General features: G+C 64.2%; 115 protein-coding genes (2 of these 115 cut by a window edge). 48 read left to right on the forward strand and 67 right to left on the reverse strand.

Annotated features, from left to right (window positions below):
* Positions 1–646 carry the 5' portion of an adenylosuccinate synthase gene (locus tag AC1RRJ_RS02570; RefSeq protein WP_493120146.1) on the reverse strand. 644 nt of this gene lie to the left of the window's left edge, so 646 of the gene's 1,290 nt are visible here — the first part of the coding sequence; it begins with the start codon at positions 644–646; its stop codon lies off the left edge, out of view.
* 161 nt (positions 647–807) lie between these two features.
* Here AC1RRJ_RS02570 and AC1RRJ_RS02575 point away from each other — a divergent pair, with 161 nt between their 5' ends.
* Positions 808–1,185 carry a DOPA 4,5-dioxygenase family protein gene (locus AC1RRJ_RS02575; RefSeq protein WP_493120147.1) on the forward strand — a complete coding sequence of 126 codons (378 nt, stop codon included), beginning with the start codon at positions 808–810 and terminating at the stop codon, positions 1,183–1,185.
* Positions 1,186–1,220: 35 nt separating this feature from the next.
* Here AC1RRJ_RS02575 and AC1RRJ_RS02580 read toward each other — a convergent pair whose 3' ends face one another.
* From AC1RRJ_RS02580 to AC1RRJ_RS02590, 3 genes are all read right to left on the reverse strand, one after another.
* Positions 1,221–2,336 (reverse strand): ATP phosphoribosyltransferase regulatory subunit, encoded by a 1,116-nt coding sequence (locus AC1RRJ_RS02580; protein WP_493120148.1) that lies wholly within the window; start codon positions 2,334–2,336, stop codon positions 1,221–1,223.
* A 141-nt stretch (positions 2,337–2,477) separates the two neighbouring features.
* Positions 2,478–4,064 (reverse strand): phosphoglycerate dehydrogenase, encoded by a 1,587-nt coding sequence (gene serA, locus AC1RRJ_RS02585; protein ID WP_493120149.1) that lies wholly within the window; start codon positions 4,062–4,064, stop codon positions 2,478–2,480.
* 107 nt (positions 4,065–4,171) lie between these two features.
* The gene (locus AC1RRJ_RS02590) at positions 4,172–5,299 is read right to left on the reverse strand and encodes a phosphoserine transaminase (protein WP_493120150.1); all 1,128 of its coding nucleotides are present in this window, start codon (positions 5,297–5,299) and stop codon (positions 4,172–4,174) included.
* Positions 5,300–5,471: 172 nt separating this feature from the next.
* Here AC1RRJ_RS02590 and AC1RRJ_RS02595 point away from each other — a divergent pair, with 172 nt between their 5' ends.
* Together AC1RRJ_RS02595 and AC1RRJ_RS02600 are read left to right on the forward strand one after the other, a co-directional pair.
* Positions 5,472–6,173 carry an extensin family protein gene (locus AC1RRJ_RS02595; RefSeq protein ID WP_493120151.1) on the forward strand — a complete coding sequence of 234 codons (702 nt, stop codon included), beginning with the start codon at positions 5,472–5,474 and terminating at the stop codon, positions 6,171–6,173.
* Positions 6,174–6,210: 37 nt separating this feature from the next.
* Positions 6,211–7,083, forward strand: coding sequence for an LOG family protein (locus AC1RRJ_RS02600; RefSeq protein ID WP_493120152.1), 873 nt, complete (start codon positions 6,211–6,213; stop codon positions 7,081–7,083).
* A gap of 147 nt (positions 7,084–7,230) precedes the next feature.
* Here the strand turns inward: AC1RRJ_RS02600 and AC1RRJ_RS02605 are convergent, their stop codons facing one another.
* Together AC1RRJ_RS02605 and AC1RRJ_RS02610 are read right to left on the reverse strand one after the other, a co-directional pair.
* Positions 7,231–7,662, reverse strand: coding sequence for a c-type cytochrome (locus AC1RRJ_RS02605; protein WP_493120153.1), 432 nt, complete (start codon positions 7,660–7,662; stop codon positions 7,231–7,233).
* Complete coding sequence (locus AC1RRJ_RS02610) at positions 7,662–8,309, reverse strand: c-type cytochrome (protein ID WP_493120154.1); 648 nt, start codon at positions 8,307–8,309, stop codon at positions 7,662–7,664. Before AC1RRJ_RS02610 ends, AC1RRJ_RS02605 begins: the two co-directional genes overlap by 1 nt.
* Before the next feature lie 180 nt (positions 8,310–8,489).
* Here AC1RRJ_RS02610 and AC1RRJ_RS02615 point away from each other — a divergent pair, with 180 nt between their 5' ends.
* Positions 8,490–9,386: a prephenate dehydratase gene (locus tag AC1RRJ_RS02615; protein WP_493120155.1), complete on the forward strand. Its 897-nt coding sequence runs from the start codon at positions 8,490–8,492 to the stop codon at positions 9,384–9,386.
* Positions 9,387–9,389: 3 nt separating this feature from the next.
* Here AC1RRJ_RS02615 and AC1RRJ_RS02620 read toward each other — a convergent pair whose 3' ends face one another.
* The 5 genes from AC1RRJ_RS02620 to AC1RRJ_RS02640 all read right to left on the reverse strand — a co-directional run bounded on the left by AC1RRJ_RS02620 (position 9,390) and on the right by AC1RRJ_RS02640 (position 15,740).
* Positions 9,390–10,067 (reverse strand): CDP-alcohol phosphatidyltransferase family protein, encoded by a 678-nt coding sequence (locus AC1RRJ_RS02620; RefSeq protein ID WP_493120156.1) that lies wholly within the window; start codon positions 10,065–10,067, stop codon positions 9,390–9,392.
* A gap of 108 nt (positions 10,068–10,175) precedes the next feature.
* Positions 10,176–11,441, reverse strand: a complete 1,266-nt coding sequence (locus AC1RRJ_RS02625; protein WP_493120157.1) for a hypothetical protein — start codon at positions 11,439–11,441, stop codon at positions 10,176–10,178.
* Positions 11,442–11,517: 76 nt separating this feature from the next.
* Positions 11,518–12,021, reverse strand: a complete 504-nt coding sequence (locus tag AC1RRJ_RS02630) for a hypothetical protein (protein WP_493120159.1) — start codon at positions 12,019–12,021, stop codon at positions 11,518–11,520.
* Entirely contained in the window at positions 12,018–14,831 is a 2,814-nt protein-coding gene (gene polA, locus AC1RRJ_RS02635) for a DNA polymerase I (RefSeq protein WP_493120160.1), read from the reverse strand. The genes AC1RRJ_RS02630 and polA overlap by 4 nt, the downstream gene beginning before the upstream one ends.
* A gap of 99 nt (positions 14,832–14,930) precedes the next feature.
* On the reverse strand, positions 14,931–15,740 hold the full coding sequence (locus tag AC1RRJ_RS02640; protein WP_493120161.1) for a MipA/OmpV family protein: 810 nt from the start codon (positions 15,738–15,740) through the stop codon (positions 14,931–14,933).
* A gap of 124 nt (positions 15,741–15,864) precedes the next feature.
* Here AC1RRJ_RS02640 and AC1RRJ_RS02645 point away from each other — a divergent pair, with 124 nt between their 5' ends.
* Both AC1RRJ_RS02645 and AC1RRJ_RS02650 read left to right on the forward strand, forming a co-directional pair.
* The gene (locus tag AC1RRJ_RS02645) at positions 15,865–16,650 is read left to right on the forward strand and encodes a response regulator (protein WP_493120162.1); all 786 of its coding nucleotides are present in this window, start codon (positions 15,865–15,867) and stop codon (positions 16,648–16,650) included.
* A complete protein-coding gene (locus tag AC1RRJ_RS02650) occupies positions 16,643–18,088 on the forward strand; it encodes a sensor histidine kinase (protein WP_493120163.1) in 1,446 nt (481 codons plus the stop codon). Before AC1RRJ_RS02645 ends, AC1RRJ_RS02650 begins: the two co-directional genes overlap by 8 nt.
* Here AC1RRJ_RS02650 and purT read toward each other — a convergent pair.
* A complete protein-coding gene (gene purT / locus AC1RRJ_RS02655; RefSeq protein ID WP_493120164.1) occupies positions 18,085–19,266 on the reverse strand; it encodes a formate-dependent phosphoribosylglycinamide formyltransferase in 1,182 nt (393 codons plus the stop codon). The two genes, AC1RRJ_RS02650 and purT, sit on opposite strands and share 4 nt — an antisense overlap.
* Before the next feature lie 121 nt (positions 19,267–19,387).
* On the opposite strand from purT, the gene AC1RRJ_RS02660 reads away from it, so the two are divergent.
* The gene (locus AC1RRJ_RS02660) at positions 19,388–19,819 is read left to right on the forward strand and encodes a nuclear transport factor 2 family protein (protein ID WP_493120165.1); all 432 of its coding nucleotides are present in this window, start codon (positions 19,388–19,390) and stop codon (positions 19,817–19,819) included.
* 67 nt (positions 19,820–19,886) lie between these two features.
* Positions 19,887–20,573: a helix-turn-helix domain-containing protein gene (locus tag AC1RRJ_RS02665; RefSeq protein ID WP_493120166.1), complete on the forward strand. Its 687-nt coding sequence runs from the start codon at positions 19,887–19,889 to the stop codon at positions 20,571–20,573.
* 18 nt (positions 20,574–20,591) lie between these two features.
* Here the strand turns inward: AC1RRJ_RS02665 and AC1RRJ_RS02670 are convergent, their stop codons facing one another.
* Both AC1RRJ_RS02670 and guaA read right to left on the reverse strand, forming a co-directional pair.
* A complete protein-coding gene (locus tag AC1RRJ_RS02670; protein WP_493120167.1) occupies positions 20,592–21,086 on the reverse strand; it encodes a GFA family protein in 495 nt (164 codons plus the stop codon).
* A 6-nt stretch (positions 21,087–21,092) separates the two neighbouring features.
* Positions 21,093–22,679, reverse strand: coding sequence for a glutamine-hydrolyzing GMP synthase (gene guaA / locus AC1RRJ_RS02675; RefSeq protein WP_493120168.1), 1,587 nt, complete (start codon positions 22,677–22,679; stop codon positions 21,093–21,095).
* A gap of 196 nt (positions 22,680–22,875) precedes the next feature.
* Here guaA and AC1RRJ_RS02680 point away from each other — a divergent pair, with 196 nt between their 5' ends.
* The gene (locus AC1RRJ_RS02680; protein WP_493120169.1) at positions 22,876–25,395 is read left to right on the forward strand and encodes a TonB-dependent receptor plug domain-containing protein; all 2,520 of its coding nucleotides are present in this window, start codon (positions 22,876–22,878) and stop codon (positions 25,393–25,395) included.
* Here AC1RRJ_RS02680 and AC1RRJ_RS02685 read toward each other — a convergent pair.
* From AC1RRJ_RS02685 to AC1RRJ_RS02710, 6 genes are all read right to left on the reverse strand, one after another.
* Positions 25,392–26,444 carry a glycosyltransferase family 4 protein gene (locus AC1RRJ_RS02685; RefSeq protein ID WP_493120170.1) on the reverse strand — a complete coding sequence of 351 codons (1,053 nt, stop codon included), beginning with the start codon at positions 26,442–26,444 and terminating at the stop codon, positions 25,392–25,394. The two genes, AC1RRJ_RS02680 and AC1RRJ_RS02685, sit on opposite strands and share 4 nt — an antisense overlap.
* Positions 26,441–27,322 (reverse strand): UDP-2,3-diacylglucosamine diphosphatase, encoded by an 882-nt coding sequence (locus tag AC1RRJ_RS02690; RefSeq protein ID WP_493120171.1) that lies wholly within the window; start codon positions 27,320–27,322, stop codon positions 26,441–26,443. Before AC1RRJ_RS02690 ends, AC1RRJ_RS02685 begins: the two co-directional genes overlap by 4 nt.
* A 144-nt stretch (positions 27,323–27,466) precedes the next feature.
* The gene (locus tag AC1RRJ_RS02695; protein ID WP_493120172.1) at positions 27,467–28,900 is read right to left on the reverse strand and encodes an aldehyde dehydrogenase family protein; all 1,434 of its coding nucleotides are present in this window, start codon (positions 28,898–28,900) and stop codon (positions 27,467–27,469) included.
* Between the two features lie 86 nt (positions 28,901–28,986).
* On the reverse strand, positions 28,987–29,280 hold the full coding sequence (locus AC1RRJ_RS02700; RefSeq protein ID WP_493120173.1) for a GIY-YIG nuclease family protein: 294 nt from the start codon (positions 29,278–29,280) through the stop codon (positions 28,987–28,989).
* Between the two features lie 60 nt (positions 29,281–29,340).
* A complete protein-coding gene (locus tag AC1RRJ_RS02705; RefSeq protein WP_493120174.1) occupies positions 29,341–30,987 on the reverse strand; it encodes an acetolactate synthase large subunit in 1,647 nt (548 codons plus the stop codon).
* A 160-nt stretch (positions 30,988–31,147) separates the two neighbouring features.
* On the reverse strand, positions 31,148–31,645 hold the full coding sequence (locus AC1RRJ_RS02710) for a cupin domain-containing protein (RefSeq protein WP_493120175.1): 498 nt from the start codon (positions 31,643–31,645) through the stop codon (positions 31,148–31,150).
* Positions 31,646–31,730: 85 nt separating this feature from the next.
* On the opposite strand from AC1RRJ_RS02710, the gene AC1RRJ_RS02715 reads away from it, so the two are divergent.
* Positions 31,731–32,633 (forward strand): LysR family transcriptional regulator, encoded by a 903-nt coding sequence (locus AC1RRJ_RS02715; protein ID WP_493120176.1) that lies wholly within the window; start codon positions 31,731–31,733, stop codon positions 32,631–32,633.
* A gap of 3 nt (positions 32,634–32,636) precedes the next feature.
* Here the strand turns inward: AC1RRJ_RS02715 and cobT are convergent, their stop codons facing one another.
* Positions 32,637–34,460: a cobaltochelatase subunit CobT gene (gene cobT, locus AC1RRJ_RS02720; RefSeq protein WP_493120177.1), complete on the reverse strand. Its 1,824-nt coding sequence runs from the start codon at positions 34,458–34,460 to the stop codon at positions 32,637–32,639.
* Positions 34,461–34,702: 242 nt separating this feature from the next.
* Between cobT and AC1RRJ_RS02725 the strand changes: the two genes are divergently transcribed.
* On the forward strand, positions 34,703–35,896 hold the full coding sequence (locus AC1RRJ_RS02725; RefSeq protein WP_493120178.1) for an MFS transporter: 1,194 nt from the start codon (positions 34,703–34,705) through the stop codon (positions 35,894–35,896).
* Complete coding sequence (locus AC1RRJ_RS02730; protein ID WP_493120179.1) at positions 35,893–36,027, forward strand: hypothetical protein; 135 nt, start codon at positions 35,893–35,895, stop codon at positions 36,025–36,027. Before AC1RRJ_RS02725 ends, AC1RRJ_RS02730 begins: the two co-directional genes overlap by 4 nt.
* Here the strand turns inward: AC1RRJ_RS02730 and AC1RRJ_RS02735 are convergent.
* The gene (locus AC1RRJ_RS02735; protein ID WP_493120180.1) at positions 36,024–37,211 is read right to left on the reverse strand and encodes an alpha/beta hydrolase; all 1,188 of its coding nucleotides are present in this window, start codon (positions 37,209–37,211) and stop codon (positions 36,024–36,026) included. The two genes, AC1RRJ_RS02730 and AC1RRJ_RS02735, sit on opposite strands and share 4 nt — an antisense overlap.
* A 136-nt stretch (positions 37,212–37,347) precedes the next feature.
* On the opposite strand from AC1RRJ_RS02735, the gene AC1RRJ_RS02740 reads away from it, so the two are divergent.
* Complete coding sequence (locus tag AC1RRJ_RS02740) at positions 37,348–38,415, forward strand: DUF5694 domain-containing protein (protein WP_493120181.1); 1,068 nt, start codon at positions 37,348–37,350, stop codon at positions 38,413–38,415.
* Positions 38,416–38,418: 3 nt separating this feature from the next.
* Here the strand turns inward: AC1RRJ_RS02740 and cobS are convergent, their stop codons facing one another.
* The 3 genes from cobS to AC1RRJ_RS02755 all read right to left on the reverse strand — a co-directional run bounded on the left by cobS (position 38,419) and on the right by AC1RRJ_RS02755 (position 40,574).
* Complete coding sequence (gene cobS / locus AC1RRJ_RS02745) at positions 38,419–39,408, reverse strand: cobaltochelatase subunit CobS (protein ID WP_493120182.1); 990 nt, start codon at positions 39,406–39,408, stop codon at positions 38,419–38,421.
* 107 nt (positions 39,409–39,515) lie between these two features.
* Positions 39,516–39,953 carry an ester cyclase gene (locus tag AC1RRJ_RS02750; RefSeq protein ID WP_493120183.1) on the reverse strand — a complete coding sequence of 146 codons (438 nt, stop codon included), beginning with the start codon at positions 39,951–39,953 and terminating at the stop codon, positions 39,516–39,518.
* A 27-nt stretch (positions 39,954–39,980) separates the two neighbouring features.
* Positions 39,981–40,574: a J domain-containing protein gene (locus AC1RRJ_RS02755; RefSeq protein WP_493120184.1), complete on the reverse strand. Its 594-nt coding sequence runs from the start codon at positions 40,572–40,574 to the stop codon at positions 39,981–39,983.
* A 64-nt stretch (positions 40,575–40,638) separates the two neighbouring features.
* Here AC1RRJ_RS02755 and AC1RRJ_RS02760 point away from each other — a divergent pair, with 64 nt between their 5' ends.
* From AC1RRJ_RS02760 to AC1RRJ_RS02775, 4 genes are all read left to right on the forward strand, one after another.
* Positions 40,639–40,917 (forward strand): BolA family protein, encoded by a 279-nt coding sequence (locus AC1RRJ_RS02760; RefSeq protein WP_493120185.1) that lies wholly within the window; start codon positions 40,639–40,641, stop codon positions 40,915–40,917.
* Position 40,918: 1 nt separating this feature from the next.
* Positions 40,919–41,473 (forward strand): hypothetical protein, encoded by a 555-nt coding sequence (locus AC1RRJ_RS02765; protein ID WP_493120186.1) that lies wholly within the window; start codon positions 40,919–40,921, stop codon positions 41,471–41,473.
* A 19-nt stretch (positions 41,474–41,492) separates the two neighbouring features.
* Positions 41,493–41,861 carry a cupin domain-containing protein gene (locus AC1RRJ_RS02770; protein WP_493120187.1) on the forward strand — a complete coding sequence of 123 codons (369 nt, stop codon included), beginning with the start codon at positions 41,493–41,495 and terminating at the stop codon, positions 41,859–41,861.
* Between the two features lie 94 nt (positions 41,862–41,955).
* Positions 41,956–42,885: an alpha/beta fold hydrolase gene (locus AC1RRJ_RS02775; protein ID WP_493120188.1), complete on the forward strand. Its 930-nt coding sequence runs from the start codon at positions 41,956–41,958 to the stop codon at positions 42,883–42,885.
* A 4-nt stretch (positions 42,886–42,889) separates the two neighbouring features.
* Here the strand turns inward: AC1RRJ_RS02775 and AC1RRJ_RS02780 are convergent, their stop codons facing one another.
* Entirely contained in the window at positions 42,890–43,663 is a 774-nt protein-coding gene (locus AC1RRJ_RS02780) for an SDR family oxidoreductase (RefSeq protein ID WP_493120189.1), read from the reverse strand.
* A gap of 96 nt (positions 43,664–43,759) precedes the next feature.
* Between AC1RRJ_RS02780 and AC1RRJ_RS02785 the strand changes: the two genes are divergently transcribed.
* Together AC1RRJ_RS02785 and AC1RRJ_RS02790 are read left to right on the forward strand one after the other, a co-directional pair.
* Entirely contained in the window at positions 43,760–44,542 is a 783-nt protein-coding gene (locus AC1RRJ_RS02785; protein ID WP_493120190.1) for a helix-turn-helix domain-containing protein, read from the forward strand.
* Between the two features lie 3 nt (positions 44,543–44,545).
* Positions 44,546–44,797: a hypothetical protein gene (locus AC1RRJ_RS02790; RefSeq protein WP_493120191.1), complete on the forward strand. Its 252-nt coding sequence runs from the start codon at positions 44,546–44,548 to the stop codon at positions 44,795–44,797.
* On the opposite strand, the gene AC1RRJ_RS02795 is transcribed toward AC1RRJ_RS02790, so the two are convergent.
* Entirely contained in the window at positions 44,781–45,173 is a 393-nt protein-coding gene (locus AC1RRJ_RS02795) for a hypothetical protein (protein WP_493120192.1), read from the reverse strand. The two genes, AC1RRJ_RS02790 and AC1RRJ_RS02795, sit on opposite strands and share 17 nt — an antisense overlap.
* Positions 45,174–45,180: 7 nt before the next feature.
* On the opposite strand from AC1RRJ_RS02795, the gene AC1RRJ_RS02800 reads away from it, so the two are divergent.
* A complete protein-coding gene (locus AC1RRJ_RS02800) occupies positions 45,181–46,338 on the forward strand; it encodes a serine hydrolase domain-containing protein (protein ID WP_493120193.1) in 1,158 nt (385 codons plus the stop codon).
* On the opposite strand, the gene AC1RRJ_RS02805 is transcribed toward AC1RRJ_RS02800, so the two are convergent.
* Both AC1RRJ_RS02805 and pdxH read right to left on the reverse strand, forming a co-directional pair.
* Positions 46,333–47,154 carry a PhzF family phenazine biosynthesis protein gene (locus AC1RRJ_RS02805; RefSeq protein ID WP_493120194.1) on the reverse strand — a complete coding sequence of 274 codons (822 nt, stop codon included), beginning with the start codon at positions 47,152–47,154 and terminating at the stop codon, positions 46,333–46,335. The genes AC1RRJ_RS02800 and AC1RRJ_RS02805 overlap by 6 nt on opposite strands.
* Positions 47,151–47,729: a pyridoxamine 5'-phosphate oxidase gene (pdxH, locus tag AC1RRJ_RS02810; RefSeq protein WP_493120195.1), complete on the reverse strand. Its 579-nt coding sequence runs from the start codon at positions 47,727–47,729 to the stop codon at positions 47,151–47,153. Before pdxH ends, AC1RRJ_RS02805 begins: the two co-directional genes overlap by 4 nt.
* A gap of 136 nt (positions 47,730–47,865) precedes the next feature.
* Between pdxH and AC1RRJ_RS02815 the strand changes: the two genes are divergently transcribed.
* The 8 genes from AC1RRJ_RS02815 to AC1RRJ_RS02850 all read left to right on the forward strand — a co-directional run bounded on the left by AC1RRJ_RS02815 (position 47,866) and on the right by AC1RRJ_RS02850 (position 56,937).
* Positions 47,866–48,804: a DnaJ C-terminal domain-containing protein gene (locus AC1RRJ_RS02815; RefSeq protein ID WP_493120196.1), complete on the forward strand. Its 939-nt coding sequence runs from the start codon at positions 47,866–47,868 to the stop codon at positions 48,802–48,804.
* A 3-nt stretch (positions 48,805–48,807) separates the two neighbouring features.
* The gene (locus tag AC1RRJ_RS02820; protein WP_493120197.1) at positions 48,808–49,899 is read left to right on the forward strand and encodes a YihY/virulence factor BrkB family protein; all 1,092 of its coding nucleotides are present in this window, start codon (positions 48,808–48,810) and stop codon (positions 49,897–49,899) included.
* Entirely contained in the window at positions 49,896–50,723 is an 828-nt protein-coding gene (fabI, locus tag AC1RRJ_RS02825; RefSeq protein ID WP_493120198.1) for an enoyl-ACP reductase FabI, read from the forward strand. The genes AC1RRJ_RS02820 and fabI overlap by 4 nt, the downstream gene beginning before the upstream one ends.
* Positions 50,716–51,246, forward strand: a complete 531-nt coding sequence (locus AC1RRJ_RS02830) for a GNAT family N-acetyltransferase (protein WP_493120199.1) — start codon at positions 50,716–50,718, stop codon at positions 51,244–51,246. The genes fabI and AC1RRJ_RS02830 overlap by 8 nt, the downstream gene beginning before the upstream one ends.
* Before the next feature lie 4 nt (positions 51,247–51,250).
* Positions 51,251–52,327, forward strand: coding sequence for a chorismate synthase (gene aroC, locus AC1RRJ_RS02835; RefSeq protein ID WP_493120200.1), 1,077 nt, complete (start codon positions 51,251–51,253; stop codon positions 52,325–52,327).
* A gap of 7 nt (positions 52,328–52,334) precedes the next feature.
* A complete protein-coding gene (locus AC1RRJ_RS02840) occupies positions 52,335–54,113 on the forward strand; it encodes an SLC13 family permease (RefSeq protein WP_493120201.1) in 1,779 nt (592 codons plus the stop codon).
* Positions 54,114–54,211: 98 nt separating this feature from the next.
* Positions 54,212–55,558, forward strand: coding sequence for a dicarboxylate/amino acid:cation symporter (locus AC1RRJ_RS02845; RefSeq protein WP_493120202.1), 1,347 nt, complete (start codon positions 54,212–54,214; stop codon positions 55,556–55,558).
* 47 nt (positions 55,559–55,605) lie between these two features.
* Positions 55,606–56,937 carry a dicarboxylate/amino acid:cation symporter gene (locus AC1RRJ_RS02850; protein ID WP_493120203.1) on the forward strand — a complete coding sequence of 444 codons (1,332 nt, stop codon included), beginning with the start codon at positions 55,606–55,608 and terminating at the stop codon, positions 56,935–56,937.
* 39 nt (positions 56,938–56,976) lie between these two features.
* Here the strand turns inward: AC1RRJ_RS02850 and AC1RRJ_RS02855 are convergent, their stop codons facing one another.
* Positions 56,977–57,852 (reverse strand): hypothetical protein, encoded by an 876-nt coding sequence (locus tag AC1RRJ_RS02855; RefSeq protein ID WP_493120204.1) that lies wholly within the window; start codon positions 57,850–57,852, stop codon positions 56,977–56,979.
* Positions 57,853–58,022: 170 nt separating this feature from the next.
* Between AC1RRJ_RS02855 and AC1RRJ_RS02860 the strand changes: the two genes are divergently transcribed.
* Together AC1RRJ_RS02860 and AC1RRJ_RS02865 are read left to right on the forward strand one after the other, a co-directional pair.
* A complete protein-coding gene (locus AC1RRJ_RS02860) occupies positions 58,023–59,423 on the forward strand; it encodes a cytochrome P450 (protein WP_493120205.1) in 1,401 nt (466 codons plus the stop codon).
* 102 nt (positions 59,424–59,525) lie between these two features.
* Positions 59,526–60,242, forward strand: a complete 717-nt coding sequence (locus AC1RRJ_RS02865) for an extensin-like domain-containing protein (RefSeq protein ID WP_493120206.1) — start codon at positions 59,526–59,528, stop codon at positions 60,240–60,242.
* A 1-nt stretch (position 60,243) separates the two neighbouring features.
* On the opposite strand, the gene AC1RRJ_RS02870 is transcribed toward AC1RRJ_RS02865, so the two are convergent.
* The 9 genes from AC1RRJ_RS02870 to AC1RRJ_RS02910 form a co-directional block, all read right to left on the reverse strand.
* A complete protein-coding gene (locus tag AC1RRJ_RS02870) occupies positions 60,244–60,603 on the reverse strand; it encodes a HesB/IscA family protein (protein ID WP_493120207.1) in 360 nt (119 codons plus the stop codon).
* On the reverse strand, positions 60,600–61,067 hold the full coding sequence (locus AC1RRJ_RS02875; protein WP_493120689.1) for an SUF system Fe-S cluster assembly protein: 468 nt from the start codon (positions 61,065–61,067) through the stop codon (positions 60,600–60,602). Before AC1RRJ_RS02875 ends, AC1RRJ_RS02870 begins: the two co-directional genes overlap by 4 nt.
* A gap of 11 nt (positions 61,068–61,078) precedes the next feature.
* Complete coding sequence (locus AC1RRJ_RS02880; protein WP_493120208.1) at positions 61,079–62,260, reverse strand: aminotransferase class V-fold PLP-dependent enzyme; 1,182 nt, start codon at positions 62,258–62,260, stop codon at positions 61,079–61,081.
* Positions 62,257–62,988: a SufD family Fe-S cluster assembly protein gene (locus AC1RRJ_RS02885; protein WP_493120209.1), complete on the reverse strand. Its 732-nt coding sequence runs from the start codon at positions 62,986–62,988 to the stop codon at positions 62,257–62,259. The genes AC1RRJ_RS02880 and AC1RRJ_RS02885 overlap by 4 nt, the downstream gene beginning before the upstream one ends.
* A 109-nt stretch (positions 62,989–63,097) precedes the next feature.
* Entirely contained in the window at positions 63,098–63,841 is a 744-nt protein-coding gene (sufC, locus tag AC1RRJ_RS02890) for a Fe-S cluster assembly ATPase SufC (RefSeq protein ID WP_493120690.1), read from the reverse strand.
* A gap of 406 nt (positions 63,842–64,247) precedes the next feature.
* Positions 64,248–65,735 (reverse strand): Fe-S cluster assembly protein SufB, encoded by a 1,488-nt coding sequence (gene sufB / locus AC1RRJ_RS02895; protein ID WP_493120210.1) that lies wholly within the window; start codon positions 65,733–65,735, stop codon positions 64,248–64,250.
* 4 nt (positions 65,736–65,739) lie between these two features.
* Positions 65,740–66,216, reverse strand: a complete 477-nt coding sequence (locus tag AC1RRJ_RS02900; protein ID WP_493120211.1) for an SUF system Fe-S cluster assembly regulator — start codon at positions 66,214–66,216, stop codon at positions 65,740–65,742.
* A 287-nt stretch (positions 66,217–66,503) separates the two neighbouring features.
* Positions 66,504–67,391: an AraC family transcriptional regulator gene (locus AC1RRJ_RS02905; RefSeq protein WP_493120212.1), complete on the reverse strand. Its 888-nt coding sequence runs from the start codon at positions 67,389–67,391 to the stop codon at positions 66,504–66,506.
* Between the two features lie 102 nt (positions 67,392–67,493).
* Positions 67,494–69,278 carry a DUF885 domain-containing protein gene (locus AC1RRJ_RS02910; protein ID WP_493120691.1) on the reverse strand — a complete coding sequence of 595 codons (1,785 nt, stop codon included), beginning with the start codon at positions 69,276–69,278 and terminating at the stop codon, positions 67,494–67,496.
* Between the two features lie 96 nt (positions 69,279–69,374).
* On the opposite strand from AC1RRJ_RS02910, the gene AC1RRJ_RS02915 reads away from it, so the two are divergent.
* The 3 genes from AC1RRJ_RS02915 to AC1RRJ_RS02925 all read left to right on the forward strand — a co-directional run bounded on the left by AC1RRJ_RS02915 (position 69,375) and on the right by AC1RRJ_RS02925 (position 74,086).
* Complete coding sequence (locus tag AC1RRJ_RS02915) at positions 69,375–70,445, forward strand: quinone-dependent dihydroorotate dehydrogenase (RefSeq protein ID WP_493120213.1); 1,071 nt, start codon at positions 69,375–69,377, stop codon at positions 70,443–70,445.
* Positions 70,446–70,512: 67 nt separating this feature from the next.
* Complete coding sequence (ggt, locus tag AC1RRJ_RS02920; RefSeq protein ID WP_493120214.1) at positions 70,513–72,204, forward strand: gamma-glutamyltransferase; 1,692 nt, start codon at positions 70,513–70,515, stop codon at positions 72,202–72,204.
* Between the two features lie 52 nt (positions 72,205–72,256).
* Entirely contained in the window at positions 72,257–74,086 is a 1,830-nt protein-coding gene (locus tag AC1RRJ_RS02925; protein ID WP_493120215.1) for an AMP-dependent synthetase/ligase, read from the forward strand.
* Between the two features lie 109 nt (positions 74,087–74,195).
* On the opposite strand, the gene AC1RRJ_RS02930 is transcribed toward AC1RRJ_RS02925, so the two are convergent.
* The 11 genes from AC1RRJ_RS02930 to AC1RRJ_RS02980 all read right to left on the reverse strand — a co-directional run bounded on the left by AC1RRJ_RS02930 (position 74,196) and on the right by AC1RRJ_RS02980 (position 79,406).
* Positions 74,196–74,639: a hypothetical protein gene (locus tag AC1RRJ_RS02930; protein ID WP_493120216.1), complete on the reverse strand. Its 444-nt coding sequence runs from the start codon at positions 74,637–74,639 to the stop codon at positions 74,196–74,198.
* A 56-nt stretch (positions 74,640–74,695) separates the two neighbouring features.
* Positions 74,696–75,424 carry a hydroxyacylglutathione hydrolase gene (gloB, locus tag AC1RRJ_RS02935; RefSeq protein WP_493120217.1) on the reverse strand — a complete coding sequence of 243 codons (729 nt, stop codon included), beginning with the start codon at positions 75,422–75,424 and terminating at the stop codon, positions 74,696–74,698.
* A 73-nt stretch (positions 75,425–75,497) separates the two neighbouring features.
* A complete protein-coding gene (locus AC1RRJ_RS02940; protein ID WP_493120218.1) occupies positions 75,498–75,662 on the reverse strand; it encodes a hypothetical protein in 165 nt (54 codons plus the stop codon).
* A gap of 2 nt (positions 75,663–75,664) precedes the next feature.
* Complete coding sequence (locus AC1RRJ_RS02945; protein ID WP_493120219.1) at positions 75,665–76,102, reverse strand: VOC family protein; 438 nt, start codon at positions 76,100–76,102, stop codon at positions 75,665–75,667.
* Positions 76,103–76,110: 8 nt separating this feature from the next.
* On the reverse strand, positions 76,111–76,548 hold the full coding sequence (locus tag AC1RRJ_RS02950; protein ID WP_493120220.1) for an acyl-CoA thioesterase: 438 nt from the start codon (positions 76,546–76,548) through the stop codon (positions 76,111–76,113).
* Between the two features lie 13 nt (positions 76,549–76,561).
* Entirely contained in the window at positions 76,562–77,323 is a 762-nt protein-coding gene (locus AC1RRJ_RS02955; protein ID WP_493120221.1) for an alpha/beta fold hydrolase, read from the reverse strand.
* A gap of 5 nt (positions 77,324–77,328) precedes the next feature.
* Positions 77,329–77,592, reverse strand: a complete 264-nt coding sequence (locus AC1RRJ_RS02960; protein ID WP_493120222.1) for a DUF6356 family protein — start codon at positions 77,590–77,592, stop codon at positions 77,329–77,331.
* Positions 77,593–77,671: 79 nt separating this feature from the next.
* Entirely contained in the window at positions 77,672–77,863 is a 192-nt protein-coding gene (locus AC1RRJ_RS02965) for a helix-turn-helix transcriptional regulator (protein WP_493120223.1), read from the reverse strand.
* Complete coding sequence (locus tag AC1RRJ_RS02970) at positions 77,860–78,453, reverse strand: hypothetical protein (RefSeq protein ID WP_493120224.1); 594 nt, start codon at positions 78,451–78,453, stop codon at positions 77,860–77,862. The genes AC1RRJ_RS02965 and AC1RRJ_RS02970 overlap by 4 nt, the downstream gene beginning before the upstream one ends.
* 120 nt (positions 78,454–78,573) lie before the next feature.
* Complete coding sequence (locus AC1RRJ_RS02975) at positions 78,574–78,975, reverse strand: VOC family protein (RefSeq protein ID WP_493120225.1); 402 nt, start codon at positions 78,973–78,975, stop codon at positions 78,574–78,576.
* The gene (locus tag AC1RRJ_RS02980) at positions 78,972–79,406 is read right to left on the reverse strand and encodes a MerC family mercury resistance protein (protein ID WP_493120226.1); all 435 of its coding nucleotides are present in this window, start codon (positions 79,404–79,406) and stop codon (positions 78,972–78,974) included. Before AC1RRJ_RS02980 ends, AC1RRJ_RS02975 begins: the two co-directional genes overlap by 4 nt.
* A gap of 147 nt (positions 79,407–79,553) precedes the next feature.
* Here AC1RRJ_RS02980 and thrS point away from each other — a divergent pair, with 147 nt between their 5' ends.
* From thrS to AC1RRJ_RS02995, 3 genes are read left to right on the forward strand one after another with little or no spacing between them, the layout of a single operon-like run.
* Positions 79,554–81,557: a threonine--tRNA ligase gene (thrS, locus tag AC1RRJ_RS02985; RefSeq protein WP_493120227.1), complete on the forward strand. Its 2,004-nt coding sequence runs from the start codon at positions 79,554–79,556 to the stop codon at positions 81,555–81,557.
* Between the two features lie 2 nt (positions 81,558–81,559).
* Positions 81,560–82,411 carry a metallophosphoesterase gene (locus tag AC1RRJ_RS02990; RefSeq protein WP_493120692.1) on the forward strand — a complete coding sequence of 284 codons (852 nt, stop codon included), beginning with the start codon at positions 81,560–81,562 and terminating at the stop codon, positions 82,409–82,411.
* Entirely contained in the window at positions 82,408–83,169 is a 762-nt protein-coding gene (locus AC1RRJ_RS02995; RefSeq protein ID WP_493120228.1) for a TSUP family transporter, read from the forward strand. The genes AC1RRJ_RS02990 and AC1RRJ_RS02995 overlap by 4 nt, the downstream gene beginning before the upstream one ends.
* On the opposite strand, the gene AC1RRJ_RS03000 is transcribed toward AC1RRJ_RS02995, so the two are convergent.
* Together AC1RRJ_RS03000 and AC1RRJ_RS03005 are read right to left on the reverse strand one after the other, a co-directional pair.
* Positions 83,166–85,667: an ABC transporter permease gene (locus AC1RRJ_RS03000; RefSeq protein ID WP_493120230.1), complete on the reverse strand. Its 2,502-nt coding sequence runs from the start codon at positions 85,665–85,667 to the stop codon at positions 83,166–83,168. The two genes, AC1RRJ_RS02995 and AC1RRJ_RS03000, sit on opposite strands and share 4 nt — an antisense overlap.
* On the reverse strand, positions 85,668–86,369 hold the full coding sequence (locus AC1RRJ_RS03005) for an ABC transporter ATP-binding protein (protein WP_493120231.1): 702 nt from the start codon (positions 86,367–86,369) through the stop codon (positions 85,668–85,670).
* A 17-nt stretch (positions 86,370–86,386) separates the two neighbouring features.
* On the opposite strand from AC1RRJ_RS03005, the gene AC1RRJ_RS03010 reads away from it, so the two are divergent.
* Positions 86,387–87,100 carry an arylesterase gene (locus AC1RRJ_RS03010; protein ID WP_493120232.1) on the forward strand — a complete coding sequence of 238 codons (714 nt, stop codon included), beginning with the start codon at positions 86,387–86,389 and terminating at the stop codon, positions 87,098–87,100.
* On the opposite strand, the gene AC1RRJ_RS03015 is transcribed toward AC1RRJ_RS03010, so the two are convergent.
* From AC1RRJ_RS03015 to AC1RRJ_RS03035, 5 genes are all read right to left on the reverse strand, one after another.
* The gene (locus AC1RRJ_RS03015; protein WP_493120233.1) at positions 87,097–87,420 is read right to left on the reverse strand and encodes a YnfA family protein; all 324 of its coding nucleotides are present in this window, start codon (positions 87,418–87,420) and stop codon (positions 87,097–87,099) included. The genes AC1RRJ_RS03010 and AC1RRJ_RS03015 overlap by 4 nt on opposite strands.
* A gap of 92 nt (positions 87,421–87,512) precedes the next feature.
* Positions 87,513–87,971, reverse strand: coding sequence for an outer membrane protein (locus AC1RRJ_RS03020; protein ID WP_493120234.1), 459 nt, complete (start codon positions 87,969–87,971; stop codon positions 87,513–87,515).
* Between the two features lie 272 nt (positions 87,972–88,243).
* Entirely contained in the window at positions 88,244–89,491 is a 1,248-nt protein-coding gene (gene rlmN, locus AC1RRJ_RS03025; protein WP_493120693.1) for a 23S rRNA (adenine(2503)-C(2))-methyltransferase RlmN, read from the reverse strand.
* Positions 89,492–89,568: 77 nt separating this feature from the next.
* On the reverse strand, positions 89,569–89,910 hold the full coding sequence (locus AC1RRJ_RS03030) for a hypothetical protein (RefSeq protein WP_438323773.1): 342 nt from the start codon (positions 89,908–89,910) through the stop codon (positions 89,569–89,571).
* A gap of 145 nt (positions 89,911–90,055) precedes the next feature.
* Complete coding sequence (locus AC1RRJ_RS03035; protein ID WP_493120235.1) at positions 90,056–90,799, reverse strand: SDR family oxidoreductase; 744 nt, start codon at positions 90,797–90,799, stop codon at positions 90,056–90,058.
* 115 nt (positions 90,800–90,914) lie between these two features.
* Here AC1RRJ_RS03035 and AC1RRJ_RS03040 point away from each other — a divergent pair, with 115 nt between their 5' ends.
* Positions 90,915–91,304 (forward strand): winged helix-turn-helix transcriptional regulator, encoded by a 390-nt coding sequence (locus AC1RRJ_RS03040; RefSeq protein WP_493120236.1) that lies wholly within the window; start codon positions 90,915–90,917, stop codon positions 91,302–91,304.
* 55 nt (positions 91,305–91,359) lie between these two features.
* Here AC1RRJ_RS03040 and AC1RRJ_RS03045 read toward each other — a convergent pair whose 3' ends face one another.
* Positions 91,360–91,689: a UrcA family protein gene (locus AC1RRJ_RS03045; RefSeq protein WP_493120237.1), complete on the reverse strand. Its 330-nt coding sequence runs from the start codon at positions 91,687–91,689 to the stop codon at positions 91,360–91,362.
* A gap of 152 nt (positions 91,690–91,841) precedes the next feature.
* On the opposite strand from AC1RRJ_RS03045, the gene AC1RRJ_RS03050 reads away from it, so the two are divergent.
* On the forward strand, positions 91,842–92,726 hold the full coding sequence (locus tag AC1RRJ_RS03050; protein ID WP_493120238.1) for a LysR family transcriptional regulator: 885 nt from the start codon (positions 91,842–91,844) through the stop codon (positions 92,724–92,726).
* A gap of 287 nt (positions 92,727–93,013) precedes the next feature.
* Here AC1RRJ_RS03050 and AC1RRJ_RS03055 read toward each other — a convergent pair whose 3' ends face one another.
* Positions 93,014–93,511, reverse strand: coding sequence for a hypothetical protein (locus tag AC1RRJ_RS03055; protein WP_493120239.1), 498 nt, complete (start codon positions 93,509–93,511; stop codon positions 93,014–93,016).
* Between the two features lie 172 nt (positions 93,512–93,683).
* Between AC1RRJ_RS03055 and dnaN the strand changes: the two genes are divergently transcribed.
* Positions 93,684–94,799: a DNA polymerase III subunit beta gene (dnaN, locus tag AC1RRJ_RS03060; protein WP_493120240.1), complete on the forward strand. Its 1,116-nt coding sequence runs from the start codon at positions 93,684–93,686 to the stop codon at positions 94,797–94,799.
* A gap of 52 nt (positions 94,800–94,851) precedes the next feature.
* Here the strand turns inward: dnaN and AC1RRJ_RS03065 are convergent, their stop codons facing one another.
* On the reverse strand, positions 94,852–96,195 hold the full coding sequence (locus tag AC1RRJ_RS03065) for a PQQ-dependent sugar dehydrogenase (RefSeq protein WP_493120241.1): 1,344 nt from the start codon (positions 96,193–96,195) through the stop codon (positions 94,852–94,854).
* A gap of 182 nt (positions 96,196–96,377) precedes the next feature.
* Between AC1RRJ_RS03065 and AC1RRJ_RS03070 the strand changes: the two genes are divergently transcribed.
* Complete coding sequence (locus tag AC1RRJ_RS03070) at positions 96,378–96,593, forward strand: hypothetical protein (RefSeq protein ID WP_493120242.1); 216 nt, start codon at positions 96,378–96,380, stop codon at positions 96,591–96,593.
* 1 nt (position 96,594) lies between these two features.
* Here the strand turns inward: AC1RRJ_RS03070 and argC are convergent, their stop codons facing one another.
* The 3 genes from argC to AC1RRJ_RS03085 form a co-directional block, all read right to left on the reverse strand.
* Positions 96,595–97,521, reverse strand: a complete 927-nt coding sequence (gene argC, locus AC1RRJ_RS03075) for an N-acetyl-gamma-glutamyl-phosphate reductase (protein WP_493120243.1) — start codon at positions 97,519–97,521, stop codon at positions 96,595–96,597.
* A 3-nt stretch (positions 97,522–97,524) separates the two neighbouring features.
* A complete protein-coding gene (locus AC1RRJ_RS03080; protein ID WP_493120244.1) occupies positions 97,525–98,469 on the reverse strand; it encodes a C40 family peptidase in 945 nt (314 codons plus the stop codon).
* 75 nt (positions 98,470–98,544) lie between these two features.
* Complete coding sequence (locus AC1RRJ_RS03085; protein ID WP_493120245.1) at positions 98,545–99,957, reverse strand: leucyl aminopeptidase family protein; 1,413 nt, start codon at positions 99,955–99,957, stop codon at positions 98,545–98,547.
* 54 nt (positions 99,958–100,011) lie between these two features.
* On the opposite strand from AC1RRJ_RS03085, the gene AC1RRJ_RS03090 reads away from it, so the two are divergent.
* Complete coding sequence (locus tag AC1RRJ_RS03090) at positions 100,012–100,854, forward strand: DUF4163 domain-containing protein (RefSeq protein WP_493120246.1); 843 nt, start codon at positions 100,012–100,014, stop codon at positions 100,852–100,854.
* A gap of 63 nt (positions 100,855–100,917) precedes the next feature.
* Positions 100,918–101,100, forward strand: coding sequence for a DUF3008 family protein (locus AC1RRJ_RS03095; RefSeq protein ID WP_493120247.1), 183 nt, complete (start codon positions 100,918–100,920; stop codon positions 101,098–101,100).
* Positions 101,101–101,189: 89 nt separating this feature from the next.
* On the opposite strand, the gene AC1RRJ_RS03100 is transcribed toward AC1RRJ_RS03095, so the two are convergent.
* A complete protein-coding gene (locus AC1RRJ_RS03100) occupies positions 101,190–102,728 on the reverse strand; it encodes a flavin-containing monooxygenase (RefSeq protein WP_493120248.1) in 1,539 nt (512 codons plus the stop codon).
* Between the two features lie 208 nt (positions 102,729–102,936).
* Here AC1RRJ_RS03100 and AC1RRJ_RS03105 point away from each other — a divergent pair, with 208 nt between their 5' ends.
* The 3 genes from AC1RRJ_RS03105 to AC1RRJ_RS03115 all read left to right on the forward strand — a co-directional run bounded on the left by AC1RRJ_RS03105 (position 102,937) and on the right by AC1RRJ_RS03115 (position 105,623).
* Positions 102,937–104,061: a DUF47 family protein gene (locus AC1RRJ_RS03105; RefSeq protein ID WP_493120249.1), complete on the forward strand. Its 1,125-nt coding sequence runs from the start codon at positions 102,937–102,939 to the stop codon at positions 104,059–104,061.
* 14 nt (positions 104,062–104,075) lie between these two features.
* The gene (locus AC1RRJ_RS03110) at positions 104,076–105,089 is read left to right on the forward strand and encodes an inorganic phosphate transporter (RefSeq protein WP_493120250.1); all 1,014 of its coding nucleotides are present in this window, start codon (positions 104,076–104,078) and stop codon (positions 105,087–105,089) included.
* Between the two features lie 72 nt (positions 105,090–105,161).
* Positions 105,162–105,623, forward strand: coding sequence for a DUF1579 domain-containing protein (locus AC1RRJ_RS03115; RefSeq protein ID WP_493120251.1), 462 nt, complete (start codon positions 105,162–105,164; stop codon positions 105,621–105,623).
* Between the two features lie 4 nt (positions 105,624–105,627).
* On the opposite strand, the gene AC1RRJ_RS03120 is transcribed toward AC1RRJ_RS03115, so the two are convergent.
* Positions 105,628–107,106 carry a DUF4403 family protein gene (locus AC1RRJ_RS03120; protein WP_493120252.1) on the reverse strand — a complete coding sequence of 493 codons (1,479 nt, stop codon included), beginning with the start codon at positions 107,104–107,106 and terminating at the stop codon, positions 105,628–105,630.
* A 731-nt stretch (positions 107,107–107,837) separates the two neighbouring features.
* Between AC1RRJ_RS03120 and AC1RRJ_RS03125 the strand changes: the two genes are divergently transcribed.
* Positions 107,838–108,620 carry a C1 family peptidase gene (locus tag AC1RRJ_RS03125; protein WP_493120253.1) on the forward strand — a complete coding sequence of 261 codons (783 nt, stop codon included), beginning with the start codon at positions 107,838–107,840 and terminating at the stop codon, positions 108,618–108,620.
* Between the two features lie 14 nt (positions 108,621–108,634).
* Here AC1RRJ_RS03125 and rimO read toward each other — a convergent pair whose 3' ends face one another.
* Positions 108,635–110,002 (reverse strand): 30S ribosomal protein S12 methylthiotransferase RimO, encoded by a 1,368-nt coding sequence (gene rimO / locus AC1RRJ_RS03130; protein ID WP_493120254.1) that lies wholly within the window; start codon positions 110,000–110,002, stop codon positions 108,635–108,637.
* 119 nt (positions 110,003–110,121) lie between these two features.
* Here rimO and AC1RRJ_RS03135 point away from each other — a divergent pair, with 119 nt between their 5' ends.
* Positions 110,122–110,448 carry a DUF423 domain-containing protein gene (locus AC1RRJ_RS03135; RefSeq protein WP_493120255.1) on the forward strand — a complete coding sequence of 109 codons (327 nt, stop codon included), beginning with the start codon at positions 110,122–110,124 and terminating at the stop codon, positions 110,446–110,448.
* On the opposite strand, the gene AC1RRJ_RS03140 is transcribed toward AC1RRJ_RS03135, so the two are convergent.
* Positions 110,449–110,563: the 3' end of a potassium channel family protein gene (locus AC1RRJ_RS03140; protein WP_493120256.1), read on the reverse strand. It continues 941 nt past the right edge of the window; 115 of the gene's 1,056 nt are visible here — the last part of the coding sequence; its start codon lies off the right edge, out of view — the gene reads right to left on this strand; it ends in the stop codon at positions 110,449–110,451.

The raw sequence follows: 110,563 nt of genomic DNA on the forward strand, positions 1-110,563 counted from the left end.
GTGCGCCGGCCTTGCGGACCTTCTTCAGGCGCTTCCAGACGGGCTGGGCATATTCGAGCACATAGTCGGCGATTTCGGTGAGGTCGGCGATCAGGCGTTCGCGGTCGATCGGCGGCTCGCCGAAACCGGCGCGCAGCGCGTCGTGATGCGCGGTCAGGCGGTCGAGTTGCGGCTCGAGCTTGTCGAGGTGGGCGAGGTCGCAGACGCGAATCGCGCGGCGGCCGACCTTGTCTTCATAGGCAGGGCCGATGCCGCGCCCGGTGGTGCCGATCTTGCCGGCGCCCGCAGCGGTTTCGCGCAGCGCGTCAAGGTCGCGGTGGAAGGGAAGGATCAGCGCGCAATTGTCGGCAATCGCGAAATTCTCGGGATTGATGGCAACGCCCTGACCGCGCAGCTTGGTGATCTCGTCGCGCAGCGCCCACGGGTCGAGGACGACGCCATTGCCGATGATCGACAATGTGCCGGTGACGATGCCCGAGGGGAGCAGCGAGAGTTTGTAAACCTGTTCGCCGACGACCAGCGTATGGCCGGCGTTGTGGCCGCCCTGGAAACGGACGACGGCGTCGGCGCGGCTCGCGAGCCAGTCGACAATCTTGCCCTTGCCCTCGTCGCCCCATTGCGACCCGATGACGGTAACATTTGCCATGACAATGTCCTGCTGTGCGGGGCCCAAAAGCAACAAGCGCGGCCCGGCGCGGCCTTAGCGGATTTGGCCGAAGAGGCAAGCACAGTGGCACGAATGGGCGACATTTCTGCGCTGCACGGTTATGAGCGACGGCATATTCGGATCGCACAAGGATGGTTGAAATGGTCGAATCGGACGCACCCTATCATGCGCATATCTATTATGCGGCAGACGAGCGGTCCGCCGCTGCGGCGCTGCGCGAGGCGTTTGGGGAGGATGGCGCGATTCTCTTTGTCGGGGCGATGACCGACGGGGCGGCGGGGCCGCATCCGATCGCGCAATATGAGGTGCATTTCCTGGGACAGAGCGTCCCGGCGGTGGTCGCGGCGATTGAGGCGACGGGGCTGCGCGCGCTGGTCCATCCGCTGACCGACGATGATCTTGCCGACCACACGACACTGGCGCACTGGATTGGCGAGCCGGTGGAGCTGGACGTGACCGTGCTCGATCCGCCCGGGGTCAATCAGGGTGTGCCGCGGTTCGGGATTTCGGATTTTTAGGCTGCCGTTCCCCGGCGAAAGCCGGGGGACAGTGTTTACGTCTCGACTGGCCCGTCAGGCCCAAGCCGATAGCCGCAACCCAAGGCGCGAGCCGCATCTGCATCCGACAGCGCCGCGACCGTCTGCCACCCGTCGGCGCGCAGGCTCGCCGCGAGTGTCGTGTCATGGTCGAGCGGCAGGAAAATCCGGCGTTCGGCGTCGTCTTCGGCGCCCAACCCTTCGTCGATCAGCGGATCGGGATAGAGCGAGAAGCCGACTGCTGCCTCTTCATGTGCCTCGCCGACCGGAATCGCATAGCCGCCGCCGCGGCCAATCGCGTCGCCCTGTCCGGGAACGAAAATCTGGAAGCCGAACCAGCTTTGATAGGCGAAGCCGTGCCGTTCGGTAGGGTCGAGCGTCAGCGTGACACGGCCGCGCACGGGTGCGGCGATGGCTTCGAGTGCGTCGATGCGGCTCGTTAAAACGCCGGTGGTATCGAACGCCCGCAGATCGGCGATTGCCTGATCGAAGGGGCCGGTGGCGCGGAGCAGCGGCAGATAGGCCTCTGCGCCCAGTCGCGCGAGCGCGCCGGCGTCCTTGGCGTCGAGTTCGTCGCGCAGCTCGTCGATATTCGCCGCGACCGGCAGCGGGCCGCTGGCGAGCAGGTCGACGACGTCGGGCAAGGTGAAGTCGAGTGTCACCGGGCCGATGCCCGCGGCCTCGAGCGCGTCGATCGCGACGCTGACGATTTCGCGCGCCGCGGTGACGCTGTCGCTGCCGATCAGTTCGGCGCCGACTTGCAGCATTTCGCGCGCAGGGCGGAGCTGGCTGGCGCGCAGCTTGACGACCTGGCCGGCGTAGCAAAGGCGCAACGGACGCGGGGCGTGCGCGAGCAGCGAGGTGGCGATGCGGCCAACCTGCCGCGTGATGTCGGGACGCAGCGCCAGTGTGCGCTGCGATACCGGGTCGGTGAAGCGGAGGAGGTCGCGCGAGGCGCGCTCGTCATTGCCGCCCAGCGTCTCGCGAAACTCGGCGAGCGGCGGCGATACCCGGCCATAGCCATGCGCGCGCATCGCGTCGACGAGCGCGCGGGTGACGCGCGACGCGGCCTCCGCCTGTTGGGGGAGGCGGTCGCGCAGACCTTCGGGGAGCAGAGCAGGGGCCTTGGTCATGGGTGCGGCCTTAGGCGGGTCGAGGGGAGTCAACAATCCTGAATTCCGTTCGCATCGAGCGAAGTCGAGATGCCGTTAGGGCGGGCACCGACGATGGGTGTCTCGACTTCGCTCGACACGAACGGGAATTTGAAGAGGGTTTTAGAACTTCAAACCCTTGACCGTCTTCACGCCGGGCAGCTGGCACAGCTGCCACAGAAGCGGCTCGGGCATGGCCGAATCGAGCGACAGCAGCAGCACCGCTTCGCCGCCCGCATCGCGGCGGCCAAGGTGGAAGGTGCCGATGTTAAGCCCGGCATCGCCCAGCGTCGTGCCGATGCGGCCGATGAAGCCCGGGGCATCTTCGTTGACGATATAGAGCATGTCGCCGTCGAGATCGGCCTCGACCTTGATGCCGAACATTTCGACGAGGCGCGGATCGCCGTTGCTGAACAGCGTGCCCGCGACCGAACGATCGCCCTGGCTGGTGGCGACGGTGACGCGGATCAGCGTGTGGTAGTCGCCCTCGCGGTCGTGGCGCACTTCGCGCACATCAAGCCCGCGTTCGCGCGCCAGATGCGGCGCGTTGACCATGTTCACGCTGTCCGAATAGCGACGCATCAGGCCGGTGAGCACCGCGGCGGTGATCGGCTTGAGGTTCAGTTCGGCGGCGGCGCCCTCGGCCTCGATCGAGATGGTGGTGAGGTTGTCGTGCGCAAGCTGGCCGATCAGGCTGCCGAGCTTTTCGGCGAGCGCCATATAGGGACGCAGCTTCGGAGCTTCTTCGGCCGACAGGCTGGGGACGTTGAGCGCGTTGGTGATGCCGCCGGTGAGCAGATAATCCGACAGCTGTTCGGCAACCTGAATGGCGACATTGACCTGCGCTTCGTCGGTCGACGCGCCAAGGTGCGGGGTGCAGATGAAGTTCGGGGTGCTGAACAGCGGATGGTCGGCCGACGGCGGCTCGGTCGCGAACACGTCGAGGGCGGCGCCCGCGACATGGCCCGAATCGAGCGCATCCTTCAGCGCCGCTTCGTCGATCAACCCGCCGCGCGCGCAGTTGATGATGCGCACGCCCTTCTTGGTCTTGGCGAGATTCTCGGCCGACAGGATGTTGCGCGTCTGGTCGGTCAGCGGGGTGTGCAGCGTGATGAAGTCGGCGCGGCTCAGCAGGCCGTCGAGGTCGACCTTTTCGACGCCGAGTTCGATCGCGCGTTCGGGGGTCAGGAAGGGGTCGAAGGCGACGACCTTCATCCGCAGGCCGAGCGCGCGTTCGGCGACGATGCTGCCGATATTGCCGCAACCGATCAGGCCGAGCGTCTTCGAGGTCAGCTCGACGCCCATGAAATCATTCTTCGGCCATTTGCCCGCCTGGGTAAGCGTGTTGGCTTCGGGAATCTGGCGTGCGAGGGCAAACATCATCGCGACGGCATGTTCGGCGGTGGTGATGCTGTTGCCGAAAGGCGTGTTCATCACGATGACGCCCTTCTTCGACGCCTCCGGAATGTCGACATTGTCGACACCGATGCCGGCGCGGCCGACGACCTTGAGGTTCGTCGCGGCGGCGAGGACGTCGGCGGTGACCTTGGTGGCCGAGCGGATGGCGAGGCCGTCATACTGGCCGATCATCGCGATCAGCTCTTCCTTGGTCTTGCCGGTGATTTCGTCGACCTGAATGCCACGTTCCTTGAAGATCGCGGCGGCTTTGGGGTCCATTTTGTCGGAAATGAGAACTTTGGGTGCGGTCATTTCGATATTCCTTCTTTCCTGTCATTCCCGCGAAAGCGGGAACCCAGGGTGGGATCAGTCCATGCGCGCTCTGGGTCCCCGCTTTCGCGGGGATGACAGAGGGTGGGTTAGGCGGTGAGGCTGGCGTAGGCCCAGTCGAGCCACGGGCCGAGTGCTTCGACGTCGGCCGTATCGACCGTCGCGCCGCACCAGATGCGGAGACCCGCAGGGGCGTCGCGATAGCCCGCGATGTCGAACGCGGCGCCTTCCTTCTCGAGCAGCCCCGCGAATTTCTTGATGAAATCCGCGTCGGCACCGGCAACTGACAGGCAGACCGAAGTCTTCGAGCGGCTGGCGGGATCGGCGGCGAGATGGTCGAGCCAGTCGCGGTCGGCGACGATCTTGTCGAGCGCGGCGGCATTCGCATCGCTGCGTGCCTTCAAGCCCTCAAGGCCACCAATCGACTTTGCCCATTCGAGCGCGAAGATCGCGTCTTCGACCGCGAGCATCGACGGGGTGTTGATCGTCTCGCCCTTGAACACGCCTTCGGTTAGCGCGCCCTTCGAAACGAGGCGGAACACCTTCGGCAGCGGCCAGGCGGGGGTGTAGGTTTCGAGGCGTTCGACTGCGCGGGGGCCGAGGATCAGCACGCCATGGCCGCCTTCGCCGCCGAGCACTTTCTGCCAGCTGAAGGTTGCGACGTCGATCTTGTCCCACGGCAGGTCGTAAGCGAACACCGCGCTGGTCGCGTCGGCGAAGCACAGGCCTTCGCGGTCGTCGGCGATCCAGTCGCCGTTCGGGACGCGCACGCCGCTGGTGGTGCCGTTCCAGGTGAAGAGAACGTCGTTCGACCAGTCGACCTGCGTCAGATCGGGGAGCTGGCCATAATCGGCGCGGATGACCGTCGGGTCGAGCTTCAACTGCTTCGCGGCATCGGTGACCCAACCCTCACCGAAGCTCTCCCAAGCGAGCGTCGTGACGGGGCGGGCGCCGAGCATCGTCCACATTGCCATTTCAAAGGCGCCGGTGTCGGAGCCCGGAACGATGCCGATGCGGTGGGTGTCGGGAAGCTGGAGCATTTCGCGCATCAGGTCGATGCTAAGCTGCAGACGCGTCTTGCCGATCTTCGCACGGTGCGAGCGGCCGAGGCATTCGGTAGCGAGCTTTTCGGGGGCCCAGCCCGGCGGCTTTGCGCAGGGGCCGGAAGAAAAATGGGGGCGCACAGGGCGCAATTCGGGTGTCGGCACGTCACTCATGTTATTCTCTCCTTGCAGAGAGCTCGCGCGGCGTTGGGACCGCGTGGCCCGTCGCCGCGTTTAGGGAGGCGGGCGCAACTGTCAAACAAATTGCTCCGGGCGTGTGAAATTTTCGACGAGCCGAGCAATTGGGTTAGTAACTTGTTAACTATATCTGTTGCAGATTGGCGCCATGGCGATCCCCCCGTATCTGAAGCCCCGGATGCTCGTTGCCGCTGCCGCGGCGCTGTCGCTTTCGGCCTGTTTCGGTTCCCCAGACGTTGTGAAGCGCGGCGATTCGAAGCGCCCGGGGGCAAGCGCAGGTACGCGTCCGCAGATTAATGGAACGCCCTCTTTCACCAGCGCTGAAGCAAAACAATGCGCGGTCGATCTGAAACAGGCGGGGGTGCGTTTCACGCCGCTCGCCAATGAGGATCACGGCGGCGGATGCAGTTCGATCGATTCGGTGAAGCTGCTCGATATCGGGACGCCCACCACCAATCTCGGCCCGATGACCTGTCCGCTCGCGCGCAATTTTGCGGCATGGGCTCAATATGCGGTGAAACCCGCGGCCCGGAAGTTTTTCGGAACCGAAGTCGTGAAGATCGAGACGTTCGGCACCTATAGCTGCCGCAACATCTATGGCGGCCGCTCGGGGCGCTTGTCGCAGCACGCGAGTTCGAACGCGATCGACATATCGGGATTCGTCCTCGCCGACGGGCGGCGCATCATGCTTGACGGCGGGTGGAAGGGCGACAAGCCGTCGCAGGATTTCCTGCGCGCGCTGCACACATCGGCGTGCCGGCGGTTCGGAACCGTGCTCGGCCCCGATTATAACGCCGCCCATTATAACCACTTCCACATGGACATGAGCGGCAACGGTTACTGTCGCTGACTTGGCTTTGCGCGCGGAAGGCGCTAGCCATTGGCTAATGACAGAAGACAAACAACCCCATCGTTCGCGTTTCCACAAAGCCAAGGATGACGCGCAGTTCGCCAAGCAGGCGACCACCACCCCGCAGACCGCAAGCGCCGCTTACAAGCTCGCTTTCCAGGACAAGGAGTTCCTGCTGCGCGAGGATTTGCGCCCGGTGCGCTTCCAGCTGGAATTGCTCAAGCCCGAATTGCTGCTCGACGAAGCGAAGATCGAATCGATGCTCGTCATCTATGGTTCGGCGCGCATCCCGGAGCCGGCAGAGGCCGACGCGCTCGAAGCCGCCGCGACCGACGACGCCAGCCGCAACATCGCGCGCCGGTTGCAGGCGAAGGCGAAATATTATGACGAGGCGCGGGCGCTCGCGCGGATAGCGAGCCAGGTGCCGCCCGACAAAAATGGCTGCCGTCACTTCGTCGTCTGCTCAGGCGGCGGTCCGTCGATCATGGAGGCCGCGAATCGCGGCGCCGACGATGTGGGCAAGGAATCGGTCGGGCTCAATATCGTACTGCCGCACGAACAGGCGCCGAACCGCTTCGTGACCCCGGACCTCAGCTTTCAGTTCCACTATTTCGCGCTGCGCAAGATGCACTTCCTGCTCCGCGCCCGCGCTGTTTGCGTTTTCCCGGGCGGGTTCGGGACGTTCGACGAGATGTTCGAACTGCTGACGCTGATCCAGACCGGCAAGATCAAGCCAATTCCGATCGTGCTGTTCGGCGAGGAATTCTGGCGCCGCGTCGTCAATTTCGACGCGCTGGTGGAAGAGGGCGTGGTCAGCGCCCGCGACCTGGGCCTGTTCAAGTTCGTGGAAACCGCCGACGAGGCGTGGAAGATCATTCAGGACTTTTACGCGGCGGCCCTGCCGGAATGAGGATCAAGATCCTCCCTGTCGCGAAGCGATGGGGAGGTGGCAGCGGCGTAGTCGCTGACGGAGGGGTAATGGCGCACCGTTGCTACCCCTCCACCACCGCTTCGCGGCGGTCCCCCTCCCCATTGCTTCGCAACAGGGAGGATAAGATTATTTCTGGGTTTCCAGATACAGGATCAGCGCCTTGCGGTCGGTGGGGTCGATGACACCTGCGAACGCCATGCGCGTTCCGGGAAGCGCCTTCATAGGCTCGCCAACGAAGGCGTCGATTGCGGCGGCATCCCAGACGCCGCCCTTGGCCTTCATCGCGCCCGAATAGGAAAAGCCCGCGTGCGAGGCGACGGGACGGCCGACGACGCCGTGCAAATTGGGGCCGATGCCATTGGCACCGCCTGCGTCGATCGTGTGACACGCGACGCAGCGCCGGAAGATCTGTTCGCCCATCGCGGCGGTCGGCTCGACGGTGGGGGCGGGCGCTTCGACGGCGGCATCACCGCCCGCTGACGAATCAGCGGGCTTATCGCTCTTGCCGCAACCGGCGAGGGCGAAGGCGCCCGCCAGAAGGACGGGCGCGATACGCATTATTTCTTGGCTTCGGCCGGAGCGGGGGCCGCGGCGGCATCGGCTGCCGGAGCAGCAGCGCCTGCGGCGGGAGCTGCGGCAGCGTCGGCCGGAGCGGCTGCAGCGCCAGCGGCCGGAGCGGCTTCGGGGGCGGGCAGCGGCAGGTTCGAACCCTGGCTGTTCAAATAAACGATCAGGTTCGCGCGATCTTCGGGGCTGCTGAGGCCAGCGAACGACATTTTGGTGCCCGGTGCAAACTTACGCGGGCTGGTGAGCCACGCATCCATCTTTTCGAAGTCCCAGCTGCCGCCCATTCCGGCGAGCGCCGCCGAGAAGGCAAAGCCATGTTTGCCGTGGCCGATTTCCTCGCCCAACGTGCCGAAGAGATTCGGACCAATGCCATTGGCGCCGCCCGAATTGATCGTGTGGCATGCGGCGCATTTCGCGAACACCGCTTCGCCCTTCGCCGGATCGGCCGCGGCGAGCAGGTTGGCGATCGGCACGGCGGGCTTGCCGCTGTCGCCGCCGGCTTCGGCGTCTTCGATCGGGAAACCGGGCTTTTCGGGGGCGTGCCCGGCGAAGATCATGCTCGACCCGATCGTCAGGCCCAGTGCGCAAATGCCGGCAAACAAAACCCAGCCAGCAATAGTGTTGTTGCGATTGTCCATGCTCTGCAGCCCCGTGTTCGTTCGCGCCCTTGTCGGGGCGCATGATCTGATTTGGTCGCTCCCTTACTGGGGCGGGCACGGCGGCGCAAGGGGGGGCGCGCCGATGAAACGGCGACCGCCTTGGTTGCGTGGCTGCGCCGGTCCCGCTATGCGCCGCGGCTTGGGCGCGGAAAGGCAGACATGGGCAGTTATACGGCTTCGGCACAGCGATTGGTCGACGAGATGAAGGTGGCGGCTTTGGCCGATCCCGCGCGTGGTCTGGCCTTTCAGGGCGCGCCGGGCGCGAACAGCGATCTTGCCGCGCGCGAATATGATCCGGATTCGCTGCCGCTGCCCTGCTATTCCTTTCAGGACGCGATCGATGCCGTGCGCGAAGGCCGCGTCGACCGCGCGATCATTCCGATCGAGAACAGCCTGCACGGCCGTGTCGCCGACATTCATTTTCTGCTGCCCGAATCCGGCCTGTCGATCGTCGGCGAGCATTTTCTGCGCATCCGTTACGGGCTGATGAGCCGCGATCTCGGACCGGTGACGCGCGCGATGAGCCACGAACAGGCGCTTGGACAATGCCGCAACTGGCTGCGTGCGAATCATATCGCGCCGATCGCGCACAGCGACACCGCGGGTGCCGCGGCGTGGGTCGCCGACAGCGACGAGGTCGGGCTCGCCGCGCTGGCGCCGCCGCACGCCGCCGAAATTTACGGGCTGACCCTGCACGGCACCGGAATGGAGGATGCCGATCATAATATGACGCGCTTCGTCATCCTCGCGCGCGAGCCGCTCGCCGACCTGTCGGCGACCCAAGGGCCGCTGATGACGACATTCATGTTCGAGGTGAAGAATATTCCGGCGGCGCTCTACAAGGCGCTCGGCGGCTTTGCGACGAATGGCGTCAACATGACCAAGCTCGAGAGCTATCAGGTTGCGGGCAGCTTTGCTGCGACCCAATTCTACACCGATATCGTCGGCGCGCCGGGGGACGAAAATATCGACCGCGCGCTCGAAGAACTGGATTTCCAGACCAAATCGCTGCGCCTGCTCGGCACTTATCCGATGGCGCGGGTCCGCGGCGGCTAGGGCTTATTCGCCGCGGCGCGCGAGGATGCGTGCGGTGGCATAGCTCTGGAGAATGAACAACGTCACCAGGATGCTGGCGACGACCAGCGCGAACAGGTCAAAGGCGGAAAAGGGTGTGTACGGCACCATGCCGCTGCCGATGACCGGCATCAGCACGGTCATCGTCATCAGCATCAGCCTGAGTTCGGTCGGTCCGCCGGCCATATAGGACAGGCGGAATTCGCCGACGACCTTCGCCGCAAGGAAGGTGTGGATCGACAGCAGGAAATAGCCGACGACCGCCATCAGCGCGACGTCGAGGCGCATATAGGGGCTGACCCCGATCGCGCCGATCATCAGCAACGTCCCCACCGCATCGACGCTATGGTCGACGAAATAGCCATAGGATGGCCGCTCGATGTGGCGCCAGCGCGCGAGACTGCCGTCCAGCGAATCGCCGAACCAGTTAACGATATAGCCAAGCAGCGAAAGCCCCAGCCATTCGCTGTCGACCCAGCTCAGCACATATCCTGCCGCCACCATCACCGCGCCGGCAAAGCCCAGCGTCGTCAACTGGTCAGGCGTAACCCACGCCGGAAGGCGCGGGCATAGCCAGTTGAGCAGCCGCCGTTCGCCGCGGGCGAGGACATTTTGCTGGATTCGAACGGGCGGCTTGTTGGCGGTGGGGTTGATATTGCTCAAAAAAGGGGCCTTCGTCAGGGCTGTCACAAAGGCGTCAGCCACCTGTCATCGTCCCGCCATAGAAAGAAATGGCGGGACGGGGAAGGGCGCAGCCTTCGGCGCGCCGCGTCAGCGGGCCGGTTTGGCGAGGGTTTCGAAGTTCGTTGCCGGCTTCGCGTCGCGCGTGGTGACCAGATAGTCGAAGCCGAGCAGCAGGAAGCGAGAAAATTCGGGCAGGGCTTGCAGCTTTTGACCCGCCAGATTGTGGCGCAATGCCGTCAGCGGAATCAAGACATGGCCGGTTGCAGGAAGCGCATCGCGCGCGATGCCTGCAGCGTCGAGAATGGGACCGATGACGGTGTCCTCATAGGCGCTTATTTCCGTGAAGCCCTTCGGCGAAGGCGCGATCTGGAGCACCGAGCCCGCCATCGGGATATAGGCGATGTGCAGCGACTTTTTCCCGTTGGCGGCGGCAAGACCCGGGAGCAGCGAACCGAGATCGTAGATCGAGGTCGGCGTCGTACCGCGACCTATATGACCTGCTCCCATCTTCAGCAGGACGCGTGGCGCCGGTACGGGAGCCGAACGGTAGGCGGTCAGGAAATATTCGCGCATCAACCGGGCGCGGTCTTCATTATTTTGCAGATGCTTCCCCGCGAGATTCAGGTGATAGATATCCGCGCTGTCCGTCAAGGCATCGACGATCGCCCGTGCTTCGCGGTCATCGGCGAAATGGCGCTGGAGCGCTGCAAAATCATCCGCGGTGGCGGTCGTCATCAGCATGATCCCGCCGAAATTGCCGTCGGCCAGTGCGACGCGATCCCGGTCGCGCCAGTCGGCGAGCCGTTTGCGCACTGCCTTGTCGCGAGTGCGGGCGCTCAGCATGTCGAGGAGGATGGAGGTTGCGCCCAGAAACTCCTGATCAATGCCCCAAAGCCGATCAGCGCTGGCAAAAGGCGCTGCGAGCGCCGCATCCTCTGCATTGGTCAGAAAGGGAATCGCCCATGGCTGCGTCGCGAGTGCCGCGCCGAGTGCATCCACGCCCCCGCTTTTGAGATGGCCGCTGACCCAGTTTGCCGTGTGGGGTCCTACTTCTGCGGCATGATAGAGCGGGCTACCGGCGGTCGCGTTGGCATCATGGGCGAGCGCCTGTGTCAGTTGCGGCGATCCGGCGAAACCATGGTCTTCGCCCAGCGCGATAAATTGCGCATCCTTCAACTCGCCGCGCAGTCGTTCGCCCCCGGGGCCTGACAGGCCGTCTGCGGAAAACAGGATCGGGAGAATCTCGACCTTCTCGGTCGCCGGCGGCGGGGCAGACTCCGCTTTCGTCGCTACCGGCAAGGACAAGAACATCGCGGCCGTTAGCAGCGATGCGACAAAGGTTTGACGTGACATGGGAGGCTCCTGCTTTTTGGCGAACTGTATCGTCGAAGCAATACGGTCAAGCAAAAAAATATGAGAAGTCCCACTTTTAGTCCTGCCAGGGACCGATTTCGCCAACCTCGCCGATGGTGCGAAAGCGCACGGCGTCATCGAGCCATGCGACCTCCCACATCGGCGCCGGGCGCGCCCATTCGCCGACGACGAACAGCGGCAATTTATTCGCCGCGACAAAGGCGCGATCGTCGGCCGACGGGCCGGGAACGATGGTTTCCGATTTCTGGCGCAGGCGGATGACCGCGAGCGTACCCCGCGGCGGGGGCGGGAGTGACTGGCGCGTGGGCATGCCAATGCTGGTGGCAATCATCGGATAACCATTTTTGTCGCGCGCGAGCAGCAGCAATTTGTCGGCGGTGGCATAGGGGCCGCCCACCGGCTGCCCCGCAATTCTGCGCCCCGCGAGCGCGGCATATTCGCGGATATCGGCGTCGGCGATCGACCCGAGGCTGGGCGCCGGGACTTCGACCTGCGGAAGCGGCTGCACGGCAACGGGATCTGTGGCCAGCGCCGCCATGAGCATCAGCGCGGCGATCAATGCGCTTCGCCCCAGCTCTTGCCGGTGCCGATTTCGACTTCGAGCGGGACCGACAGCTTGAGCGCGGGGCCGGCGGCGCCCGCCATCACAGTGCGGATGATCTCGCTCGCGGCGGCGGCTTTATCCTCGGGAGCCTCGAACACGAGTTCGTCGTGGACCTGAAGCAGCATTTTGACGTCACCGAGCCCCGCGTCGGCGAGCGCTTTCGGCATGCGCGCCATTGCGCGCTTGATCAGGTCGGCGCTGGTGCCCTGAATCGGCGCGTTGATTGCGGCGCGTTCGCTGCCCGCGCGTTCATTCTGGTTCGCCGCCTTGATGCGCGGGAACCAGGTTTTGCGGCCAAACAGCGTCTCGGTATAGCCTTTTGCGCGCACGCCTTCGAGCGTGTCGGTGATATAATCCGAAATGCCGGGGAAGCGTTCGAAATAGCGCGCGATCAGCGCCTGCGCTTCGTCGGGCGTGATCTCGAGCCGTCCCGCGAGGCCCCAGCGCGAAATGCCATAGAGGATCGAGAAATTGACCGTCTTGGCCTTGCCGCGCGTATCGCGATTGCTTTCGCCGAACAATTCGATCGCCGTCGCGCTGTGAATATCCTGCCCTTGCGCGAACGCTTCCTTGAGTTCGGGCACGTCGGCCATATGTGCGGCGAGGCGGAGTTCGATCTGGCTGTAGTCGGCGGCGATCAGCACATGACCGGGCGCGGCGATGAAGGCGTCGCGGATCTGGCGGCCGGTCTCGGTACGGATCGGGATATTCTGCAAATTGGGGTCGGTCGACGACAGTCGCCCCGTCTGTGCACCGACGAGGCTGTAGCTCGTATGGACGCGACCGGTTTTTGCATTGATCTGTTGCTGCAGCGCGTCGGTATAGGTCGATTTGAGCTTGGCGAGCTGGCGCCATTCGAGAATCTTGCGCGCGATCGGCACACCGTCGCGCTCGAGCCGCTCGAGCTCGCTCAGGTCGGTCGACCAGTCGCCAGATTTGCCTTTGCGCCCGCCTTTGAGGCCGAGCTTGTCGAACAGGATTTCGCCGAGTTGCTTGGGGCTGCCGATCGAGAAGGGCTGACCCGCGAGACCGTGAATCTCACCCTCGATGCGCAGCATTTCGGTCGCGAATTCGCCGGACAGTTTCGCAAGATATTCGCGGTCGACCATGATGCCCGCGCGTTCCATCGTCTCGACGATTGCGGCGAGCGGACGGTCGACCATCTCGTACACGCGCGTCCCGCCTTCGATCGGCAGGCGCAATTTCAAGAGCTTCCACAGCCGTAGCGCGACGTCGGCGTCTTCGGCGGCATATTCGGTCGCGCGGTCGAGTTGCACTTCGGCAAAGCTGATCTGCGATTTGCCCGTCCCGCACATTTCCTTGAAGGTCAGGCAGGTGTGATCGAGGTGAAGTTTCGCCAGCTCGTCGAGTCCGTGCTGATGCTTGCCCGCGTCGAGCGCGAAGCTCATCACCAGCGTGTCGTCATAGGGCGCGATCGTGACACCATGCTGCGCGAGCACGCCAATGTCATATTTGAGGTTGTGGCCGACCTTCAGCACCGCATCGTCGGCAAACAGTGCGCCGAGGCGTGAAAGCGCGTCGCCCATCGCGATCTGATCGGGCTTTTCGGCGAACATGTCGGTGCCGCCATGGCCGAGCGGGATATAGCAGGCCTTGCCCGGCGCGGTCGCGAGGCTGACGCCGACGAGGCGGCCGGTGACGCTGTCGAGGCTGGCGGTTTCGGTGTCGACCGCGACGACATGCGCGGCCCTCGCTTCGGCGATCCAGCGTTCGAGCGCGTCGATCGTCGTCACGCACTCGTAGGCCGCACGGTCGATCGCGGGCATTGGCGGCAGCGTCGGGGTCGATGAAGCGTCGGCGGCGGGTGTGGCCGAAGCCGCGCCGTTGCGCGGCAAGGTCGGCGGGCCGCCGGGCGTTGCGCCGGTATCGACCTTCGCCGACAGCGAGCGGAAGCCATGCTCGTCGAGGAAGGCTTTGAGCGGGACAGGCGGGATCGCGCCGAGCTTAAGGTCGTCCAGTGGATCGGGCAGCGGCATGTCGCTTTTCAGCTCGACGAGGACGCGCGACAGCCGGGCCTTATCCTCATGCTCGATCAGGTTTTCGCGCAGCTTGCTGGGCTTCATCGTCGCAGCGGCGGCGAGCACGGCGTCGAGATCGCCATGCTCGACGATCAGCTTGGTTGCGGTCTTGGGGCCGATGCCGGGGACGCCAGGGACATTGTCGGCGCTGTCGCCCATCAGCGCGAGGATGTCGCCGACGAGCTTCGGGCCGACCCCGAATTTCTCTTCGACGCCTGCCTCACCGACGCGGACATTCTTCATCGTGTCGAGCATGTCGACATGCGGGCCATCGGCGGGCTCGCGCACCAGCTGCATCAGGTCCTTGTCGCTCGACACGATCGTCACATCCCAGCCTGCGGCGACCGCAGCCTCGGTATAGCTCGCGATCAGATCGTCGGCCTCGAAACCCTCTTGCTCGATGCACGGCAGCGAAAATGCGCGGGTCGCGTCGCGGATTAGCGGGAATTGGGGAACCAGATCTTCGGGCGCGGGCGGACGGTGCGCCTTGTAATCGGGATAAATATCGTTGCGGAACGACTTGCCGCTATGGTCGAGGATCACCGCCAGATGCGTCGGGCCGTCGGCGTCGTGGAGGTCTTTCGCGAGCTTCCACAGCATCGTCGTATAGCCATAAACCGCGCCAACCGGTGTTCCCTGCGGGTTCGTCAGCGGCGGCAGGCGATGATAGGCGCGGAAGATATAGCCGGAGCCGTCGACGAGGTAGAGATGATTCTTTTGAGACATGGGCGGGATGTAGCAGGGGAGGTGCGGGCGGCCTAGGGCGCGCGAGCGGGGCGCGATCGGTCGTGATCCGAAATCCGCGCCCGTCCACGCGCGGGCTTGTCAGAAGCGGTAGGCCACAAACACTCCGCCGTACCATTGATCGGGTGATCCCCGGAGCCGCACCAGCGGGGCCTCCTTCGCATCGCCCAGCAGCCGCGTATATCCGCCGGTCGCGGTGATCATCCAATGGTCGGTCAGGCGATATTGCGCGCTGCTGCTCGCGCCGGCATCCTTCATGCCCTTTTCGGCGGCGAAAGCGGGAAGCCCGCTGCGGGCCGCCTGCGCGGGGGTAACGCCGAAATAGGCGCGCATATATTTGTCATCGACCCAGCTTGTCGTGCCGCTCAGCGACAGCGAAAGTTTGTCGGTCAGATCGAAGTCGACGCCGCCCGTGGCGGTTCCCACAACGCCCTCATGGCCGCTTGCTACATCCTTGGTCAGCGAAAGTTCAACCCAGGCGGGGCCAACATCGAAGCGGGCCGATCCGCCGACTTCGATCGCTGTACCGACCTTGCCGAGCCCGACCAGCGCCCGGTTTCGCTTTTCGGTCCGGTCGCGGCGATAGCGCGCCACCGGACCGAAGCTGATCTTCATATTTTCGGCGGGCTCTATGCGGATGATGTTCACGCCGAGCTCGGGGCCGCGGAGATAGGCGATGTCCTTGTATCCGACCGCTATGAAGGGGAAGGGCAGGACTTCATAATCCTTCGATCCTTCGTAATCGGGCGCATAGATCGCACCCGCGCCGAGCACGACATTCCAGTCGCCGCCTTCGGCCGGAGGTTCCTGCGCATGGACGTCCGCCGACAGAAAGAGGACCGCAGCGGTCATCGCCGCGCCGCAGGCGCCGATCGCAAGCGACTGTTTCAACGAGGGGGTCTCGGCTGATCGGATATGGCTCATAAATTCTCCCGGGGGATGGACAATGTCCTGCCGGGTCTAGGCGGTCGCCCGCCGCGCGCGATAACCCGCCCGTATCGATTTGTTTCAATATATGTCGGGTAGAGACTTGGGGATGTGCCGGGGCTATCGTCCGGTGATGTCGACTGCACGGCAATCCCATATCCTTGTCGTCGATGACGACCGTCACATCCGGACGATGCTGTCGCGTTATCTGAGCGACCATGGCCTGCGGGTTACGATGGCTGACGGCGGCGAGCAGATGATGGAGCTGTTCGCCGGCCATCAATTCGACGTCGTCGTGCTTGATGTCATGATGCCCGGCGACGACGGCTTTACCCTGTGCCAGCGACTGCGCGCGCGCAGCCATGTTCCGATTATCCTGCTGACCGCGCGCGACACCGAAACCGACCGCGTGATCGGCCTCGAACTCGGCGCCGACGACTATGTCGCGAAGCCGTTCAATCCGCGCGAACTGCTTGCGCGGATCCGCGCGATGCTGCGTCGGGCGACGATGGTCTCCATCCCGGCAACCATCGCCAAGCAGACGCGGTTCTGCTTCGCCGGCTGGACGCTCGATCTGACCAAGCGTGCGCTGACTTCCCCCCGCGGAACCCGCGTCGATCTGACAACTGGCGAGTTCGACCTGCTAACCGCGCTCGCGCAGCACCCCCAGCATGTGCTCAGCCGCGACCAGCTGCTCGATCTGGTTCATGGGCGCAGCAATCTCAACATCGACCGCAGCATCGACGTCCAGATCAGCCGGCTCCGCCGCAAGATAGAGGAAAATCCGCAGGAGCCGCTGCTGATCCGCACCGTGCGCAATGGCGGCTATTTCTTCGCGGCCGAGGTTGAGCACGGGATGGCGGAGCATGGCTAGCCATGGCCCGCGCCTGTCGCGGTTGAAGCTGGCGCCGCGGATCGGCCTCGCGATTTTGCTCACGGTCGGCGCCGCCTATCTTCTCAACCAAAGCCTGCGGTTTTTGATTCCGCCGCCGCCGTTTGTGATGGTGGAGCATGGCTGGCTGGTGGATTCGGTGGTCCGCGGCGCCGATGTGGCAAAGGCCGCCGACGGGGCGGAGCGCGCCAGGGCGCTTGGCGCGATGGCCTCGTCGCAATATCTGGACTTTGGTCTGACCCGTGCACCGCCGTCATCCTTGGGCGGGTCCGGCTCGCAGCTTGCCCGCGGCCTGCAGCAATCCATCGCCGCCCGCCTCGGCGTCCCCGAAGAGCGGGTCGTCGTCACGAGCGGCGTTTATGACGAGACGAATATGGAGCGCACCGCGCGCCCCGCGATCGTGATCATTCCCGAACTTCCGGCGGTGCTCCGGTCGGAGACGCTTGCGAGCAGCGAAAGCAGCGTGCTCGGCGAGCTCCTCATTTCGGTGAAGCTGGACGACGGCAACTGGATGACCGTGACGCAGCGCAACCTGACGGCGTCCTGGCGCCATTATGCGCGCATCACCTTTGCCATTGTCGGCAATTTGCTGATCGTGATCCTGTTCTCGATCTGGATCGCGCGCAGTATCGTTGTGCCGCTGACCCGTCTTTCGGCCGCGATCGAAGCGCTCGGGCGCAACCGCGAGCCGACGCTTCTCGCCGAAATGCGGCTTCCCGAATATGCCGCGATCGCCGACAGCTTCAACACGATGCAGCTGCGACTGAAACGCTTCATCGACGAACGGATGGGGATGCTGGCGGCGATCTCGCACGACCTGCGTACGCCGCTCACCCGGCTTCGCCTGATGGCCGAATATGTCGAAAATCCCGAGCACCGCGAGCAGTTGCTGCTGAATGTGGGCGAGATGGAAACGATGATCGGCGACGCGCTGGCGTTTATGAGCGCCGAAGCGCGGAACGAGAAGGTCGAGGTGGTCGATCTCGCCGTTCTGCTAATCAGCCTGACCGACGAATATTGCGATTTCGGCGAGCGTGTCACTTACAGTGGCCCGGAACATGCCGACTTGCCATGCCGTCCGTTGGCGCTGAAACGCGCTTTTTCGAACCTGATCGCCAATGGATGCAAATATGGTGGTGCGGTCGAGGTCCGGCTCGCCGTCACCGCCGACGCCTTCGCGGTCGATATCCATGACGAGGGCGAAGGGATCCCGCCCGAGTATGAGGAAAGGGCCTTTCAGCCCTTCGAGCGACTTGAAACGTCACGAAGCCGCGAGACGGGCGGATCAGGGCTGGGGCTCGCGATCAGCCGGGACATTGTGAGCAGCCACGCGGGCGAAATCAGCTTTCGGCGGCCGGGCAGGGGCTTTGTCGTCCATGTCCGCTTGCCAAGGCCGGCCTTGCCGACCGCGACAAGCTAATCGCGATAATCGATGACGAGCTTCGCCGCCGCCGCAACCGCTGCCGCGCGGGCATCGCCGGTTGTTCCACCTGCGGCGCGCGCCAGCGTGACGCCCATGCGGCGATAGGGCCGCGTGACGGGCTTGCCGAAGATGCGGGCATCGACAGCAATATCGGCATCGGGCGGAGTGAGCGCATCGGCGAGGCCGGTGATCGCGAAATCGCTCGCATCGCGGTCGGCGAGCAAGACCGCGCTCGCGCTCGCATCGGGCGCCGCGATATCGGGGATCGGCAGGCCGAGGATCGCGCGCGCATGAAGGTCGAACTGGGTGAGGCGCTGCGAGATGAGCGTCACCATGCCGGTGTCGTGCGGGCGCGGCGAGAGTTCGGAGAAGATCACCGCATCGCCCTTGACGAAAAATTCGACCCCGAAAATGCCATGGCCGCCGAGCGCGTCGACGACCTTGGTCGCCATGTCCTGCGCGCTCGCCAGTGCAGCGGCCGACATGGCGGCGGGCTGCCAGCTCTCGCGATAGTCGCCGCGTTCCTGGCGGTGGCCGATCGGCGGACAGAAAGAAACGCCATCCTTGTGGCGGACGGTCAGCAGCGTGATTTCATAGTCGAAATCGATGAAGGCTTCGGCGATCACGCGCAGCCGGTCGCCGCGCATTCCGGCGGCGGCATAATCCCATGCCGCGTCGATGCCGGCGGCGTCCTTGACCGTGCTTTGCCCCTTGCCCGACGACGACATGACGGGTTTGACGACGAGGGGGAAGCCGACGCGGCCGGCCGCGGCCATCAGCTCCTCGCGGCTCGTCGCATATTCGAAGGTCGAGGTCGTGAGCCCGAGTTCGCTGGCCGCCAGGTCGCGGATCGCGTCGCGGTTCATCGTCAGCTGCGCCGCGCGCGCTGAGGGGACGACGTGGAACCCTTCGGCTTCGACCTCGGCGAGGATTTCGGTGCGGATCGCCTCGACCTCGGGGACGATATGGTCGGGCTGGTGCTTGGCGATCGCGCCGCGCAGCGCGTCGCCGTCGAGCATCGAGAAAACCTCAAAACCATCGGCGACCTGCATCGCGGGCGCACCCGCATAGCTGTCGCAGGCGATCACGCGGCACCCGAGGCGCTTGGCGGAAATGACGAACTCGCGGCCGAGCTCGCCCGAACCGAGGAGGAGGATGGTGGCGGTGGGGGTCATATACGGCTCCGAATCTGAAGCCGCATCCACACCCGATATCGCGCCGGAGCGCAATGCACGTTTGTTCAACGCGCCTCGGCGAGCATCGGATAAACTCTCTCCGGTTCACGGGAGAAAGAAGATGGCCGACACCGCACAGCTCGAACGCGTCCTGACGACTGAGGCCTTGTTCGACCGTTATCATGTCGGTTGGGAAACGAAGGATCCCGAACTGATCGCATCGCTGCATTCGGCGGACACGGTCTTCCAGCTCCACGACGGGTCGGCCCCCGTGATCGGGCGCGACGCGCTGCGTGACCATTGCCGGACCTTGTTCGCCACCTATGATTTCTCGCAACGTATGGGGCGGCGGCTCTATGGGGCTGATTACTGGACCTTCGACTGGACGATGGTCCTGACGCTCGCCTTGTCCGACGGCAGCCGTTTCATTGCGCATGTCGACATGCTCGACGTCGTGATGGTGAATGCTGCGGGAGAGGTCGTCAGCAAGCATGTCTATCCCGACACTGCGCAGATGCAGACGGCCTTCGCCCGGGCGGGGATTGCGCGGTAGAAAAAGCGAAAATGCTCCCCTCCACCCACTCTTGCACCCGGCGCGCGGGGGACGGATAATCGCGGCCATGCCCGACCCTGTCTCACCTTTCCTCAACAGTTGCTTTCCGGTCGGAAACCGAAGCCTTGCCGCGCACGCCAATGTCGTGACGGCCGTGCTGGTCGGACGGACGGGGTCTGTGCGGCTGGAGCGGGAGGGGATTTGCGTCGAGGGCGATGTCTTGCTGGTCAGGCCCGGTATCGTTCACGCGGTTTCATTCGCCGAACGCGGTGCCGACGTCCTCTATCTGAACGGGCTCGCCTTTCCGTTTGACGCTCCATTGGGGCAGGCCTTGAGCGGACCGCTCGCCTGTCTGGCGCTCGACGCGATGCGCGGCGAAGAAGACGCGATCGCTGAATTGCGCGCCGGTCTGGCGCCGCCGCTAACCCGGACGCCACCGCCCGGGATCGCGGCGGTCGTGCAGGCCATCCACGCCGACCCGATGTGGCGCATGTCCCAGGACCAACTGGCGAGCCGCCTGCGCATGGAACGCACGCAGGCGCTGCGCTGTTTTAAAGGGGCGACGGGGCAGGGCTTTCGCGAGTATAAACTCTGGACCGCGCTGCAACAGGCAACGCAGGCGATGGTCGAGGGCGCACTGGTCCGCACCGCCGCGATGGATGCGGGCTTCGCCGACACCGCGCATCTCTCACGCGTGTTTCACCGTGTCTTCGACCTTACGCCCAGCGCAGGCATCGCCGGCCTCGCATCCTGACGCGCAGCGGCTACGCCGTCATTCGGGCCATGCGTCGGTATCGTGATCGGGGTGCTGGTGATTGCTCGCCCGGATCGCGCCGACATATTCGCTCATCGTCTCTTCGGTCGTGCCTTCCTCGCGCAAACCGGGGAGTGTGTCGAACCAGGGCATGCGCCCCTCGGTGCCGAACTGGACCCGCGGCGGAAAGTCCGCCGGATTGTCGAGCGAGCCCGTGGTGACGCTCAGATGCTTGCTCGCCGCATAATCATAATAGAGCGGTGTGCCGCAATCGCCGCAAAAGCCGCGCTCGACCTGATCCGAGCTTTTGAAGGTCGCGGGCGTTCCGCGCGTCCAGCGCAGCGCATCCTTCGGAACACCGATCAGCGCCGCGAAATAATTGCCCGCCGCTTTCTGGCACATGCGGCAATGGCAGATGTGCGACGTGTCGAGCATCGCACTGGCATGATAGCGCACCGCGCCGCACTGGCAGCCCCCTGAGGCCTGGATTTCAAGGCGTTCGGGGCTGCTCATTGCGACTTACTCCCATTCAATGGTGCCGGGCGGTTTCGACGTATAGTCATACACCACCCGGTTGATCCCTTGAACCTCGTTGATGATCCGCGTTGCGCAACGGCTGAGGAAGGCGGCGTCGAACGGATAAATGTCGGCGGTCATGCCGTCGGTCGAGGTGACGGCGCGCAGCGCGCAGACATTGTCATAGGTGCGATGGTCGCCCATCACGCCGACGGTCTTGACCGGCAGCAGCACTGCGAAAGCCTGCCAGATCGCATCATAAAGCCCGGCGCCCCGGATTTCCTCAAGATAGATGGCGTCGGCCTTGCGCAGCGTGTCGCACGCGGGCTTGGTCACCTCGCCCGGGATACGGATCGCGAGGCCGGGGCCGGGGAAGGGGTGGCGGCCGACGAAAATGTCGGGGAGGCCGAGCTCCTTGCCGAGCAGGCGAACCTCGTCCTTGAACAATTCGCGCAAGGGTTCGACGAGCGCCATCTTCATGCGTGCTGGCAGGCCGCCGACATTGTGATGGCTCTTGATCGTCACGCTCGGGCCGCCGGTGAACGACACGCTTTCGATGACGTCGGGATAGAGGGTGCCTTGCGCGAGGAAGTCGGCGCCGCCGAGCTTCTGCGCTTCCTCGTCGAACACATTGATGAACTCGCCGCCGATGAACTTGCGCTTCTTTTCGGGGTCGCTGACCCCGGCGAGACCCGCCATGAAGCGTTCCTCGGCGTCGACGACGACGAGCGGGATATTATAATGGTCGCGGAACAGACGCTCGACCTGCTCGCGTTCGTTGAGGCGAAGCAGGCCATGGTCGACGAAGACGCAGGTCAGCTGTTCGCCGATCGCTTCGTGGATCAGCACCGCGGCGACCGCGCTGTCGACCCCGCCCGACAGGCCGCACAATACGCGCTTGTCACCAACCTGTGCGCGGATGTCGGCGATCTTGCTGGCGCGGAATTCGGCCATCGTCCAGTCGCCCGAACAGCCGCAGACGTGGCGGACGAAGTTGGCGATCAGCTTGGCGCCGTCGGGGGTGTGGACGACCTCGGGGTGGAACTGCGTGCCATAATAGCGGCGCTCGTCGTCGGCGATCAGCGCGAAGGGCGCGCCGTCGCTGACCGCGACGATGCGGAAGCCGGGGGCGAACTCGGTGACCTTGTCGCCGTGGCTCATCCAGACCTGATGGCGTTCGCCGACTTCCCACAGGCCGTCGAACAGGACGCAGGGTTCGGTGACGGTCAGGAAGGCGCGGCCGAATTCGCCGTCGCGCTCGCCATCCTTGCCGCCGGGTTCGACCTGTCCGCCAAGCTGCTGGCTCATGACTTGCTGGCCATAGCAGATGCCGAGGATCGGCAGGCCGCTGTCGAAGATCGATTGCGGCGCGCGCGGGCTGCCGTCGGCGGGGACCGAGGCGGGCGATCCCGACAGGATCACGCCCTTGGGCTGCATCCGTTCGAGCGCGGCCTCGGCCGCGTTGAACGGGACGATCTCGCTATAGACGCCGGCCTCGCGGACGCGGCGGGCGATAAGCTGGGTCACCTGACTGCCGAAATCGACGATCAGGATGGATTCAGGGGCGAAGGACGTGTCTGGAGTCGGCATGGCTGGCCGATAAGGGCATGCGCCCATGCTGTCCAGCGGTCGATGGCCGCCGCCGGTCGAACTTCGCTCGTCCTGCCATATTGTTGCGACAAATCGCGACTAGATGAACCGCGGGCCAAACAGGATGTCAGGACGGGTTCAGCCGGCCGGCGATAAGAAACAGCGATAACAAGAATAGAAGAAGGCGCCTCTCCCAATGAATAAGACCCTCTCGATCCGGGCCGTTCTGCTTGCCGCGACGGCGCTTGCGGCGACGCCGGTACTGGCGGCCGACGAAGCCGGCATCGCCGCGCTCGCCGTTTCTGCCGCCGCCGCCGACCAACCGTCGGATAGTGCACCGGCCGCGCCCAGCAAGGATGAGGATTATGACGAGATCGACGGCGAAGAAATCGTCGTCACCGCGCCGCGCCTCGCGGGACAGCTCGACACCAATATCTCGGCCGAGGTCGAACTCGATGAAGCGGCGATCGCCAGCTATGGCGCCTCGTCGATCGAGGAATTGCTCGACGCGCTCGAACCGCAGACGCGCTCGGGCCGTGGTCGCGGCGGCGGCCGCCCGGTGATGCTGGTCAACGGTCGGCGGATTTCGGGCTTTGGCGCGATCCGCAACCTGCCGCCCGAAGCGATCGCGAAGGTTGAGGTCTTCCCCGAGGAAGTCGCGCTGCAATATGGCTATGCCGCGACCGAGCGCGTCGTCAATTTCGTGCTCAAGCCCAATTTCCGCCAGATTTCGGTCGAAGGCGAAGCGGGTATGCCGACGCAGGGCGGCCGTTTCCAGAGCGAGCTGGAGCCCGCCTTTGTGGCGATCGGCCAGAACGGCCGGATCAACGTCAACGCCGGCTGGGAACATAAGGGATTGCTCCGCGAAAGCGACCGCAACATCGACTATAGCTCCGACCCGGACCGCGCCGACGAAGCCATCGCGCGCAGTCTGCTTTCCGCCACCGATGAATATGTCATCGACGGCACGATCGTGCGCAACATCGACAAGCTGACGGAGGCGTCGGTCAGCGTGCGTTTCGACCAGACCGACAGTTTGAGCCTGCTTGGCCCCGGCCTCGGCGGTCCCGCCGATCCGCGCCGCCGCGACAGTCGCGCCCAGAATTTGACGACATCGGCGAGCGTCAACGGGATGCTCGGCGACTGGCGCTGGTCGGCGACGGGCAATTATGCCGATGCCGACACGCGTACTTTTACCGATAGCGGCGATGGCACCACCCGCGACCGTTTCGACAGCAGCCAGCAGAGTTTCGGCGCCAATGCCAATATCTCGGGCAGCGTCATGGAGGGCTGGGCCGGGCCGATCCGCGCGTCGATCACCGGTGGCTATAGCGGGCTGCGTTTTGACAGCGAGGCACAGGGGGCCGTGACCCAATTGTCGCGCGACACCCCCAGCGTCTTCGGATCGCTGACGATCCCGCTGTTCGATCCCGAATATGAGGTCGGCAATTTCGGCCGCGTGTCGCTGACCCTGAACGCGCAGGCCGAGCGGCCGAGCGATTTTTCGGCGTTGAAAAGCTGGGGCACGACGCTCAACTGGGGCGTCACCGACAATTTGTCGCTGATTGCCAGCTACAAGAATGACGAAGCGGCACCCAGCATGACCCAGCTTGGCGCGGCGCCGCTGGAGACCGACGGCGTCACCTATTATGATCTCAAGACCGGTCAGACGGTGCAGATCACGACGATCACCGGCGGCAATCCCTTCCTGCGCGCCGAACAGCGGCGCGATCTGAAGGTCGGGCTCAACTGGGAAGTCCCGATGCTCGAGGGGCTGCGCTTCTCGATCGATTATAACCGCAACCAAAGCTATGACACGGCGAACAACTTCCCGTTGCTGACCGACGCGATCGAGGCGGCTTTCCCCGATCGCGTGACGCGTGCGCCCGACGGCACGCTGCTTTCGCTCGACCAGCGGCCGGTCAATTTCGACCGCGCGACCAATTCGCAGATTCGCTGGGGCTTCAACTTCGGTAAAAGCTTTGGCCAAAAGGAAGCCGAGGCTGGCGGCGGTCGCGGACGTCCCGACGGCGAACGGCGCGGTGCGCGCGGCGGTGAAGGCGCGGCTCCGCCGCCCGGTGGTGCCGCTGAAGGCACGCCTCCCGCGACTGAGGGTGAACGTCCCGCGGCAGCGGCGGGCGAGCGGCGGCGCGGCGGCCCTGGTGGTGGCCCCGGCGGCGGGTTCCGCGGCGGTCGTGGGCCGGGCGGCCCCGGCGGCATGTTCGGGGGGCCGCAACAGGGCGGTCGCTGGCAGGTGTCGCTCTATCACACCGTCAAGCTCACCGACAAAGTGCTGATCGGTCCTGGTGTGCCCGAACTCGACCTTTTGAACGGGTCGGCGACCGGGAATGGCGGCGGCAGCAACCGCCACCTCGTCGAACTCGACGGCGGGCTCTTCTATCAAGGGATGGGCGCGCGCCTCAGCGCCAAATATGACAGCGGGAGCCGCGTCGTCGGCGGAGCGAACGGCGATCTCGATTTCGGCGATCTCGCGACCTTCAACCTGCGCTTCTTCATGGACTTCAACCAGAAGCCCAAGCTGATCGAGGCCGCGCCCTTCCTGAAGGGATCACGCCTGCGCCTGTCGATCGACAATCTCTTCGATGCGCAGCGCAAGATCACCGACGGCAGCGGGCGGGTGCCGCTCAATTACCAGCCCGGCTATACCGACTCGCTGGGTCGCTATGTCGAGCTGGAGTGGCGCAAGTCTTTCTAGGCCGCGAGGCGCGGTGCGGCGACGGCCGTTTGGGATGACGGATCGGCGGGAATGAAGGTCAGAGCCTTCAGAAACTGTGCGGTGCAGGCGGGCCAGCTATAGCGCGCGCCGAGCGCGGCGGCGTCGCTGCGCTCGCATGCCAGCGCCGCCGCGATTGCGGCGTCCAGATCCGCGTCGAGAGCACCTGCGCCGTCACGGATGATGTCGGCGGGCCCTGGAACCGGATATGCGGCGACCGGCGTGCCGCAACTTAGCGCCTCGATGACGACGAGGCCGAAGGTGTCGGTGCGGCTGGGGAAGACGAAAACATCGGCGCCGGCATAGGCGGCGGCGAGCGTTTCGCCCGACAGCTTGCCCATGAATACGGTTGTCGGATGCTGTGTCTTCAACTCGGCGAGTGCCGGGCCGTCGCCGATGACGACCTTCGTCCCAAGGCTGTCGCTGCCCAGAAACGCGCCGATATTTTTCTCGACCGCGACGCGGCCGACATAGAGCTGGATCGGGCGCGGCAGTTTCGCGAAGTGCGGATGCGGTGCGCGGTCGGCACGGAACAGGTCATGGTCGACTCCGCGCTCCCACATCATCGTCTGGCCCAGCCCCTGTTCGGCAAGCTCGCGCGCGAGGCTGCGTGTCGCGACCATGATGTGCTGCGCCGGGCGGTGGAACCAGCGGATGAAGCGCCAGACGAAGGCGGGTGACAGCGGCAGCCGCGCCGCGACATATTCGGGAAAGCGGGTGTGATAGGCGGTGGTGAAAGGAAAGCGGTTCTTTACGCACCAGCGCCGTGCCGCGAGCCCGAGCGGGCCCTCGGTCGAGATATGGATCGCCTGCGGGCCAAACGCGCGGATATGCCGCCCGATCTTGCGCCATCCGGCGAAGGCGAGCCGGATTTCGGGATAGGAGGGGCAGGGGATCGAGCGGAACAGGTCGGGCGAGACGACCCCGACCTCATGCCCCGCGGCGCGCAGTTCGGCGATCGTCGCCTGCAGGGTGCGGACGACGCCATTGATCTGCGGCTCCCACGCGTCGCTGACGATGAGGATCCTCATGCTGCGCGCGCCGGGGCGGGCAGTGCGAGCGTTGCGGGCACCGCGCGGGCCGCGACCTCTTCGGCCCAGTGCAATATCTCCATCGTCCCGTCATGATGCTCGACGAGCGCGGTGCAGCCTTCGACCCAGTCGCCGTCGTTATAATATTCGGTGCCCTCGATCTCGCGCATCTCGGCGCTGTGGATATGGCCGCACACGACGCCATCGACCCCGCGTGAGCGCGCGGCGTGGGCGACGACTTCTTCGTAGCGGCCGATGAACTGGACGGCGTTCTTGACCTTGTGCTTGGCGACCATCGACAGCGACCAATAGGGCAGGCCAAAGGCGCTGCGGATGCGGTTCACGACCACATTGCACTTCATCAGCGCGGTGTAGGCGGCGTCGCCGACGAAGGCGAGCCAGCGGTGCGCGAGCATCACTGCGTCGAACTCGTCGCCATGGACGACCAGCAATTTGCGGCCGTCGGCGGTTTCGTGGATTGCCTCGCGCCGGATTTCGACCCCGCCGAAATCGAAGCCGTCGAAGGGCTTGCACATCTCGTCATGGTTGCCCGGAACGTAGACGACGCGTGTGCCGCGCTTCGCGCGCTTGAGCACGCGCCAGACGACGTCATTATGCTCGGGCGGCCAGAAATGACGCTTCTTGAGCCGCCAGCCGTCGATGATGTCGCCGACGAGATAGAGTGTCTCGCAATCGACATGGTCGAAAAAGTCGATCAGCATCGCGGCGTTGCAGCCGCGGGTGCCAAGGTGAATGTCGCTGACCCACACCGTGCGATAGCTGCGCCGTTCGCCGATCAGCCGTTCGGGCACATGCGGGTCGGTGGTGAAGGGGTCGGGAAAGCGGGCGGGGATGGGCAGGGTCGAAATCGTTGCCATGTCACACTCCGAAAGCAGCCTTAGCTGCCCTCGGCCTAGACAGGAGATTTGTTACAGCCTGCGATTCAAAGTCGCGTCAGTTCGGAGACGCTTTGGCGGCGGTTGTGTGACGATGGTTCCCCTCCCGCCTGCGGGAAGGGGGTGTTAAACCCGCCGGATCACCAGATTGCGGATCTCGCTCATATCCTCCATCGCGAAGCGGATGCCCTCGCGGCCGAGCCCGCTGTCCTTGACCCCGCCATAGGGCATATTGTCGACGCGATACGACGACACGTCGTTGACGACGACCCCGCCGACATCAAGATGATCCCACGCTTCCAGCACTTTATGGATGTCGCGCGTGAACAGTCCCGCCTGCAACCCGAACTTGCTGTCGTTGACCTCGGCGAGCGCGGCGTCCCAGTCGGTGAAGCTGGACAGGATCGCGAGCGGGCCAAAGGCTTCCTCACGATAGGCGTCGGCGCTGCGGTCGACATTCTCCAGCAAGGTCGCCTGCAGCATCGCGCCGTCGCGCTTGCCGCCGACGAGCAGCTTCGCGCCGCCCGCGACCGCCGCCTGAATCCAGTTGTCGAGCCGCGTGGCTTCCTTTTCGGAGATCATGGGGCCGATGAAGGTGTCGCGCGCCTTGGGATCGCCCGCGACTAGTGTTTTGGTTTTGGCGACCAGCATGTCGCGGAACCGATCGTAAATGTCGGCGTGGATGATGATCCGCTGGACCCCGATGCATGACTGGCCCGACTGATAGAAAGCGCCGAAGATGATGCGGGCGAGGGCATGGTCGAGGTCGGCGTCCTTGTCGACGACGACTGCGGCGTTGCCGCCGAGTTCGAGCACGACCTTCTTCTTCCCCGCCTTCGCCTTCAAATCCCATCCGACGCCGGGTGAGCCGGTGAAGGACAGCAATTTCAGCCGCTCGTCGGTGGTGAACAGGTCGGCGCCGTCGCGGGTCGCGGGCAGGATGCTGAAGGCGCCCTCGGGCAGGATGTCGCACTCGGCGAGCACCTCGCCCATGATGATCGCGCCCAGCGGGGTCATGCTTGCGGGCTTCATCACGAAAGGACAGCCCATCGCTATCGCCGGCGCGATCTTGTGCGCGGCAAGGTTGAGCGGGAAATTGAACGGCGAGATGAAGCTGCACGGCCCGATAGGCACACGCTTCCACATCCCCATATAGCCCTTGGCGCGCGGGCTGATGTCGAGCGGCTGGACCTCGCCATAATTGCGTACCGATTCCTCGGCGGCGATGCGGAAGGTGTCGATCAGGCGCCCGACCTCGCCCTCGGCGTCGTTGATCGGCTTGCCCGCCTCGACGCACAGCGCATAGGCCAGTTCGTCGAAGCGCTCCTTGAAGCGGCCGACGCAATGGTTGAGGACGTCCTGCTTCTCGTAGCTGGCCAGCCGCGCCATCGGCTCGGCGGCGCGCACCGCCCCGGCGATCGCTTCGTCGATCACATCGGGGGTCGCGAGCGCGGTGCGAAACGCGACCTCGCCGGTGAACTTGTCGGTGACCGCAAGATCGGTGTTGGGCTGCACCGCCTTGTTGTTGAGATAGAGCGGATAGACGTCCTTGAGCTTCATTCTGCTTCTCCAACACTCTTCAACGCTGTCACGCCGGCTCCCCACTTTGTCATCCCCGCGAAAGCGGGGACCCAGGGGCGACATATTCAGCCGTTGAGACGCTCATAAAGATCGACCCACTGCGGATTGTCGCGTTCGATCAGTTCCAGTTTCCAGGCCCGCCGCCACTTTTTGATCGCCTTCTCCCGCGCGATCGCTTCATGGACGTCGGCAAAGGCTTCGGCGTGCACCAAGCGATGAACGCCGTAACGCTCGGTGAACTGCGATCCTTGCCCGTTGCGATGCTGGTCGCAACGGGCGGCAATGTCGCCGGTCACCCCTGTATAGAGCGTGCCGTTGCGTCCGCTGGCAAGGATATAGACGTGATAAGTCTGATCCATTTCGCTCCTGGGTCCCCGCTTTCGCGGGGATGACAAGAAACAAGTGGCGGTGGGTCGTTCTTACAGCTCCTTCGACAGCTTCTTGATGTCGATGTTCAAAATCTGGTCATTCTCCGAATAATCGACCGGGCAGTCGATCAGGTGCACCCCCGGCGTATCGCGGGTGTGGGCGAGAAGTTCCTTCAGATGGGCGGCGCTTTCGACGCGGTGGCCGTGGGCGCCATAGGCTTCTGCATATTTGACGAAATCGGGGTTGCCATAGGTCAGCCCCCAATCCTTGAAGCCCATATTCGCCTGTTTCCAGCGGATCATGCCATAGCTGTTGTCGTTGAGGATCAGCACGGTCATGTTGAGCCCCAGGCGGACTGCGGTCTCCATTTCCTGGCTGTTCATCATGAAGCCGCCGTCGCCGCAGATCGCCATGACCTTGCGCTTCGGATAGAGCATTGCCGACATCATCGCGCTCGGCAACCCCGCGCCCATCGTCGCCAGCGCATTGTCGAGCAATACGGTGTTGGGGCGATAGGCGGTGTAGCCGCGCGCAAACCAGATTTTGTAAACGCCATTGTCGAGGCAGATGATGCCGTCGTCGGGCATCGAGTCGCGAACCTGCTGGACCAGATGCGGCGGGAAGATCGGGAAACGCGCATCCTCGGCCAGCGGCGCGGTGTGCGCGACTTCGCCCTGACGATAGGCGAGCAGATGGTCGAACTTCCAGCCGCCATTGGGGACGATATCTTCCTTCATCTGCCAGATCGCGTTGGCGATATCGCCGATCACCTCGATGCCGGGGAAATAGACGGGATCGACCTCGGCGGTCTTGGTCGAGACGTGGATCACCGTCGGCCCGCCCTGCTTCATGAAGAAGGGCGGCTTTTCGATCACGTCATGGCCGAGGTTGACGATGCAGTCCGACGCCTCGACCGCGCGGTGGACGAAATCGCCCGACGACAGCGCGGCGCAACCGAGGAATTTCGGATGGCGCTCGTCGATCACACCCTTGCCGAGCTGGGTGGTGAGGAAGGGAATGCCGGTCTTTTCGATGAATTGCAGCAGCATGCGGCTGGTCATCGTGCGGTTCGCGCCCGCGCCAATGACGAGGACCGGCGAGGTCGCTTCCTCGAGCGCCTTCACCGCCTCGCGGATCGATTTGACGTCAGCGGTCGGGCGGCGCGAAAGGCTGCGCTTCAGCGGCAGGCTGTCGGTATGCTCGTCGGCGATATCCTCGGGCAGTTCGATATGCACCGCGCCGGGCTTTTCCTCTTCGGCAAGGCGAAAGGCCTCGCGCACGCGGCTCGGAATATTGTCCGACGACGCCATCTGGTGCGTATATTTGGTGATCGGCCCCATCATCGCGACGACGTCGAGGATCTGGAAGCGGCCCTGCTTCGATTTCTTGATCGGTTTCTGGCCGGTGATCATCATCATCGGCATGCCGCCCAATTGCGCATAGGCCGCGGCGGTGACGAAGTTGGTTGCGCCGGGGCCCAAGGTTGCGAGGCAGACGCCGGTCTTGCCGGTGTGGCGCCCGTAAGTCGCAGCCATGAAACCCGCGCCTTGTTCGTGGCGGGTCAGGATCAGCTTGATCTTCTTCGATCGCGAAAGACTGTCGAGAAAGTCGAGATTTTCTTCGCCCGGGACGCCGAAAATATATTCGACGCCTTCTTCTTCCAGACAATCGATAAACAGGTCGGATGCTTTTTTCACAAGTGTCGCCCCTCCGCTGCGCACAACATGGTGCGCCCCCTAGTCGGTGCCGGCGACCCTCGGCACATATATAGTTGCAGCGGCTCTCGTCGTTTGGTCGCGAGTCCTTGCTGCCCCGGAAGGGTTTGTAACGAGGGGCAAAGGGGTTGTCACCCGCTCGCTATTCACCATCCCAATAGGCGGGCGGCGGCGCGTCGCCGTCGACCAGCAAGTCGAAACCTGCACCGTCGGCGATGATCTTTGTCTTGCCGCTGTCGGGATATTCGATCACGTCGATGTCGGGCCGGTTGCTGATCGCCAGATAGCGCAGTGCTTCCGCCCCGTCGTTGACGATCTGGTGCGCGCCGTCCGGTCCGCCGGCGGGGCAGGCCAGCATGTCCCCCGGTCCGACCGGAGAGGAGCCGTTACCATAGCGGAACGTGCCGCTTCCCTCGAGGATCAGGAAAAGCTCTTCGGTCGCGCGATGGCTGTGGAAGGGAAAGGCGCGCTTGCCGGGCGGTACGACGAAGATGTTGCAGCCGAGACGCTCCAGTCCGAGCAATACGCCCGCCATAGCGACATCGACGGCATAGCGTTCGGCGGCCGGCCCGGTCGCGCGGTGCGGTTCGGGCAGGGGCGCGCTGGGGAGCGTGAAGACGTTGATCGATCGCTGGGGCATGATTTTCTCCTGTTGTTCGTTGTCCCTAGCGGTCGCGCATCATAACGATATTGTATAAATTGCCATATGTGCCATTCAGATATGAATGATCCGCAACGTCGATTGGTCCCTTTATCGCAGCTTCCTGGCTGTCATGGAGGCAGGCTCGCTCTCAGCGGCAGGCCGTCGGCTGCGCATCAGCCAGCCGACGATGGGGCGCCATATCAAGGCGCTTGAAGCGGCGCTGGAACAGAGCCTTTTTCTCCGAACGCCCGACGGGCTTTCGCCGACCGACGCTGCTGTCACGTTGATGCCCCATGCGCAGGCATTGGCCGATGCGGCGGCGGCGCTGACCCGCGTCGCTTCGGGCGCGCGCGATGCGATGGAGGGAATAGTCAGAATTGCAGCCAGCGAGGTGACGGCAGCCGAGATATTGCCGCCGATCCTGCGCGACATGATGGACCGGTGGCCGGGGCTGACGATTGAGTTGGCGGTGTCCAACGGCGATGAGGATATCATGCGGCGGGCGGCCGATATTGCCGTCCGCATGGCAGCTCCGCAGCACGAGGCGCTGGTCGCCAAAAGGATCGGAGCCTTTGCGCTTGGCCTCTATGCCCACCCCGCCTATTTGCACGACCGCCCGACGCCGCGACGGGTCGAGGACCTTGAAGATCATCGGCTGGTGGGATTCGACCGCCCCTTTGCCTACACCGACATTTTCCGGTTGTCGGGGCAGCGCATCGCACGTGATCGCTTCACGCTGCGCTCCGACAGCGACATGGCCCAACTCGCGGCAATCCGGGCGGGGTGCGGAATCGGCGTGTGCCATGCGCCGCTGTCGAGCGGGCTGGTCCGCGTGTTGCGCGCCGACTTCGCGCCCGAGGTCGAGATGTGGCTGCTGATGCACCCCGACTTGCGTTTTCTGGGGCGGTTCGACGCTGCCTTTTCGCATCTGGCCAGCGCGCTGGCGCGCCATATTGCTCACACCGGTGAGGTTGAGCGCCGATGATGCTCAATCGATGTCGAACAGGCTCGCCAGCTGTTCGACCATTGTGCCGCCCAATTGCTCGGCGTCCATGATCGTGACCGCGCGGCTGTAATATCGCGTCACATCATGGCCGATGCCGATTGCGCAGAGCTCTACCGGCGAGCGATTCTCGATCCATTCGATCACTTGCCGCAGATGCTGGTCGAGATAGGCGCCGTGGTTGACCGACAGCGTGCTGTCGTCCACCGGCGCGCCGTCCGAAATCACCATCAGGATGCGGCGTTCCTCGGGGCGATTGATGATCCGGCTGTGCGCCCATGTCAGCGCCTCGCCGTCGATATTTTCCTTGAGCAGCCCTTCGCGCATCATCAGCCCCAAGGACTTGCGCGCGCGGCGATAGGGTTCGTCGGCGGGCTTGTAGATGATGTGGCGCAGGTCGTTGAGGCGGCCGGGGTGCGCCGGGCGGCCCGCGGCGAGCCAGTCTTCGCGGCTCTGTCCGCCCTTCCACGTCCGCGTGGTGAAGCCCAGAATTTCGGTCTTCACGCCGCAGCGTTCGAGCGTACGCGCAAGGATGTCGGCGCTGATCGCCGCGATGCTGATCGGCCGCCCGCGCATCGACCCGCTGTTGTCGATCAGTAGCGTGACGACGGTATCGCGGAAATCAGTGTCGCGTTCGACCTTGTAGGACAGCGACTGGCCGGGCGAGACGATGACGCGGGCGAGGCGCGCGGCGTCGAGCTGGCCTTCCTCCTGGTCGAAATCCCATGCACGGTTCTGCTGCGCCATCAGACGGCGCTGGAGCCGGTTGGCAAGCTTGGTCACTGCGCCCTGCAAATGCGCCATCTGCTGGTCGAGATAGGCGCGCAGCCGCGTCAGCTCGTCGGCGTCGCACAGCTCGGTCGCGAGGATGATCTCGTCGTGCTTTTCGGTGAAGCGCAGATAGTTGAAGTCGGGAACGTCGGTGGGCAGGCGGTTGGGGCGAACGGGCAACATGCCTTCGTCGCCTTCGCCGCCCATTTCGGGTTCGCCGTCGGCGTCCATTTCCTGCGCGTCGGGGTCGCTGTCGCCATCGTCGGCCTGATCGCCCGCCATTTCGGCGCGGGCATCGACTTGCGATTCGCCGGCGCCGCCGTCTTCGCTATCCTGTTCTTCCTGGCTTTCCTCGGCCTCGGTTTCATCCTCTTCGCCGCCGTCCTCGCTGCCCTGTTCCATCGGCTCGTCGCTCTGGATCAGGTCGAGGTGGCGGAGCGCGATCTTCGCGGTTTCGGCAAAGGCGGCCTGATCGTCGAGCAGCATCGACAGTGCGGTGATGTCGCCGCCGGCATCCTTGGCGATCCATTCGCGGACCAGCGACAGGCCGGTTTCGGTGCCCTGCGGCGGGGTCTCGCCGGTCAGCGCCTCGCGCAGCATCAGTTCGAGTGCGCTCGAAATCGGCACATCATCGCGGTTCTGCGCGCGGCTGATCGGGTCGCTGCGCATCCGCATGGCAAGGCTGGCGGACAGATTGCTGCGCATCCCGTCCATATGGCGCGCGCCCAGCGCCTCGACCCGCGCGCGCTCCATCGCGTCAAACGCGGCTGCGGCAATCGGCTCGGCGGGGCGTGCCGCAGCGTGCAATTTCTCGCTGTGATGCTTCATCCGCAGCGCATAGCCGTCGGCAAAGCCGCGCGCTTCGGCGACCTGATCGGCGGGCAGGGTGCGCGAAGGCGTCGGAACCTTGATCGCCTTGCCAATCTGCGCGGGCGCGTCGGCGGTAAAACCGACCTCGACCTCGGCATCGCGCGTCACCGCACGCGCCACGCTCGACAGCGCGGCCTTGAAGTCATCGAGAGGAGAAGAAGCGGACATGGAATCGGCTCTAACCAGCTTTTGCCGTGGAAGGAAGATAGTGAGGAAGCACTTATTGCAATCGTCACCCCGGACTTGATCCGGGTTCAATCCACCGGCGAAGGCATGGACCCCGGATCAAGTCCGGGGTGACGAAAGAGAGACGTCGAAAGGGCAGACAGGCCGGGTCATAGCTATGCTCGCTTGACGCCGCAGAGGTGCAGGGGCATCCGCGACCCATGGCCTCCCCCACAATCTCCCCCATGAAAAAGCCCTGGATCGTCATTCTCTGCGCGGCGTTCATCGTCACGCTCGCGATGGGTGTCCGCCAGTCCTTCGGCCTGTTCCTGCCGCAGATGAGCGTCGATATCGGGATCAGCCGGTCCGACTTCGGCCTCGCGATGGCGCTGCAAAATCTGCTCTTTGGCCTCGTTCAGCCCTTCGTCGGAGCGCTCGCCGACAAGCATGGCGCGGGGCGCGTCGTGCTCGGCGGCGCGCTGCTTTATGCGGTCGGGCTGATCGGTGCGGCGCTCGCGACCGATGCGATCGGGCTGCATATCAGCTTCGGCCTGCTCATCGGCATGGCGCAGTCGGCGACAACCTTTGTCGTCGTGCTCGGCGCGGTTGGCCGGGTGGTGAGCCCCGAAAAGCGCAGCGGCGCCTTTGGCATGGTCACTGCGGGCGGATCGCTCGGCCAGTTTCTCGTCGTGCCGCTCGCGTCGCGGTTGCTTGGCGACCTGGGCTATCACGAGACATTGTGGATCATGGCGGCGATGGTTGCGCTCTGCGGGCTGCTGGCGATCGGTGTCGCGGGGCGAACCGATGGATCCGGCCTCGCCGCCGAAGTCGATCAGACCGCGCGCGCAGCCTTGCGCGAGGCGACAGCGCACCGCGGTTACTGGCTGCTCAACGCAGGCTTTTTCGTCTGCGGTTTCCACATCGCCTTCATCGCGACGCATCTGCCCGCCTATCTCGACGACAAGGGGCTGGGGATCGAAATCGGCGCGCAAGTGCTCGCGCTCGTCGGCTTGTTCAACATCCTCGGCTCTTATGTCTTTGGCCGCGCGGGTGACATGCTGCGCCAGAAATATGTCCTGTCTGGACTCTATGTCGCGCGCTCGGCGGTGATCGCGCTGTTCCTCTTTATGCCGCTCAGCCATGCGAACGCGCTGGTCTTCGCGGGCGCGATGGGCTTCCTGTGGCTCGGCACCGTGCCGCTGACCAGCGGGATCGTCGGGCGCATCTTTGGCATCCGCTATCTCTCGATGCTCTATGGCATCGTGTTCCTGAGCCATCAGCTCGGCAGCTTTTTCGGCGCGTGGATGGCGGGGCTGATCTTCGATGCGACCGGCAGCTATAATATCGCGTGGGGCTTTTCGATCGCGCTCGGGCTGTTTGCGGGGCTCGTCCACCTGCCGATCGCCGACGCGCCGGTCAAACGGCTGCAACCGGCGTGAAGATCGCGCGGCAGGACTGGGTGGCGCTCGGCCTGTTCGGCCTTGTCGCGGCGGGCGGCCTGTGGCTGTGGAGTGGCGAGGGGCTGGTGATCTGGCTCGCCGACGTCGCGGTCATGTGCGGCTTCGGCTAGGGCGCTTCCGCCGTCGGCACGCGGTTGCATATCGCATCGTCGCCATCCTTGGGAACCGCGGGATCGGGAAGCAGCCGAAAGACATAAGCGAGATGCGTCGCGACGCGTTCGGGCCGCGTTCGCTTGTCCGCGACGACATCGACAAAATCGCGGCACGCGACCGCGCTGCGCAGGAAATTGCTATGCCCCGTCGAGGTGCGCGACACGTCGGTCGTGTCGATCACCGTCATGCCCGAAATCGCAACCGGATAGCAGCGCGCGGGAAGTCCCTTGGCCTGGAGGTCCGCCGCCTCGAACGGATCGAAGCAATAGGGTGACCCCAGCCGCGGATAGCCGTGCAACGCGCGCGATGCGGCGAGCGCCTTGTCCTTCAGCGAGACGTAAACGCTGATGTGCCGACCGCGCGCGACGCGCGCCGGGGCCAGAACATCACCGGCAATGTCGCGCTCGAACGTCTCGCGGTCGATGTCGGGGGAGGCGAGGATGATGTTCGAAATATTGCTGCTGTCGGCGGTCGCCGACGCCCGGTCGACATAGGCGACCGCGGGCACGACCAGCCGGGCGCCCAGCGAATGCGACACGATGATGATTTCCTTGACCCATGTGCGTTCGGCGAGCGTCTTGAGGAAATCGCGGAAATTGCGGACGTCGTGATACATGTTGGTCTCGTCGACCGCGTAACCAAGTATTTCGCCCTGCGACGGCCAGCTATATTCGATCACCGGGCCGTCGAAGCCGGTCATGCGCTGGATTTGCGCCGTATCCTTCGACGTCGTCTCGAACGTCTCGCGATAGCCATGGACATATAGGAGGACGCGGCCCTGCTTGCGGTCGGTCTCGGCCTGCAACGCGCGCCACCAGTCGGCGCTGTCCTGAAACGCCATCGGCGTGCGCAATATCTTGTCGCGCCCGACCTTGACCTCGACCGGTGCGGCGAAACGACCATAGCGCATCCGGTCGCCGCGATGGCGCAGCAGGCGGATATCGTCGGTGCGGCAGTCCGGCAGTCGGCTGGTCGCAAAGAACAGTGGCAGCGCCGCGCCATCGACCGCCGCGCCCGGCTGCGCAGTGCAGCGCGGGTCGGCGACATAGTCGGCATGGCGGACCTTGCCATATTCGACCGGTGTGATGCAGCCCGAGAGCGCGAGAGAGCCAAGGGCTGCGATCAGGATTTTCGTTCGCACGGCTGTCTTTACCTTTGAAAGCCCCGACATGTCGCAGGGTTACCGGCTTTAGAGGCCGAATGGGGCTTTGCCAAGGCGTGTTAATATAATAATACACTATGTCGATCCGGAATCGGAAAATCAAGGAGGAACCTTCGTGACGGCTTTCACTGCCCTGTTGCTGACCATCGCCGCCAGCGCACCGCCGGCCTACGCTCCCGCGTTCGACCCGAGCGAACTCAAAGACCGGGTCGCCGGGATGCGCGGCGAGGCGCTGGTGCTCGGCTCGCCGCACCTGTCGGGACTGCCCGACAGCCTGGCACCGGAAAATCTCGAACCGTTGCTCGCGCGGCTGGCGGCGTGGAAGCCGGAAATCATCACGATCGAGGCGGTGTCAGGCCCCGATTGCGAACGCCTGATCCGCTACAAGCCGCTCTATCCGGGGGCCTCCGATTATTGCCGGGATCCGGCCGCGGCGCAGAAGATCGTCGGGCTCGACATGGTCGCGGCGACGATCGAGGCGGATCGGTTGCTGGCCACGTGGCCGGCGAATCCGGCGCCCGGAGACCGCCGCCGGCTGGCCGCGCTCTTCCTCGCGGGCGGCGAGCCTGCGTCGGCGCTTGTCCAGTGGCTGCGGCTTCCGGCGAGCGAGCGCCGCGCGGGCGACAGCCTCGACGCCACGCTTGTCGGGGAACTCGACAAGCTGATCACGCGGCGTAACGAAAATTATCTGATTGGATCGGCGCTGGCTGCGCGGCTCGGGCTGGAGCGCGTCCATGCGACCGACGATCATAGCGCCGACGCGACCACCGCCTCGATCGACAAGGATCCGGGCTATGGGGCGGCGATGCAGCGGATCTGGGACAATCCGCTGGTGACGGAACGGATTGCTGCCGATACGGAGCTGGAGAAGAAGCTCGACGGGGAGGGCATATTGGCGCTCTACCGCGCCTATAACCGCCCCGCGGCGATGCGCATGGCCTATGACAGCGATTTCGGCGCCGCGCTCGCCGATGCGACGCCGCAAAACTACGGGCGGCGCTACGTCGGCTGGTGGGAGACGCGGAACCTGCGCATGATCGCGAATATTCGCGCGGCGATGGCGGCGCAGCCCGGCACGCGGACGCTCGTGATCGTCGGCGCCTCGCACAAGGGCTATTTCGAATCCTATCTCAACATGATGCACGACGTCGCGCTGGTCGACGCCGAAACCATATTGAAATGACCTTTATTTCGCGACCACGCTTTCGGGCAGATCCTCGCCGAAGACGCGCTGATAATATTCGGCGACGATCATCCGCTCGGCCTCATCGCATTTGTTGAGGAAGGTCAGGCGGAAGGCGAAGCCAATGCTGTTGAAGATCGCCGTATTCTGCGCCCAGCTGATCACGGTGCGCGGGCTCATCACGGTCGAGATATCGCCGTTGATGAAGCCCTGACGCGTCAGGTCGGCGACCTTGACCATATTGGCGACGGTCGTGTCGTCGGTGCCGGGCACCTTGGCGAGGATGATCGCGCTTTCGGTCGCGGCGGGCAGATAGTTGAGTGTGACCACGATGTTCCAGCGGTCCATCTGGCCCTGGTTGATCTGCTGCGTGCCGTGATACAGCCCGCTCGTGTCGCCGAGGCCGACGGTGTTCGCGGTCGCGAACAGGCGGAAGTGCGGGTTCGGACGGATGACGCGATTCTGGTCGAGCAGGGTCAGCTTGCCCTCGGCCTCCAGCACGCGCTGGATCACGAACATCACATCGGGGCGACCCGCGTCATATTCGTCGAACACCAAAGCGGTCGGGGTCTGCAACGCCCAGGGGAGCAGGCCTTCGCGGAACTCGGTGACCTGCTGGCCGTCCTTGAGCACGATCGCGTCGCGGCCGACAAGGTCGATACGGCTGATATGGGCGTCGAGATTGACGCGGATGCACGGCCATTTCAGGCGCGCCGCAATCTGTTCGATATGCGTCGACTTGCCCGTGCCGTGATAGCCCTGAACCATCACGCGACGATTGTGCTTGAACCCCGCGAGGATCGCCAGCGTCGTGTCGCCGTCAAAGACATAGGCGGGATCGAGGTCGGGAACGCGCTCGTCGGCTTCGCTGAACGCCGGCACCTTCATGTCGATATTGACGCCGAAGACCTCGCGCGCATCGATTTCGGTATCGGGCGCCGAAAGGAGCGTCGAACCATGATGGTCGGGAAGGCTGTTCGGGATATCGGTCATGTTACAGGGCCCAGCGAAGATTTCAGGGAGAGAGTCGCCGGGAACCGGCGCTTCGGATAGCGCGGTATAGCCATGGGTTGCGGCTTGCAACGCCTTTTGCGGCGATTTTAGAGCAGATCGAGCGCCTTGAGCACCGCCGACTGGTCGTAATAGGGGCGTTCACAGACAATCTTGTCGCTGCCCAGGCCGAACTGAAAGCTCGCCGCCATGCGGATGCGGAAGGCCTTGCCGGTCGGCTCGATCCGCCGCATCCCGATGTTGAGCGGCCCCAGATGCGTGCCGGTCAGCCAGAATTCGACCAGCACCGTATCGGTCGCGGCATCGGCGGCGATCGATATGATCTGATTCGCCTGATCGGGGAAGGGCCCGCGCGATGCGGTGAAATAGGATCGCACTGCAGCTTCGCCGTCAAAGATTGTGCCGGGGCCGAGCAATTCGTAGCGGGGGTGGGCGAAGGTCGCGAGGACACCGTCCCAGTCCTGCGCAATCTCCAGCGCCATGTGGCGGCGAACCATTTCGATTCGGGCTGCGTCGAGTTCGGTCATGGTCCCACTCCGTCCGGCGCACATCCCCTATGCGAACGCCTTGGTCTTGCGCAGCAGCTGATAGGCCCCAACCACCTCGTTCAGTCGCGACTCAAAGCTGCGATCGCCGCCGTTGCGATCGGGATGATAGCGCCGAACGAGCTCGCTGTAACGCTTTCGCAGCATCGCGCGGTCGGCGTCGGGGGTAAGCTCCATCAACTGCATCGCGCGATGCTCTTCGCGGGTGAAGCGCGGGTCGGCGGCCTCCCGCCGCGCCTCGTCCATTCGCTGGCGGAAACGCGCGCCCAGCGCGTCGATCGGGTCCTTGAAGTCGGCCCACCGCGGCGGCAGGTCGGCGCTGCCCGCTGCGCGGAAGGTCCGGCTTTCGGTTTCCCAGCCGGAGGTCGGCGATTGCGCCGCGACGATCTGATCGGCGCTCATGCCGCTGAAATAGTCATAGCCGGCGTTGAATTCGCGGACATGGTCGAGGCACAGCCAGCGATAGGCGGGTGGCCCGTCGGGCGAGCGGTGCGCCGACATGGGCGCGCGAAATTCGCCCTGTTCGCGGCATCCGGGCGCGGCGCACCGATCCTCGCGCTGGACACGGCCATGGAAACGGTTCGGACGAGCGGAAGAAGACAAAAAGGCGCTTTCGGGACGATGGGGAGCCCTTATCATTTGGCGATCGAACGCTTATGGTCAAGTCATGACGATCAAAGGCCCCGTGCAAACCGAGATGGAAAGCCTGCTCAGCGCAGCCTTTCCCGACGCAAATTTTATCCTGAGCAACGATAGCGCCAGCCATCATGGCCATATGGGCGATGACGGCAGCGGCGAGTCGCATTTCAGCCTGACCATCATATGGGCGGGCTTTGCCGACATGAACCGCGTCGCGCGTCAGCGCACGGTGAACAAGGCGCTAGGCGACCTGCCGGGGCAGCGCGTTCACGCACTGGCGATCAAGGCCACAGCACCGGGCGAATGACGTGGCGCTGATTGCTGCCCGCTATCTGATCAGCGTGATGCTGGGACTGGTTGGCTTGTTTTCCCTATTGGCGTCGGCCGATATCCATTTCAACATTAGCGGCTGGCAGGACGAGGTCATCGCGCGCCAAATGATTCTGAAGGGGGCGCTGGAAAAGGCCGGTCGCCACACCGAAGCCTTCCGACGGAAAGAGGGTCGGTTGCCCAACGATGACGAATTGCAGCAATGGGCCGCGCGCCAATCGTGGCCGGAGGCGGCGAGGCTGATGAACATTAATTTGCGTATCGCCGCGGCGGGGGAGGGGTGCTTTTTGGGCGATGAGGATATGGTCCGCGGTTATAGCCTTTGCTATTTCAACGGAGGGCCCAAGGATTATAAGTTCGCGCCGCAATCGGGCGACCATAATCTGAAGCTGCAGTCATCCGATTTTCGTTTTTCGCTCGACTATAAGGCCAGCTCGCTCGCCTTGATTCTGGTACCTTTTCTGCTGGGCTTTTGGGCATGGCCAAAGGCGGGGTTCCGGCGCCAGATTCATGCGGTAAGCGCAGCGACTTGACCGACATAAGGATCGAAACATGACCCAGAAAGTCAACCTCGCCGCAGCCTTTGCGACCTTCGATGATCACTGGAACCCGCGCGTCGCGGGCGACATCAATGATTTTCAGGTCAAGCTGGTGAAGCTCGCGGGCAAGTTCGACTGGCATCATCATGAGGTGGAGGATGAGCTGTTCCTCGTCGTCGCTGGGCGGATGAAAATGGCGTTTCGCGACCGCGACGTGATTGTCGAGGCGGGCGAGTTCATCATCGTACCGCATGGCACCGAACATTGCCCCGAGGCGCTGGACGGCGAATGTCAGGTGCTGTTGCTCGAACCCAATTCGACGCTGAATACGGGGAACGTTCAAACCGAAAAGACGCGCAACGCGCTGGAACGGCTGGATTAGTCGCCCATTCGGCAGGTTGGGTCGTTGGCCTCTTGCCAGCCGCCGCGAACCCCGCCAATCTCGTTTCGAAAAGAAACCAATGGGAGCGGTGTCGATGACGGGCGATTTCGAACAGGTGCGGTTGAAGCTGTCGACGGGGGTCGAACTCGACGTTGTCGATATGGGCCCGCGCGATGCGCCGGTGCTGATTTTCCTCCACGGCTTTCCCGAATCGCACCGCACCTGGCGCCACCAGCTGCCGCATTTCTCGAAGCATTTTCGCTGCATCGCCCCCGACCAGCGCGGCTATCGCGGTTCGTCGAAGCCGCAGGATGCGGACAGCTACACCCCCGACAAGCTGATCGCCGATATTTTCGCGATGGCCGATGCGCTGGGCGTCGGCGAATTCACCATCGTCGGCCATGACTGGGGCGGCGCGATCGCGTGGGGCGTCGCGCTTGGCGGCCAGCCCGGCGGTCTGCATCCGGCATGGGCGGGGCGGGTGACGCGCGCGGTGATCGCCAATGCGCCGCACCCGGCAATCTTCCAGCGCCTGCTCGTCACCAACGCCGACCAGCGCGCGGCGAGCCAATATATCCGCACCTTCCGCGATCCGGCGAGCGACGCGATCATCGAGGAGCATGGCATTGCCGGTATCCTCGCCCATGCCTTTGCCGGGCGGGTGCCGAGCGGCGGCATGGCGGAGCCCGACGAGATCGCCCGCTTCCTCAAGGATTGGGAGGATCGCGACACCTGCCGCGCGATGATCAACTGGTATCGCGGCTCGCCGATGGCGGTCCCGGCGATGGACGAACCCTATGCCGAGCCCCCCGCGATGCCCTTTCCAAAGCTCAATATCCCGACGCTGGTCGTCTGGGCGCTCGACGATGTTGCGCTGCCGCCGTGTAACCTCGACGGGATCGACGAACTGGTTCCCGATGTGACGATCGTCGAGGTGCCGGGCTGCGGCCATTTCGTGCCGTGGGAGGCGCCCGACGCGGTCAATGCCGCGATGGACGCCTTCCTTGGGCAGGCGACGGACTGATTGCCTATTTGGTCGTGTAGCCGCCGTTCACGAGGATCGTCTGACCGGTCATCCACCAGCCGTCGCTGACCAGAAAACGGATCCACGGTACGATATCCTCGATGTCGGTCAGGCCTGTCGAGGAGAAGGGCGACAGCGCGGCGGCGGTCTTGTGATAGGCGACCGCATCCGCCCCTTCGGCCGGATAAAAGAAGGGCGTGTCCATCGGACCCGGCCCGATCGCGGTGACCGAAATACCGCGATCGCCAAACTCCTTCGACGCCGCGCGCGTGTAATGTTCGACCGGAGCCTTCGTCCCGGCATAGCTCGAATAGAAGGGCGTGTAGGCACCGAGCAGCGACGTGACGAGCGTGCAGATCTTGCCATTGTCGCTGACATGTTTGCCAGCCTCTTTCAGGAAGAAAAAGGCGGTCTTTGAATTGACTGCGCTCATCGCGTCAAACTCGGCTTCGCTGATTTCGACCATCGGTTTTTTCAGCACTTTGCCGACCGTATTGATCGCGATGTCGATGCCGCCCATTGCCGCCTTCGCGTCGGCAAACAAGCGCTCCATCGCTGCCGCGCTCGTCAGGTCGGCCTGGAACGCATGCGCATCGGTGCCCGCCGCCCGGATCGCATGGACCGTGTCGTCGGCTTCGGCGCGTGACGCGTCGCTGTTATAGTGAATGGTCACGGCACGTGCGCCCTCGACGGCGAAATCGCGTGCGATCAGGCCGCCCAGATTCTTTGCGCCGCCGGCGATCAGGATTTTTTTGCCTTCGATATTGTGAATGCTCATTCTGATGGTCCCTGAATGATGGAGAGAGGAGGCCGGTTTAGAAAGGACGGCGATTCGAGGCTTTCAGATTCTCCCATAGTGTCGCATAGTGGGACAATGCAGACGGGCGGACTCAAGGCAGCCTATGTCGAGGAGCGTATCGACGGTCCGGCCAGCTGGACGATCGAGCGCGACGACCATGCGCTGATCCTGCACGAGGCGGGAAGCTATCAACGGCTGGAAACATGGCTCGACGGGCAGCGTACCTCGCTCGGATCGCCGCTGACGGGCGAAATATGGTTTGCACCGGCCGGACGGCAGTATCGCGGCGCGGCGCTGGGCGGGGCGGTCGGCTATGTCGCGGTCGACATTCCTTCGGACCGCCTGACCGTCGGCTCCCGTGCGGCCACGTTGGCGGGGTATCGCGACCGGGGCATGGCTGGGCTGGTGCGCGCGCTGCTTGCCGGAGACGTCGATGCCGCCGATGCATTGGTCGCGGCGCTGGCCGATCTGCTGGAAAGCCGCGGCCCGTCCCGGCCGGTTTCGCCCGCGACGACGCGGCGTATCGACGCGCTGCGCGACGCCATCGAGGATCGCATCGACACACATTTGACGGTTGAGGACATGGCGGTGGAGGCGGGGATGTCGGTGAACAGCCTGATCGTCCATTTCGCTCGTGTCACGGGACGGACGCCCGCCCAATATGTGCTGCATCAGCGTTTGCGGCGCGCGTGTCGCTATCTCGACAGCCTTCCCGTTTCGGTGACCGAAATTGCTCTTGCGACGGGTTTTTCCAGCCATGCCCATCTTTGTTCGGCCTTTCGCGCCAAGCTGGGCATGTCGCCGGGCGAATGGCGCCGTCGCGGCGATTCCTTCATCATGACGGCGAGGGAGGTCTAATATATGTCGCACACCGCCATCATGCTGATGGCAGGGATTGCCCTGCTGATCGCGATACGCCTGACAATGCGCGACGGGGCGCGGGCGACGCGGCTGTTCCTGCTGCTCTGGCTGGTCGTGTCGATCGGCAATCTTCTCGTTGGCACATTCTACGCCGGCTACGGCTGGGCGGAGGAAGCCGTCGTGTGGTTGCTCGTATTCGGTGCGCCCGCCGCGATCGCGCTCGCGATAGCGCGGATCAATCCTCGGGCTTGAGCAGGCAGCCGCTGGCGCCGGCATAGCGCGCGCTGCGCGAAGCAAGCAGCGGGACGCTGCCGGTCACCGTCCTCGTCGCCGGGTCTTCGGCCAGCGAGACCAGTTCCATCCCGGGCTCGAAATCGCTCTGGCAGCTGTCGAGGCTGCGCCCCTGGACATAGCGGCACGAACAGCCGACGCGCGCGGCATAGGCGGAGCCGAGCTCGGCCTGCGCCTTGAACGACGGGAATTTCCAGATCAGGAAGCCCGTCATCAGCACTGCGAGGATGATCACCCACGGCAGGCAGCCGCCCGATTTCTTCTGCGGCGGCGGGGGCGATGCGTCCGGCGCCGGTACCGCCGCCATTGGCGTTTCGGGTGGGTTAATGTTACTCACCGGACCCATGATCACGAAAAAACTCATGCTGGCAAGTGCGGCGGTCGTGATGCTCGCGGGCTGGTCGCTGACCCACGCGGCGGGGCAGGGTGGCATCGCGCCAGCGGCACCCGCACCCCGGATGGGGGCTTCGCTCGATCATGCGGTGCGGGGCGATATGCTGCCGCCGCTGCCCGCGCTCGACCCCGCGATCAAGGCGAAGGCCGACGCCCTGTTCGCCGATGAGGACGATGTCGGACAGACGCGCGCGCTTTATGTGCTGCGCGGCGGCGAGCCGATTTACGAACGCTATGCACCGGGTTTCGGGCCCGAGACCAAGCTGATCAGCTGGTCGATGGCGAAGAGCATCACGGCGGTGCTGACGGGCTTCCTCGTCGCCGGGGGGCAATTGTCGCTCGATGGACCGGCGCCGGTCGCGGCGTGGCAGCGCAGCGGCGATCCGCGCGGTGCGATCACTCTCGCGCATCTGCTCCACATGTCGTCGGGGATCGAGCATGTCGAAAATGGCGATCCGGTGTGGCGGGGCGATACCGTCGCGATGCTGTTCGGCAATGGTGCGCAGGATATGGCGGGCTTTGCCGAGGCCAAGCCCGCGGCGGCGCAGCCCGAGGAGCTGTTCAACTACAGCTCGGCGACCAGCGTGATTCTGTCCGACATTATTACCGACACGCTGACCCCGTCGCAAAATCCCGAGGCGCGGCGCGATGCGATGCGCGAATTTATCCAGGGGCGGCTGGTCGAGCCGCTCGGCATGACCAGCCTGACACCCGAGTTCGACGCGAAGGGCACGATGATCGGCGGGTCGATCATGCACGCGACCGCGCGCGATTATGCCAGGTTCGGCGAGTTTCTGCGCAACCATGGCGTTGTCGACGGCCAGCGTCTGCTTCCCGAAAGCTGGATGAAATTCATGCTGACGCCCTCGGCCAATGACGCGGGCTATGGCGGCCATATCTGGCTCAACCGGCGGCGCCCGGCGGGGGCAGCTCCGGCGCTATGGCCCGATCGCGGCCCCAATGATCTGTTCGCCTGCATCGGCCATCAGGGGCAATATATCATCGTCTCGCCGTCGCAGCGGGTGACGATCGTGCGGCTGGGGGTCACGAACGACGACCAGTTCCCGGCGCTGCGCCGCCATCTGGCCGATCTGACCGAGGCCTTATAGCAGGAAATCGCCGACCAGCGTCGTGACGCAGGTCCCGGTCAGTTCGACCCGGTCGCCAACAAGGCGGCAGCCGACATGGCCGCCGCGCACGCTCGCCTGATAGGCCGCGAAGCTGTCGTGGCCGAATTGCGCTGCCCAATAAGGCGTCAGCACGCAATGTGCCGATCCGGTCACCGGATCCTCGTCGATCCCGGCGCCGGGCGCGAAAGCGCGACTCACCACATCGGCGTCCGACAGATCGCCGTCGCCGCGCGCGGTCGCGATGATCAGGATGTCGCCGTGCTTTTTCAGCGCGCGCATATCGGGCGTCAGCGCCCGCACGGCATCGGCATCGCGATAAACGATCAGCGCATAGCCGCCGTCGTGCCACAATGTCTCGATCGCATCGCCGCCGAGCGCCGCGACGATCTGGGGCATCGCCTTCGGTGTCGGTGGATAGGCGGGCAGTTCCATGCGATAGCCCGCATCCTCGCCATTGCGCGCGACGCGCAATATACCGGCCTTGCGGGTGCGAAAGCGCATGTCGCCCCGCCACGGCGCCGCCGTCAGCAGGACATGCCCGCTCGCCAGCGTCGCATGGCCGCACAATGCGACCTCGACCGTCGGGGTGAACCAGCGCAGCTCATAATCGGCTTCGTCGCCGTCATACGGGATCAGAAAGGCGGTTTCGGCGAGATTATTCTCGGCCGCGATCGCCTGCAGCACCCCGTCGCCCAGCCATTCTTCGAGCGGCATCACGGCAGCGGGATTGCCCGTGAAGGCGCGATCAGCGAAGGCGTCGACCCTGCTGATCGGCAGGCGGCGCTGCGCGCTCATGGGTAGAGCAATCCGCTGGTCCAGCCATCGCCGTCGCGGACGAAGCGCGTTCGTTCGTGGAGGCGATGCGCGCGGTCCTGCCAAAATTCGATCGCGGCAGGCGTCACGCGCCAGCCCGACCAGCGCGGCGGGCGCGGCACATCCTGCCCGGCAAAGCGCGCCTCCACCTCGGCGAACCGTGCCTCGAATGTCGCGCGGGCGTCTAGGGGACGCGACTGGTCGCTCGCCCAAGCACCGAGCTGGCTGTCGCGGCTGCGCGTCGCGAAATAGGCGTCGGCGGTTGCGTCGTCGACCGCGGCCACCGGGCCTTCGATGCGGATCTGGCGGCGCAGCGACTTCCAGTGGAAGAGCAGCGCGACATGCGGGTTCGCCGCTAACTCACCGCCCTTGCGGCTGTCGAGATTGGTGTAGAAAATGAAGCCGTCGGGGCCATGGCCCTTGAGCAGCACCATGCGCAGCGACGGGTGCCCATCGGGCGTCGTCGTCGCGAGCGCCATCGCATTGGCGTCATTGGGTTCGCTGGCGCGCGCTTCGGTGAACCAGCTGTCGAACAGGGTAAAGGGATCGGTGGTCATGGGCGCGGTCATATCGTGCGCTGCGGGTGCGGTCGAGCCACCATCGTCACCTGAACTTGACCCGTCGCGGGGCGATTCCCACATCGCGTGCAATCGGGCCTTCCCGGCTCAACAATATTCGGGCTACAGGAACAATATGGCAGATCCCTATTCCATTCTTGGCGTCGCGAAAGGCGCAAGCGAAGCGGAAATCAAAACCGCATACCGCAAACTCGCCAAGCAATTGCACCCCGACAAGAACAAGGACAATCCCAAGGCATCGGAGAAATTCTCCGAGGTCACCCGGGCTTATGACATTTTGTCGGACAAGACGAAGCGCGCGCAGTTCGACCGCGGCGAGATCGACGGCGACGGCAATCCGGCGATGCCCTACGGCTATGGCGGCGGCGGCTTTCGCGGTGACCAGCGTACTGGCCCTGGCGGTTTCAGCGGGTTCGGAAACGAAAGCTCTGACTTCGGCGATATTTTCGAAGGCCTGTTCGGGCGCGGTGGCGGCGCAGCTGCCGGTGGCGGCGGGGCGTTCGGCGGTTTCGGCGGGCGCAGCGCGCCGCCGCCCAAGGGCGCCAATGTCGCATATCGTCTCGCGGTTTCCTTCATCGACGCCGCAACGCAGGCGCCGCAGCGCATCACGCTCGCCGATGGCGGCACGATCGACCTCAAACTCCCCGCCGGGGTCGAAACCGGTACCCAGATGCGCCTCGCTGGCAAGGGCCAGCCGGGACCGGGCGGCCATGGCGACGGCATCGTCACCATTTCGGTCAAGGACCATCCCTTTTTCATCCGCGAAGGCGCGAACATCCGCCTCGACCTGCCCGTCACGCTGAACGAAGCCGTGCAGGGAGCAAAGGTGAAAGTGCCGACCGTCGACGGCCCGGTGATGCTGTCGATCCCCGCGGGTTCGACCTCGGGCAAGGTGATGCGCCTGAAGGGCAAGGGCTTCAGCCAGAAGGGCGGTGGCCGCGGCGATCAGCTCGTGCGGCTGATGGTCGATCTGCCCGCCGACGATTCGGGCCTCGCGAAACTGGTCGGCGAATGGACCGACAGCCGGGCCGTGCGCGCGGATCTGGGCGTGTGATGCGTGGCTGAACGGAGCGATGCCAGAGCGAAGGTTGCCGAGAAAAAGGCGGCCGACGCGCTGGCGCGCGAAGTCACCGAGGAAGTCGGTCAGGAATTTCTGGCCGAGGGGCATTCGCCTCATTCGCCCGAGGCACGCGCCGAACGCGCCAAGCGCATCCATTTGCGTGCGCGGGCGCAGGGGGTCCTCGAACGCAGCCGCGAGCGGCTCGGCCCCGGAACGCGCATTTTTCACGTCGTCCGCCGCGTCGTCGTCGGCACCTATACCGACGGCTTTATCCACGCCGGCAATCTTGCCTATCTGGCGCTGATCGCGCTCTTTCCCTTCTTCATCCTGCTCGCCGCCGCCTTGAGCTTGCTGGGCGGCAGCGTCGGCGGCGAAGCGGCGATCGAGGCGGTGTTCTCGACGATGCCGCCGACCGTCGCCAAGGCATTGGCGGGACCGATTCGCGAAGTGATGAGCGCGCGCACCGGAATTTTCCTGTGGCTCGGCGCTTTTGTCGCTTTGTGGACTGTCGGCAGTCTGATCGAAACGGTGCGCGACATTTTGCGCCGCGCCTATGGTACGCATTTCAGCCGCGGTTTCTTCCACTATCGCCTGCTGTCGATCGGGATCATCACCGGCGCCGTCGTGCTGATGCTGCTGTCGTTCAGCATGCAGGTGCTGATCGTCGGGATCGAGCAATTTATCGGCCGCGTGTTGCCCGAACAATTTCAGTCGGCGGGGACCGTCGCGATTTCGCGCGTCGTGTCGGGTCTTGGCCTGTTTCTCGCCATTTACCTGCTCTTCTATTCGCTGACGCCATCCAAATACCGCAAGCTGAAAAACTGCCCGAAATGGCCCGGCGCGCTGTTCACCACCCTGTGGTGGATTGGGGTCACTTTGGCGCTGCCGCCTTTGCTCGCCAGCCTGCTCAGCTATGACGCAACCTATGGCAGCCTCGCGGGTGTGATGGTCGCGCTGTTCTTTTTCTACCTTGTCGGCCTCGGTATGGTAATCGGCGCCGAACTCAATGCCGCGCTCGTCGAGGTTGAGGATTTGGGCCATGACGCTATTGGGCGCGTCGACGATTTGAATACCGGAGATTTAGAATGACAGGTTTGATGCAGGGCAAGCGCGGGCTGATCATGGGCCTCGCCAATGACAAATCGCTCGCCTGGGGGATTGCCAAGGCCTTGCACGGAGCGGGCGCCGAACTGGCGATCAGCTATCAGGGCGAGGTGATGGAAAAGCGGGTGAAGCCGCTCGCCGACCAGCTCGGTTGCGATTTCCTGATCGATTGCGATGTGTCCGACATGGCCAATCTCGACGCTGCCTTTGCGACGCTCGCGGCGCGCTGGCCGACGATCGACTTCATCGTCCATGCGATCGGCTATACGAACAAGGAAGCGCTGCGCGGCAAATATGCCGATGTGACGCTCGACGATTTCCTGATGACGATGAACATCAGCGTCTACAGCTTCACCGCCGTTGCCGCGCGCGCGGCCGCGATGATGACCCCGGTCGATCCCGAAACGGGCAAGGGCGGCGGGTCGATGCTGACCCTGTCCTATTATGGCGCCGAAAAGGTGATCCCGCATTATAATGTTATGGGCGTTGCAAAGTCGGCGCTGGAAACCAGCGTCAAATATCTCGCCAATGACTATGGGCCGCAGGGCGTCCGCGTGAACGCGATTTCGGCGGGGCCGATCAAGACGCTCGCGGCGTCGGGCATCGGCGATTTCCGTCTGATCCTGAAATGGAACGAGCATAATGCGCCGCTGCGCCGCAACGTCACCATCGACGATGTCGGCGGTTCGGCGCTCTATCTGCTCAGCGACCTCGCCTCGGGTGTGACTGGCGAGACGCACCATGTCGACGCCGGATACCACACCGTCGGCATGAAACAGGAAGACGCGCCGGACATCGCGCTTGTCTGACGCGCCGGTCATCCGACCCGCACGCGCGGAGGATGGCGATGCAATCGACGCCGTCATTCGGGCCGCCTTTGCGACCACCGAATATGGTCATCAGGGCGAGGCGGAACTGGTTCGGATGATCGAGGCCGACGGCGACGCGCTGGTGTCGCTGGTTGCAGAACGGAACGGCGAGATCGTCGGGCATGTGCTGTTTAGCCGGATGGACGTTGAGGCCGATGGCGCGCAGCTTGCTGCCGCCGGGCTCGCGCCCGTCTCGGTCGTGCCCGAATGCCAGGGTGAGGGCGTCGGCGATGCCCTGATCCGCGCCGGGCTCGATCAATTGCGGTCGCGCGGCGTCGCGATCGGCTTCGTTCTGGGGCATGAGGCCTATTATCCGCGCTTCGGCTATTCGCCCGAACTCGGCGCGCGCTTTGCCTCACCCTTTGCCGGGCCGCATTTCATGACCATGATGCTGGACAAGGAAGCGGCCTGGCCGCTAGGCGGACGCGCGGACTATGCACCCGCGTTCGGCCGGATGGGATAGAGCAATGAGTTTCAACAGCTTCGGGCGCGTTCTTCGCTTCACCACCTGGGGGGAAAGCCATGGCCCCGCGCTCGGCGCCGTCGTCGACGGCTGCCCGCCGCGCCTGTCGCTGAGCGAAGTCGATATCCAGCCCTATCTCGACAAGCGCCGCCCGGGTCAGTCGCGCCACACGACGCAGCGGCAGGAACCCGATCAGGTGCGCATCCTGTCGGGGGTGTTCGAGGGCAAGACGACGGGCACGCCGATCAGCCTGATGATCGAAAATGTCGACCAGCGCTCGAAGGATTATGGCGAGATCGCGCAGGCCTATCGCCCCGGGCACGCCGATTATGCCTATGACGCCAAATATGGCATCCGCGATTATCGCGGCGGCGGCCGGTCGAGCGCGCGCGAAACCGCGGCGCGCGTCGCCGCGGGCGGCGTCGCGCGGCTGGTGATCCCCGAGGTGCAGATCCACGCGTGGGTCGCCGAAATTGGCGGCGATGCGATCGATCCAGCGAACTTCGATCTCGAAGAAATCGACCGCAATCCCTTTTTCTGTCCCGATCCCGCTGCGGCGCAGCGCTGGGAAGGGCTGATGGACGCCGCACGCAAATCAGGCAGTTCATTGGGCGCGGTGATCGAATGCGCCGCCAGCGGTGTCCCCGCTGGCTGGGGGGCGCCGATCTATGCCAAACTCGACGCTGACCTCGCCGCCGCGATGATGGGCATCAACGCGGTGAAGGCGGTCGAAATCGGCGCCGGCTTCAACGCTGCGCGCCTGCGCGGTGAGGAAAATGCCGACCCGATGCGTCCGGCGACCGACGGCAGCAACCGTCCCGATTTCCTGTCGAACAACGCCGGCGGCATCGCGGGCGGGATTTCGACCGGTCAGCCCGTTGTCGTGCGCGTCGCCTTCAAACCCACCAGTTCGATCCTCACCCCGGTGCCGACGATCAACAAGGCGGGCGAGGCGACCGACATCGTCACCAAGGGCCGCCATGATCCGTGCGTCGGCATCCGCGGCGCCCCGGTGGTCGAGGCGATGATGGCGCTCGTCCTCGCCGATCATAAACTGTTGCACAGGGCACAAAACGGCTGATGCCCTAGTGGAGTTCATCGCCGCTTTCATTGCGGAGCAAAAGGCGTTTATCGGCCTGTTCGTGCTCGCGGGCATGTTCGCGGCCTTTGTCTGGGAGCGTTTCTCGCCCTCGGTCGTCGCGGTTGCCGGGGCGGGCACGATGCTCGCGCTCGGCCTGCTCGACGAAAAGGGTGCCTATGGCGTCTTTTCGAACAGTGCGCCGTTGACCGTGGGTGCGATGTTCATCCTGTCGGGCGCGCTGATCCGCACGGGTGTAATCGACAAGGTCGGCAATTATGTCGTCGATCGTGCCAAACGGAACCCGCGCCTCGCGGTGCTTGAGGTATTTGGGGGCGGCTTGCTCGTCTCGGGTTTCATCAACAGCACGCCCTTTGTCGTTGTGATGATGCCCGTCTGCTTCCGGCTGGCCGAGGCTCTGGGTATATCGCCCAAGAAATTGTTGATGCCGCTGTCGGTGATCGCGGTGCTCGGCGGCTGTCTGACCCTGATCGGGACTTCGACGAACCTCGTCGTCGCGGGGATCGCTGAACAGGCGGGGATCGAACGCTTCGGGCTGTTCGATATCACGCCTTACGGGCTAGCGGTCGCGGCGGCGGGCGTCGTCGGCCTCCTCATCATGTCGCGCTTTTTGCCGTCCGACTATCCGCGCATCGCCGAAAAGGCCGACGGCGCGGAACAACTCTATCTCACCGAGCTCGGCCTTCGTGAAGGCGATGCGGCGATCGATATGGCACTCGACGCCGCAAATCTCGGAATCGCGCCCGCGCAAATCGTCGGCGTGATCGCGGGCGGTCGGCTGCTTGCCGGAAGTGACGCCAAAAATCATCGCCTCGCCACGGGAAACCGGATCGTTGCGCGGCTCGACGGTGCGACGCTTATGACGCTGCGCAGCGAGGGGCGTTTCGGGATCGGCATCGGTGAAAGCCCTGAAGGCGATTCGACGGTGGTCGAGGTGACGGTTTCGCCCAATCACCGTTCGATCGACCGGCCGCTTGCCGAGATTCCGTTCCTCCAACGCCTGCGCGTCCGCATTCTGGGGGTTTCGCGGTTCCGCCATCTGCCCGGGCCAACGCTATCCGACAACCGCATCCGCGCTGCGGACCGGCTGCTGGTCGAGGCTGACGACGCCAATATCGGACATCTGCGCGCGAACACCGGGCTGATCGGGGTGGCGATGGCTTCGGTCACCGCCTTTCGCCGCCGCAAGGCGTGGATCGCGATGCTCGTTATGGCCGGCGCGGTGCTGGCGTCGGCAACCGGCGTCATGTCGATCGGTGTGGCCGCGTTCATCGGCATCGCCATCGTGCTGCTCACGCGCTGTATCGATGCGTCGGAGGCGTGGAGCAGTATTGACGGGGACGTGCTGATTCTGATTTTCGCGATGCTTGCGGTGGGCGCGGCGCTCGAACAGGCAGGGTCGGTCGAGCTGATGGTGGGGGCGCTCGAACCGGTGCTGACAGATTCCCCCCGATGGGCCGTGATTGCGATCGTCTATTTCTCCGCGCTGCTGCTCTCCGAGCTGCTCAGCAACAATGCGGTCGCGGCGCTGATGGGCCCGCTGGTCATCGGTATCGCCGAGGCGACGGGCGTTGCGCCGCAGCCGTTGCTGATCGCGCTGATGCTGGGGGCGTCGGCCTGTTTCGCGACTCCGGTCGGTTACCAGACCAACACGCTGGTCTATGCCGCTGGCGACTATCGTTTCATGGATTTCGTCCGCATCGGCGTGCCGCTCAATATTCTGACCGGCACTGCGGGCGTCCTTGCACTCAGCTTCTGGACTCCCTGACCCGGTCATTCGGCAACGCGCGATTGCTCCGGATCGGAGGGGCTGTTACCCCACCGGCATATCATCCGGGAAACCCGGAACCAGGGAGCATATTTTCCATGGCGAAACGCCTGACCTTATTCATTCTTGTCGGCATGGTGATCGGTATCATCACCGGCGCCATCGCCCATGCGCAGATCGGCGCCGACAAGGCCGCCGCGACGCAGATCGCGGGCTATTTCAGAATCCTGCCCGACGTATTTCTTCATCTTATCAAGATGATCATCGCGCCGCTCGTGCTCGCGACGATCGTCGCGGGCATCGCCAATATGGGCGACAGTGCGGCGCTCGGCCGGATCGGGGCGAAGTCGCTCTTCTGGTTCATCGGGGCCAGCTTCATGTCGATCACGCTCGGGTTGCTGCTGGTGAACTTCCTCCAGCCGGGCGTCGGTCTCGATTTGACGCCGACCGCCGAGGTGGGCGAGTTGAAGACCAGCGCGCTCAATCTGCGCGATTTCATCCTCCACATCTTCCCCGAATCGATCTTCGGGGCGATGGCGGCGAACGACATTCTCCAGATTCTCGTTTTCTCGGTCTTTGCGGGCGTCGGCCTGTCTGCACTCGGCGAACGCGCCGCGCCGCTGGTCCACGCCGTCGACCTGCTCGGCGAACTGATGCTGCAGATCACCAACTATGTGATGCTGTTCGCGCCGTTCGCGGTGTTCGGCGCGCTGGCGGGGGTGATCACGGTCAACGGGCTCGGCATCCTGCTCGATTTCCTGCGCCTGATCCTCGAATTCTATCTCGGCCTCGCCTTGCTGTGGGTGATCCTTTTCTCGCTCGGCGCGCTCTTCCTCGGCAAGCGTATCCTGACGCTGGCGCGCTATATCGTCGAACCGCTGCTGCTCGCCTTTTCGACTGCCTCGTCCGAAGCCGCGCTGCCCAAGCTGTTCGAACAGCTTGACCGTTTCGGCGTCCCGCGCCGCATTTCAGGTTTCGTTCTGCCGCTGGGCTACAGCTTCAACCTCGACGGCTCGATGATGTATATGAGCTTTGCGACGCTCTTCATCGCGCAGGCCTATGGCATCGACCTGTCGATCGGCACGCAGATACTGATCCTGCTGACGCTGATGGTGACGTCAAAGGGGATTGCGGGCGTGCCGCGCGCCAGCCTTGTCGTCATCACCGCGACGCTGACCCAATTCGGCCTTCCGGTCGAAGGCGTGGCGCTGATCCTCGGCATCGACCAGTTTCTCGACATGGGCCGTTCGGCGACCAATGTCGTCGGCAATGCGGTCGCAACCTCGGTCATCGCCAAATGGGAAGGCATGCTCGAGACGCCCGAGCCTGCCGATGCCGATTGGCCGCACGCCCCGGCGCATACGCCGCATCATGGAACCCGAGGGCTCGATCTTCGTGATGATATGGCGGGGGATGAAACAAAGCCGACGGCCGACAAAGCATAAGGCGCAGCTTTCCGGCCGCCCAGGGGGGCGAGCAAGGGAGCTGTGCCATGGCCGAAGCGAGCATGATAACGCCGATCGTGGGCGGCGAGGATGCGCGCGCCAAGCGCCTGCAATGGCGGATGCTCATCGGCTTTCTCGGTGGACTGATCGCCGGTCTGGCGGTGCATTATGGCGCCGCCGACGCGCCATGGGTGGAAAGCGTCACCACCTATGTTACCGGCCCAATCGGCCAGATTTTCCTGCGTCTGCTGTTCATGCTCGTCATCCCGTTGCTCGTCTCGGCACTGATCGTCGGGGTTGCCGAAATGGGCGAGATGCGGGCGCTCAAGAGCGTGGGCCTGCGCACGCTCGTCTATACGGTTGTCGTGTCGTCGATTGCGGTCGCGGTCAGCCTGGCTGTCGTCAACCTGCTCCAGCCGGGCGCCGGGGTCGATCCCGCGCTCGCGCGTAGCCTGATCGCACAGGGGGCAGAGGGTGCGAAGGCGATCACCGAGCGTGCAGGCGAGGCGAAGACCGGAATGGACGCGCTCGTCGCGATCGTCCCCAATAATTTTTTCAGCGCGATGAGCGAGAATGACGTGCTTGCCGTCATGTTCTTCGCGCTCTTCTTCGGCATCGGCCTGATGCTTGTCCAGACCCCGCAGACCGCGGCGCTGAAATCGGTGGTCGAGGGCGTGTTCGAAGTCGCGATGAAGCTGATCGGCCTCGTCATCCGGCTCGCGCCGATTGCGATCTTCTGCTTCATGTTCAACCTCGCTGCGCAGTTCGGCTGGGATTTGATTATCCGCCTGTCGGCCTATGTCGGCGTCGTGCTGCTCGCGCTGGGCTTGCAGATGTTCGTGGTCTTCCCGGTCATCCTCAAGGCGCTGGCAAAGAAATCGCCGATCGCTTTCTTTCGCGAGACGCAGGAGGCGTTCGTGATGGCCTTTGCGACCGCGTCGTCTAACGTGACGCTGCCGACCTCGCTCCGCGTCGCGCACGATCAACTGCGTCTGCCCGATCGTGTTGCGCGCTTCGTGCTCACCATCGGCGCCACCGCGAACCAGAATGGCACTGCGATGTTCGAGGGGGTGACGGTGATCTTCCTCGCGCAATTCTTCGGCATTGAGCTCACACTGACGCAGCAGATTTTCGTGATGCTCGTGTGCATCCTTGGCGGCATCGGGACCGCGGGCGTTCCCGCAGGGTCGCTGCCGGTGATCGCGCTGATCCTCGGCTCGGTCGGCGTCCCGCCCGAAGGCATCGGGCTGGTGCTCGGCGTCGACCGTTTCCTCGACATGTGCCGCACGGTGCTCAATGTCATCGGCGATCTGGTCGCCGCGACCGTGGTGTCGGCCGGCGTCACGGACGGGCCGGCGACAGAGGCCGCACCGGGCTGAAGCGCCCTGGTAAGCGTTTCAGCCCGAAGCTGTCATTTTCTAGTCGCTGCGAACCTGACCGGGGCGTCTGCTTTCATTCGAGCGCGGCGCGCGCGGAATCCCGCTGGCGCCATCGCCGCGTTCAGGGCGCGCGATCGACGGACGGTCAGGACGGGTGGGGCGGTCGGGGCGTGCACCAGGCTGGCTGGTGACGGGGGGACGACCGCCATCCGGAGTTCCGGTAACTGGCGGGCGACCGCCACCCGGGCGGTGGGGCCGATCGGGCCGTGCGCCGGGCTGGCCGACAACGGGCGGCTGCCATCCGTCGCCGGGATTTCCTGTGACCGGTGGGCGTCCGCCGGGGCGATGTGGCCGATCGGGACGTGTCCCGGGCTGACCGGTGACGGGCGGCCGCCAGCCGCCGGGGTTTCCGGCGCCGGGTCGATTGGGCCGGTCGGGACGAACGCCCGGCTGGCCGGGGACGGGCGGGCGACCGACGCCGCCGTGTCCGGGCCGACCCGGACGGTCATAATCGGGACGCCCGTTGCCGGGGCGGTTGCCGTCATGGCCATGATGTTTCCACCACGCGCGGCGGCCACCCCAATAGTTCAGATACGGGCCGCGCAGCGGATAGCGGTTGCGATAGCGGTCGAACATCCACGTCCCGTAACCGGGGTAGTAATAATCGTCATACCAGCCGCCACCAAAACCGATCTGGACGAAGCCGCTGCCATAGTCGGATCCGTCGTAGCAGTCGTAGCCATAGCCATCGTCATAGGAATAGGGATCATAATCATAATAGGAATCGGCGCAGCGACCGTTCGCCGACGCGTAGCTCGCGCCATTGACGTCGCCATAATAGCAGCCGCCGAGCGCCGTCGTCGCCAGCGCACCGAGCGCGATCGAGAGGGGACGTTTGAAATTCCTGGGCATCATGCCCTCCTAAATCGGGCCCGGGAGCGGACCGCTTATCATGGGGTGAAATTGCCTGAGTCGAGTTGAATTTGCGGTGAATGGTGCTGCGGTGTGGAATAAGGCTTACTTGCATCGCTGTCAGTAGTTCGATACGCTCGCGCCCAACCTATGGTAAAAGAGGATTGGCCGCGATGAACGCTCCTGCAAAGATTGCCTTTTCCGAAGCGCGCTTCGGCACCGAAACCAAGCATTGGTTGCCGCTCAATGCCGATTCGGCGCTCGATCATATTCCGGGCGAGGATGGCTATCCGGTGATTGGCAACACGCTGGAACAATTGGGCGATTACCCGGCCTTCTCGCGCCGCATGGTTGCCAAATATGGCCATGTCTTTCGCAATCACAGCATGGGCGGCCGTAGCGTCGGGATGTACGGACCCGATGCGAACGAGCTGGTGATGTTCGATCGCGACAAGATTTTTTCGTCCGAACAGGGATGGGGCCCGGTGCTTAATCTGCTCTTCCCGCGCGGGCTGATGCTGATGGATTTCGAAAAGCATCGCGCCGACCGCAAGGTGCTTTCGGTCGCGTTCAAGCCCGAACCGATGCGCCACTATGCCGATTCGCTGAACGCCGGAATCAAGGATCGGGTCGCATCGTGGAGCGGCAAGACCTTCAAATTCTATCCCGCGATCAAAAAGCTGACGCTCGATCTCGCCGCGACCAGCTTCCTCGGTATTCCCTTCGGGCCCGAAGCGGACAAGGTGAACAAGGCGTTCGTCGACATGGTGCAGGCGTCGATCGGCATCGTCCGCGTGCCCTTGCCCTTCACCGCGATGGGCCGCGGCGCCAAGGGGCGCGCCTATCTGGTCGAATATTTCGGCCGCATGGTGCCCGAGCGGCGCGAGGGCGAGGGCGAGGATATCTTCAGCCAGATCTGCCGCGCCCGCGACGATAATGGCGAGCATCTGAGCGTTGGGGCGATCGTCGACCATATGAACTTCCTGATGATGGCGGCGCACGACACCATCACGAGTTCGGTCACCACGCTCGTCTGGCAACTCGCGAAACATCCCGAATGGCAGGACAAGCTGCGCGAAGAAATGCTGGCGGTTTCTCCGGCGGGCGAGGGTGTCGGGCACAACAGCCTAGGCGAGCTCGAGCTCACCGAATGGGCGTTCAAGGAAGCGCTGCGGCTCGTCCCGCCGGTGCCGAGCTTCCCGCGCCGCGCACTCAAGGATTTCGAATTTGGCGGTTATCGTATTCCCGCCGGCACGATCGTCGGGGTCAGCCCCGGCTTCACCCATATGATGGAAGAGCATTGGCCCGAGCCCGAAACATTCGACCCGATGCGCTTTTCGCCCGAGGTCGCACGCGCACGCCACAAATATGCCTGGGTCCCCTTCGGCGGCGGTGCGCACATGTGCCTAGGGTTGCACTTCGCCTATATGCAGGCAAAAATCTTCTTCCACCACGTCGTCACCACCCACCGCATCGTCGTCGCGGAGGGCTATGATCCCAAATGGCTGATCCTGCCGATCCCGCGCCCCAAGGACGGGCTGACGGTGAGCTTCGTTCCGCTGACCAACCCGTAGCGGCGATAAAACAGGGCCCGTCTCTATTGCCCACGCTCAATCCGGATCGAACAGCACAGGGGGCTTTCAACCGGCGGGAAATTGCGGCAGGCGATGGCGGACATGAAGAGTCTCCGTCCCTATTTGCTCTGGTTCATCGCCGCGTTGCTGCTGAGCGTTGTCGCCGTCTATGCGATGCTATGGGTGCGCGACCATCCCCAGCATTGGCCCGGCGCGCGTTTCGAACTCGCGCATCCGCAAGGCTGGGCGACGCATCGCAAGCTCGTCGCGCTGGCTAGCGACGATGCCGCCTGCTTCGCGGCGTTCGATCGCGCCGATGCGGGCTATATTCGCCGTCCGGTGGTGGGTAAGGGGACGTGCCGTGCGAGCCAGCGAATGCTGCTGACCGGCAACAAGTTCGTTCCCACTATGGCGCCGGCGGGCGCGGCACCCGGATGCGCGGTCACCGCCGCAATGGCGCTGTGGAACCGCGACGCAGTGCAGCCGCTCGCCGAGCGCTACTTTGGGCAAAAGGTCGTGTTGCTGGAAAATCTCGGCAGCTATAATTGCCGCAAGATCGCGGGCGAACAGGCGCAGAGCCAGCATTCGACCGCCAATGCGATCGACATTTCGGCCTTTGTTCTGGCCGACGGAACCCGCATTTCGGTGCGGAACGACTGGAATGATAACGGCGCGCGCGAAGAGTTTCTGCACGCGGTCCGCGACGGGGCGTGCGGCCTGTTCAGTACCACGCTGTCACCCGATTATAACGCTGCCCACGCCGATCATTTTCACCTGGACATGGCGGCGCGGACCGCAGGCTGGACGGTCTGTCACTGATTTAGACGGTGAAGCTTTCGCCGCAACCGCAGGCGCCCTTGGCGTTCGGATTTTCGAACACGAAACCGGCGGCGAAATCATCCTCGACCCAGTCCATCACGCTGCCGATCAGATAGAGCACCGACGCGCCGTCGATGTAGAAAACCCCACCGGGGGTTTCGATCTTCTCGTCGAACTTCTGTTCTTCGGTGACATAATCGACTGAATAGGCGAGCCCCGAGCAGCCGCGGCGCGGCGTCGACAGGCGTACGCCGATCGCACCCTCGGGCGCGGCCGCCATCAGCGCGGCGACGCGTTCTTCCGCATTCGGGGTCAGCGTGACTGCGGCGGGGCGGGTGCGGGTTTTCGTCTCGGTCATCATAACATTCCCAATTCGAGGCGCGCTTCGTCGCTCATATTCTCGGGGCTCCACGGCGGATCCCAGACGAGATTGACTTCGGCATCGCCAACCCCCGGAACCGCGCCGACGCGCAGCTCGACCTCGGCGGGCATCGACTCCGCCACCGGGCAATGCGGCGTCGTCAGCGTCATCGTGACGAGCGCATGGCCGTCGTTGATCTCGACATTATAGATCAGCCCAAGGTCATAGATATTCACCGGAATTTCCGGGTCGAAAATGTCCTTCAGCGCATTGATGACGGCTTCATACAGGTCGCCGCCGACGCTGTGCGGATCGACCGCTGCGGGCTTGGCGGCCAGAAAGCCTTCCAGATAGTCGCGCTTGCGCTCCAGCTTCTCGGGCGCCGTTTCGGCATCCGCGACGCGCGCCTTTGGCGGGGCCTCGACGCTTTTCACTTCCTCGACCCGAATCCCGGTCTCACTCATGCGGTCCTCGCTCATCCGAAAATCCTCTCGACGCGCGACAGCCCCTCGATCAGGGCCGCGACATCGTCGTCATTGCTGTAAACGCCAAAACTCGCGCGCGCGGTCGCGGGGACACCCAGATGCTCCATCAGCGGCTGTGCGCAATGGTGCCCGGCGCGGATCGCGACCCCGCTTTCATCCAAGATAGTGCCGATGTCGTGCGGATGAACCCCTGCCATCGCAAAACTCACGATTCCGGCGCTGTTTTCGGGACCGAACAGCGTGATGCTGTTCCGCCGCGCCAGCGCCTCGCGCAATGTGCCGACCAGCGCGACCTCATGCGCGTGGATCGTATCGACGCCGATCGCCTCGACATAGTCGACTGCGGCCGCAAGCCCGATCGCCTCGATAATCGCTGGCGTACCCGCCTCGAACCGCGTCGGGGCGGGGGCGTAGGTGGTCTTCGCAAAGGTCACGCGGTCGATCATCGACCCGCCGCCCTGCCACGGCGGCAGGCTATCGAGCTTGTCGCTCCACAGCACGCCAATGCCGGTGGGGCCATAAAGCTTGTGCCCCGAAAAGACATAATAGTCGCAGCCCAATGCCGCGACATCGACCGGCAACCTCGGCACCGCCTGGCAACCATCGATCAGCAATTCGGCGCCGACGCGGTGTGCCAGTTCGGCCGCGCGCGCGACGTCGAGCGGGCTGCCGAGCACGTTCGAGACATGCGCGAAGGCGACCATATTGTGGTCGGGGGTCAGCAGCTTTTCGGCGGCATCGAGGTCGATGCGTCCATCGGCGGTCAGCGGACACACATCGACCTGCCAGCCGGCAAGCTGCCACGGCACGATATTGCTGTGATGCTCAAGCACCGACAGCAGCACGCGGCCCTTCTTCGGGTGCGAGTAAGCGACCAGATTAATCGCCTCGGTCGCGCCGCGCACGAACGCGATCTGATCGTCGCGTGCGCCAATAAAGCCCGCAATCCGCCGCCGCGCGGCCTCATAGGCCAGCGTCATGTCGGCCGAGCGCGCGTACACGCCGCGGTGCACCGTCGCATAGTCGCGGCCCATCGCATTGACCGTCGCATCGATCACCGTCTGCGGTTTTTGCGCCGTCGCGGCGGTGTCGAGATAGTGCCAGCCGGGGGTGAGACCGGGGAAGTCGGCGCGCACGTCGGGAAAGGTGCGAAGGGCGGTGGTGGTGCTCACACCAGCTCTCCCAGCTTTGCCAGCGCCAGTTCCTGCAACCGCGCCTCATCCTCGGCGCCGTCAAACACACCCGCAACAAACGCCTGCAGCATCAGCTTTTTCGCTTCGCCCGGCGGCAGCCCGCGCGACTGCAGATAGTAAAGCGCCATGGCGTCGAGTTCGCCGATTGCGCAGCCGTGCGCGCATTTCACATCGTCGGCGAAGATTTCGAGTTCGGGCTTGGCGTTGGCGGTTGCGCTGCGGTTCAGCAGCATCGCCTTCACATCCTGCGCGCTGTCGGTTTGCTGCGCATCGCGCGCGACCGCGACCTTGCCGAGATAGGTTCCGGTCGCGGTGCCCGCCAGCACCGACCGCACCACCTGCCGCGACGTCGCGCCGGGTTCGGCGTGGGTGACGGTGGTGATGATTTCCAGATTTTGCTCGCCGCCGCCGATCTGCGCCGCGCCGAGGGTGAAGTCGGCGCCTTCGTGCAGCGTCACCGCAAGTTCGATGCGGCCATAGTTGCCGCCGACGTTGAGCACGTGCAGCGAAGCCACCGCGCCCTTGCCGAGCACGAGTTCGATTTGCCGGATACCGCCCGCGTCCTGCACAATAGCGCGTTTAAAGTCGCCGCCAGCAGGCACGATGATGCTCTCCGGCGCGGGCAGCGGCCAAGCCGCAACGACCGCGTCGATGTCGCTATAACGCCATGCTTCGTCACGGCGCGAGGGGAGGGCGGTGGTGGTCAAATCACGACCTCCCCCGCTTCGTCACCCCGGACTTGATCCGGGGTCCATGCGGTGATGGATGCCGGATCGAGTCCGGCATGACGATGGAAAGCAGGGCGGGTGAAAATCATCACGCCGCGATCTCCGCATAACCATGTTCTTCCAGCTCACGTGCGAGTTCGGGTCCGCCCGACTTCACGATCCGGCCCGCCGCGAGAACATGCACGAAATCGGGCTGCACATAATCGAGCAGGCGCTGATAATGCGTGATCAGCAGCACCGCCTTGTCGGGGCGCCGCATGATCGAATTAATCCCGTCGCCCACGGTGCGCAGCGCGTCGATGTCGAGGCCCGAGTCCGTCTCGTCGAGGATCGCGAGCCTGGGGTCGATGATCCCCATCTGCACCATCTCGTTGCGCTTCTTTTCGCCGCCCGAAAAGCCGACGTTCACCGGGCGCTTGAGCATGTCCATGTCCATCTTGAGCAGCCCCGCCTTCTCACGCGCCAGCTTCAGGAAATCGCCGCCCGACAGCGGCTCCAACCCGCGGGCCTTGCGCTGCGCATTGAGCGCCTCGCGGAGGAACTGGACATTCGACACGCCGGGGATTTCGACCGGATATTGGAACCCCAGGAACAGCCCCGCCGCGGCGCGTTCGTGCGGTTCCATGTCGAGCAGATCCTGCCCGTCGAAGGTGGCCGACCCGTCGGTCACTTCATAACCGGGCCGTCCGCCGAGGACGTAGGACAGTGTCGACTTGCCCGCGCCATTGGGCCCCATGATCGCATGGATTTCGCCCGCATTGATGCTGAGCGACAGACCCTTCAGGATCGGCTTGTCCGCGACGGTGGCGTGGAGGTTATCTATTTGAAGCATCATATTTCCTCAACGTTTGGGCCGAAGTCCTCTGGTTCTAGTGCTTGGGCGGACGACGTGGTGTTGAACTGCCCATAGGCATCGCCCAACAATCGTCCCAATTCTTTCGGTGGGAGATCATCCCAACCTGGACCTACCATCTTGTCCGCGCAGTCAGACAGGACCCAGTTGAAGACTACCTTCGGCTGGCCCGGAATAGAGCCTTTAAACCAAGGTGGGGGAGAAGCCGGCTTGTGTCGGTCAACATATGCCTTAGAACGTAGGTCGACACATTGTGCCCATGCGGCATGTGGCCCGGATCCATTCCTTAGATTGATCCAACGCAACTCATCGCGATTGCCTGAGCTTGCGCATCCGCTTAAGAAAACCGAGAGCGAGAGCAAGATTAAGAAGGTAGCGACCTGCCTCACCCAACGCTCCCCTCAAGGCTGATCCCCAGCAACTTCTGCGCCTCGACGGCAAATTCCATCGGCAGCTGCTGTAGCACTTCTTTGGCAAAGCCGTTGACGATCAGCGCCACCGCTTCTTCCTGCCCAAGTCCGCGCTGCATCGCGTAGAAGAGCTGGTCGTCGCTGATCTTGCTCGTCGTCGCTTCATGCTCGACGGTCGCGGTCGGGTTGCGGACCTCGATATAGGGCACGGTGTGCGCGCCGCTGAGCGAGCCCAGAAGCAAGCTGTCGCACTGGGTGAAGTTGCGCACGCCCTCGGCATTGGGCGCGACGCGCACGATGCCCCGATAGGTGTTGTTCGACTTGCCCGCGCTGATCCCCTTCGACACGATTGTCGAGCGCGTGCGTTTGCCATTGTGGATCATCTTGGTGCCGGTGTCGGCCTGCTGGTAATTGTTGGTGACGGCGACTGAATAGAACTCGCCGACGCTGTCGTCGCCGTTGAGCACGCAGCTTGGATATTTCCACGTGATCGCCGAGCCGGTTTCGACCTGCGTCCACGACACTTTGCTGCGCTTGCCCTGGCACAGCGCGCGCTTGGTCACGAAATTATAGATGCCGCCCAGCCCCTCGGCATTACCGGGATACCAGTTTTGCACCGTCGAATATTTGATCTCGGCATCGTCGAGCGTCACCAGTTCGACCACCGCGGCGTGGAGCTGGTTCTCGTCGCGCATCGGCGCGGTGCAGCCTTCGAGATAGGAGACATAAGCCCCCTTGTCGGCGATGATCAGCGTCCGCTCGAACTGCCCCGTATTCTCGGCATTGATGCGGAAATAGGTGCTGAGTTCCATCGGGCAGCGCACGCCTTCGGGCACGTAAACGAACGTCCCGTCGGAGAAGACCGCGCAGTTGAGCGTCGCGAAATAATTGTCGTGCATCGGCACGACCTTGCCGAGCCACTTTTTCACCAGCTCGGGATATTCGCGGATCGCTTCCGAAATCGACAGAAAGATCACCCCCGCGCGCTTCAATTCCTCGCGGAAGGTCGTCGCGACACTGACGCTGTCGAACACCGCGTCGACCGCGACCTTGCGGGCGCCCTCGACGCCCGCGAGCACTTTTTGCTCCTCGATCGGGATGCCGAGCTTTTTATAGACTTCGAGGATTTCGGGATCGACCTCGTCGAGGCTGCCGAGCTTGGGCTTCGGCTTCGGCGCCGCATAATAATAAGCGTCCTGATAGTCGATCGGCGGCACGTTGAGCTTCGCCCAGTCGGGGGTCTCCATCGTCTGCCAGTGGCGAAACGCCTTCAGCCGCCAGTCGAGCATCCATTCGGGCTCGTTCTTCTTTGCCGAAATGAAGCGGACCGTATCCTCGGTCAGCCCCTTGGGCGCGAAGTCGGTCTCGATCGTCGAGGACCAGCCATGCTCATAGTCGGCGACCTTCGCTGCGGCATCGTGCGCGGCCTGATCTTTCACGGGGAGTTCGGTGCTGTCTGTCATAATATTATCTCGTCGCCCCCGCGAAGGCGGGGGTCGCTATCGGTTGAGCATGGAGGCCAGCGCCCCCCGCTTTCGCGGGAGCCACGGTAAGGCTCGCCAAACTAATCTGTTGAAGCGCCCCGCGCACCGCGCCATTCACGACATCCCAGTGCGGTTGCACCTTGCAGCTGCCTTCGAGCGAGCAATCATGCCGCCCTTCGGCAACGCAGGCGGTCAGCGCGATCGGCCCTTCGACCGCCTCGATAATATCGGCAACGCTGATCGCCGCCGCGGGCCGCGCAAGCCGTACCCCGCCGCCACTGCCGCGCGATGCGACGAGCAATCCGGCGCGAGCAAGGCCGCTCACCAGCTTCTGTGCCGTCGGTCCGGGAATTCCCGTCTGTTCGGCCAGCATCGCCGCGTGAATCGGCACCGACCCGCACTGGCGGGCGGCGGCGCTCATCAGCACCACGGCATAATCGGCAAGGTTGGACAGGCGCATTGTTCTTTTCCGTCGCAGTTGCGAACGATTCTTAACTGGAGTAAATTACTCCACTTATATAGGCGAAGCTTTTGCGCGGTGCAACCAAGGGGCGCTACGCTTCCGCCAAGAAAAAAAGGCACCCATTCGGCCAAAGCCAAATGAGTGCCAAGATGAAGGTCTCGGTCCTCGTCAGGAGGATGAGCTCTTCTGGGTCGCAGGGGTCAAATATGCCCGGCATGCGATTCGCGATTGGATGGAAACGCCAAAAAGTGATGGCACGCGATAATTGATGGTTAGTTTCGCGGTTAAGTCTCGGAGACCATCGGGCTGACCTTGCCGGCCAGCTGCTTGCGGCCCTGGGTCGTCGCCTCGGTATAGGGCGATGGCCGCGCGAGTTGCCCCGGAGTGGCGCCGGCGAATTGCTTGATTTCGCGAATCAGGTGCGACTGGTCGTAAAAGGCGTCGCCGAGCTGAGCCGTGTCGAGGGCTTCGCCGCGCGCCAGCGCCGACGCCGCACGTACGGCGCGATATTTGCGCGCCAGCATCCGTGGCGAGAGGCCATAATAGCGTTTGGTCATCCGCTCGACCGAGCGGATCGACATGCCGGTCGCCTCGACCAGTTCGGGAACCAGCGGTGACGCCGATGCGGTCAGCCACTGGTCGACGGTGCGGATGAACCACAGCGGTGCGGGCTCATTTCGGGTCAGCACCTCGCGCGCGAAATTATTGCCGATGACCAGCCGCGCCTCGACATCGGCCGCATTTTCCAGCGCCGCCGCAACCTCGTCGATCCATGGTCCAAAGATATCCGCCGCGTCCATCGACCGGTCTGTCAGCTTTTCGGCGTCGCCGCCCATCAACGCCGCCCAGCCGGCCGGAAGCATACCGAAACCGAACATGTGGGTCGGGCAATGGCTGATCGCGCGAACCGGGCCGCTGGTCGGGCCGACGATATTGGCCTTGCAAACGGGCGCGCGTTGGCCGTCGGCGAAGACATATTCGCCGTCGGCAGCGGTCACGAAACGGAATTGCGGACGGTCGGCGCGCTCATATTCGTCGAACAGCGGCATGTTGATGCGCGCGAAATAGAAACTCGACACCAGCTCCGCCAGATCGGGATCCGGCGGGAAATATTGCAACTCGAACGGCGCATCGCCGTCCGCGCCTGCTGGCGAGACTGTTGTATCCGACATGACGAGACCGACCCCGGCAGCTTTTGGCGCTGCCTTTTATTAACCCGGGGAAATCCTTTTGCCTTTTGGCCGCGCGCGTCAAGCGGCATTTTTTGAGGCGACCTATCCCCCCTGCGCGGCGATCCAGGCGTCCACCTGCTGTTCCAATATGTTAAGCGGCACCGGTCCCGATTTGAGCACGACGTCGTGGAAGGCGCGAATGTCGTAGCGTCCGCCAAGCTTCGCCTGCGCACGGGACCGCAACTCCATGATCTTCAGCTTGCCGATTAAATAGGCGGTCGCCTGTCCCGGATAGACGATATAGCGCTCGATCCCCTTTTCGATGTCGCCATCGGGGTTGGGGGTATTCGCCTTCAGATAGGCGATCGCCTGCTCGCGGCTCCAGCGCTTGTCGTGGATGCCGGTGTCGACGACCAGCCGGGCGGCGCGCCACAGCTCCATCCCCAGCCGCCCGAAGTCGCTATAGGGATCAGTATAAAAGCCCATGTCCTTGGCGAGCTCCTCCGAATAGAGGCCCCAGCCTTCGGTATAGGCAGTGAAACCGCCAAAGCGGCGGAAGGGCGGCAGGCCGGTGAGTTCGGTCTGCACCGCGCGCTGGAGATGGTGCCCCGGCACGCCCTCATGATAGGCGAGCGCTTCAAGCTCGGTCTTCGGCATATCCTTGAGATCATAGAGGTTTACATAATAGGTGCCCGGCCGCGACCCGTCGGGGGAGGGCGAGGAGTAAAATGCTTTTCCGGCGGACTTCTCGCGGAACGCCTCGACCGCCTTCACCACCAGCGGCGCTTTCGGCAGCGTATTGAAAAAGGCGGGAAGCCGCGCCTCCATCGCCTTGGTCTTGGCGTCGACGTCGGCCAGATAGGCTTCGCGCGACGTGTAATAATATTGCGGGCTGGTGCGCAGATGTTCGAAGAATTGCGGCAGCGTGCCCTTGAAGCCGACCTTGGTCATGATCGCCTTCATCTCGCCATGGATGCGCGCGACTTCGGACAGGCCGAGGTCGTGGATCTGCGCGGCGGTCATGTCGGTCGTGGTGTAGTTCGCGAGCAGCGCTTCATAATAGGCTTTGCCGTCGGGCAGGCGCCAGATGCCGTCCTGCGTCGGCGCGCTCGCCTGCTGGCGCTTCATCTCGGTGAGCAGCCGGTCATAGGCGGGCCCGGCGCTTCCGGCCCATGTCGCGCTTGCGGTGCCGCCCAGGCGCGCCTTTTCGGTGGCGGCGATGTCGAGTTTGTCGACCTTGGCGGTGAAATCCTCGATTACCGCATTGCCGGGCTTGCGGATATTTTCGATATCCGAAATCACATAGGCATAGACCCATTTGGGCGGCTGAATGCCTGCCGCGGCACGCTCCGCTGACTGCGCCGTCAGCGTATCGAGCAGCGGGCCAAGGCCGCGGATGCGCTCGATATAGGCTTCGGCCTCCGCGAGGTTCGATACGCGGTGAATGTTGATCAGAAAGGCGGGGAGCTGGCTCTGCGCGCCGTTCATCTGGTCGAAGATATAGCCATGGCTCCGGAAGGGAAACAGGCGCTCGGCGCGGTCGGCCTGTGCGCCGAACAGTTCGAATGACAGCGCGTCGTCGGCGGACAGGGCCGCGGGGTCGAAGCCGCCGCGCATCGCCGCAGCAGTCGCCTGCTGCAGCTTGTGGCTCGCAACTTCGGCCTCGTCGCTGACATCGTCCCAGCGGCCATAATCGCCGTCGCGAATGCCGCGATAGGCCTTGCCCTGCGGCGAGAGCGACAATTGCGCCTTGTCATAATTGTCGAAATATTGCGCGAGATTGGCGCCTGCTGGCGGTTCGGCGGGCGCTGCGACGGTGGCGGGCGTGGCGACGTCGGGGGCCACCGAACAGCCTGCGAAGACGAGCATCAGCATGCTGGCGGACATGACAGTGACAAGGCGGCGATGCGACACGATTTTCTCCCGGTTTTTCCGATGTCCGGGGGGCTTGCCATCGCGCCGTCGCACGCGCAAGGGCGGGGCATGTCCTTCTTTGCTTCCGCTACCGATGCCGCTTATGCGCTCGTCCGCCCGCTCGTCCACGCCACCGATGGCGAGGCGGCACATAATCTGACGCTCAGTGCCTTGCAGCCGCTACCGCGCGCGCACCGCGCGCTGACCAGCACGGTGCTCGCGACCGAGCTGGCCGGGATCGCCTTTCCCAACCCGGTCGGGCTTGCCCCCGGTTTCGACAAGGATGCGCGCGTCGCGCATGTGATGCCGCATTTCGGTTTCGGCTTCGTCGAGGTCGGCACGCTCACCCCGCTGCCGCAGGAAGGCAATCCGCGCCCGCGGCTGTTCCGGCTGGTCGAGGATGGCGCGGTAATCAACCGAATGGGTTTCAACAATGGCGGGCAGGCCGCCGCGGCGGATCGCATCGCGCGACTGCGCGGCTGCGGGCTCGCGGTGCCGCTGGGCATCAACATCGGCGCCAACAAGGATAGCATCGACCGCATCGCCGACTATGCCAAGGGCACGGCGGCGATGGCGCCACTTGCCGATTATCTCACCGTCAATATCAGCTCGCCCAACACTCCGGGGCTGCGCGCCTTGCAGGACAAGGGCGCGCTCGAGGCATTGCTCGACGGCGTGGCGGCGGCGCAACCCGCAGGCGCGGCAAAGCCGGTGTTCCTCAAGGTCGCGCCCGATCTTGAACCCGCCGACATCGACGACATTGTCGCGGTGGCGATCGACAAGGGATTGGCCGCGGTGATCGTGTCGAACACGACGATCACGCGCCCCGCGCTGGCCTCGCGCCATGCCGGCGAGGCCGGCGGGCTGTCGGGCGCCCCGCTGGCCGATCTTGCGCTACAGCGGGTGAAGGACTTTCGTGCGGCCAGCGGCGGGAAGGTGCCATTGGTGGCGGCGGGCGGCATTGCGTCGGCGGAACAGGCGTGGGACCGTATTCTGGCCGGCGCCAGCCTGGTGCAAATCTATTCGGCGATGGTCTTCGCCGGGCCGGGGCTCGCTGCGCGGATTGCGCACGGGCTGGAAAGGCTTGCGGTGCGTGACGGCTTCGCCCGGGTAGCCGACGCCGTGGGGAAGGGGGCCTAGGCCCCCTCCGGCAGGCGGGAGGGGAACAAGGGTTGCGCTACCCCGACCCCCGCGCCAAAGTCGGTTCATGATCAAACGATTCCTCGCTGCAACCAGCCTTTTCGTCATCGCTATTCCGTCGCTTGCTGCGGCACAGGGTGTCACTTCATCGGCCGACGCACGTGCGACCGAGGCGGGGCGTCAGATTTTGCATGCGGGTGGCTCGGCCGCCGACGCTGCGATCGCGATGGTCGCGGTGCTGACGCTCGTCGAGCCACAGTCGAGCGGCGTCGGGGGCGGCGGTTTCCTGATCTATCACAACGCCGGTGATGGCAGCATCGGGACGGTCGACGGGCGCGAAATAGCCCCAGCTGCGGCGAAGCCCGGCCGCTTCCTCGGCCCCGACGGCAAGCCGCGCCCCTATATGGACGTGATACCGGGCGGGCTGTCGGTCGGCGTCCCGGGCAATGTGCGGTTGATGGAAATGGCGCACAAGCGCTGGGGCAAGCTCGAATGGAAGGCGCTGTTTCAGCCGGCGATCAAGCTGGCGGAAGAGGGGTATCAAGTGACCCCCGCGCTCTACAACTGGCTCGATCGCTACCAGTCCCAGTGGAAGGATTTCCCGGACGCGCGCGCGATTTATTACATCGACGGCAAGCCCGCGCCGGTGGGCACGCGGCTGAAGAATCCGGCCTATGCCGCTCTGCTGCGCGACATCGCCGCGCGCGGTCCCGACGCTTTTTACACCGGCGCCAATGCGCGCGCGATCAGCGATGCGGTGGCCAGGGCGCCGCGCAACCCTGCGATACTGACCACCAAGGATATGGCGGCATATAAGGCGAAGGATCGCCCGGCGGTCTGCACCACCTACCGCGTCTACAAGGTGTGCGGCATGGGTCCGCCCTCGTCGGGCGCGACCACCGTTTTCGGAATTCTCGGCATGCTCGAGGGCTGGGACATGAAGACGATGGGGCAGGCCAACCCGATGAGTTGGCACCTGTTGTCGGAGGCGATGCAACTCGCCTATGCCGACCGCGAAAAATATCTCGGCGACGGCGATTTCGTCGATGTACCGGTCACGGGGCTGCTCGACAAAAATTATCTGGCCGACCGACGGCAGCTGATCTCGCCCTATGGTCGTGCGACAAGCTATCCCGCCGGCAATCCGCCGGGGGCGAAGCCGCGCACCGCCTCAGGCCCGGTCGCCGAACAGGGGACGACCCATTTCGTCGTCGTCGATCGCGCGGGCAGCGTCGCGTCGATGACCTCGACGGTCGAAAGCATCTTTGGCAGCAACCTGATCGCCAACGGCTATTTCCTCAACAACGAGATGACCGATTTCGACCTGAGCCCCGAAAAGGGCGGAGCGCCCGCCGCGAACCGTGTCGAAGCGGGCAAACGGCCGCTGTCGTCGATGTCGCCGACGGTCGTCTATGGCCCCGACGGCAAAATCATGTTCGCGGTTGGTTCGGCGGGCGGCAAGCGGATCATCATGCATGTGGCCAAGACGCTGGTCGGTGTGCTCGATTGGGGACTCAGCGCCGAGGAGGCGATTGCGCTCCCCAATCTGTTTTTCGGCCAGTCGGGCGTGCTGATCGAGGGCAATGACGCCGGCAAGGCGATCGCCGAACAGATGAAGCCCTTTGGCTATGACTTTAACCCCACCGACCTGGGGTCGAAACTCAATGCCGCGCAGCGCGTTGGCGATGTGTGGCACGGCGCTGCCGACCCGCGTGGCCCCGGCACCTCGTCGGTGGATGATGCGCCGCCGCAAGGCTAGGACAAGACCAGAAAAAACATAACAGACCAACCTCTCCGGGGAGAGTAGAAGAATGAAGCTGAAAAACCCGCATCTCGACCACTTCCCCAGCCTGGTCGCGATGTTCCTCGACCGCGCCGAACGGGGCGGCGACGATCCGTTTCTGTGGCGCAAGACCGATCGGGCGTGGCAGCCGCTGAGCTGGCGACAGGTCGCGCATCAGGTTTCGGCGCTCGCGCATCATTTGCGTGCGCTTGGGCTGAAGGATGGCGACCGGGTGGTGCTGGTCAGCGAAAACCGTCCCGAATGGTGCATCGCCGACCTTGGCATCATGGCCGCGGGTTGCATCACCGTCCCGACCTATACGACCAACACCGAACGCGATCACCAGCATATCCTCGACAACAGCGGCGCCCGCGCGGTGGTGGTTTCGACCGCGAAGCTCGCCCGGACGCTGATGCCCGCGGTGATGCGCTCGAACGCGCATATCGTCATCAGCATGGAAAATCTGCGTATCGGCCAGCAGGGCGATGTTGCGATCCATGACTGGGATCCGCTCGTTACCGGTGGCGAGGCGCATCTGGATGAAGCGCGCACGCGCGCGGCCGGGATAACCCGCGACGACACCGCCTGCCTTATCTATACCAGCGGTACCGGCGGCGCTCCGCGCGGGGTGATGCAGCATCATGGCGCGATCCTGCACAATGCCGCGGGCGCCGCCGAAGTGCTGGTCAACGACTTCGGTATCGGCGACGAAGAGGTTTTCCTGTCCTTCCTGCCGCTCAGTCACGCCTATGAACATTCGGGCGGCCAGTTTCTGCCGATCATGGTCGGCGCGCAGATTTACTACAGCGAAGGCCTCGAAAAGCTCGTGGCGAATATCGAGGAGACGCGCCCGACGATCATGGTCGTCGTGCCGCGCCTGTTCGAGGTGATCCGCGCGCGGATGATCAAATCGGTCGAAAAACAGGGCAAGCTTGCCAACTGGATGCTGGGTCAGGCGCTGCGCGTCGGTGAAAAGGATTATGAGCGCCGCCTGGGCGTGCTCGACCGGCCGGTCGACATCATCCTCGACAAATTGTTCCGGCCCAAGATCCAGAAACGCTTCGGTGGCCGGATGAAGGCGCTGGTGTCGGGCGGTGCGCCGCTCAATCCTGAAATCGGCGTCTTCTTCCACTCGATCGGCCTCACTCTGCTTCAGGGTTATGGCCAGACCGAGGCAGGGCCGGTGATCAGCTGCAATCGCCCGAGCGCCGGGATCAAGATGGACACCGTCGGTCCGCCGCTGATGAACACCGAAGTGCGCATCGCCGACGACGGCGAGATATTGGTGCGCGGCGAGCTGGTGATGAAGGGCTATTGGCGCAACGAGGCGGAGACCGAGCGTGTGCTCGTTCCTGATCCGGCCGAGCCCGACAAGGGGCCGTGGCTCCATACCGGCGACATCGGCCATATCGATCCGCAAGGCCGCATCGTCATCACCGACCGCAAGAAGGATCTGATCGTCAACGACAAGGGCGACAATGTCTCGCCCCAGCGCGTCGAGGGGATGCTGACCCTCCAGCCCGAAATCCTTCAGGCGATGGTCTATGGCGACAAGCGTCCGCATCTTGTCGGCATCCTTGTTCCCGATCCCGAATGGATGGCCGAATGGGCCGAGGCCGAAGGGCTGCCCAAAGACCTGGGGCGGCTGCGCGAACATGAGAAATTCCGCACCGCGCTGCGTGCCGCGGTCGACCGTGTCAACGATCAGCTGTCGGTGGTCGAGAAGGTCCGCAAATTCGACCTCGCCGATGCGCCTTTCACTATCGAGAACGAGCAGATGACGCCGTCGATGAAGATTCGGCGCCATATCCTCAGGGACGTTTATGCGGACAAGATCGCCGCACTGTACAAGGCATAGCCCGTCGCCCCTGCCTTTGCGGGGGCGGCCTGACTACATATAACAGGCGGGGTTGCGACCCGAGGAGCTCGGTGCAAACCGGACCCCGCCCGTGGCTGAACCCTTGAGTTCAGCCTGCGTCCCCTTCCGGTTTGCGATAGGGGACGAATTCGCCAAGGACGCAGGTCGGGCCGCGGATGCCGCTCGACCGGTCGACCAGATGGAAAAAATCACCGGCACAGGTTGACGATCCGAACTGGCGCACGACCATGATGTCGCTGTCGCGCGCCAGACCCGGGCAGCTGCCCTTCAGGTCGTTGCGATAGACCAGCTTGCCGCTGGCCCGATAGAGCAGGATGTCGTCCGATATGCGGATCGTGTCGGTGGTCCGGAAATTGGGCAGGCATTTTTCGGGCGGACCCGGAACCTTGCCCGCGAGCTGCTTGTTGAGCCGCTCGGCCTGTTTCGGGGTGAGCGCTTCGGCGCCGGGAGCGGCGCTGCCTGCCGGAGCACAGCTGGCGATCAGCGGCGCCGCGACCAGCGCTGCGGCATAGATCAGCTTCGGCTTTGCCATCTCGTGTCTCCTTGACGGTTTCAGGCTAACGTTCAGGAATGGTGTGATTTTCCGGGTCATGCTGCATCCTTCAGCGCGCGGATGCGCCCGAGTTCGGCGGCATTCGGTGCGCGCAGAAAGGGATTGGTCGCGCGTTCGGCGCCGATGCTCGTCGGCACCGTCGCCTCGCCCGCGGCGCGCGCGGCCTCGACCGCCGCCAGCCGCGCGGCGAGCGCGTCATTGCCGGGATCGACGGTTACCGCGAAGCGTGCGTTCGACAACGTATATTCGTGCGCGCAATAAACGCGCGTCGCGTCGTCGAGCGTGCCCAGCTTTTGCATATTGGCGAACATCTGTTCGGCGGTGCCTTCGAACAGGCGGCCGCAGCCCATCGCGAACATCGTGTCGCCGACGAAGATCGCGTCGTCACTGGCGAAATGATAGGCGATATGGCCGGCGGTATGCGCGGGCACGTCCCAGACGTCGGCTTCGACCTCGCCCAGCCGGACGCGATCGCCGCCCTTCACCTGCACATCGAGTGTCGGGATGCGTTCAAATTCGGCAGCGGGGCCAGTGATCGTGCAGCCTGTTGCTTGCTTGATCGCGGCATTGCCGCCGGTGTGGTCGGGGTGCCAATGGGTGTTCCAGATGTCGGTGATCGTCCAGCCGCGCTCCGCCGCCGCGGCGAGGACCGGTTCGGCGACCGCTGGGTCGACGACCATCGTCGCCTTGCTCCGGGGCTCGTGGACCAGCCAGACATAATTGTCGCTGAGGACGGGAATGCGGACGATGTCGAGTGCAGTCACGAACGTCTCCTTTCTCGCCAGCCTCTCAACCATTCAGACGGAGCCGGTGGCGATCCGCCTTGATCGTACATCTTCAATGCACGATTGCATCCTGTCCTTTGCTGTTAAATTCGATGGGGCCGAACGGTGCGGCGAACAGGGTGAGTTTGCCATAGCGAAAGCTATCTGTCTCCCCCTCTTCCGCGGCCGTTGCGGCAAGGCCGGGCGCATCGAAATCGATCGGTGCGCCCGGCGTCATTCTTACCAGCTTCCCGTGTTGGGCATCGAGGCCCAGGGTTCCTGCGGCGGCAAATGGCCTTCCTGCAGCAACTCGACCGAAATGCCGTCGGGCGAGCGGACGAACGCCATATGGCCGTCGCGCGGCGGCCGGTTGATCGTGACCCCGGCGTCCATCAGCCGCTGGCACGTCGCGTAAATATCGTCGACGCGATAGGCAAGATGGCCGAAGTTGCGGCCGCCGGTATAGACTTCGGGCGCGCTGCCGTCCTCGGCGGGCCAATTCCAGGTCAGTTCGACCTCGGCTATGCCGTCCTGCCCCGGGCAGGCGAGGAAGATCAGGGTGAAGCGTCCTTGCTCGCTGTCGAAGCGGCGGGTTTCCTCCAGACCGATATGGTTGAAGAAGGCGATCGTTGCATCGGGGTCGGTGACCCGGATCATCGTATGAAGATATTTTGCCATGCCCCTATTTAGGCACGCAGCGGCGTTTCTTCAAAGGCTTCGAACAAGGATACGAATTCATCGGGCACCGGTGTCGCCGCGCCCTGCGCCTCGGCGACATGGACGTTGACCAGCAGGCCGGCCGCGCGAAGATCGTCGGCGCCCGCGCCATGCAGTTCGAACAGATAGACCATCGAACTTTTGCCGACGCGCGAACAGCGCACGCAAATGTCGATTTCCTCGTCGAGCAGGATCGGCGCCTTGTAATCGACCTCGGCGCGCGCGACGTGGAATTCGGGGCTTTCACGGTGCGGCCAGCGGTCATGGACCCCGGCGGCGCGCCAATATTCGGTGATCCCGATGTCGAAATATTCGAGATAGCGGCTGTTGAACACCACGGCCTGCGCGTCGATTTCGGCATAGCGGACGCGTTTGCGGACGGAAAAACGAAAATCGCTGCGGGCCATGATAATCCTTTTGCTAGTGGGTCGCGAGCCGCGCGACGGTGTCGATCAGCAGCGCGATGTCACTATCGCGCGACAGGCGGTGGTCGCCGCCCTTGATGAGCGTGACCTGCACATCGTCGCTGGCGAGCGCGGCCGACAGGCGCAGGCTGATGCCGGGCGGGACATCGCCGTCCTCCTGCCCGTGAAGCAGGCGGACCGGGCAGGCGAGGGGAATGGCGGCGCCCAGCAGCCGGTTCGCTTCGCCAGACTGGAAAAAGCCGCGCGTCGTCACATAGGGCTGGTCGCTGTACGGCGTTTCTTCGCGAAGTTCACCCTCGGCGAGGATGATTGCCTTTTCGGCGTCGCTGAAACCCCATTCGGTGAAGTCGGGCGCAGCCGCGATGCCGACCAGCCCCGCGACACGTTTCGCTCCATCGCGCCGGACAAGCGCGAGCGCGGCGAGCAGCATCAGCCAGCCGCCCATGGACGATCCGACAATCAGCACGGGCCCGTCGACGCGTGCATCGATCAGGTCGATGATATCGCCGCGCCAGTCGATCAGATTCTGTTCGGCGAACAGGCCGTCCGACTGCCCGCAACCGGCATAATCGAGCAGCAGGCAGGCGCGGCCTTCGGCCGCCGCCCAAGCATAAAGCGCGGTCGCCTTGCCGCCTTCCATGTCGGACATATAGCCGGGAAGAAAGACGATCGTCGGCCCCGATCCTGCGACATGGCGACAGGCGAGGCGGGGGCGGGCGGACCGCTCCAGATATTCAGGCGCGGGTGTTTCGGTCACGCCGTTCAGATGACCCAGTCGATCGTGCTCATCTGCATAACGGCTTGTCCCTTGGCGCGCCGCTTTTCGACCATGATATGGTTGAGCCGCTGGATCGTGTCGCTGCCCGTGGTGATGCACCAGCCCGGAACAACGGCATGGACGAGTGCGCACAGGCCGCCATAGATCATCGTCACGCCGAATTTCGACGCGACGCCGAAATGCTCGAGGTAATTTTCATCGACGCTCCTAGGATGGTCGACGAACAGGCGCTTGAACAGCTTGAGCATTGGGGGGACCGCTCCTTTCCGGTTGCGGCCGCCCTAGCGGGATCGCATATCGCTCGCAAGGGCGGCGGCTTTCGACGGCTCAATCTCTCAGGAATATGGCCTCGATCGGCAGGCCGAACAGGTCGGCGATACGAAAGGCGAGGGGGAGCGACGGGTCATATTTGCCCGTCTCGATCGCGTTGACCGACTGGCGCGAGACTCCCAGCCGCTCGGCCAGATCGCCCTGGCTCCAGTCGCGTTCGGCGCGCAGGACTTTCAGCCGGTTCTTCACGCGCCGCGCACCTTGTTCACCAGTTGGCCGATCGCAAGGCCAATGGCCCACACCGGCACCACCGCCCACATAGGGACATGCGGCGCGACGCCGAAGGTCGTCAGAAATCCCCAGAAGGTTCCGGTGGCGAGCAGAAATCCTGTCGCCACAAGCGCGGCATTGACTGCCCGGACACGCAGATATTCATCGCTCTCCTCGATGACATAACGAGCCATCGCCCAGATCATGCCGAATGTGCCGAGCGTCGGCAGCAGCGAGAGCGCCGCCGCTACCGGCTTCGAAATCGCCCGATCGTCGAACAGCGCCACCGCGATCAAAAACCCGATCACATAGGCGAAGGAAGCGGCGAGCATCCGCCGGCCATAACGCGCCGCAGCGAGGGAAGCGGAGCCGGTCGCGCGCTGCATCCGCTCCGACGCGCGCACCAGCGGGATCAGCAGCAGCATAGGAAGGAGCATCACCGCCATGCCCCACGGTGGCTGGATGAAATCGGTGAACAGCAACAGGCCGGTGCCGAACATCCCGACCATGAAGGCCGTTATCCAGAAGAAGGTGGCGCGTTTTGCCGAGGAGGCGGTGTTGGCCATCATGTCAAGCTCCCTTGCGAATCAGTAAAGGAAAGTTGACAATAAAAAGTGGAGAAGTCAAGTTTCATTGACAAGGTCATGAAGTCACATCGCCATCCCGGACCTGACCCGGGGTTACGAATGTCAGGGAAGTGGCAAAGCCGGGGCTTCGCCGATCAACCGGCTCGGCCAGCCGATGCGGACCAGCGTTTCGTCGGGGTCCGACAGCGCGAACTCGTACATGCCCCACGGCTTGTGCGTCGGCGCCTTTTCGCGTTCGAGGATATGGTCGCGCATCCGCGCCGCGATTTCGCCGACGCGCGCGGTGTAAAAATAGAGGCCGAAGGGATTTTGTCCCGGCACCAGCCAGCCGTCGGGCGACTCGCTGGTCAGATGAAGCTGCCAGCCTGCCCCGTCGCCGAGGATGCGATAGCTGCCATAGTCGCTTTCGAGCATCAGCCCGAGCCGTTCGTAAAAAGCGGTGCTGACATCGAGGTCGGTGCACGGAAGGATGGCGACGACGCTATGGCGGGGCTGGTCGGTCATGGGCGCAGACTATCGTGCGCCGCCCGATCGGCCAAGCGGTGGCGCCACCGCCAGTTGAAGAGGTGCGCGGCGGCGAGGCTGATCGCTCCCGCCGACGTCAGCAGCCGGTCGGCAATCTCGCGATCGGCCGCCGCGATCCATCCTTCGTGCGCGGCGAGCCCGAGCGTCAGCAAGCCGAGCCCCAGCGCCGCGAGCAAGGCCGGGGCGAGCCGCCGGTGCCGTCGCCACCCGTCCGACATCGCGATCAGCGCGGCAGGCAGCGCGAGCAGGAGGATCGCGGCGTGCATATCCTCGGGCAGGGTCAGCCAGTGGCCGAGCGCCGGAGCGAGCAGGATGGCGAGTGGCAGCGCGAGGCAATGGACGAGGCAGGTCAGCGAAAGGCCGACCCCGGCCAGATCGGCGGCGCGCGGGCGGAGTGTGGGGAGGCACATGGAATTTCTTTCGCGGGAGGAGCGGCGTCGCCCAGATAAGGATACAACATATCATTACAAGTCATATTGTGAATCGGGCACTTGCCGCCCCTGTTGCGCGCTGGCAAAGGGGCGGGTGTTTATCCCGCCAGAAAGGCCCCTTTTTCGATGTCCCAGATGATCCGCGTCACCCTTCCCGATGGCTCTGCCCGAGAAGTCGCGCGCGGAACTACCGCGGCGCAGATTGCGGCCGACATTGGACCAGGCCTTGCCAAGGCGGCCCTCGCCGCGAAAATCGACGGCGAACTGCGCGATATCATGCGCCCGCTGGAGGAGGATACCAACCTCGCGCTGGTGACCAGCCGCGACGAGGCCGATGCGCTCGAACTCTTCCGCCACGACTATGCGCATGTGCTGGCTGAAGCGGTGCAGAACCTGTTTCCCGGCACCCAGATCACCTTCGGCCCGTCGACGGGCGATGGTTTCTATTACGACTTCGCGCCTGCCGCCGAGCGCGGCCCGTTCCGCGACGACGAACTGCCGCTGATCGAGGAAGAGATGCGCCGCATCATCGCCGCCGATCTGCCGCTCACGCGCGAAGTGTGGGAGCGCGACAAGCTGATCGCCAAATGGGCGGCCGATGGCGAAAGCTTCAAGGCCGAATGGGCCGCCGAACTGCCCGAGGGCGAGGAACTGACCGTCTATCGTTCGGGAGACGGCTGGATGGACATGTGCCGCGGCCCGCATCTCGCGTCGACCGGCAAGCTCGACCCCGCGGCGTTCAAGCTGACGCGCGTGTCGGGCGCCTATTGGCGCGGCGACCAGAAAAATGCCCAGCTCAGCCGCATCTACGGCACCGGCTGGCTCAACAAAAAGCAGCTCAATGAACATCTCGTCCGGCTCGAGGAAGCTGCGAAGCGCGACCACCGCAAGATCGGCCGCGAGATGGACCTGTTCCACCTTCAGGAAGAAGCGCACGGCAGCGTCTTCTGGCACCCCAAGGGCTATCGCATCTACCGCGAGCTCGAGGCCTATATGCGCCGCGCGATCGACGGTTCGGGCTATGCCGAGGTCAAGACCCCGCAGGTGATGGACGCCAAGCAGTGGGAGCAATCGGGCCACTGGGGCAAATATCGCGAGAATATGTTCGTCATCCCCGACGAAGTCCCGAACATCGAGGATGAAGGCCCGATCGTCTCCGACGACGCCGAATGGATGGCGCTCAAGCCGATGAACTGCCCGGCGCACGTCCTGATCTTCCGTCAGGGGACCAAGTCGTACCGCGACCTGCCGCTGCGCATGGCCGAAATGGGCTGCTGCCACCGCAACGAACCGCATGGTGCGCTCCACGGCATCATGCGCGTGCGCCAGTTCACGCAGGACGACGGTCATATCTTCTGCCGCGAAGATCAGATTGTCGAGGAAGTGCGCGATTTCTGCGCGCTGCTCGACCGCGTCTACAAGCAGCTCGGTTTCGAGAAATATGCGGTGAAGCTCGCCCTGCGTCCCGACATGCGCTTCGGCACCGAAGAAATGTGGGACAAGGCCGAGGCCGAGCTTCGCGAAGCGGTCGAACGCGCCGGCATGGCGAACGACGATTATGGCTGGGAAGAATTGCCGGGCGAGGGCGCCTTTTATGCGCCCAAGCTCGAATTCCACCTGACCGACGCGATCGGCCGGACCTGGCAGTGCGGGACGATCCAGTCCGACCGCGTCATGCCCGAACGCCTCGATGCGAGCTATATCGGCGAGGATGGCGCGCGCCACCGCCCGGTGATGCTCCACCGCGCGATCCTTGGCACTTATGAGCGTTTCATCGGCATACTGATCGAGCATTTCGCCGGTCGCTTCCCGACCTGGCTCGCGCCGGTGCAGGCGGTCGTCGCGACGATCGTGTCCGACGCCGACGATTATGCGAAGGACGCGGTGGCGCAACTCACCGCGGCGGGCATCCGCGCCGAAAGCGACCTTCGTAACGAGAAGATCAATTACAAGGTCCGCGAACACAGCCTGCAAAAGGTCCCTTATCTGCTCGTCGTCGGCAAGCGCGAGGCCGAGGAAGGCACCGTCGCGATCCGCACCCTCGGTCAGGACGGTCAGCGTATCATGCCGCTCGCCGAAGCGATCGTGATGCTGAAGGGCGAGGCGACCCCGCCCGATCTGCGCGATTGAGTGTGAAGCCGCGGCGACGCTGGTGGCGCTGGCTGTTGCTGCTGGCGCTCGTCGGCGCCGCGCTTCTCGTCAGGGGCTATTGGAACGCGACGCGCGATCCGGTCATCCGGTCGGCGACGGTTGAAGTCGCCGACTGGCCCGCGGGCCAGCCGCCGCTCAAACTGCTGTTGCTGTCGGACATTCATGTCGCGGGCCCTGACATGCCGCCCGAGCGGCTGGCGCGCATTGTTGCAGAGCTCAACGCGCTGCGGCCCGACCTTGTGCTGATTGCGGGCGATCTCGTCAGCGAAAAGCGCAGCGCGACGCACATCTATACCCCCGCCGAGGTAGTGGCGCCGCTAGGCGGGCTCCGCGCGCCGCTGGGCGTCGTCGTCGCGCCGGGCAATCACGATCACTGGTTTCAGCCCGATGCGCTGCGCGGCGAACTGGAAAAGCGCGGACTGCGCGTGCTCCAGAACGAAGCCGTAAAGCTGGGTCCGCTGGTCATCGGCGGGGTCGACGATGATTATTCGGGGTATGACGATCTTCCCGCCACGCTCGCCGCGATGGACCGGCTTGGCCCGGGCGTACCGCTGCTCCTGACGCACAGCCCCGACATCGTTCCCGATCTGCCGCGTCCCGTCGCCGCCGTCTTTGCCGGCCACACCCATTGCGGCCAGATTCGTTTCCCGCTCATCGGTGCGATTTCCTATGTCTCGCGCTACGGCGACCGCTTCGCTTGCGGCGACATTCGCGATGGCGGCCAGCGCATCTTCGTCGGCGCCGGGCTCGGGACGAGCATCTTGCCGCTCCGTTTCAACACACCGCCCGATGCGTGGCTGGTCACTCTCAAAGCAAAGGCCGCCCGCCCATGACCGACCTGTCGCAACTCGCGGGCATCGCGCCGTTGACCCTCGCCGGCGCGGCGGCGATGACCTTTGGCGCCGCTTATGTGCGCGGGCTGACCGGCTTCGGCATGGCGATCATCCTCGTACCGCTGCTGGGCCTCATCATGGCGCCGGGTGAGGCCGTGGTGCTCGGCATCCTGCTGCAACTGCTGATCGGCCCGGTGGGGATCAAGGTCATCATGGCCGATGCCGACCGCGCGACCGCGGTGCCGATCGCGCTGCTCGCGATGGCGACGACCCCGATCGGCATGTTCGCGCTCGATGCCACGACCCCCGATCTCGCGCGGATATTGATTACGACGGTCGCGGTCGGGGCGTTCGTCGCGGTGCTGCTTCCCAAGCAGGCGGAGGGGCATCAGCCGGGCCGCCTCGCGGTGGGCGGAACCGGGATTGCGGCGGGAATCCTGACCGGCTTTGCCGCGATGCCGGGGCCGCCGGTGGTGCCTTTCTATTTCCGCCGCCATCTCGAGCCGCGGGTGACGCGGGCGTCGATGCTGCTCATCTTTTTTGGAACTGCGATCGCGGGGTCGCTCGCGGCGCTGTGGGTCGGGATTGCGACGTGGCGCTTGTTCCTGCTCGCGGTGCTGCTGTTCCCGCCGATGTGGCTCGGCAACCGCGTCGGCGCGCGCCATTTCGGCCGCGTCCCGCCACATGTTTGGCAGGCGATGGTCGCGGTTGTCCTCGGCGTCGCCGCCGTGTCGGCGGTAGTGCGGGCGCTGAACTAGAGGCTGCGCAGCGCCTGCGCCGGGCGCGCGGAGAGCAGCGGCCAGCTTCCCGCGATCCCGATCAGGAACGACAGCCCCGCGCCGCCGAGCAAGGTCGCGCCGACGATGAACGGGTCGGGCGCGAAGGTGAATTCGAACAGCTGGGTGACGACATACCACGCCCCGGCGAGCCCGAGCCCGAGCGCCAGCACCGCGAGGATCGCCGCCAGCACCGCATATTCCAGCCCCTGCGCACCCAGTATCTGGCCGCGCGTCGCGCCGAGCAGTTTCAGGATCACGCTGTCGTAAACGCGCCGTTCGCGGCTCGCCGCAATCGCGCCGATCAGCACCGCGATGCCGGCGAGGATCGCGATGCTCGCCGCCGCGGCGATCGCCTGGCTCATCTGGGTGAGCAGGGTCGTGACTTGCGACACGACATCGCGCACTGCAATCAGCGACGCCGAGGGGAAGGCGCGCGGGATGCTGCGCGCCAGCGCGGTTTCGGCCTCGGGCGATACCGCTACCGTCGCGACCATATTGTGCGGCGCGGCGTCGAAGGTGCCGGGCGAAAAGACGAGCACATAGTTGAGCCCGAAATTGTCCCACTCGACGGTGCGCAGCGAGGCGACCTTGGCCTGCACCTCGACGCCAAGGACATTGACCGACAACGTATCGCCGATTTTCAGCCCCAGCGACGTCGCAACCTCCTGCTCGACGCTGACCAGCGGCGGTCCTTTGTAATCGGCCGCCCACCATGTGCCGCCGACCAGCGTACTGCCGTTGGGCAGGACGGGGCTATAGGTCAGCCCGCGGTCGCCGCGCAGCACCCACGCGCCTTCGGGCAATTCGGCGAGTTCGTCGACGCGCTGGCCGCGAAATTCGGTGACGCTGCCGCGCAGCGCCGGGATCAGATTGACGTCGGCTTGCGGGTCGGCCTCGCGCACCAGCGCGCGGAACGGCGCGATGCCGTCGCGGGGCACGTCGAGGACAAAGAAGCTCGGCGCGCGCTGTGGGACGGTGCGCGCTATCTCGGCGGTGATGCTCGTCTGGATCGCGGCAAGGGTAACGAACAAGGTCAGCCCGAGCCCCAGCGCCACCACCAGCGCGCCGGTCGCGGCGCCGGGGCGATGCAGGTTGGCGAGCGCGAGACGGAACAGCGGGCGGCGCGGGCGCGGCAGGCGGCTCGCAGTGCGGCGGACGAACCAGCCCAAACCAACGAGGATGAGGAGCAGGCCGATGGCGGCGCCGATGAAACTCAGCGCGAACAAGGGCTCGCGGGCGGTGCCGACCGCAAGCGCGATGATCGCCGCGAGCGCCGTACCCACCGCGACAACCGTCGGCCGGTCGATCCGCGCCGCGCTGTCGACCGTCGCGCGATAGAGCCCCGCCGCAGGCACATGCTTGGTTGCCGCAAGCGGGGGCAGGGCAAAGGCGATGGCGATCAACAGCCCGTAGGCCGCGCTGACCGCAAGCGGCAGCGGATAGATGGCGAAGCCCGGACGCACTGGCAGGACATCCCCCGCGACCGCGCCGATCGCCACCGGCGCGAGCGCGCCGACGATCAGTCCGGCGACGATCGAGACCGCCGCCACCGCCAAAATTTGCAGGCCATAAATGCGCAGCACCGCGCCGCTGTCAGCGCCGAGCACTTTCAGCGTCGCAAGTCCGGGCCGCTTGCCCGCGAGATAGCTCGCGACGCCATTGCCGACGCCGATCCCGGCAATCACCAGCGCGGCAAGCCCGACGAGCGACAGGAACTGCCCCATGCGCTCGATGAAGCGCCGCGTTCCCGGTGCGCCGTTGCTGCGGTCGGTAATGTCCCAGCCGGCCTCGGGGAATTGGGCAGTCAGCGCCTTGCCGACCGCTTCGGGATTGGCGCTATCGGGCAGGCGGAGGCGATATTTGCTTTCGTAGAGGCTCCCCGGCTGGATCAATTGCGTCGCGGGCAGGTCGGCGAGGCCGATGATCGCGACGGGGCCGAGGGTGAAGCCCTCGCCCAGCCGGTCGGGTTCTTCGGCGATGATGCCGTCGATTTTGAACGTCTTGTCGCCGAACTTCACATGACCCGCGGGCTTGAGGTCGAGCCGCGAGGCAAGATCCTTGCCGATCCAGATGCCGCCCGGCGGCGGCGGACCGCGCCGTTCGCCGCTCTCCAGCCGCATGCTGCCATAGAGCGGATAGGCGCCGTCGATCGCCTTGAGTTCGGACAAGAGCGCATCGCCGCCCGGCGCATTGGCCATCGCGCGCATCCGCACGGTTGCCGATGGGGTGCCGACGCGCCGGAAACCCGCCATCTCCTCGGCGGTCGCTTCGCGCTGGGGCAGGCTGAATTCGACGTCGCCGCCAAGGATCGTCTGGCCGCGCACCTCGAGTTCGGACGTAATACCGCGCGTCAGGCTGCCGATCGCCGCGAGCGTCGCGACGCCGAGGAACAGGCAGACCGCGAGCAGCCGAAGACCGCGGATGCGCGTCGCAAGATCGCGCCGGGCGATCCGCCAGAGGGTGGCGAGCGGGAGCACCTAAGCGGTCCGCTCTTCGATTTTTCCATCGTGCATCACCACAACACGATCGCAATGCTCGGCGAGTTCGGGGTCATGGGTGATGATCAGCAATGTCGCACCCAGCGCGGCGCGGCGCGCAAAGATCAGTTCGATGATCACATGCCCCGTCGCGGTGTCGAGATTGCCAGTGGGTTCGTCGGCAAAGATGATCGCGGGCGAACTCGCCATCGCGCGCGCGATGGCGACGCGCTGCTGCTCGCCGCCCGACAGTTGCGCGGGATAGTGGGTGAGCCGGTGGCCAAGCCCGACCGCCTCCAACTCGGCGGCGGCACGTCCGAATGGATCGGATATTCCCGCCAACTCCAGCGGCACCGCGACATTCTCGAGCGCGGTCATCGTGGGGAGAAGATGAAACGCCTGCAACACGATGCCGACGCGTCCGCGCCTTGCCCGTGCCAGATCATCCTCATCCATCGTCGCAAAATCGAGCCCCGCGACGCGGATGCTGCCGCCGTTGGCGCGTTCGAGCCCCGCCAGCACCGCCATCAGCGAGCTTTTGCCCGATCCCGACGGGCCAAGCAGCGCGACCGACGTTCCGGCGGGAACCTCGAGGTCGACCCCGCGCAATATTTCGACGGGGGCCTTGTCGCTCCCCAAAGTCAGCGTCACATTATGGGCGGCGATCGCCAGTTCTGGCGACGGTCGATGCGCGTCGGTCAAGGAAGGACCCTTTGGAAATGAGAACGGCCGGATGGCGCTCTTACGCTTTATATGGTTGCGCCATCGCGCTTTGCCAACCGCTCGCGGCGTGCGGATCGGCGGAGACGCCATCGGCTTCGACCAATGACCAGGGCCCGGCGAAGGCCGCGCACGCCATTCCCGCCGACGCTCCGCTCGTCATTGCCTTTGGCGACAGTCTCTATGCCGGCTATCAGCTTGGCCCCAAGGAAGGCCTTGCCCCGCAATTGCAGGCGGCGCTGACCCAGGATGGCGTCGTCGCGCGGGTCCGGAATGCCGGTGTGTCGGGCGACACGACCGCCGCCGGGCGCCAGCGCCTTACTTATGTGCTCGACAATGCAAAGACGAAGCCCGCGCTCGTCGTGCTCGGCCTCGGCGGTAACGACATGCTGCGCGGCATCGACGCCGACCAGACCCGCGCCAATCTCGACGCGATGCTCGCCGAACTCAAGAAGCGCGAGATTCCGGTTCTGCTGACCGGCATGGTCGCGGCGCCGAACCTCGGCAGCGACTATGCCAAGGCGTTCAACGCGATCTATCCTGATCTGGCCGCCAAATATGGCGTCAGCTTCTATCCCTTCATCCTCGACAATGTGATCACCGATAAAAAGCTGATGCTTGGCGACAATATGCATCCCAATGCCAAAGGGGTGGCGGTGGTGGTCGAGGGGTTGGCGCCGCTGGTCGAACAGGCGCTGCCGAACGCCGGCTAGCCCCCGCGCGGTCCGAACAGGATGATCGCCGCGCCGCCCAGACAGGCAGCGGCGCCGATCACATCCCAGCGATCGGGCCTGGCGCCCTCGACCGCCCACAGCCAGATCAGCGCCGATACGATATAAACCCCGCCATAGGCGGCGTAGGTGCGTCCGGCATGTTCGGCGTCGACGAGGGTGAGCAGCCAGGCGAACAGCGCCAGCGACGCCATTCCGGGGGCAATCCACCACATCGGCTTGTCGAGCCGCAACCACGCCCAAAAGGCGAAGCAACCGGCGATTTCGGCGAGCGCGGCGCCGATATAGGCAAATGCTGTCATGCGTTCGTGTTGGCGTGGGGGTGCGCTGAGCGCAAACAAAAAGGGGCGGCCCGATGGACCGCCCCTTCCTGTTTCAGTTTCTGATCGAAAGATCAGAAAGCCATGCCGAGGCCGACAGCGAAGGTGTCGAAGTCGCTGAAGTTTTCGATGAACTGGTGGCGATATTCAACCTTGCCGTACAGGTTCTGGCCCAGCTTGTGCTGGTAGCCTGCACCGACATAGGGATCGTCGATCTGGCCGAAGGTGTAACCGGCGTTGACATAGGCCTTGCCGTTGGCGCCAACCTTGGCACCAGCGCGGCCACCGGCCGAGAACTGAACCTTGTAACCGTCAGCCAGGACCTTGTCGCCAGCGATTTCGGCGCCCGCGAATGCGGCCGAGCCGAGGTCGAAATCATAGCCTGCTGCGACGCCAGCCGTGGCATCGTCAAGGCCGCCGCCGGTGATGTAGCCGCCGCGCACTTCGACGCGAGCTTCGCCGCCATCAGCAGCCAGGGCCGGGGTTGCAACAATGGCCGACAGGAGAGCGGCTGCAACTGCGAATTTTTTCATTTTTTATTCCTTCACTCTGACTTGGCCACGCCCTTTGGGTCGCGGTCCGGCCCCTAAATGGCGTTCGCGGCTGTCGCTTCAATGAATGGATCGTTCAGATTGTGACAATTTTCTTACCTGTGTTAATTTTACAACACAGCATAGGTATGCGCTGCCGCAATTGCCGAAGAACAGGCGCGTACGTCCGCGCTTCCGGCGAAGCAGCGCGCTCGCCGGTGCATCGTCATGCGGTGATGGGGCCCCGGTATTCGCCGGGATGGCGACTCGAAGGCCTAGCCGAGCGCCGCCTGTTTTTCCTCGGCGATACGGTCGAGTTCGGCGCGGGTCGGCTTGGTCGCCGCGCTCTTCAACTGGCCGCACGCGGCCATGATGTCGCGCCCGCGCGGGGTGCGCACCGGCGCCGAAATCCCGGCCTTGAAAATCAGGTTGCTGAACGCGCGCACCCGCTCGGGGGTCGAACATTCATACATTGCACCGGGCCAGGGGTTGAAGGGGATCAGATTGACCTTCGCGTGCAGGCCATATTGCTTGATCAGCCGGACAAGCTCGCGCGCGTCGTCGTCACTGTCATTCTTGTCCTTCAGCATGACATATTCGAAGGTGATGCGCCGCGAATTGCCGGCACCCGGATAGTCGGCACATGCCTTCAGAAGCTCGTCGATGCCATATTTGCGGTTCAGCGGCACGATCTCGTCGCGGATTTCCTTCGACACCGCATGGAGCGAGACCGCGAGGTTGACGCCGATCTCTTCGCCCGCGCGCGCCATCATCGGCACCACGCCGCTGGTCGAAAGGGTGATCCGGCGCCGCGACAGCGCGAGGCCGTCGCCGTCCATGACGATCTTCAGGGCGCCCTTGACCTCTTCGAAATTATACAGCGGTTCGCCCATGCCCATCATCACGATGTTGGTCAGGATGCGGCCGTCGGCGGTGTAATGGCCGCCTTCTTCGTCGCCGTCGTCTTCTTCGGGATCGGGTCCAAAGCCCGCCATCGTCCCCTTGGGCCATTCGCCCAGTTCATCGCGCGCCAGCATTACCTGTCCGACGATCTCGCCCGCGGCGAGGTTGCGGACGAGGCGCATCGTTCCGGTGTGGCAGAAACGGCAATTGAGCGTGCAGCCGACCTGGCTCGACACGCAGAGCGTTCCCCGGTCGGCGTCGGGGATGAAGACCATTTCATATTCCTGGCCGTCGGCGGCGGCGAGCAGCCATTTGCGCGTGCCGTCGTTCGACACCTGTGCCTCGCGCACCGTCGGGCGGCCGATGATGAAACGGTCGGTCAACCACGGACGCATCGTCTTGGCGATGTCGGTCATCGCCTCGAAATCGGTGACCCCGCGATGGTACATCCAGTGCCAGATTTGCTTGGCGCGCAGCTTCGCCGCCTTGGCGTCAAGCCCGGCTTCGACCAGCACGCCGCCGATGGCGTCGCGGGTCAGTCCGACAAGGTCGATGCGGTTGCCCCCGCGCAGGGGAACGGTGCCCGTCGTGACGGGGTCGATATGGCCGGGGATCTGCATGATGCCGGCCATATAGTCGCGAAGCGGCGTCAGCGCAATTGCGCGCTGCGTTCTGCTGATCTGGCCTGCGGCGCCTCTCAGGCGCCGTGATAGGTCTCTAGCGCGTCTTCCAGTTCCTCGACCGTTCCGACCTGTGTGCGGTCTTCATCGGCAACATGCGGGAAAATCGCATCGAGCCGGCGTCGCAGCGTCGCGTCGAAGGTCGGCTGATTCGAAATCCGTGCATTGCCGACGGTCAACTCCATGCGGATCGCATCCTTGATCCGCTGCAGCGCCGCGCCGTCCAATATCCCGGCATTCAGCAATTCTTCGCACAACTGGATCAACCCCACGGTCGTTGCGTGCGATCGCAGGCCGATGAACTCCAGCGTCCGGTGCTTCTCCCGCGGGCATAGTTCATTCTGGCTTACAATATTCATCTGACAGGCTTCCTCTCCATCCGTACCGGCCGAAGTGACGCGCCCGTTTCGGGTCTGTCGTCCGCCACATCGGCTTGCCGTGGATCATGAGCCTATATGCGGCACGTCGGCAAGTGCTGAGATGCCTGTTCCGTCAATTTAGTTGTCAAAGCGACGCCAGCATCTCCAGCACCACCGGGACATTGCCGTTCGCTTCGGCGTGGCGCAGCGGCAGGACGTTCTGCACCAGGATTTCCCCGGGCGTCGGCTGGACAGCGAACAGCGCCATCACCTCGTCGGCGAAATCACCCAGCGGCATATAGCCGTCGCGTGTCGACTGGCCGGGGGTCAGTTCGGTGCGCACCGCGGGCGGCGCAAGTTCGATCACTTCGATCTTGCCTTCCAGCTGGACGCGCAACGCGACGGTATAGCTGTGCATCGCCGCCTTGGACGCCGAATAGGTGGGCGCCTTGGGGAAGGGCACGAACGCCAGCCCCGACGTCACATTGACGATCGCGCTGTCCGCCTGCGCCGCCAGATGGTCCACGAGAGCGTCGGTCAACCGGATCGGGCCCAATATATTCGTGATGACGGTCGCTTCGGCATCGCCGAGGTCGCGTCTGGCGCTCGCATCCTCATTGCTCATGATGCCGGCATTGTTGACCAGTATATTCAGGTCGGGATGCTTCGCGACGACCGTGGCCGCGAAAGCAGCGATGGCTGCCACATCGGTGATATCGAGCGTCATGGCGTACATATTCGCGCGCCCGGCGATCGCCGCCTCCAGCTTCGCGGTGTTGCGCCCGGTGATGACCACCGTGTTGCCCGCGTCGTGCCAGCGCTGCGCGAGTGCGAGCCCGATGCCCGATCCGCCGCCGCTGATGAGAATGGTGTTGCCTGTCGTCTTCATGATCTTCTTCCTTGAAGGGGTAATGACAAGGCCAAAATATCCCGATACTCTCCAAATGAAAGAAGGCACCTGAAAGTACTGTAGTTACCATAAAGAGAGTAATGGATTTTCCGCCATGCCGACCGCTGAAAAAGATGCACGCCATCCCGATGAACCACTCGATCCGCGCGTCGAGGCGTTGGTCAACGCGCTGATCGGCCGAGTCGCCGACAAATGGACGATGCTTCTTCTGGAAGTGTTGGAGGATCATGGCGAATGCCGCTTCACCCGCCTCGCGCAGCTTGTTCCCGGTATCAGCCAGAAGATGCTGACGCAGACGTTGCGGGCGATGGAGCGCGACGGCCTTGTCCACCGCACCGTCCATCCGGTCATTCCGCCGAAGGTCGAATATCGGCTGACCGGACTGGGGCAGGGGCTTGGCGAGGCGTTCTGCGGTGTATGGATATGGGCCGAGGCGAATCTGGAGCAGGTGGAAGCGGCGCGGACAGCCTTCGACGGACGCTAGGCCGCGATCCCGGGCGGGGTCGCGGCCCGTGTCGCCCTTCGGCTATTCCGGCTGGTCATTTCTGGATTGAGCTGACGCGGATCGGCTGATCGCGCGATGCGCTGGCAATCACCAGTTCGGCCTGCGCCGAGGCGAGGAGCCGGGTTTCGTTGCGGCAATGCCGGACGTCATTCTTGCCTTCGAGATCGAAATCGGATGGCGTTCCGCACACCGCGACGGCGGCGCGCCATATCCGGCGGTCGAGCGTTCGGGCACCGGCTTCGGTTCGCAGGTCGAGGTCTTTGTGCTGCACGATCACGCTCGGGTTCGCGGGCGCCGTCTGGGCAAGGACTGGCTGACCGAATGACGCGGTAGTCAGGGCGGCGAGGATCAAAAGCTTTTTCATCTTGTGTCTCCATCGGCCGGCTAAACAGGAGGGGAGGAAGCCGGTGAAGCGACAGATAAGCGATCGCCCGAAGCGATAGGAGCAACGATGTTGCGCGACCATTCTGCAAAATTGCAGAATGAGCCAAAGGCGATTATGACGCACAAGACGCCATGTACGACTGGAACGACCTCAAAGCCTTTCTCGCGGTCGCGGAGACGGGCAGCACGCTGTCGGCGGCGCAGACCCTGCGCGTCAGCCAGACGACCGTTGCCCGCCGCGTTGCCGCGCTGGAGCAGTCCACCGGCCTCAATCTCTTCGAGCGGCGACAGGCGGGCTATGCGCTGACCCCGGTGGGCGAGGCGATGATGGCGAGTGCGGTCGCCGTTCGCGACGCCGCGGACCGATTTGGCGAGGCGGCGGGTGCGCGGTCGCGCGATGCGGGCGGCACGGTCAGCCTGACGACGATGGAAATTTTCGCGGTGACCATCCTGCCGCCGATCTTGCGCGATCTTCGCACCGTGCATCCGGGGATTCATATCCACCTCGATACCGCGGACGAGCCGCGTGATCTGGCCGCTGGTGCGGCGGACATTGCGATCCGCAGCAGTAAACAGCCGTCGGGCGCGGGCCTCGTCGGGCGGCGGATCGCCGACAATCCGTGGACCCTCTATTGCAGCCGCGATTATGCCGACCGTCACGGCATCCCGCACAGCCGCGCCGAACTCGCCACCCACCCCTTTATCGGCGGCGGCGGCGGAGTCTGGGAGCCGTACCAGGCCTGGCTGCGGCAATATGGGCTCGAGGATTCGGTGGTGATGCAATATGACAGCGGAACCGGCCTGCTCGCGGGTGTCCGCTCGGGCATGGGCCTCACCATCTTGCCCGCCTTCATCGCCGACCGTGAGCCCGATCTCATCCGCTGCATTCCGCCCAGGAGCGAAGATACCACGGGCCTGTGGCTGCTCACCCACGAACGGCTGCGCCATGTGCCCCGCGTCCGCCTCGTCCTCGACTTCCTCGCGGCCGAACTGACGAAGCTCGCGCGGGACAAGTAACAAGGGTGGCGATGAAACACGACGCCCCTTTCCCATTCTCCCTCGCGGCGGGCAGGGCGGGCGTCGGCGCGGGCGGAATATGTGATTCCAGAGTGAAGTTGTTCAGTTTTCCGTCGCTTCGACGACGAGGCCTGCTTCCCCTTTTCGTCACCCCGGACTTGATCCGGGGGCCTCCTCTTCCAGCGCAGCCAAATGGACCCCGGATCAGGTCCGGGATGACGAAGGGAGATGGAAAAGCCGAATCGCGAATGAAGTTACGCCGAATTCCGCCGCTTTTCGAAAGTGCCTCAGCGGATCGAGGCGCACCCCAATGCCGCCGCGTCGATCGCCGTCGCGGCGCCGCGCAGGCGATAGCTGTCGGTGATTGCTCCGCCGGTTGGGGTGCCGCTCGTGACGCTCATGCTCGGGGCCGATCGCATCGCGGCGACGATCGCGGCGTCCATCCGCGCATCGCTCGCCCAGCCGTGCGCGCCATTGCCGGTCAGAATGAAGCGGCGACCGCCGATCGTCAGGCGCAGTTCGCGATTCGGTGCGCGTGCCTTCGAGAGGCGGATATAAAATTGGCCGCGGATGCGCGCTTTCGGCCAGGTACCGACGCTGGCATAGGCCTTGATCTGCGGCGTCCCGATCGTCGCGGATGGCGAGGCGATCGCATAGCAGCGCGGGGTCCCCGGATCGCGAAACGCGCCCCAGTCGCCGAAAATGCCGAGCGCGGTCGGCGGCGCGGCGAGCGCTGCGGCGGGAACCGCTGCCAAAAGGGCGAAAAAGGGCAGGGCGCGCCGCATCGCGCCTCGTTCGCGCGAATGGGGATGCTTTGCAAGCATGGCTTGCACGCCGCGACGCGTACGTTAAGGAAGGTGGACATTTTAAGGGGCAGGGAATCGGGGCGCCGAATCGCTCGCGGTATCGGCCCTTTCAGGGACTTCTCCCGCACGAAACACAGGATGGCGGACTAGAATGAAAGCGACGATCGAACGCGCAGTGTTGTTGAAGAGCCTCGGCCACGTCCAGTCGGTGGTCGAACGGCGCAATACCATTCCCATCCTATCGAACGTCCTCATTGAAGCCGACGCGTCGGGCCAGCTCAAATTGATGGCGACCGACCTCGACCTTCAGGTTGTCGAAACCATCGCGGCCAAGGTCGAAACACCTGGCACCACCACCGTGTCGGCGCACACCTTGTTCGAAATCGCCCGCAAATTGCCCGAGGGCGCCGAGGTCAGCCTTGCCGCCGCCGAGGGCAAGATGCAGGTCAAGGCCGGCCGTTCGAACTTCAACCTGCCGACGCTGCCGCGCGATGATTTCCCGGTGATCGCCGAAGGCGACCTTCCGACCAATTTCGAACTGCCGGTCGCCGAACTGATCCAGATCATCGACAAGACGCGCTTCGCCATCTCGACCGAAGAAACGCGTTACTATCTCAACGGCATCTTCCTGCACGTCGCCGAGGACGCATCGGGTCCGGTTTTGAAGGCCGCGGCGACCGACGGCCACCGCCTCGCGCGCTATACCGTTACCCGCCCCGAAGGCGCGTCGGCGATGCCCGACGTTATCGTGCCGCGCAAATGCGTTGCCGAAATCCGCAAGCTGCTCGATGAAGCCGAAGGCAATGTCGAAATCAGCCTGTCGGCGACCAAGATCCGTTTCCAGCTCGGCCATGCGATCCTGACTTCGAAGCTGATCGATGGCACCTTCCCCGATTACAGCCGGGTCATTCCGACCGCGAACGACAAATTGCTCAAGGTCGATCCGAAGAGCCTGTTTCAGGGCGTCGATCGCGTCTCGACGATCGCCAGCGAAAAGACCCGCGCGGTCAAGGTCGGTCTCGACAAGGATCGCATCACCTTGTCGGTGACCAGCCCTGAAAACGGCACCGCAGCCGAAGAGGTTGCGGCGGTCTATGACAGCGAAGCGATGGAGATCGGTTTCAACGCGCGTTATCTGTCCGACATTCTGGGGCAAGTCGATGGCGACACGGTCGAACTGCACCTCGCCGATGCCAATGCTCCGACCCTGATCCGCGAAAGCGAAAAGAGCCCGGCGCTCTATGTGTTGATGCCGATGCGGGTCTAGAAACCCGATACAAGCCGAAACGAAAAAGGCCCCGCAGTTGCGGGGCCTTTTCTTATCCGGCTTTCGTAACCCGCCAGATCACGCCGCCGGTATCATCGGCGACCAGCGCGCTGCCATCCTTCGCGACCTCGACATCGGCCGGCCGGCCGCGGGTGGTCTTGCCATCCTTGGACAGGAACTGGTCGAGCAGCGTGACCGGCAGCGCATCGACCGGCCTGCCGTTCGCGCCGAACTTGACGAACACGACGCTGTAACCCGCGACGGGTTCGCGGTTCCACGACCCGTGCAGCGCGACCAGCGCGCCATTCGCCCAGCGGTCGCCAAGGTTGAGACCCTGCGTAAAGCTCATCCCCAGCGGGGCGGTATGGGCGCCGAGTGCATATTTGGGGCGCTTGACATATTGGCGGCGGTCCTCCGCCTCGGGCTCGACCCGCGGGTCGATCACGCCGCCCCAATAATACCAGGGCCAGCCATAGAAATCGCCTTCGGTAACGTCGGTCAGATAGTCGGGAACCAGGTCGCTGCCCAGCATGTCGCGCTCGTTGACGACGGTCCACAGCCGGCCGCCGTCCGGGTAGAAGCCCAGACCGACGGGGTTGCGGATGCCCGCGGCGAAGGTGCGCACATATTTTTGTTCGGGCCGCACTTCGAGGATGCTGGCGCGGCGAACCTCGTTGCCCATGCCTTTTTCGCCGATGTTCGAATCGGCGCCGACCCCGATGTAAAGCCAGCCATTGGGCGCGGCGGCGAGGCTTTTGGTCCAGTGGCGGTTGGTGCCCTTTGCAGGCAGGTCGACGATCTTCGCCGGCTTGCCGCTCATCTGCGTTTCGCCCGCGACATAGGGAAAGGCGAGCAGGGCGTCGGTGTTGGCGACGTAAAGCGTGCTGCCGACCAGCGCCATGCCATAGGGCGAGTTGAGGCCGGTGATATAGGCGGTCTTGACCTCTGCCTTGCCATCGCCATCGGCATCGCGGAGCAGGGTGATACGGTTTGCCGACGGGCGGCGGCCGGTGCCGCCCTTGCTCATCAGATTGCCCATGATCTTGCCCTCGATACCCGAGCTGTCGCGCGGAGGGCTCTGTGCTTCGGCGACCAGCACGTCGCCATTGGGCAGGACGAGCATGTTGCGCGGATGGTCGAGCCCTTCGGCAAAGCGTGCGACCGCCAGACCTTCGGCGGCGCGCGGTGCCTGTCCCGCGGGCCAGCTTGTCGCCTCGGGCACGTTGATCGTCGGGAATGTCTCGGTACGCTGCGACGCCATCACCGGCACGCGGCCGCTGAGTTCGGCGGTCGAGAAGCGCGCGACGTCGGGCCGCGACATGACGTAGAGCGTGACGCCTCCCGCAATTGCGATCGGCACCAGGGCGAGGGCGGTATATTTCAGGATCTTGCGCATGATCCCTGTCTACACGTCGATGGCGCGGCGGCAAAGGGGCGAAACATGCCCGGAAGCTATCGGAGGGTGGTTAATGCACGCCTTGTACCGATTAACCTTACCTGGTTGTTCATTACGGTTGGGAACGGCACGGTGAGGGCCGGGGGTTAGGGTTGGGGTTCGAAGCAACGGACCGGGAATTCATGCAACTGTCAGCACCCTTTCTTGCCGACCGCGCGGCGGTCGACGACGCCCATATGCTGATTGCCCAGCATGGTGAGGAAGCCGGCTTCGCCGCTGCCGCCCGCGCAGAGCAATATCGCGTGCTCGGCAACCATGTGCATTTCGCGCGCTGGCGTCAGATCGAGCGGCTGATTACCTATTTGGCGATCGATACCGCGCTCGATACGGTGCACTGAATCAGAGCTGCAGGCCCGCCGTTTCGGGCAATCCCGCCATGATGTTGAGATTCTGGACGCAGGCGCCGCTCGCGCCTTTGCCCAGATTGTCGAGCCGCGCGACGAGGCGTGCCTGGCTGCCGCTAGCGTCACCGAATACGAACAACTCCAGCAAGTCGCTTCCAGCGCTGGAGGCGCGCAGCAGCATTTCGCCATCGGCGGGCGGTTCGCCCATGACCACTACCCGGCTGCCAGCGTAGAATTTGGCAAGCGCGTCGCGCAGTGCGTCCGGCGATCCAGCACCCGGCATCGCGCCCAGGTGCAGCGGAATTTCGACCACCATCCCGCGATGTGCGGCAACGACGGCGGGCGAGAAAAGTGGCGCGATCGCCAGGCCGCAGCGTGCCTGCATCTCGGGCACATGCTTGTGACCAAGCTGCAGAGCATAGCCGCGCCACGCGATGTCGCGGTCACTTTCGAAGCGTTCGATCAGCGCTTTGCCACCGCCCGAATAGCCGCTGACCGCGTGGCAGATATAGGGCCAGTCGGCGGGGAGCAGGCCAGCGCGAACGAGCGGCGCGACCAAAGCGATGAAACCGGTCGAATAACAGCCCGGGTTGGAAACGCGCATCGCTTCTGCGACCGCATCATGCCCGCTAACTTCGGGAAAGCCATAGATCCAGCCCGGCGCGACGCGATGGGCGGTCGAGGCGTCGATCACGCGCGTGTGTTCATTGTCGATCATGGCCACCGCTTCGCGCGCGGCATCGTCGGGCAGGCAGAGGATGACAAAGTCGGCGTCATTGAGTGCCTTGCGCCGCGCGGCGGAATCCTTGCGCCTCGCTTCGTCGAGGGTGATCAGCGCAAATTCGCTCCGGCCGGACAGGCGTTCGGCGATTTCGAGGCCCGTCGTTCCCGCGGCACCATCGATGAACACATTATAAGTCATGGATTATTTCAGTCGTTTATAGCCGGAAACCGGCGGATCATGGTCCTTGGCCGCCGATCGTGCGATCACGTCGGCCAGCGGTTCGCTTTTGACCGCCATCCATCGTCGGCTTGCATGAATGATATGCCGGTCGTCGGCCATGATGCCGACGTGGCCGGGAAAGAAAACCAGATCGCCGCGCGCGAGGTCGGCCGGCGCGACATCCTTGTCGGCACCGAGCGAGGCGAGTTGCAAATCACTGTCGCGCGGCAACTGGACGCCCGCGGCGCCCCACGCCAGCTGGACGAGCCCCGAACAATCGACGCCCTTTGCGGTGCGGCCGCCCCACGCATAAGGCGTGCCGATCATCTCTTCGGCGATCGCGGCGGGATCGCCGTGCTGCGCCCCAACCTCGACCATCACGGCGAGCGGGAGAAACCCGTGCGCGGTCGCGAGCCATTCGCCTTGCTCCTCGCCCATCACCAGCGCGCCGCGCGGCAGCATGCCGGGACCGGCGCTGGCGGTGTCGGGGGCACTGTGCAGCATCGCTTCGCTCATTCCGACGCGGTGGGTCGGCGCGATCGGCGTTCCCAGCGCTTCGGCAGCGAGATAGCCGACATAGTGGTCGGCGAGGCAATAGCCCCACGCCCAGCCGCCCGTCAGGTCGAGCAGGGCGAAGCCTTCGCCGAACAACAACTGGCTCGTCTGTTCGGCTTCGAGGGAGGGTAAGGCGCGCAAGGATACGGCAGGCAGGACGCCGCTGCGCATCATCGGCGCGGCATAGTGCGGCGCGAAATGCTGGCCAGCGACGGCAATATCGGCAAGATCGGGGCGGATGGCGACGATGCGCGGATCATAAGCCTGCGACGTGCCGGTCAGGCCAAAGCGGCCGCGGCCAGCGCCCGCCGCACCGGGGCGCCCCATACGCACGCGGTTTGCCGCTGAATGTTCGCCTGTCTCCGCTGTCACTTGCCGTCCTGTATATGCCGGTGGTCCGCCGCTGACGGATAATCGCGCGCCATTAGACCAGCAGGCGGCGCTTTATCAAGACGCTTCACTCTTGCTGCGGCGGCCATAGCGTGCCTGCAACATCGCCCAGGCCGCGCGCAGTCCCAGCGCTGCGCCACCCTTCGGTCGCCCCGGTTTCGCCGATGGGCGCCAGGCGAAAGTGTCGAAATGCGCCCAAGGCGTACTCTCTGGAATGAAGCGCTTGAGGAACAAGGCCGCGGTGATCGACCCGGCAAAGGGCGAACTTCCGGCATTGCCGAGGTCGGCGATGTCCGTTTCGAGCAGGTCGGCATAGCCATCCCAGAGCGGCATCCGCCACAACGTATCGTCGCGGTCGATTCCGGCCGCCAGCATATCGGCCGCGAGCATATCGTCATTGGAAAACAGCGCGGGCAGGTCGGGGCCGAGCGCGGTGCGCGCGGCGCCGGTCAGCGTCGCGAAATCGACGATCAGTTCGGGCTTGTCCTCACCTGCCTTCGCCAGCGCATCGCCCAGCACCAGCCGGCCCTCGGCGTCGGTGTTGCCAATCTCGACCGTCAGTCCCAGCCGGCTTTTGAGGACATCGCCAGGGCGAAATGCGTCCGCTGAAATGGCATTTTCGGCTGCCGCGATCAGGCAGTGGAGGCGGATCGGGAGCCCCGACGCCATCACCAGTTCGGCGAGCGCGAGGGCGTGTGCGGCGCCGCCCATATCCTTTTTCATCAGCCGCATGCCCGATGCCGGTTTGATGTCGAGCCCGCCGCTGTCGAAGCTGATCCCCTTGCCGACCAGCGCGACGCGCGGATGATTGTCCTTGCCCCAGACGATCTCGATTAGGCGCGGTGCATGATGCTTCGATGCGGCGCGTCCGACCGCGTGGATCATCGGATAGCCTTGTTCAAGCGCCTCGCCCTTCGTGACGCTCAGCTTCCCGCCATGCGCCTTGGCGATGCGTTCGGCTTCTTTCTCGATCGCCGCCGGTCCCATGTCGGCGGCGGGTGTGTTGACGAGATCGCGGACGAGCGCAACCGCGCGCATCTCCGCCACCGTGGGCGCGATCGCGCCGACGTCGCTGGTCAGCAGGACGCGCGGCCCCTTGATGGCGGTCTTCGTTCGATAGGCGTCGAAACGATATTGCGCGCTCATCCATCCGAACAAGGCTTTGCCCGGCTGACGATCTTCAAGGCGATAGCGGCCCTCGGGAAGAATTTGGCCCAGCTTGGCGAGGCACCAGGCCGACAGTTCATCGACCTTGGCGACCGTAGTGACGACCGTCCATTTTTCGGGGTCGTCGCCCGGCAAGATCGCGTGGACGAACGCATCGGGCCTGAAACCGACTGCGGCGAGGTGGGCGCGCTCGCGGGCGTTGCGACCCTTCAGCCAGTCATCGTAGCATTGTTTGTCGACGAGATGGATGGTGTGCGCGTCTTGCCCCTTGTCGGGCTGAATCATGTCGGAATAGTCGATCATGATTTTCTGCTAGGCCTGCCGGGAAACTTTGTCGATTCCCGGAGTTATGCCAGCATGACAGTTGCAACATCCCCCCTCTGCCGCGCCCTGATCCTGCCGGGCATCCTCCTTCTCGCCGCCTGCTCGGGCGAAAGCGACGCGCCAGCCAGCAAGGCCGACAAGGTCGCTGCGGCAGCGGTTCCCGGGGCTTCCCCCGGCGGAGCCGCCGACGTCGCGGCGAAAAATGCGCCCGCATCGGACGTGAAAGAAAACAGCGACCTTCTGGAGTTCGCCTATGGCTATCCGGCCGAGGCGGCGCAGATCGCAAAACTGGCGGCGTGGCTCGACAATGATCGCGCGACGAAACGCGCGGCGCTCGCCGCCGCCGCCGAGAGTGACCAGGCGGGGGCCAAGAAGGAAGGCTTCCCCTATCGCGCCCATGTCCATTTGGAGAAATGGGAAAAAATCACCGAGACGCCGCGCTTCCTCAGCCTGTCGAGCGAGATCCAGACCTATACCGGCGGCGCGCACGGGATGACCGGCTTTGATAGCTTGATCTGGGACCGCAACCGCGGCATCCAACTCAAGCCGCTCGACCTTTTTGCCAGCAGCGCCGCGTTCGATGCCGCTATCCGCGACGACTTCTGTGCCGCGATTGCGCGCGAGAAGGCGGCGAGGGGGATAGAACTTCCGGAGGAACCCGACAGCCCGTTCGCCAAATGCCCACCGGCATCGGCGCAGACGGTCTGGCTCGGTTCGTCGGACGGGCGCTATCTCGATCGGCTGACGATCGCGATCGCACCCTATGAGATCGGCCCCTATGCCGAGGGCAGCTACAAGATCAACGTGCCGATGAACCGCGCGGTCGTCGATGTGGTGAAGAAGGAGTTCGCGCGCGACTTTCTTCCCGGCAAATGACCGGGAGCGGGCCGGCGGCAGCTATGTTGTTCGTGGATTGCGGGGGCAGGCAGGAGAATTGTCATGCCAGCCAAATCGAAGGCACAGCAGAAAGCCGCCGGTGCTGCATTGAGCGCCAGTCGCGGCGACACGCCCAGGTCGAAGCTCAGGGCCGCTTCTAAAGAAATGCTCGAAAGCATGAGCGAAAAGCAGCTCGAGGATTTCGCGAGCGGATCGACCAAGGGCAAGCCCGAACACGTCGATTGATCGGATTCACTGGAGTGGCGCTGTTCCTGATCATCGCATTGGTGGTTTGGCTGGTGCGGCAGCAGCGCGCGAAGCGCGCCGCCTGACCGTTATTCCGCCGCTTGCAGCTCCGCCGGGGCCGCCACCGCCGCCCGCGCCCCGCTGAAGGCCAGCACCCCGTCATCAATCGCGCCGGTTTTCATGTCGATGCGGTCCTGCACGTAATTCTGGCTGAGCCGCCACGGCAGCGCGACCGTACTTTTGGGCATGATATGCAGCGAGCGCTGGATATAGCCCGACGAGAAGTCGAAGACATTTTCTTCTTCGAGGCTCGACGGGTCCGCCAGCGCCGGCGTCGCGACGGTGGTCGCGGTGTCCCGCATATGATTGAGAACACGGCAGACATATTCCGAAACGATGTCGGCACGGAGCGTCCAGCTTGCATTGAGATAACCGAACACCGCTGAAAAATTCGGCACGTTCGAGAACATGCACGCCTTATAATAGAAATGCTCATGCCATTCGACGGCCTGACCATCGACGCGCACAGGAATCTTGCCCGCGACCGCAAGGTTCAGTCCCGTCGCGGTCACGATGATGTCGGCATCGAGATGCTTGCCAGACTTGAGCTGAATGCCGTTGGCGTCGAAACGGTCGATGTGATCGGTAACGACCGAGGCCTTGTCGGCTTTGATCGCTTCGAACAGGTCGGCGTCGGGAACGAGGCACAGGCGCTGGTCCCAAGGATTATAAGGCGGCGTAAAGGCTTCGGCGTCATAGCGGTCGCCGAGCGCGGCCTTGACCTTCTTGGTCAGGAAATCCTTGACCTGCTGCGGCTTGTCGCGGGCCTTTTTGAAGACGATATCCTGCAACTTCACATTCTTGAAACGCGTGATTTTGTAAGCCAGTTTTTCGGGCAGAATCTTGCGCAGGAAATTGGCCAAGCCATCCTTGGCCGGGCGGATCGCGTACCAGGTCGGGGTGCGTTGCAGCATCGTCACATGCGCCGCATCCTTTGCCATCGATGGAACGATCGTGACTGCCGTGGCGCCCGAGCCGATCACGACGACCTTCTTGTCCTTGTAATCGAGATCTTTCGGCCAGAATTGCGGGTGGATGATCTGGCCTTTGAAATCCTCGCGCCCGGTGAAATTGGCGTCGAAGGCCTCGTCATAATCATAATAGCCCGCACCAAGGTACAGCCAGCGCGCGGTCGTCGTCGATGTCGCGCCTTTGTCATCCTCCATCGTCACGGTCCAGCGCGCGGCGCTGCTATCCCAGTCGGCGCCCACGACCTTGCGATTGAGGCGGATATGCTCGCGAATATGGCGCTCATCGACGATGCGGTTCAGATATTCGAGAATCGAGGGACCGTCGGCGATCGATTTTTCATGCTTCCACGGCTCGAAGACGAAGCCCAGCGTGTGCATGTCGCTGTCCGACCGGATGCCCGGATAGCGGAACAGATCCCAGGTGCCGCCGAGGTTGGCGCGGCGTTCGACCAGCCCGAAGCTGCGGTCCGGGCTATATTGCTGAAGGTGGACCGCCATGCCGATGCCCGAAATCCCGGCGCCGACGATCAGCACATCCTGATCGACCGGAGCAGCCGTTCCGTTCGCGGGGCGTTCCATCGTCGCCGTGCCTGCCATATTCCTGTCTCCCGGCTATGTTTTGTGGACAGCTTACGCACCGCGTTTCATTTTGCAATCGAATTGACAGGGGTGAAAGTAGGGGGCGGATAGGGGGGAGGCGGTGAAGCGTCCTTGTCGCTGTCACAATATTGTCATAGGGGCGTAGCGTTTTTATCAGCTGCCGGGCGTTCCGCCTCGCTGTATTCCATGGAAAGGATGAAGCCCGTTGCGCCAGATCGCTGTCCTTCCCTATCGTTTTTCGGGGCCCGCGCAGGATGGGCCGACCGAGATTTTGTTGATCACGTCGCGTGAGACGAAGCGCTGGGTGATTCCCAAGGGCAATCCGCTGACCGGGATGGAGCGCCACGCCGCCGCCGCGATCGAGGCCGAGGAAGAGGCCGGGGTGCTCGGCGCCGTCTGCCCGACCGCGATCGGCAGCTATGAATATCGCAAGCGCCGCGCCAATGGCGCGCAGATCATGTATAATGTCGAGGTGTTTCCGCTCGCCGTGACGTGCGAACTTTCCGAATGGAAGGAAATGGACGAGCGTGATCGGCAGTGGTTTTCCTTTGACGCCGCCGCGGCGGCGGTCGAGGAGCCCGACCTTCAGGCGCTGATTCGCTCGTTCGGTGACACCGGCTTTCGCGCCGTCGCCGCGCCGCGCGGCGTCGTCCAAAATGTAGCAGAGAAGACAGGGGTTAGCTGGATGTTCGCATGGTTTCAGCGTTTGCTGCCGCGACAGGGGAATTTTTTCGAGCTGTTCGAAAACCACGCCGCGACGCTGGTAGCTGGCGCCAACGCCTTGTCGCGCATGCTGCAGGGCGGCGAGGGCATGGCTGACCATATCCAGGAAGTCATCGAGCGCGAACATGACGCCGACGCGATCACCCGCGAAGTGTTGCAGACCGTCCGCCGCACCTTCCTGACCCCGTTCGACCGCAGCGCGATCACCAGCCTGATCGCGTCGATGGACGATGCGATCGACGAGATGCAGAAGACCGCGGGCGCCGTCGATCTTTACGACGTCAAGGAATTCGATCCCGAAATGCGCGACATCGCCGGGATCATCGTCGATGCCGCGCGGCTGACCGCCGAGGCGCTGCCGCTGCTCCGCAATATCGGCGCCAATGGCGCGCGCCTCCACGAGCTGACCGAACGACTGGTGCGGATGGAGGGCCATGCCGACGAAATCCACGCCGCTGGCCTCCGCCGCCTGTTCAAGGAACACGGGGAGTCGAACACCGTCCACTTCCTGATCGCGCGCGAAATCTACCGCCATCTCGAACGCGTCACCGACAGTTTCGAGGATGTTGCGAACGAGATCGACGGCCTGGTCATCGACCACGCATAAGCGGGGCGCACACCATGCACGAACTCGCTCTTCCTCTTCTCGTCGGCCTCGTCATCCTGGCGCTGGCGTTCGACTTTCTGAACGGGCTGCACGACGCCGCCAACAGCATCGCGACCGTCGTCGCGACGCGGCTGCTGCGTCCGGTGCAGGCGGTGCTGTTCGCCGCCTTCTTCAACTTCGCCGCCTATTTCCTGTCGGTGATCTTCCCCGAACTCCACAAAGTCGCCGAAACGATCGGCAAGGGGATTATCGACAAGGATCTGGTTACCCCGGCGGTCGTGTTCGGCGCGCTCGTCGGCGCGATGTTCTGGAACATCGTCACCTGGTTGAAGGGCATTCCGTCGTCGTCGAGCCATGCGCTGGTCGGCGGGATCGTTGGCGCGGGCGTCGCGCACGCGGGGTTTGAAGGGATCGAGTGGACCGGGCTCAACAAGACAGTGGTCGCGATCTTCCTGTCGCCGCTGCTCGGCATGATGCTTGCGATGGTGGTGATGCTGCTCAGCAGTTGGGCGCTGCGCCGTGCGACCGCCAGTTTCGCCGAGAAGACCTTCCGCCGCCTGCACCTCCTCTCGTCTGCCGCTTACTCGATCAGCCACGGGCTCAACGACGCGCAAAAGACGATGGGGATCATCACCGTCCTTCTCTATTCGACCGGCTATCTCGGCGGCGAATTTCATATCCCGCATTGGGTGGCGTTCAGCTGCTATGTTGCCATTGCGCTTGGCACGCTGTCGGGCGGGTGGAAGATCATCGAGACGATGGGCGGTCGCATCACCAAGCTGTCGCACCATCAGGGGTTTGCCGCTTCGACGGGCGGCTCGATCATGGTGTTCACCGCCAGCCTGCTCGGCATCCCGGTGTCGACGACGCACACGATTACCGGCAGCATCATCGGCGCGGGCGTCGCTCGCCGCGCCAGCGCAGTGCGCTGGGGCGTGGCGAGCAACGTCGTCGCGGCATGGTTCATCACCATCCCGGCGAGCGCGGTGGTCGCAGCGGCGTTCTACGGGATTACGCGGCTGTTTTGACCGGTTCGGGGTTGCGTTTGAATGAGAACGGAATAAGAACGATGCTATCGATCCGATAGCGGAGAACCCGTCATGGCCGGCGATTTCGATTTCCAGATTGGCAGCTGGCAGGTGCGGCACCGCCGCCTGAAAGCGCGGCTGGCGAACTGCAACGACTGGGAAGAGTTCGACGGTACGTGCGACATGCGCCCGATTTTGGGCGGCAACGGCAATGTCGAAGACAATGTCCTCCATATCCCCAGCGGCACCTATCGGGCGATTGCGTTGCGCTCCTTTGATCCCGTCCGGAAGAGCTGGGCGATCTGGTGGCTCGATGCGCGGAGCCCGCATAATCTCGACGTCCCCGTTATCGGCCAGTTCGAGGGTGGCGTTGGCCATTTTTACGCCGAGGACACGCTCGATGGCCGGCCGATCCGGCTGCGTTTCATCTGGAGCCGCACCGACGGCGCATCGCCGCGCTGGGAGCAGGCGATGTCGGCCGATGACGGCGCGACATGGGAAGTGAACTGGACGATGGATTTCACGCGGGCGTAGCCGGTCACTTCGTCGGGCGGTAATCGACGCTCGCCCCGCCGACCATCTGCACGGGCAGATAGAGGCCGTTGCCATAGGCTTTGATCTCGCCGATTGCGAAGCTGTCGACGCGGGTGCGGATGAGGAAGGGGCCTTCGCGCCGCTGGTCGATCGCGCGTTTGATCTTGCCCTGTAATTTGTCCAGATCATTGGTGAAATTCTGGGTCAGCGCGTCGGCGATCAGCGGCGCGAAACCTTCGCTGCGACCAAGCAGGATGAGCAGGTCGCCGCCAACCCCGTCGGTGTCGCCGTTGATCGAAAGATCGGTGAAATGGACCTCGGCCGACCCCGGCCGGTTCGCCGGAATCGCGGTCATCCAGATGCGCCCGTGGGTCGGCTTGCCCGTCCGGACTTCCAGCTTCGCATCGACATCGACGCCGACCGCGATGCGGCCGCCGGGCGCGCCATAGATGGTCGATTTGCCGAATGTCACCATCATCGAACCGAGCTTGGGCAGGACGAAGGGGCGCGTCGATCGTTTGGCGAGCGCGCGGTCGACGACGGGCTGGAGTATCGCATAATCGGCGATCACCGGCACGCGTACGTCGAGGTGCGGGCGGGGCATTTCGCGGACCAGCCGGCGGAGTGGGGTTGGCGTCGGGTCGGTCGGGCGCCCCGAGACAAAGGTTTCGGTGACTGCTTCCAGCCCGAGGTTGAGGTTCATCCGCTGCCCCTCGATCCGGTAGCCGCCATAGAGGATGCGCTGCGGGGTGACGCGCATCCACACCGGCGGGTTTTCGCGGTTGAGCTCGAGTGCGGTGAAGCTCTGCCGCCAGATATCGGCGGCCTGTTTGCGGATATCGATCTTCGCGATCTCGCGGCTCACTTCGCGCTCGATATCGCGCACGACGGGCGCGAGCTTGGCATCGGCTTCATCGGTGAACGTAATGCGCTTGCCGAGGAAATCGATCCCCGGCGGCTGGGTCCAGCCATAGCTGATCCGCGCCTTGCCCTGCGTACGCCAGTCGGGGGTCAGCTCGACGCGGATGCGTGCATGCGCCATCGCGGCGCCGGTTGCGGTCTCGCCCTTCAGCACCCCGCCGACATCGCGGGCGCGGATCGTCGCGTGGATCGGCATGTCGACGACGATCTCGCTGCCTTTGCCGCGCAGGCGCAGCGGGCCGCGCGTCACCTGCCCGACGATGGTGCAGGCGATCGGCGGGGTCACCTTGACCTTCTTGCCGAAGATTTTGACCCTCTGCGGTGGGACGCAGGCGGACTCGCGCTTGTCGATCGTCCACAGCGTCTTCGGCACCGCGCGTTCGAGCGCCTGTTTGAGCGAGGCGGTGCTGGCGTTGATCGGCACCGCGATTAGCGAGGTTTGGGTCGGCGAGGGGGCGGTATCGGTTGCGCGCGGCGGCGGGGCGACGTCGGTCTGGCGGTCGCAGCCGGCGAGCGCCGCCGGGAGGAGCAATGTAACGATTGCCAATTGGACTAAACGCATGCCGTGCCCCTGCTGCGGTTTCACCTGTCTATAACATCGGATGCCTAAAGCCGTTCCTTGGCGAGAGGGGTTGGTTGGAAAGTGACGTAAATCTCGCCAACTTCACACTGAAATCGCGTTTTGCATCGGGGCGCCAGCGTTTGTCGGACTGCCCTCACACCCATCGTGACCCCGGACTTGATCCGGGGTCCACCTGCCGCCGGGTCAAATGGATCCCGGATCAAGTCCGGGATGACGAAGAAGGGAAGGGGGAGTGGTCGCTGAAACGGCAGAAAATTGCGCAACTTCATTCTGGAATCGGCCTGGTCGCACCGGTCATACGGGGAAAACATGAAGTCATGGGCGACAAAGGACAGGAACACGCAAGGCGAAAATATCTTCTTTGTCGCCTTGCGCGAGGTCTCGCGCGAAATTCGGGTCGGGGGTGCGCGAAAATAGGAGGGGGAGATAAAAACCGGCATGGGCAGAGGCTAATGCGACGGAACTTTACAGGACAGCGGTTTTTTGCGTGCCCGGATTGTTCAATTTTCTAGCGAAGATTTGAATAGATGATTTGAGTTGAATATATGATGATATTCATATCATTGTTATAAATTGATTTATTGTGTCTAGAAATTGAGAAGATATGCGCTTAATATGATGATGTATATTATTTCAAGTAATGTGAAGGTATAGATGCGCGCAAGCATGTTGTGCGCATATTCCGGCGATGCCGGGGGAAAGAGCGTGGCATGGCTATCGATCCGCGTGACAGAATTCTGAATGTCGTTCCTTCCATCCATGTCGAGCAAGACTGGAGCTTCGAGACGGCCAAAGATGTCGGCATGGTGGCGGCGGGGCCGCTGCCCGCGAGTGTCGATCTGCGCGAAAGCTGGTGGGCCGTCGGCGATCAAGGAGGAACCGGAAGCTGTGTGGGTTGGGCCTGCGGCGACGCGGTGTTGCGCTGGCATTTCGTCAAGGCTGGCCGGTTGGACCAGAGCGAGACATTGTCCGTGCGACAGATATGGATGGCGTCCAAGGAACTGGACGAGTGGCCGAAGCCATCGACGTTTATTGAAAGCGCGGGAACCAGCCTGAAGTCGGCGCTGGATGTGGCCCGAAAATACGGGGTCGTTCCGTCGGCCACATTGGCCTTCGATTCCCCCAATTTCTACACGGGTCGTGAAGATCATTTCTATGCGCTGGCGTCGCAGAGGAAAATTTCTTCCTATATCGCGCTGGATTCATCGCCGCAGAAGTGGCGCGAATGGCTCGCCAAAAACGGCCCAATTCTGGCTCGGCTGGACTGCGACGATGCGTGGTTCGACGCCAAGACGACAAATGGTCGTCTGGCGGTCTATAATCGACCGGCCCAGCCGGCCGGCCATGCTGTGGCGATCGTCGGCTACACGCCCGATCATTTCATCGTTCGCAATAGCTGGGGGACGAGCAATTGGGGCGACGAGGGGTTCGCTTACGCATCGAATGCCTACGCCACGGCGGCGTTCGACGAGAGTTATGGCGTGGTGCTTTAACCGGCGCGCGCGGATCAGGCGACTACACCGAACAGATCATGCTCGTCGGCATCCTCGATTTCGACATCGACGACATCACCGGCTTTTAATGTCGCCGCCACGTCGCGCAGATACACATGACCGTCGATCTCGGGCGCATCCGCCTGTGAGCGGCCGGTGGCGCCGATGCTGCCGTCTTCGTCCGCATCACCGACTTCGTCGATGATCACGGGCAGGGTGCGGCCGATCTTGGCTTGGAGTTTCGCGGCGCTGATCGCGGCGGTTTTTTCCATGATGCGCTGATAGCGCTCTTCCTTGACCTCTTCGGGGACCTGATCGTCGAGCGCATTGGCCTGCGCGCCCGCGACGGGCTCGAAGCGGAAGGCGCCCACGCGGTCGAGCTGGGCTTCGTCGAGCCAGTCGAGAAGATATTGGAAATCGGCCTCGGTCTCGCCGGGGAAGCCGACGACGAAGCTCGAACGCACCGCGATGTCGGGGGCGATGGCGCGCCAGCTCTTCAGGCGGTCGAGCACCTTCGCTTCATTGGCGGGGCGCTTCATGCGCTTGAGGACGCTCGGGCTTGCGTGTTGGAAGGGGATGTCGAGATAAGGCGTCAGCAGCCCCTCGGCCATCAGCGGGATGACCGCGTCGACGTGCGGATAGGGATAGACATAGTGGAGGCGCACCCACGGCGCGTGGCCTTCGCTGGTCTGGAGCTGGCCGAGTTCGCGCGCGAGGTCGGTCATATGGGCGCGGACTTCGCGGCCCTTCCACTCGCGCGGATCGTGGCGCGTGTCGACGCCGTAAGCCGAGGTATCCTGGCTGATAACCAGCAGTTCCTTCGTCCCCGCGGCGACGAGCTTTTCGGCTTCGCGCAGCACCGCGTCGATGCGGCGGCTGACGAGTTTGCCGCGAAGGTCGGGGATGATGCAGAAGGAGCAGCTGTGGTTGCAGCCTTCGCTGATCTTCAAATAGCTGTAATGGCGCGGGGTGAGCTTCAGCCCGCCCTCGGGCACGAGGTCGATGAACGGGCCCTGCGTGGGCGGAGCGGCTTCATGGACCGCGTCGACGACCTGCTCATATTGATGCGCGCCGGTGACCGCGAGGACGTTGGGGAAGCGCGCGCGGATCACGTCGGCCTCATTGCCCATGCAGCCGGTGACGATGACGCGGCCATTCTCGGCCATCGCTTCGCCGATCGCCTCGAGGCTTTCTTCCTTCGCCGAATCGAGGAAGCCGCAGGTGTTGACGAGAACGACGTCGGCTCCCGCATAGTCGGGCGACAGGCCATAGCCGTCGGCGCGCAACTTGGTGAGAATCCGTTCGCTGTCGACCAAAGCTTTGGGACAGCCGAGCGAAACCATGCCGACTTTCGGCTGGGCGGGAAGGGTTTTGGTTGCCATGATTGGGCGCGCCTTTACGCGATTTCATGCCGCTTGTCACGCGCAGCGCGCGGGGCCATGCAGCGGGGCGACAAGATGCGTCCCGATGATAGGGCCGCGAAGATGAAGGATGACCCAATATGATAGGCGTGTTTGCGGCGATTTCGGCGGCCATTGCAGTCGCGGCAGGGGCGTTCGGCGCGCATGGCGCGGCGGGGCAACAGGAGGCCGAGTGGCTGCGCACCGGCGGACTGTATCAGTTGATCCACGCGGTCGCGGCGATGGCGATCATGGGCGTCGCACGCGGGCCGGCGGTGATGCTGCTTGGCGGGTCGGTTCTGTTCGCCGCGACGCTTTATGCGATGGCGCTGGGTGCGCCGCGCTGGCTGGGGGCGGTGACGCCGATCGGCGGAACGTTTCTGATCATCGGGTGGCTATGGGCGGCGTGGATTTACTGGCGGGGTTGATCAATCCGCCTCGCATGTCTCGCACGGGATGACCTCGACGACCACGTCGCCGGGTTCGAGCCGGCCGGCTTCGGCTTCCCAGAAGCCATAGGGCTTGCCGCCGCGATAGATGCGC

It is taken from the genome of Sphingopyxis sp. GW821-FHT12C06, assembly GCF_058807415.1.

Excerpts from the sequence above, each read along its gene's own strand:
- AC1RRJ_RS02685 (WP_493120170.1), bottom strand. The coding sequence starts at position 26,444 with ATGAGGATCCTCATCGTCAGCGACGCGTGGGAGCCGCAGATCAATGGC.
- AC1RRJ_RS02975 (WP_493120225.1), bottom strand. The coding sequence starts at position 78,975 with ATGACCGACCAGCCCCGCCATAGCGTCGTCGCCATCCTTCCGTGCACC.
- AC1RRJ_RS02615 (WP_493120155.1), top strand. The coding sequence starts at position 8,490 with ATGGGCAGTTATACGGCTTCGGCACAGCGATTGGTCGACGAGATGAAG.
- AC1RRJ_RS03065 (WP_493120241.1), bottom strand. The coding sequence starts at position 96,195 with ATGCGCAAGATCCTGAAATATACCGCCCTCGCCCTGGTGCCGATCGCA.
- sufC (WP_493120690.1), bottom strand. The coding sequence starts at position 63,841 with ATGCTTCAAATAGATAACCTCCACGCCACCGTCGCGGACAAGCCGATC.
- rimO (WP_493120254.1), bottom strand. The coding sequence starts at position 110,002 with ATGGCAACCAAAACCCTTCCCGCCCAGCCGAAAGTCGGCATGGTTTCG.
- AC1RRJ_RS02645 (WP_493120162.1), top strand. The coding sequence starts at position 15,865 with ATGTCGGGTAGAGACTTGGGGATGTGCCGGGGCTATCGTCCGGTGATG.
- AC1RRJ_RS02750 (WP_493120183.1), bottom strand. The coding sequence starts at position 39,953 with ATGACCGAACTCGACGCAGCCCGAATCGAAATGGTTCGCCGCCACATG.
- AC1RRJ_RS02915 (WP_493120213.1), top strand. The coding sequence starts at position 69,375 with ATGTCCTTCTTTGCTTCCGCTACCGATGCCGCTTATGCGCTCGTCCGC.
- AC1RRJ_RS02610 (WP_493120154.1), bottom strand. The coding sequence starts at position 8,309 with ATGGACAATCGCAACAACACTATTGCTGGCTGGGTTTTGTTTGCCGGC.
- AC1RRJ_RS02605 (WP_493120153.1), bottom strand. The coding sequence starts at position 7,662 with ATGCGTATCGCGCCCGTCCTTCTGGCGGGCGCCTTCGCCCTCGCCGGT.
- cobT (WP_493120177.1), bottom strand. The coding sequence starts at position 34,460 with ATGTCCGCTTCTTCTCCTCTCGATGACTTCAAGGCCGCGCTGTCGAGC.
- AC1RRJ_RS02910 (WP_493120691.1), bottom strand. The coding sequence starts at position 69,278 with ATGTCCGCCAGCATGCTGATGCTCGTCTTCGCAGGCTGTTCGGTGGCC.
- AC1RRJ_RS02660 (WP_493120165.1), top strand. The coding sequence starts at position 19,388 with ATGGCCGACACCGCACAGCTCGAACGCGTCCTGACGACTGAGGCCTTG.
- AC1RRJ_RS03030 (WP_438323773.1), bottom strand. The coding sequence starts at position 89,910 with ATGAATATTGTAAGCCAGAATGAACTATGCCCGCGGGAGAAGCACCGG.
- AC1RRJ_RS02575 (WP_493120147.1), top strand. The coding sequence starts at position 808 with ATGGTCGAATCGGACGCACCCTATCATGCGCATATCTATTATGCGGCA.
- AC1RRJ_RS02875 (WP_493120689.1), bottom strand. The coding sequence starts at position 61,067 with ATGAGTGAGACCGGGATTCGGGTCGAGGAAGTGAAAAGCGTCGAGGCC.
- AC1RRJ_RS02670 (WP_493120167.1), bottom strand. The coding sequence starts at position 21,086 with ATGAGCAGCCCCGAACGCCTTGAAATCCAGGCCTCAGGGGGCTGCCAG.
- AC1RRJ_RS03125 (WP_493120253.1), top strand. The coding sequence starts at position 107,838 with ATGGCTATCGATCCGCGTGACAGAATTCTGAATGTCGTTCCTTCCATC.
- AC1RRJ_RS02680 (WP_493120169.1), top strand. The coding sequence starts at position 22,876 with ATGAATAAGACCCTCTCGATCCGGGCCGTTCTGCTTGCCGCGACGGCG.
- AC1RRJ_RS03050 (WP_493120238.1), top strand. The coding sequence starts at position 91,842 with ATGTACGACTGGAACGACCTCAAAGCCTTTCTCGCGGTCGCGGAGACG.
- AC1RRJ_RS03070 (WP_493120242.1), top strand. The coding sequence starts at position 96,378 with ATGCAACTGTCAGCACCCTTTCTTGCCGACCGCGCGGCGGTCGACGAC.
- AC1RRJ_RS02950 (WP_493120220.1), bottom strand. The coding sequence starts at position 76,548 with ATGGCCCGCAGCGATTTTCGTTTTTCCGTCCGCAAACGCGTCCGCTAT.
- AC1RRJ_RS02695 (WP_493120172.1), bottom strand. The coding sequence starts at position 28,900 with ATGAAGCTCAAGGACGTCTATCCGCTCTATCTCAACAACAAGGCGGTG.
- AC1RRJ_RS02790 (WP_493120191.1), top strand. The coding sequence starts at position 44,546 with ATGTCGCACACCGCCATCATGCTGATGGCAGGGATTGCCCTGCTGATC.
- AC1RRJ_RS02780 (WP_493120189.1), bottom strand. The coding sequence starts at position 43,663 with ATGAGCATTCACAATATCGAAGGCAAAAAAATCCTGATCGCCGGCGGC.
- AC1RRJ_RS02785 (WP_493120190.1), top strand. The coding sequence starts at position 43,760 with ATGCAGACGGGCGGACTCAAGGCAGCCTATGTCGAGGAGCGTATCGAC.
- purT (WP_493120164.1), bottom strand. The coding sequence starts at position 19,266 with ATGACCCCCACCGCCACCATCCTCCTCCTCGGTTCGGGCGAGCTCGGC.
- AC1RRJ_RS02855 (WP_493120204.1), bottom strand. The coding sequence starts at position 57,852 with ATGATGCCCAGGAATTTCAAACGTCCCCTCTCGATCGCGCTCGGTGCG.
- AC1RRJ_RS02580 (WP_493120148.1), bottom strand. The coding sequence starts at position 2,336 with ATGACCAAGGCCCCTGCTCTGCTCCCCGAAGGTCTGCGCGACCGCCTC.
- argC (WP_493120243.1), bottom strand. The coding sequence starts at position 97,521 with ATGACTTATAATGTGTTCATCGATGGTGCCGCGGGAACGACGGGCCTC.
- AC1RRJ_RS02775 (WP_493120188.1), top strand. The coding sequence starts at position 41,956 with ATGACGGGCGATTTCGAACAGGTGCGGTTGAAGCTGTCGACGGGGGTC.
- AC1RRJ_RS02860 (WP_493120205.1), top strand. The coding sequence starts at position 58,023 with ATGAACGCTCCTGCAAAGATTGCCTTTTCCGAAGCGCGCTTCGGCACC.
- AC1RRJ_RS02595 (WP_493120151.1), top strand. The coding sequence starts at position 5,472 with ATGGCGATCCCCCCGTATCTGAAGCCCCGGATGCTCGTTGCCGCTGCC.
- AC1RRJ_RS02940 (WP_493120218.1), bottom strand. The coding sequence starts at position 75,662 with ATGACGCCGGGCGCACCGATCGATTTCGATGCGCCCGGCCTTGCCGCA.
- AC1RRJ_RS02760 (WP_493120185.1), top strand. The coding sequence starts at position 40,639 with ATGACGATCAAAGGCCCCGTGCAAACCGAGATGGAAAGCCTGCTCAGC.
- ggt (WP_493120214.1), top strand. The coding sequence starts at position 70,513 with ATGATCAAACGATTCCTCGCTGCAACCAGCCTTTTCGTCATCGCTATT.
- AC1RRJ_RS02690 (WP_493120171.1), bottom strand. The coding sequence starts at position 27,322 with ATGGCAACGATTTCGACCCTGCCCATCCCCGCCCGCTTTCCCGACCCC.
- AC1RRJ_RS03045 (WP_493120237.1), bottom strand. The coding sequence starts at position 91,689 with ATGAAAAAGCTTTTGATCCTCGCCGCCCTGACTACCGCGTCATTCGGT.
- AC1RRJ_RS03135 (WP_493120255.1), top strand. The coding sequence starts at position 110,122 with ATGATAGGCGTGTTTGCGGCGATTTCGGCGGCCATTGCAGTCGCGGCA.
- AC1RRJ_RS03115 (WP_493120251.1), top strand. The coding sequence starts at position 105,162 with ATGGCCGGCGATTTCGATTTCCAGATTGGCAGCTGGCAGGTGCGGCAC.
- AC1RRJ_RS02930 (WP_493120216.1), bottom strand. The coding sequence starts at position 74,639 with ATGGCAAAGCCGAAGCTGATCTATGCCGCAGCGCTGGTCGCGGCGCCG.
- AC1RRJ_RS03015 (WP_493120233.1), bottom strand. The coding sequence starts at position 87,420 with ATGACAGCATTTGCCTATATCGGCGCCGCGCTCGCCGAAATCGCCGGT.
- AC1RRJ_RS02725 (WP_493120178.1), top strand. The coding sequence starts at position 34,703 with ATGAAAAAGCCCTGGATCGTCATTCTCTGCGCGGCGTTCATCGTCACG.
- AC1RRJ_RS03020 (WP_493120234.1), bottom strand. The coding sequence starts at position 87,971 with ATGAAAAAATTCGCAGTTGCAGCCGCTCTCCTGTCGGCCATTGTTGCA.
- AC1RRJ_RS02710 (WP_493120175.1), bottom strand. The coding sequence starts at position 31,645 with ATGCCCCAGCGATCGATCAACGTCTTCACGCTCCCCAGCGCGCCCCTG.
- AC1RRJ_RS03110 (WP_493120250.1), top strand. The coding sequence starts at position 104,076 with ATGCACGAACTCGCTCTTCCTCTTCTCGTCGGCCTCGTCATCCTGGCG.
- AC1RRJ_RS02665 (WP_493120166.1), top strand. The coding sequence starts at position 19,887 with ATGCCCGACCCTGTCTCACCTTTCCTCAACAGTTGCTTTCCGGTCGGA.
- AC1RRJ_RS02625 (WP_493120157.1), bottom strand. The coding sequence starts at position 11,441 with ATGTCACGTCAAACCTTTGTCGCATCGCTGCTAACGGCCGCGATGTTC.
- cobS (WP_493120182.1), bottom strand. The coding sequence starts at position 39,408 with ATGACCGATATCCCGAACAGCCTTCCCGACCATCATGGTTCGACGCTC.
- AC1RRJ_RS02715 (WP_493120176.1), top strand. The coding sequence starts at position 31,731 with ATGATCCGCAACGTCGATTGGTCCCTTTATCGCAGCTTCCTGGCTGTC.
- AC1RRJ_RS03095 (WP_493120247.1), top strand. The coding sequence starts at position 100,918 with ATGCCAGCCAAATCGAAGGCACAGCAGAAAGCCGCCGGTGCTGCATTG.
- AC1RRJ_RS02900 (WP_493120211.1), bottom strand. The coding sequence starts at position 66,216 with ATGCGCCTGTCCAACCTTGCCGATTATGCCGTGGTGCTGATGAGCGCC.
- AC1RRJ_RS02945 (WP_493120219.1), bottom strand. The coding sequence starts at position 76,102 with ATGGCAAAATATCTTCATACGATGATCCGGGTCACCGACCCCGATGCA.
- guaA (WP_493120168.1), bottom strand. The coding sequence starts at position 22,679 with ATGCCGACTCCAGACACGTCCTTCGCCCCTGAATCCATCCTGATCGTC.
- AC1RRJ_RS02845 (WP_493120202.1), top strand. The coding sequence starts at position 54,212 with ATGGCGAAACGCCTGACCTTATTCATTCTTGTCGGCATGGTGATCGGT.
- AC1RRJ_RS03085 (WP_493120245.1), bottom strand. The coding sequence starts at position 99,957 with ATGATCGACTATTCCGACATGATTCAGCCCGACAAGGGGCAAGACGCG.
- AC1RRJ_RS03120 (WP_493120252.1), bottom strand. The coding sequence starts at position 107,106 with ATGCGTTTAGTCCAATTGGCAATCGTTACATTGCTCCTCCCGGCGGCG.
- serA (WP_493120149.1), bottom strand. The coding sequence starts at position 4,064 with ATGACCGCACCCAAAGTTCTCATTTCCGACAAAATGGACCCCAAAGCC.
- aroC (WP_493120200.1), top strand. The coding sequence starts at position 51,251 with ATGAGTTTCAACAGCTTCGGGCGCGTTCTTCGCTTCACCACCTGGGGG.
- AC1RRJ_RS02805 (WP_493120194.1), bottom strand. The coding sequence starts at position 47,154 with ATGAGCGCGCAGCGCCGCCTGCCGATCAGCAGGGTCGACGCCTTCGCT.
- thrS (WP_493120227.1), top strand. The coding sequence starts at position 79,554 with ATGTCCCAGATGATCCGCGTCACCCTTCCCGATGGCTCTGCCCGAGAA.
- dnaN (WP_493120240.1), top strand. The coding sequence starts at position 93,684 with ATGAAAGCGACGATCGAACGCGCAGTGTTGTTGAAGAGCCTCGGCCAC.
- AC1RRJ_RS02590 (WP_493120150.1), bottom strand. The coding sequence starts at position 5,299 with ATGAGTGACGTGCCGACACCCGAATTGCGCCCTGTGCGCCCCCATTTT.
- AC1RRJ_RS02865 (WP_493120206.1), top strand. The coding sequence starts at position 59,526 with ATGAAGAGTCTCCGTCCCTATTTGCTCTGGTTCATCGCCGCGTTGCTG.
- sufB (WP_493120210.1), bottom strand. The coding sequence starts at position 65,735 with ATGACAGACAGCACCGAACTCCCCGTGAAAGATCAGGCCGCGCACGAT.
- AC1RRJ_RS03010 (WP_493120232.1), top strand. The coding sequence starts at position 86,387 with ATGAGAACGGCCGGATGGCGCTCTTACGCTTTATATGGTTGCGCCATC.
- AC1RRJ_RS03035 (WP_493120235.1), bottom strand. The coding sequence starts at position 90,799 with ATGAAGACGACAGGCAACACCATTCTCATCAGCGGCGGCGGATCGGGC.
- AC1RRJ_RS02925 (WP_493120215.1), top strand. The coding sequence starts at position 72,257 with ATGAAGCTGAAAAACCCGCATCTCGACCACTTCCCCAGCCTGGTCGCG.
- fabI (WP_493120198.1), top strand. The coding sequence starts at position 49,896 with ATGACAGGTTTGATGCAGGGCAAGCGCGGGCTGATCATGGGCCTCGCC.
- AC1RRJ_RS02870 (WP_493120207.1), bottom strand. The coding sequence starts at position 60,603 with ATGATGACCGAGACGAAAACCCGCACCCGCCCCGCCGCAGTCACGCTG.
- AC1RRJ_RS03090 (WP_493120246.1), top strand. The coding sequence starts at position 100,012 with ATGACAGTTGCAACATCCCCCCTCTGCCGCGCCCTGATCCTGCCGGGC.
- rlmN (WP_493120693.1), bottom strand. The coding sequence starts at position 89,491 with ATGCAGATCCCCGGCCATATCGACCCCGTCACGACGGGCACCGTTCCC.
- AC1RRJ_RS03100 (WP_493120248.1), bottom strand. The coding sequence starts at position 102,728 with ATGGCAGGCACGGCGACGATGGAACGCCCCGCGAACGGAACGGCTGCT.
- AC1RRJ_RS02960 (WP_493120222.1), bottom strand. The coding sequence starts at position 77,592 with ATGCTCAAGCTGTTCAAGCGCCTGTTCGTCGACCATCCTAGGAGCGTC.
- AC1RRJ_RS02980 (WP_493120226.1), bottom strand. The coding sequence starts at position 79,406 with ATGTGCCTCCCCACACTCCGCCCGCGCGCCGCCGATCTGGCCGGGGTC.
- AC1RRJ_RS02600 (WP_493120152.1), top strand. The coding sequence starts at position 6,211 with ATGACAGAAGACAAACAACCCCATCGTTCGCGTTTCCACAAAGCCAAG.
- AC1RRJ_RS02850 (WP_493120203.1), top strand. The coding sequence starts at position 55,606 with ATGGCCGAAGCGAGCATGATAACGCCGATCGTGGGCGGCGAGGATGCG.
- AC1RRJ_RS02650 (WP_493120163.1), top strand. The coding sequence starts at position 16,643 with ATGGCTAGCCATGGCCCGCGCCTGTCGCGGTTGAAGCTGGCGCCGCGG.
- AC1RRJ_RS02995 (WP_493120228.1), top strand. The coding sequence starts at position 82,408 with ATGACCGACCTGTCGCAACTCGCGGGCATCGCGCCGTTGACCCTCGCC.
- pdxH (WP_493120195.1), bottom strand. The coding sequence starts at position 47,729 with ATGACCACCGATCCCTTTACCCTGTTCGACAGCTGGTTCACCGAAGCG.
- polA (WP_493120160.1), bottom strand. The coding sequence starts at position 14,831 with ATGTCTCAAAAGAATCATCTCTACCTCGTCGACGGCTCCGGCTATATC.
- AC1RRJ_RS02800 (WP_493120193.1), top strand. The coding sequence starts at position 45,181 with ATGATCACGAAAAAACTCATGCTGGCAAGTGCGGCGGTCGTGATGCTC.
- AC1RRJ_RS02970 (WP_493120224.1), bottom strand. The coding sequence starts at position 78,453 with ATGATGGCCAACACCGCCTCCTCGGCAAAACGCGCCACCTTCTTCTGG.
- AC1RRJ_RS02815 (WP_493120196.1), top strand. The coding sequence starts at position 47,866 with ATGGCAGATCCCTATTCCATTCTTGGCGTCGCGAAAGGCGCAAGCGAA.
- AC1RRJ_RS03055 (WP_493120239.1), bottom strand. The coding sequence starts at position 93,511 with ATGCGGCGCGCCCTGCCCTTTTTCGCCCTTTTGGCAGCGGTTCCCGCC.
- AC1RRJ_RS02700 (WP_493120173.1), bottom strand. The coding sequence starts at position 29,280 with ATGGATCAGACTTATCACGTCTATATCCTTGCCAGCGGACGCAACGGC.
- AC1RRJ_RS03040 (WP_493120236.1), top strand. The coding sequence starts at position 90,915 with ATGCCGACCGCTGAAAAAGATGCACGCCATCCCGATGAACCACTCGAT.
- AC1RRJ_RS02905 (WP_493120212.1), bottom strand. The coding sequence starts at position 67,391 with ATGTCGGATACAACAGTCTCGCCAGCAGGCGCGGACGGCGATGCGCCG.
- AC1RRJ_RS02770 (WP_493120187.1), top strand. The coding sequence starts at position 41,493 with ATGACCCAGAAAGTCAACCTCGCCGCAGCCTTTGCGACCTTCGATGAT.